Consider the following 106,001-nt stretch of genomic DNA (forward strand, 5'->3'; position numbering starts at 1 on the left):
AATATCGTACCGTTCCACGATGATATTCATGCTTTTCTCAAGAAGATCAGACCGAAGTGTCCCCTTCACGTTCATATCCATTTGTTCTACATAAAAGCCTTTTTCTTGATGATGGAGGGTATGAAACAGCATTCCTTCTTGCATCGGTGACAGATAGTACATATCTTGAACTTGATCCCTTTTAAATTGACTCATCTATTTCATTCCTCCTTTCCTTCTTCATGACTGATCTAGTGGTGTTAGGTCAATTTCTCCTCTAGCATGTCAAAGATATCGTCCATTTCATCCATTTCAAGGTCTGCAGCCGAGAAGTCACTTGGCGTAAATTCTCGCTCTTGATGCGCTAAGCAATGAGTGATGATGGATCTGATTTTCTCCTTCAACAATGCGATGAACTGCTGTATCGTTTGTTCTTCATATTCACTTGCACAATATGAGCACGACAGAATGAATTGATTGTGCTGAACAAGACCGCTGAGGTTCAGCTTATAAACAGCTTCTGATTCAGGGCTTGCTTGACGGCCCATATCATAGGTTGAGGGCCCAAAGAGTTCTGTCGTCACTTCCTGATCAATCTGCCCGAGATAGTTCAAGCTGATTTCAGGCTGCACGTGTTTGACTGACGGTTCGGATGGTGTCATGTATCTTAAAATACCGTAACCAATCCCCTTATTCGGTACACGCCGCAGCATCTCTTTCGTTCCTTTAATAGCGTCTGCAATGGTCTGATTCGGTTTCGCTTCAAGAACGACTGGATACATGCTCGTAAACCAGCCAACTGTGCGGGATATATCTAATCCTGATAAAATGTCCTCTCTTCCATGACCTTCAAGCTGTACATGTACATGAGATTGACCTGTCCATTCCTGAACGGCCAGCCCGAGCGCACATAGAAGAATATCATTCATTTCTGTTGTGTACGGAAGATGGATATTCGTTAACAGATGCTCGGTTTCTGCTTCTGTCAGCTGCATTTTGACCGCTTTCGTATCCGCGACTTTTCTTTCTTTTACTTCATGGTCAACAGGTAAAGTCGTAAACGGTCTATTTTCAATCGCCGCCCAATACTCCTTCTGGTTTTTTAGCAGCTGCGACTGCGCGTATCGTTCAACCGCTTCTGCCCATTCTTTGAAAGAGTGCGTTTTTGGCGGCAGAACCATCGTTTCTCCTTTTTCTGCCTGATGATAAAGAGACATAAAGTCTTCTAGTAAAATCCGGCAAGAAACGCCGTCAATCACAAGATGATGGGTGATGATGAGTATGTGATCACCGTTTTCTGTATGGAAACAAATCACTTTCATCAATGGACCTTTTTCAAGATTCAGTTGACGCTGATACTCATTGGCGTATGTTGAAATCGCCTGTTTCACATCTTGCGCTTTTGAAACATCACAAGAAATAATTGAAAATGGTTCTGATAGCTCCCGCTGATTGTATTGCAGAATGTCATCATGCTCCTGTCTGAACACCATGCGCAGTGCATCATGATGTGAGAGTAGTCTTTGCAGAACTTGTTCTGTGACAGCCAAGTCAAACCCTTTTGGCGCATGAAGCATCATTGATAGATTCCAGTGGTGCTGGTGATCAAAGTTACGCTCAAAGAACCAGCGCTGAATCGGTGTTAAAATGACTTCCCCTTCCACAGGTGATTGATCAGCTGTGAGAATATCCGCTTCTTCGATATATGGGCGAAGCTCCGCAATCGTTGGGTATTGGAAAAGCAGTTTCATATCGAGCTTCCAGCCTTCTTGCGTGAGTCTGCTTGCCATTTGGATGCCTTTAATCGAATCTCCGCCAAGGAAGAAGAAATGGTCGTGAATACCAACTTGGCTGACGCCAAGCACATCTTCCCAAATGCCGCAAAGCAGTGCTTCCACTTCATCTCTTGGCGCTTCGTATGCTGTTTGATTCGCTTCCATATCAGGTGCTGGCAGTGCTTTGAGATCCACTTTGCCATTTGCCGTCATCGGCAGTTGGTCTAGCTTGATGATCCATGATGGCACCATATAGTCAGGCAAGGTGCGCTTTAAGCTTTCTTTCAAAGTGGCCGCTTCTTCATCTGTGATGGCGTAAGCGACAAGAGCGTCTTGATCACTTGCGTCTTTGACCGTTGTCACGACGGCTTCTTTCACTTCATTTAGCGCAAGGAGCTGCGCTTCAATTTCTGATAGCTCAATCCGGAATCCGCGGATGTTCACTTGATGGTCTTTTCTACCGAGATAGATCAGCTCGCCATCCTCTGTCCATTTCACCAAGTCGCCTGTACGGTACATGCGCTCTCCAGGATAAAACGGATCCGGGACAAACCGTTTGTCCGTTTCCTCTGGGAGATTCCAGTAGCCTCTTGCCAGTCCTTTCCCCGCAATTACGAGCTCACCCGGTACGCCTTGCGGCGAGAGGTCATATAACGAACCCATAATGTAAAAACGAGTATTGGCAATCGCTGTTCCGATAGGAAGCGTGCCTTGATCTGGATCAATGATCCCGCTTGTCGCCACGACCGTATTTTCTGTTGGGCCGTAGTTATTGACGAGTTTGTATGGAACGGGCTTCACCTGCTTTAACTTGTCCCCGCCTGTCAGTAAGTAACGGAGAGAATGATTGTCCATCGACATAAACTGCTCACATAGCTGTGTTGGCAGGAACGCAATGGTGATGCCTTCGTCATTGAAATACGTATTGAGCTTGATCATATCGAGGCGAATCGCTTCGTCGATGATATGGAGCTCTGCGCCCGCCATCCACGTCGGGAACATCTCCCAAATGGAGGCATCAAAGCCAAAGCCGGCATATTTGGCGGTTCGGTCTTGTTTCGTCACCTGGAAAGCATCATTGTGCCAAAAAGCAAGATTGACAAGAGACTGATGCTCGACCATGACACCCTTCGGCTGTCCAGTCGTTCCAGATGTGTAAATCATATAAGCGAGATCCATTGGTTTGATAGGAACATGAATCTCGTGTGCTTCTCCTTCTACTGCCTCTTCTATGAAGAGGGTATGACCTGTGAATAAAGGTGGTGCAGTGAGCCCATTCTGAATCAGAAGGACCTCTGCCCCGCAATCTTCCAGCATATAAGCAATGCGCTGCGCTGGATAATCGGCATCAATCGGCACAAATGCCGCACCTGCCTTGAGAACTCCGAGAACAGCGGCTGTCATCTCAAGCGATGGACGTGTGAGAATGCCGATGCGGTCTCCCGGTTTTGTGCCGCTGGAAATGAGTCTTGCGGCGACTGTATTCGCCCGGTTGTTCAGTTCTTCATACGTCCAGCTTGTGCCGCAGAAGGCGGCGGCTTTTTGATGAGGTACTTCCTGTGACTTCGCCTCAATCAATGCATGAACCGTTTGATCTGTCGGGACATTTAGGACAGGTCCTGACCAATCATCAAGCAGATGTCGCTCTTCTTCTTTTGTTAAGATGGAGATGGTCGAGATCGACTGATTCAATTTCGCAAGCATTTCGTCTATGATTCGCTCAAAATATTGACTCCATCGCTGAATGGTACTCTTTTTAAATAATGCCGCTGCATATTCAAAGCGCAAGCCCACTTGATCTTGTTCCTCAAAGACACCGAGCGTTAAATCAAATTTTGCCTGAACGGCTTCTTGCTGTTTGTGCGAAAGCGTAAGTCCATTCAATTCCGGTAACGTCAGATCACGCTCATCCGTTGTCATCATGACACTAAACAACGGGTTGCGGCTCGTGTCTTTCGGAAGGTCTAACTGCGCGACCAAATCCTCAAATGGGAACCCTTGATGTTCATAAGCTGATAGATTGTGATCTCTTATTTTTTCTAGCAGATGCTCTGCAGTTTCTTCTAACTGAACGTCATGTCGAAGGGCCAGTGTATTCACAAACATGCCCGGAATCCGTTCGATTGACGCATGTGTACGTCCAGCCGTTACAGCCCCTATGACGATGTCATGCTGCCCAGTCAATTTATGAAGGAGAATGGCAAAGGCCGTTTGCATCACCATGTTCAAGCTCACATTTTTTTCAGCCATGAGCGCTTTGATATGCTGCGCCTTTTCAGCAGACAGCCATCTATCAACCCGATCTCCTGCAAATGACTGCACACTAGGCCGCGGAAAATCAAGCGGAAGTGCTAAGTCTTCTGGCGGCTGTGCATATTGCTCCAGCCAATACTGCCGCTGTTTTTCAAGTGCTGCTTGCTGCTCTTCCTCTTGCTGCCATACCGCATAATCCTTGTAGTGCAACTGAACTGGCGGTAACGTCTTATGCTCATACAACTCCGCTAATTCTTGAATAAGTAGCCTGCGTGTCACTCCGTCTGCGATGATATGGTGCATATCCATCATGAACACATATTTGTCATCAGACAGCTTTGCCACTTTCGCCCTCATTAGAGGTGCTTGATGTAATGAGAATGGTGTCATGAAGTTGTCTACGACGGATTGTACCTGATCGCTTTCTACTTCAACCATCTGTAACGTAAACGGCACACGGCGATAGATTTTTTGGACGGGACTGCCATCAATTTCAACAAAGGCTGTCCGCAATGACTCATGTCTATCAATTAAAGCTTGAATCGCTCCTTCTAGCTGCTTCAGATCAAGGTTTCCTTCCATCATGAAAACGGCTGGCATATGGTAGGTGACAGATTCTGGATGCAGCTGCTGTAATACGTACATTCGCTTTTGTGCGGAAGAGACTGGATAGAAATCTTGCTTTTCCGCTGGCTGAATGGATGTGACGAGCGAAGCATCAGCTTCTTCCAAATAGGCAGCTATCGCCCGTATCGTTGGCTTTTCAAAAAGAACCTTGAGTGGAACATGCTGATTCAGTTTGGCTTGCATTTTCGAAATGAGCACCATGCCTTTCAGAGAATGGCCGCCTAATTCAAAGAAATGGTCATCAATGCCGACTTTTTCAATCTCAAGAACATCTGACCAAATATCACAAAGCGTCTGCTCAAGCGCCGTTTCAGGTGCTGCGTGTGCCGTGCGGTTCATATGTGCCTCATGAGGAAGCGGCAGAGATTTTGCATCTACTTTTCCGTTTTGTGTCAGCGGCATATGATCCACTTTGACAAAATAAGTAGGAATCATGTAATCCGGCAGCGTCTCTGAAAGCTTTTCTCTAAATGTCAGCGTTCCAATGTGATCAGGTGCTGTATAATATAACGCCAGCTCCGGTAAACGAGATGTTTTGATCACTTTGACATACACTTTTTGAATGGTTGAAAGGGCACGTGCGGCATGCTCAATTTCTTGTTTCTCAATTCGATAGCCGCGAATTTTCACTTGATCATCTACTCTTCCAAGGAATTCAATCTCCCCATTTGCATGCTGTCTGACCAAATCTCCCGTTCGATACATCCGCTCTTGAGGGAAATAAGGATTTTCAAGAAAACGCTCTGCTGTTAATTCAGGCTGATTCAAATAACCTCTTGAAACACCATCACCTGAAATATAAAGCTCCCCCGGTGCACCATAAGGAACAAGGCGCTGCTTGCGATTGCATACGAGCGCTCTTGTATGAGCAATAGGCTTTCCGATGATAGAACGCTCCTTTAAAGCGTCCAGCTCATGCGGTGTCATTAGCTTGCTCACTGTACCAATCGTTGTTTCTGTCGGACCGTAATGGTTCATCACTGCCACGCATGGATGCTGTTTCATAAATGTCTCAACATCTTCAGAGACAATCGGTTCTCCTCCCAATACCACAAGCCGTAAAGCGTCAAATGTATGCCCCTTCGAATCTGCCATCATATGAAATAAGGATGGTGTCATTTTGATATAAGTCAGCTCTTGTTCATCAATAAAACGCATGAGACGTACAGGGTCTGTATACACGTCTTCATGAGGAATATAGAGTGTCCCGCCTGCTTTTAGAACCGGGAAAATGCTTGTGTAACCAAGGTCGTATGCATAAGAAGACAGGAGTGCCGTTCGATCGCATTCTTGTAAAGTCACTTCATGTGTCAACCAATTGACGTAGTGTGATAGATTACGATGCGTGAGCTGTACACCCTTTGGCTTCCCTGTTGTTCCAGATGTGTAAATCACATAAGCCAGTTGATCAACCGATACGTCCGGCAGGTCTAGAGAATCGTTTCGTTGGACGGCTTTCTCCACATGTACGACCTGAATCGACTTGAGATGCTGATACGAATCGCCAAGAGACTCATTTGCCACGATGACTTTTGCCCCTGAATCTTTTAATGTGTAACGAATACGTTCCGCAGGAAAAGTTGGATCAATTGGTACAAATGCACCGCCTGCTTTCATTACACCTAGCATGGAGACAATGACATAGACAGAGCGATCAAGAATAAGTGCGACTGTGCTTTCTTTCTCTACGCCTTGCATCTTCAGCTCACTGCAAAGAGCATTGGACATGTGATCTAGTTCACGGTAGGTCAGCTTCCTTTCACCATCCATCACCGCAATGGCATCAGGCGTTTCCATGGCTTGACGTGAAAATTGCACATGGTACGGCTCATGTTGACCTGTTTGTTCCCCATCCCTTTTCTCCAACCGCTCCATTTGCTCATGCTGATCCAAGAGGTTGAACAAGCCAATTTGTTCATTCGGATGCTGGACCGCCTCACGAATAATCGCAAGAAGATGTGTTCCGAACCGGCGGATGGTTTCCTCTTTAAATAATGCCGTTGCATAGTCTAGGCTTAGTTTTATTTCTCCCTCACGTTCAAATGCTTCTAGAGACAGATCAAATTTGACGGATCGGTGCTGCATTGCATAAGGCGAAATGTTCAGATCGCCGAGCTTTAGTGCAGGAACATCCATGTTCTGCATATTAAACGAAACACTAAAGAGCGGGCTTCGGGTTGTATCACGATCAAGCGGTAGACGCGCGATTAACTCTTCGAGCGGATAGCTTTGATGTGCAAAAGCATCTACACTCGTTTCTTTTATTTCTTCAAGCAGCTGTAAAAATGACTTTGTTTGTTCCGGTTTCCCGCGCATCGCAATGGTATTGATGAACATCCCCGGCATGTCCTGAATATCTGGATGTGTTCGCCCCGCAACAGGAGATCCGACAATGATATCTTCCTGTCCACTGTAGGATGCGAGCAGCACTTGAAATGCAGATAACAAGAACATGTACAACGTCGTATCTGTTTTCTTGAGCAGCTCATGAATACGCTGAGTTGTCGCTTGATCACAGCCAAACATCACCCGTTCTCCAGAAAAATCACGTTCCACTGGACGCGGGTAGTCTGTCGGCAAATCTAAAACCGGTACATCTCCTTGGAATTGTTTCAGCCAATACGCTTCATGTGCACGCTGTTTCTCTGTTTCTTCTTCACTTAACTGCCAGACAGCGTAATCTTTATAATGAATGGCTCTTTCTGCAAGCGGTTCTCCATCATAGGCTTTCGCCAAATCCTGAATGAACGTCTTCATGGAGCTGCCATCTGTAATCAGGTGATGTGCTTCCAGAACTAAAAGATGACGGTCGTCACTCACTTTGAGCAGCTGTGCCCGCAGGAGGGGAGCGGCTGTCAAATCAAACGGCGCCTGACGTTCAGCAAGAAATGCCTCAGCCTCTTCTTCCTTTACATCATGGACAGGGAGGTCAAATGCCGCTCGTTCATGTACCCTTTGGACGATGTTCTCGCCTTTCATATGAAAACTCGTTCTTAAAATTTCATGCGTTTGAATCAATTCATCAAATGCTGAGGTGAGCCGCTGATGATCGAGCGTACCTTCAAGCGTTAAGACGATCGGAATATGATAGTTCGTACTCTTAGGTTCAAGTGTTTGTAAAATGTATAAGCGCCGCTGAGCTGATGACACTGGATAGTCCTCCGCCTTCGCTGCGGGTAAGATCGGATGTCCTTGTTCTTCTTGACCGTCCTGGTCAATGTATGACGCAAGCGATCGAACCGTTGGCTTTTCGAATATCACTTGAATCGGAACTTCCTTTTGGAACACTTCTTGGATTTTGGCTGACATCATCATTGCTTTGAGTGAATGTCCGCCAGTCATGAAGAAATGCTCATCTATTCCCACCGCTTTCCCAAGCAGTTCCTCCCAAATTTGAGCAAGCGCCTTTTCCGTCTCGGTTTCAGGTGGAATGATCCTGATTTCTTCACGATCAGCTTCGTCAGGCGTTGGTAAAGCTTTTCGATCAACCTTTCCGTTTGTGGTAAGCGGAAAAACATCTAGCTTCATGACGTGATGAGGTACCATATATGCTGGCAGTGCTTGATTAAATAGAGCCCGCACTTCTTCTTCCGTGATCGTTCCCGTATAGTAAGCGGTCATTTCTTTTTCTTCTGAAGGAGACTCATGGATAAGCACAACCGCATCATCGATCCCCGTCTCTTGTTGAAGAATCGTTTCAATTTCACCGAGCTCAATACGGAAACCACGGATTTTCACTTGATCATCTGTCCGTCCGAGGAATTCGATTTGACCATTTGAACCGTACCTAGCCAAATCTCCTGTTCGATACAAACGCCCTTCTGCCTTGAAAGGATCAGCGATAAATGCTTGCTTTGTTAATTCTGGACGATGGAGATATCCTCTTGAGACACCGTCTCCGCCAACATACAGCTCTCCTGGCGCGCCAATTGGCTGAAGTCTTTGATTGTCATCTAAAATGTAAGCGGACGAATGATTGATCGGCTGACCAATTGGAATCGTACCCGTTTCATCCCCTCTCACCTCATAAATGGTCGAGATGGTGGTGTTTTCTGTTGGGCCGTACGCATTCAGTAAAACAAGTGATGGATGATTTTTCTTCACAAGCTCTGCACTTTTCACATTGATCACATCACCGCCTGTGATCAATTTGGACAGTCCCTTAAACATATGCGGTCGCTGCTGAGCGAGTTGATTAAACAAACCAGTTGTTAAAAAGAGCGCCGAGATTTGATTCGTTTGGATAAAGCGTTCAAACCGGTTGATGTCTAATAACGTGTCACGGTCAACAGGATAAAGCGTTGCACCGTTCAGCAGTGTGGTGAAAATTTCAAAAGTAATGGCATCAAAGCTGACTGCTCCTGTATGTGCCATACGATCCGACTTGTTCAAGCCCAGTGTCTCCTGAGAACATGCCAATCTGACAATATGCTGATGCTCAATTTGAACCCCTTTTGGCTGGCCGGTTGACCCCGACGTGTACATGATATACGCCAATTGCGAAGGAGAGGTCTCGACTTCGAATGGTCCGTTGGAATGATTCGATATGTCCGACACACGAACGGCTTGGATACTTTCATGAACTAGCGGCTGGCTGTCCGCATAGAGCAAAACGGATGCGCCGCTGTCTTCAAGCATAAAGCGAATTCTCTCCTCTGGCTGGGCTGGATCAATTGGTACATAAGCAGCCCCTGCTTGAAGAACCGCTAAAATGGCGATTACTGCTTCAGCAGATCGATTCATATACACTGCGACGGCATCTTCTTGTTTCACTCCGCTATCAATCAAATATCCCGCAACACGATGGATTTCTTGGCCGAGTTCTTCATAGGTAAATGCCCGCTCTCCTTCGACTAACGCCAGATGGTCTGGCTGCGTTTGAATGCGTTCTTTAAGAAGCTCAGGAATAGACAGATGCTTTGGATAATCTCGTTCTGTCTTGTTCCATGCTTCAATCTGCTGTTTTTCTTCTTCAGTGATACACGTCACGTCATGAAGGCGAACTTCCGGATTCTCGATGATCTGCTTCATGAGGTTGGTCAGGTGTTTCGATATTTTTTCAATGACCTCTTCTTCAAAAGCCACCGCATTGTATTTGATTTTCAATGTCCATGTTTCACCTGGATATACAAGGACATTTAGATCGAAATTCGTTTGTTCAAATCCGTCTTTTACATCAATGGAAAACCCTAGACGTTCCGACATGGTGTCACCAGATAGCTCTTGATCTAAAGGATAGTTCTCAAACCCGACCAAGTGATCGAAGAGTTGTCCTCCTGCAGCTGTCTGTTGCTGAATGTCATAAAGCGGCATAAAATCATAGTTTTCCGCTTCCAGCGCATGCTGCTGAACTTTTTGAAACAGCTGTTTGAAGGTGTCTTCCTGATTCATTTCTACCCTGACCGGTATTGTATTGATAAAAAGCCCTGCCATCTGTTCTATACCAGCCACACTTGGCGGCCTGCCAGATACGACTTTTCCGAAAGTGACATCATGTGCCGCATGGTAAGTGCCTAAAAGAACCGACCAAACAGCCTGGAATAGATTTGGTGCTGTCACTTGGCAATTCCTTGCGATCTCTTGAATGGTGCTGACCATTTCAGCATCCCATGTGAACGTCCATTCCTGATGGTCATATTGTCCGTTCGCTTCTTTTTGCTGCAAAAGCCCTTGATGCTGAATCGCACCATCTAAGCGATCCTTCCAATAGCCTTCCGCTGCTTGTTGATTTTGCTTGCCAAGCCACTGAATATAATCTGCATAAGGTTTTCCTTGTGAGCGATCCGGCGTTTTGCCGTTCCGATAAGATTCGTAGTAATGAAACAATTTTTTCATCAAAACTCCCATGGACCAACCATCCATGATGATGTGATGGTTGCTCCAAATGAGATGCCAGTTTGTTTCATTCAGTTGAAAAACAGCGACCTTCAATAACAAATCATTCGTTAAATGGAAGCCTTGCTTTCTCACTTGCTTTTTATATTGATCTAGTACCTTTTGCTGTTCCTGATGATTCAGGTGAGATAGATTCTCTCTATACACATCTAGATTGCGCTCTGCCAGTACAACCTGACGCGGCTTCTGTAATTGCTGATAGACAAAGGCTGTACGGAGAATGTCATATGTGCCGATGAGCTCATTGAGACTTTTTTCAAAAAGATCGAGATCAAACTCCCCTCTTATTCCAAGCTCCAGCTGTGTGAAATAAGAGGACGAATTAGGGTCTAGCATGGCATGATATAACATACCTTCTTGCATTGGTGTTAAAGGATATACCTTTTGAATCTTCTGTTTGCTCATAGTCCACCTCTTCGTTTGCTTAAAATATATCCATTAGCTTTTCAAGTTCATCCATGGTCAGGTCATCGTCTCCTACATCACTAGGCGTAATTTGCGCTTCATCTTGTGATACACAATGTGAGATAAGCGCCTTCACGTTCTTTTCTAAAAGGTCCTTGAACTGTTCCATCGTCTGCTCTTCAAATTCAAGCTGGTGATAGGACATCGTCATCTGGAACATGCCCTGTTCTACGAAACCAACAATATCTAATGCATGAGGTTTCTCTGATTCTGGACTTAATGATTGACCTGCCTGCCAAGTGGATCGACTTAGTTCACCTCCGCCAATCTGTTCATCAAACTGACCAAGATAGTTAAAGCTGATATCTGGCGTGACATCAAATGCGAGACCGTCCTTCATTTTGTCAGGCGTTAAGTATTTTAAAACGCCATAGCCGATTCCCTTGTTCGGAATGTGTCTGAGCTCTTCTTTCAAAAGCTTGATTTGATACGAAAGATCCTCCGCATGCGACAAATCAAGCAGCACAGGATACATGCTCGTAAACCAGCCGATGGTCCGCGACACATTGACCGCCGGAAGGATGTCTTCCCTTCCATGTCCTTCAAGGTGAATAAAGTGTCTGTCTTCTCCTGTCCACTCTTTCAAGGTCAATCCTAAAGCGGTTAGCAAAATGTCGTTGATTTCCGTGTGGTACGCCTCATGTACTTCTGTCAGTAGGCTGCGTGTTTCTTCCTCAGACAGCGTAAAGCGAATGGTTTTTGTATGCAGCATTCTTTGATCCTCTGTGACATGATCCTTTTGCAGAGGTGCAGTTAAATGCCCAAGTACCTTTTTCCAATAGTCCCTTTCTGCCAGCAGCTCATCTGACACTGCGTATTCCGTCAACTTCTGGGCATATGCTTGGAATGAATGTGTTTTTTCAGGAAGTGTCAGCTCCTCCCCACGCTTCGCCTGCTCATAAAGAGCCATGAAGTCTTCAAGGAAAATACGCCATGACACACCATCAATGACAAGGTGATGTACAACGAGCAATAAGTGATCTCCATGATCCGTACGGAAAATCGCAGGTTTGACTAATGGTCCCTCTGTTAAAGAAATACTCGCCTGCACTTCATTTGCTAGCTTTTCTACCTGCTGGATTTGCTGTGATCGTTCTCCTTGTACTTCTATCACGTCCACCGCTACATCGTTTTCGTCTACTCCACGATGACGCTGGATGATGCGTCCTTCTTCTATCGGATAAACCAATCGCAAAGCATCATGATGGGTCATCATCTGCTCGAGCACTTGCTTGACAAGTGCTTCATCCAAACCATTTGCCGCATGGAGCATAACGGACTGATTCCAATGATGCTGGTTGCTGAAGTTCCGTTCAAAGAACCAGCGCTGTATCGGTGTTAAAATAACCTCTCCTTCGACAGCTGACTGATCGGCTGTGAGAAGGTCCGCTTCTTCGATATATGGGCGAAGCTCCGCAATCGTTGGATATTGGAAAAGCAGTTTCATATCGAGCTTCCAGCCTTCTTGCGTGAGTCTGCTTGCCATTTGGATGCCTTTAATCGAATCTCCGCCAAGGAAGAAGAAATGGTCGTGAATACCAACTTGGCTGACGCCAAGCACATCTTCCCAAATGCCGCAAAGCAGTGCTTCCACTTCATCTCTTGGGGCTTCGTATGCTGTTTGATTCGCTTCCACATCAGGTGCTGGCAGTGCTTTGAGATCCACTTTGCCATTTGCCGTCATCGGCAGTTGGTCTAGCTTGATGATCCATGATGGCACCATATATTCAGGCAAGGTGCGCTTTAAGCTATCTTTCAGCGTATCCGTTTCTTTATCTGTGATGGCGTAAGCGACAAGAGCGTCTTGATCACTTGCGTCTTTGAGCGTTGTCACGACGGCTTCTTTCACTTCATTTAGCGCAAGGAGCTGCGCTTCAATTTCTGATAGCTCAATCCGGAATCCGCGGATGTTCACTTGATGGTCTTTTCTACCGAGGTAGATCAGCTCGCCATCCTCTGTCCATTTCACCAAGTCGCCTGTACGGTACATGCGCTCTCCAGGATAAAACGGATCTGGGACAAATCGTTTGTCCGTTTCCCCTGGGAGATTCCAGTAGCCTCTTGCCAGTCCTTTCCCCGCAATCACGAGCTCACCCGGTACGCCTTGCGGCGAGAGGTCATATAACGAACCCATAATGTAAAAACGAGTATTGGCAATCGCTGTTCCGATAGGAAGCGTGCCTTGATCTGGATCAATGATCCCGCTTGTCGCCACGACCGTATTTTCTGTTGGGCCGTAGTTATTGACGAGTTTGTATGGAACGGGCTTCACCTGTTTCAGCTTGTCCCCGCCTGTCAGTAAGTAACGGAGAGAATGATTGTCCATCGACATAAACTGCTCACATAGCTGTGTTGGCAGGAACGCAATGGTAATGCCTTCGTCATTAAAATACGAATTGAGCTTGATCATATCGAGGCGAATCGCTTCGTCGATGATATGGAGCTCTGCGCCGGCCATCCATGTCGGGAACATCTCCCAAATGGAGGCATCAAAGCCAAAGCCGGCATATTTAGCGGTTCGGTCTTGTTTCGTCACCTGGAAGGCATCATTGTGCCAGTAGGCCAGATTGACAAGAGACTGGTGCTCGACCATGACACCCTTCGGCTGTCCAGTCGTTCCAGATGTGTAAATCATATAAGCGAGATCCGTTGGTTTGATAGGAACCTGAATCTCGTGTGCTTCTCCTTCTACTGCCTCTTCTATGAAGAGGGTATGACCTGTGAATGAAGGTGGTGCAGTGAGCCCTTTCTGAATCAGAAGGACCTTTGCCCTGCCATCTTCAAGCATATAAGCAATGCGCTGCGCTGGATAATCGGCATCAATCGGCACAAATGCCGCACCTGCCTTGAGAACTCCAAGAACAGCGGCTGTCATCTCAAGCGATGGACGCGTGAGAATGCCGATGCGGTCTCCCGGTTTTGTGCCACTGGACATAAGTCTTGCGGCGACTGTATTCGCCCGGTTGTTCAGTTCTTCATACGTCCAGCTTGTGCCGCAGAAAGTTGCAGCTTTTTGATCAGGTACCTCCTGGGACTTCGCCTCAATCAATGCATGAACCGTTTGATCTGTCGGGACATTTAGATAAGGTCCGGACCATTCATCAAGCAGTTTTTGCTGCTGCGCTAGTGATAATAATTGCATCTGATCTAATAATTGATCTGGTGCTGACACCATTTGTTCGATCAAGTAAAGGAAATACTCCTTCCACTTCTCAATCGACGAACGTTCAAAGATAGAAGAATTATAATCAAACACAAGCTCGATTTGATCGTCAGATTCGTTTCCAGTTAAGGTTAAGTCAAATTTCGCTATGTTCTCATTGAACGGCTGGGGAATGATATCAAGTCCATCCATCGACAGGTCACGAATATCTGCATTTTCCATCGAGAACACCACATCAAAGATTGGATGGCGGCTTGTGTCGCGAACCGTTTGCACTTGGTCCACCAATTCTTCAAATGGGTAAAGTTGATGTTCATTTGCCGCTAACACAAGCTCATGAACTGTTGACGCAAATTGAGAAAATGTCTGATGTCCTTCTGGTTTTGTTCTGAGTGCCAGCGTATTCACAAACATGCCGATGACTGATTGAATATCAGGATGGGTTCTGCCCACCACTGGAGAACCGATTATGATGTCTTCTTGTCTCGAAAGCTTGCTTAAAAGCGTACTGTAGCAAGCAAGCAGCACTGTATACGTTGTACCGTTGAGTGATCTAACCAGCTCATCCAATTGCGCTTTAAGCGCACCATCTATAGAGAATTCGACGCGGCCCCCTTCAAACGTCTGAACCTTTGGTCTCGGGAGATCCTCAGGCAGCGCCAAAACAGGCAGTTCTCCTTGTAATTGTTCCAACCAAAACGCCGCTTCAGCCTCTTTTTGTGCAAGAAATTTTTCACTTGTTGACCAAACCGCATAATCCTTATATTGAATAGGCAATTCATCAAGTTCGTCTCCTCGATACAAGATCGATAGCTCATCAATTAAAATACCGACAGACGCACCATCTGAAATGATGTGGTGCATATCAATCAACAGATAATGAACACTCTCCGATTCAGACACAAGCCCCACTCTAAGCAGCGGCGCTTTTTCTATATCAAATGGACGAATAAAATCATTCATTAATTGCTGAATGTCTCGGCCGTTCCCTTCGATGTTTTCAATGTTCACAGAAACATTCGTTTCAATTCGCTGAACAGGTTCACCCTGAACGAAGTCAAAGCTCGTACGGAATGCTTCATGACGATGAACAAGCTGGTCAATGGCTTTTTTAAATCGTTTTTCATCAAATACACCTTCAAGCTTTAAAGCAGCTGGCATATGATAGCTCTGCTCGGCATCTGTCATTTTTTGCAGAACAAACAATCTTTTCTGAGCAGATGTCACAGGATAAAAAGCCGCTTCTTCCGCTTTTTCCACTCGCCTGATTTCAGTTCGATCTGTTTGATCCACCGCAAGGGCAAACGCCTCTAAAGTAGGTGATTCAAATAATGTTTTCAAAGGACATTCCACATGCATCTCTTCATAGAGCCTGTTCAGCATTTTCATGCCGCGCAGTGAATGACCACCGCATTCAAAGAAATGATCATGTCTGCCGATTTTCGGCACCTCAAGAACTTCCTCCCAAATGTGTGCCAATATACGCTCTGTATCTGATTGAGGAGGGACGTATTCATTTGCCGCCTGCTCACTTACATCAGGTACCGGTAATGCCCGTCTGTCTACCTTGCCATTCCCCGTTAGTGGCAGCTCGTCTAATTGCATGAAGAAAGCTGGCATCATATAAACGGGGAGTTCTCGTCCTGCTTGCTCACGTAAATCCGACAGCGGAACAGCACCTTCTGCTGTGAAATATGCACACAATGTATCATTTGATATCGCAATGACAACGGCTTCCTTCACTTGCGGATGCTGCAATATCTGGTGTTCAATTTCGCCAAGCTCGATACGCTGACCTCGGATCTTGACTTGATGATCTATTCGCCCAATGAATTCAATATCTCCATTTGACAGCCATCGTGCGAGATCGCCCGTTTTGTACATGACTTCACCAGATCGGAAAGGATTTTCAACAAACTTTTCGTTCGTTAGTTCTGGCTGGTGATAATACCCCTTGACCAGTCCATCACCTGCAACACAAAGCTCTCCAGCAACTCCCGGCGGCTGCACATGTCCAAACTCATCGACAATATAAACAGCCGTTTGACTCACCGGCTTTCCGATCGGAATCGACAGTGCTTGTTCTTCAATGTGATTCACCGGATAATACGTTGTGAAAATCGTGCTTTCAGAAGGTCCATACATATGAATGAGTTTGTCTTCTCCAACCGTTTCAAGCGCTGCCACAACATGCGGCACAGAAGCACGTTCCCCGCCAAACAGCACTTTTCTGACGTTTTTCAGGCTGCCTTTTTTCATATCAATCAGTAAGTGAAATAGAGCGGTCGTGATCATTAAAATACTGACTTTTTCCTTCTCAATCGCGCCAGAAAGCTCATTCATATTTAAAATGTGATCCTTTGGCAAAACAATGAGTTTCGCTCCGTTCAATAAAGCACCAAACACATCAAACATAAATGCATCAAATACATAGTTTGAAAGGCTCATCACCGTGTCTTCATGATGAATGGTGAGATAATTCGACTGCTTCACTGTTCTCAAAATGTTCCGATGCGTCACCATGTTCCCTTTAGGTTTGCCTGTCGTACCAGATGTGTAGGTCAAATTCGCCAAGTCCAAAGGCGAAACACATACAACTGGATTGCTCTCTGACTGCTGATCAACGGCTTGATCTTCTGTTTCTATGATTTTCCCTTCAAATGCAGTAAGCACAGAACGATGACGCAGCACCTGATGGGTCAGGACAAACTGTGCACCACTATCTGTCAAAAAGTGCTTGATACGTTCATCAGGGAAGTCAGGATCAATTGGCACATAGACACCGCCAGCCTTTAGCACAGCTAAAACCGACAGCACCATCTCATTGGAACGTTCAAAGAATAAAGCCGCTTTCATCCCTTTTTCAAAACCATGTTCGTGTAAATAATGAGCCAGCTGGTTCACTCTGCGATTCAGCTCTTGATAAGAAAGAACCACATCTTTACATTGCAAAGCAGGCTGATGACCATGCTGCTGTACTTGTGATTCAAATTGCGTCACAATGGTTTCTTCCGCAGGATAAGGCGTAGGTAACGGGTTCCACATCTTCAATTGAGCCGCTGCCTCTTGTTCAGACAGTAAGCGGTATGATTGAATCGCTTGCTCCGGCACTTCAACCATCTGCTCCAGAAGATAAACATAATGCTTGAGCATCTGCTCGGCAGTACTTCGTTTAAATAACGCCGTACTGTAATCGAGAACAAAGGAAAGACCATGATTTGACTCCGTCGCTTGAAGTGTGAGATCAAACTTCGCAATATGGAAATTGGTTTCCTCGACTTCGACTTTCATCTCTCCAATATGCTGGGCTGTTGAATGATCTGGCGTTAGAGTAAAGACCGTATCAAATAATGGATGGCGGCTAAAATCCCTTTGCACATTTAGCTTTTCAAGCAGCCGCTCGAATGGATATTGCTGATGCTCAAACGCCCTCATCGTCTTTTCCTTTACTTGCTCAATCAACTGTGTCATTGAAGCGTTCGGATCTACCTCTGAACGTAAAGCAAGTGTTTGGACAAACATGCCGATCATGTCATTCAAATCTGCATGCACCCTGCCTGCTGTTGGCGTCCCCACCACAAACTCCTTTTGACCTGTGTATTTCGCAAGCAATGTATAGTAAGCAGAAAGCAACACGGTATACAGCGTCGTATGATGATTCGCTGCAAGCTCCTGCAAACGGCCTGTTAACGTCTCATCGATGTTTCTGAGAACGCGATCTCCAGCGAAAGACTGGACAGCCGGACGCTGATAATCCGTTAGCAGCTGCAAAGCAGGGATATCTCCTGAAAATTCTTTCAGCCAGAATGCTTCATCTATTTGACCGCCTTGCTCTGCCTGTTGTTCTTGCCAAACAGCATAATCTTGATATTGAAGCTTCAATGGCGCTTTCACTGATCCCTCATAAGCGTTAGACAGCTCACGCAGCATCAAATCAATTGAAAGACCATCTGAAATCAGATGATGCATATCGAAATAGAGAAGATGCTCCTGATCATGTAAAGACTGTAGCCCAACACGCAAAAGCGGAGCCTGCTCAAGATAAAAAGGTCGGACAAATTGACGCATGTTCTCTTCCATCGTGCTGCCTGTCACCTGTTCTATTTGAAATGGAACGGATGAAGCTACCCGCTGACGAGGGACTCCTTTGACTGTATGAAAAGAAGTGCGCAGCATATCATGACGTGCGATCAGTTTTTCAAAAGCTCCCTCCAATTTCTCTCGTTGCAGCGTTCCTCTTAATTTCACAACGGCAGGCATATGATAGGCGATGCTCTGCTCCAACTGAGTCACCATATAAACACGCTGCTGCGCTGGTGACAATGGATAATCGGCGGCATTCGGTGCTTTCGGTATAACCACTTGCGAAGACTTTTCCGCTTGTTCAATATAAACAGCAAGTGCTGCAATTGTTTGCTGTTCAAATAAAACCGATAAAGGGACCTCCACTTGAAAAGCCCGCTGAACGAGTGTAAGAACTTTCATCGCTTTGAGTGAATGTCCGCCTATGTCAAAGAATGAGTCGTACACACCTATGTTCTCTTGATGAAGAACGTCTTCCCACAAACGAACAAGCTTCGTTTCTACATCGTTTCTAGGCGCTACATAAACAGCACTGACAGCCTTGTCTCCTTTTAAAGCAGCAAGCGCACGCCGGTCGACTTTCCCGCTAACTGTCAGTGGAAATGCCTCCAGCTGCTTGAAATAAAGCGGCATCATATAAGCTGGCAGCTGATGTTTGATAGCGGCTTGCAGGGTGTCCACGGAAAGAAATTCTTGTCGTGCTTGATAGTAAGCACTTAAAGCCTTTCCACCGTCCGGTTCATCCACGACAAGCACGACAGCCTGATCGACTCCGTCTACCTGCTCCATGACTGCCTCAATTTCACCTGTTTCGATGCGGTAACCTCTTATTTTTACTTGGTCATCTATTCTTCCAAGGTAATCAATAGTGCCATCTGGAAGCCATCTCACTACATCACCTGTGCGATACATCCGGTCTTCAGGAAAAAATGGATCTGGTCTGAATGCCTTCTCCGTCAATTCAGGCTGATTCACATAGCCCCGTCCCACTCCTATTCCCGCAATGCATAGTTCTCCCACAGCTCCCTGCACCTGTAGTTGTTCATGTTCATTTAAAATATAAATCCGATGATGGCCCAATGGCTTTCCAATTGACACATAGCGCTGTTCTGGTGACTTCTGCAGCTCACTGAGATCTAGACGGTGAACCGTCGCATCCACACACGTTTCTGTCGGACCATACACATTCCACAAGGCAAAATCGGGCTGGCTGACACGGACAGCTTCAATCAGCGCCTGCGCTGCTTTCGCAGGGAGTGCTTCTCCCCCAATCAGCATGTGAGTCAGTGCAAGCCCATCCAAATCCACTGCAAGTAAAAGCTGCACATGTGCTGGCGTTCCATCTGTTGCTTTGATTTGATGTTCTTTGTAATAAGCCGCTAGCTGTACACCGTTTCGTGTCATTTCTCTTGGCACAATATGAAGCGTATGTCCAAATAAAAGAGCAGCAAAGATTTGTTTAACAGATGCATCGAAATGGAATGGTGCAAGAAGCGCCACTTGAAGCTGATTTGCCCCCTCATACAATTCGTGATGCAGGGCATGAACCAAATGATGCAGCTGAAGATGCTCGATCATCACTCCCTTCGGCTTTCCAGTCGTACCCGATGTATAAATGAGATAAGCCAAATCCTGTGATGTCGTCTGATCGATCAGCTCAGGCAGCGGACGATCTTCTAATTCCATATGCTGCTGGACAACCATTTTTTCGGCAATGGATGAATATCGCTGAACAAACGATTCTTCTGTTAAAACGATAGAAGCACCAGAATCTTCTACAATAAATTGAATGCGTTCCTCAGGTAATGCCGGATCGATCGGTACATATGCACCGCCAGCTTTTAATATCCCAAAAATGGCAACCATCGCATCTGCCGTCCGTTCCATTAAAACGGCAACTGGTACATCACGCGAGACACCTTTCATCTGTAAAAACCGTGCCAGTTTGTCCGCTTTTTGATACAGCTCTCCATAAGTGAACGTTCCATTTTCCGCTACCGCAGCTGCTCGTTCTGAATACTTTTTAGCTACCTCATCAAATAAGTGGTGAACTGGTTTCGCTCCTGGTAAATCAAATGCTTCTCCCTTAGATAATTGAAGCAGCTGCTTTTGTTCATCTGCTGGCAGTAAAGAGAGAGCCCCAATCAGCTGATCTGGCTGAGAGACTGCCGCCTCCAGCAAAATCATCAATCGATCAAACAGCTTACTCATATCGTCTTCACTAAATAGATCTGTACGGTAATCCAAATCAATGGTCAATGTATCTGTATCCCAGCGGTCTTTCACATGAATCGATATATCATTCATTCCGCTTCCACTAAAAATCGGCTCCGTAATGAACGAAAGATTCTCTTTTTTCTGCCACTGCATGACCTGATACTCTAAAGAAATATCAAACAGGCGTCCTGTAAATCCATCTCTTTCCCTTAAATCATTCATGAGCACATTGTAAGGATATTTTTGATGACGCAAGATCTTCATCTGATCCGCCATGACTTGCTTCACGAAATCAAGAAACGTGAGGGATCCTTGCACAGATGCGCGCATCGGAATGGTCGACACAAACATCCCAATCATCTTTTTTTCCTTTGCATTTGTCCGATTGCCCATAAAGGTTCCAAGGACCACATCCTCCATGCCGCTAAATCGGTGCAAGTAAATATAGACAGCGGACATAAACATAGAAAGCATACTGACTTTCTCTTTTTCACAAAAAACGCGAAGCTTCTCCTTTAAAGCATCTGGAATATCCCCTGAAAATCTCTCCGCATGTAAACTCATCTCGTAACCTTTATGCGGTGTTAAAGAAGCGAAATCTGGAATATTGGCAAATTGCTCGTTCCAAAAAGCTTGGTCTTTCTGAAAACGTTTAGAAGATTCATACGTTTGCTCACTCATGATGTGATCAACGAAGGAAATGTCTTCAATTGGGGAGATGTCTGTCCCCTGCAGCATGTCATGGTATAGATCAATGATTCGGTTTCCCATCAAGATAATTGAAATACCATCAGCCACAATATGATGTGCTTTACAGAACAGCCAGCACTCTTGATCACTGATTTGAAAGACCGTAAATTCGATTAAGGAACGGTCAATCAGTTCCATCGGCTCACGAATCTCCTCGTTCGCCCACGCCCTGACTTCCTTTTCACTCCATCCTTTCACCAAACGAATCGGCTGTTTTTCATATGGCTTGATATATTGAACGGGCTCCTCCTGCTCATGTTGATACACCAGCCTTAAACGAAGAGAATCAGTTTCACGAATGTACGCTTGAAGCACATCAACGATCAAAGAAGGATTTAGACCTGATACCGATCTTAACTTGGCAAACCCACCCAAATTAGAAATACTTGTGCCTGGATAAAATCTTTCCGTGTAGAATACTCGCTTTTGCGCATGTGTTAAGGGGTAATAAACTGTACTCATTCTTATCCTCCGCTCTTCTATGTTTTCTCCACCAAATGTGATACCCTGCACCCTCTATATCAAAAGAACCAAGTCTATTTCATCAAAATAGACGAATAACAGAAAAGGAGCCCACCCCGAATAAAACGGAGGGACTCCCATTTTGATTCGGTAACCTGCCGACCATAGTAAAAAAGAAACTTTTACCTTAGGACATGGCTTTGCGTCTCTATGTTTCCATAGATTTGCCTTTTTCTTCTTTTCTTTTAGATATTTTCTATTTACGTCCACTTTATATGAAATTATTGTTTTTTTCACCGAAAAATGGGTGTAAAGATTCATGCGTTATGCCGAAGGGATCACATCATAATTTACGATATTTACCGAAAATAACTAATAATAGTTGCGTTCCACCGAAAATAAATGACCAATTACCGCAAAAATTTCATGTTTTTCCTTAAATTTTGCAAATATGACCGAAAATGTAGGAGAGAGGTCTCCTATCACGCCTCGCATTTTCTTAAATCTTAAGAACTATATTCCCTAAAACTTTGAATATTTTTACCATAAAAAACAATACAAAAAGAGCTGTCATTTCAAATGACAGCTCCTTGTTTCTTCATTATATTTACATCACCTTAGACAGACCAATCGTTTTCTCAATAATGAGCAACGCAATGATAGAAATGATAATAAATATGACAGATATCGCATTGACACTCGGATCAAAAGTTTGCTCAATGTAATTAAACGTCCTCACGGGAATCGTAATGGTTTGAGGTGAAGAAACGAACAAACTAATCGAGATTTCACCAAATGATGTCACAGCAGAAAACACTCCACCTGCGATAATGCCCGGCTTGATCAAGGGCAGTGTCACACGAAAGAAAGTACGTATGGGCCCTGCACCAAGATTCATGGAAGCTAGCTCAAGACGCGGATCAAGATTTGAAACACTGACACCCACGGTTCGTACCACATAAGGAAAACCAATGATGACATGCCCAATGACTAATGCCCACAAAGACCCTGTAAAACCCATAGCCGTAAACAAATACAGCATCGCAATCCCTAATACCACCTGAGGAATCATAAGAGGTGACAAAATAAAGGCTTGAACAGCTTCCTTTCCCTTAAAAGAAAGCCTTGCTAAAGCATAAGAAGCCATCGTTCCTAAAAGAACAGTAAGCGGCGTCACAATCAATAACAGAATCACGCTGATACGCAAAGATTCCATCCATTCTGGATTCGACACGACCTCATGAAACCAACGAACGGAAAATGAAGTCGGCGGGAATTCAGGAAAGGCATTCGGGCTAAAAGCAGAAAGAACAATGACAAGAACAGGTACGGTTAAAAAGAGATAAACGAGTGAGCCTGCGGTCCATATCAGAACCGAAAGCAAACGGTCACTTATTGATTTTTTACGCATGCATCCTCGCCTCCCAACGCTTCAATAGATAGCTTAATAGACTGACGACCGCTAGCACACAAATCAATAAAGTAAAAGACATCGCAGCGGCAAGAGGCAAATTATACACCTGCATGACCTGCTGATAAATGGACAGTGGCAAGAGCGGCTGCATCCGTCCGCCGACTAGCAGAGGAGTAATATAACTTCCTGCTGCAAGTGAGAAGACAATAATTGCTCCGGTGATCATGCCTGGAATCGTAAGCGGCAAGGTCACATGAAAAAATGTCCGTATACGCCCAGCACCAAGACTCATAGAAGCCGGTCTTAAGTGACGGTCCATATCAGTTAAGCTCGTTGCAATAGGCAGCACTGCAAAAGGCAGCATCACTTGAACATAAGCAATAATGACCGCATTCATATTCCACAGCATCGATAGCGGTTTCTCAATCAGATGTAAATCGATCAGCATGCCATTGATCAAGCCATTTTGCGAAAGAAGAACGATCCATGCAAATGTCCGAATGACGACACTCGTCAAAAGCGGCGATACAAGTAAGATATAGAAAAAAGCCCGCAATCTTGGATGAGGTGCTTTCACTAGCACATAAGCTGCAGGATATGCCATCAATAAACAAATCACCGTTGTCTGTAAGGCCACCCACACAGTACTTCCAATTGCTTTCACATATGCATCTGTCGTAAATACATGTAAATATTGAGACAAACTATAGGATTGTAACGTATTCATCATCGAATCCACATCACGAAAACTGAGGACAAACATCATCACAAGCGGAGCAAGAAGGAATACAACTAGAAACAAACAAGCTGGCAGCAGCATAAACCAATGAAAGCGCTGATTCTTTTTTTTGATTCGCATCACGCATGCACCTTCGAATCTAAGAAAACAATATCTTCAGGCTGCCAATGAATATGCACAGTTTCTCCAACTCGAGGCAGCTCGGGAAATGCTGCGTCTGATGCATGGACAATGATTTCACCTTGATCAAGCCCAACGACCAAACGTAAAGAGTGCCCAATATAACTGACATCTGCCAACATTCCTGTGACATGATTTGGCTGAACTTCCTCCCCGCCAGAAGATAACTTGATTCTCTCAGGACGCAGCATGAGTAAATGCTTCTCGCTCTTCTCTTTAAATGCGGCAGCTTTTAGCTGAACTTGCTTCCCGTTTGATTGAGTGAAATGTGGAACAGTGTATGTGGAAGTAACTTCATCATACTCCGCTTCAAATAGATTGACCTGTCCGATAAATTCAGCAACAAAACGATTATTTGGCTGACGATATACTTCTAAAGGTGTCCCAATCTGCTGAATTTTCCCCTCACCTAATATCCCAATTCGGTCGGAAAGACTTAAGGCTTCCTCCTGATCATGCGTCACAAGAATAGTCGTAATTCCGACATTCCGTTGAATATTTCGCAGCTCCGTCTGCATATTTTTTCTTAGCTTTGCATCTAGGTTACTGAGTGGTTCATCCAGAAGGAGAACAGCCGGCTGGATAGCAAGTGCCCGTGCAATTGCGACCCGTTGCTGCTGACCACCACTTAATTGGTGCGGCATACGTTTGGCAAATGACTCTAATTGCACAAGAGACAAGCTCTCCATCACCTTTTGCTTGATTTCCGCCTTCTTTTTCTTTTGAACCTTCAACCCATATGCAACATTATCAAATACGGTGAGATGTGGGAAAAGTGCATAACTTTGAAAGACCATCCCCGTTTTCCTTTGATAAGGAGGTAAAGTCGTCACATCCTGATCACCAATATAGACGACTCCTTTTGTCGGTTCTAAAAAGCCGCCAATGATATTGAGTAAAGTTGATTTTCCGCAGCCACTAGGGCCAAGAAGGGAGAAGAACTCTCCCTCTTTTACCGTAAGACTGACATCATCAAGAGCAATTTGTTCGCCGAAATGCTGGCTGATATGTTCTAAATTGATTCCACTCATGCGATCACCTATTTTCCTCCGCCTAATACTTCATTCCATCGATTTGTCCATTGACCGAGCTCTGAAGTCGCTGTTTCGTAATCTACCCAAGTCAGCTTGCTATAATAATTTTCGCCAACTTTCACTTTCCCTTTAATTTTGTCTCCGTATTTCACATCAGAATTCGACATGCCATAGTAAGATTTTTCTGAGAAGGCTTCTTGAGCTTCTTTCCCGCTAAGGTAGTTTAATAGCTTATAAGCCGCTTCCTCATGCTGACTTCCCTTTGTTAACGCCCAGCTCGCAACTGCTGCCACAGCGCCTTCTTTCGGATATGAGAATCCAATATCCATCCCTTCTTCTTCAAGTGCAAATGATCGGCCATCCCAATATGGAACTGCCGTCACGTCACCACGTTCTAACAGCGTTTGAATAGACCCTGGGTTATCAGGAAAAGCAGCTACACGCCCTTTTAATTGTGCGAGGCTTTTAAATGCTTTATCAATATCCTTAGGATTTGATTCTGTCCCTCCTTGAGCATGGACAAGTGCAGAGAAAAATTGCAAGCCCGCTGAATAAGTTGGGGAAGAAATCGCCACTTTCCCTTTCAGCTGATCGCTCCATAAATCTGTCCAGCTGTTTGGCTCCTGTTTGACAAGATCTTTTCTATAAGCAATTCCAAGCTGTCCCATACTAAAGCCTGCTGCATATTGTTTTCCATCAACAGTGAGTTTCTTTTGAACAGAACGATAAAGCTTTTTCACATTTGGTGCTTGATCTTCATCAATAGGCGCAAGAACGTTTGCCGCAATACCTCTTTGAATCGTATCAGGCTGTAAAATAAGCAAATCATACGGTGGATTTTTACCATTAGATGCTTTTAATTTTGTAAACCATTCAGAATCTGCCCCAGAGACCGTTTGTACTTTAATGCCTGTATCCTTTTCAAACTTTTCGAGGATTGGCTTAATATTCTTTTCCCAATCCCCTCCGTAGACACCAACGATCACAGTCTGCTGCTGTTTACTTTGGTCCTGCCCATTTCCACCGCATGCAGACAGCAGTAACATGACGGATAGGATACCTGCAAATATGGCGATTACTCTTCTTTTCATGATTCATTTCCCCCTTTTTGTTGATTCAAGTGATGAAGTGCTTGAATAATATCCATCTTTGTTAACGGTTCCTGTCTATGACCAAAATGAGAATGAACCGCATGTTTATAGTGCGTACGCTCATTTGCTGGGTATGAACGAAGCTGCACAGCAAGCTCACTGCTGGCTTCGTCCGTCCACACTTTCTCATAAGCTGCTCTTTGCTCTCCAAAATCCCAAGCGACAGCATCAGCATCATTCATCTTTTCACGAAGCCTGCTCGTCTGTTCGTCATCAATTTTCCATTCATTATGGTCTCGATAGACTTTGACGCCATATTGCTGCAGTGCTCTTTCTTCACTTAATAGCCCTGCTTCCACTTCATGAAGGACTTTTTCTTTCTTTCTAGCAAATGGATTCCCCCATCCTCCCCCACTTGGTGAAACCAATTGAACAATATCGCCTTTTTCAAGACGCATAACATCAATTTTCGGCTGGTTTTGTGTCTCCCCATTTGGTTTGGTCAATTTCACCTCACCAATTGCTCCTGCTCGGCCACCCATTAACCCCCAAGGTTGAAACTTCATTCGTTCCATTCCTCGTGCCGTCACCATCGATTCTGGCTTGATCATTTCAAATTCTAAACCAATCGCATGTCCCCCTCTATGTTCCCCTGCTCCACCTGTGTTCGGCAACAGTTCATATCGGTGTACATGAATATCAATATGCTGTTCCAAGCTCTCGATAGGTGTATTTTTTAAAAATCCTGACGAATGATCAATTCCATCGACTCCATCAGTCCCTTTTTGAGCACCGCCGCCTCCGCCTAACGGTTCAACCACAGACATTTTTCTGCCTCCTGTTTGATCATCAGGAACAGAGAGAACGACGATAGCGGATTGACCTGCACCTGCCGCTGGCACTGCTTCAGGCAACAGCTTACCAATAGCACCTAGCACGACATTATACAGTCTCATTGTAATGGAATGCCGAATACCGACAGAAGCCGGATATTCTGGATGGACAAGCGTTCCTTTAGGTGAAATCACGTCTATCGGATACGTAATCCCACCATTAATCGGAATAAAAGGATCTTTACTAATGATGTAATTAATCAATCCTTGATATAAGAAGGAGTGCTTTTGACCATTGGTGACAAGATTAAAAGCTGTCTTAACTTGCGGATCACACTCAGAGAAGTCCAGTGTCAGCTGTTTCCCTTTGACCGTCAGCTTGATCTTTAATCGGATCGGCACGTCCGAAATCATATCATCATCCAAGTAATCAGCGAATTCACTCGTTCCATCAGGGATGGCTTCAATTACTTTTCCGGCGCGATCCTCTGCTTGCTTCAGCAGATCAATCATTCCTTGCTTCACTTCGTTTTTTCCAAATTTCTCGATCATTTCTTTTAGTCTGATTTCTGCTGTATTAACAGCGGCAATCATCGCATTAATATCGCCATCATTTAAATGACTCGCCCGGCTATTAGCTCTTAAAAAGGTACGAACAACCTGATTCTCTTTTCCACCTTCATAGATTTTCACTGGCGGAATTCTTAATCCTTCTTGATGAACATCCGTGGCAGTTGGAGAAATGCTTGAAGGGACAAGACCTCCCACATCACTTACATGAACAAAAGACCAGGCATAGCTGACAATTTCATCTTCTATAAAAATGGGTTTGATGATATGGACATCTGGCAAATGAGTCGCTAAACCGTCTGTCGTATAAGGATCATTTGTGATGATAATGTCACCCGGCTGCATCGGTCCGCTTTCTTCAATCGCTTTTCTGAGACTCAGCCCTAAAAAGATCGTGACACCGACTGTTTTTGGGTAAACAAAGAAATCTCCAGAAGGCGTGGCTAATGCTGTGGCAAAATCCGCCGATTCTTTTACGAATGTTGTAAAGGATGTCCGCTCAATGACATGTCCCATGCCTGATGCAATCGCATTAAAATAACTCCTCATCATCTCAAGCTTTGCTGGATCAGTTCCCATGTAAAGCCGCCTCCCTTGAAATCACCAAGTTTCCTGAATGGTCTATGCTGCCTGCCCAGTTTGGCAGAATCAATGTTGTCGTATCATCTTGCTCAATGATGGCAGGTCCATTCACAACAGCACCTAATGACAAAGTACTCCGATTGTAAACAGATGCTTCGTACTCTTTTTCTTCTATAAAGATTCGTCTGTATGATTGTGGTATTAAAGGCTGTCCGCTGCTTTCATCAACAGAAGAGAAAGGCAGTGGAGGCGTTTCACCTATAACCCGAACTCGCAAATGAGTAAATTCAATGTTCGCCTGATCATCTCTATGGCCATATTGACGCTCATGCAGGCTGTGGAAAGCTTCAATCAGATGATAGACGTCTTGTTCCTGCTTTAGCCAATCCACCGATAATGGCAATTCAATCTCAAATGCCTGTCCTTGATAGCGGGCATCTGCTAATAACAAAATGGACGTTTGTTTGATATGTTGAATGTTTTGCTGGCTGAACCAATCCGTTGCTTTGCGAGAAAGCATTTCATAATCTTGTTTTAATTCGTCCATCGTATAGTCTTGTAAGCATATTTTCTTAGACAACACAGCATCATGGATAAAATCGGCTGTAAGTGCACCTAGCGCACATAATGTCCCTGGACTTGGAGGGACGACCACATTTTTCGCATGAATTTCTCTCGCAAGGAAATTCGCGACAACAGGCCCTGCCCCGCCAAATGCTAGCAAACTAAAATCTCTAGGATCAAACCCTTGCTGCTCCATGACATTGCTTAGTTCTGTGTACATATTGGCAACAGCCACTTGAATCAACTGGTCAGCCGCCTGTTCGACCGTTTTATGAAGCTGATCAGCAATTGGCTGAAAGGCTATTTCCGCTGCAGACCGCTGCAATTGTAAATGTCCTCCGGCAAACCGTTCTTGATTGAGGTAACCGCATATGAGAAATGCATCGGTTAAAGCAGCTTTTTTTCCCTTTCCATACGAAGCAGGCCCAGGCTGCGAGCCAACTGATTCCGGTCCTGCTTTAAGAAGCCCGCCTTGATCAAGCCATGCAACAGAACCTCCGCCAGCCCCTATCGAATACATTGCAACAGATGGAAGAATGATCGGAAATCCTGAAAGCTGATTCGACTGAGCCATTGTAGGCTGCCCATTTTGAATGATCGAGATATCTGCACTTGTGCCACCAACATCAAACGTAATTAAATTGGGTTCATTTGCAGATGTTGCAATTCTTGCCGCACCAATTACTCCAGCTGCCGGGCCAGAAAAAAGTGTTTTAACGGGTGAAGTGGCTGCGCTTTCTGCATCCATTAAACCACCATTTGATTGGGTAATGTATGGAGAAATTGGTACACCTTCTTCTTTCAAGCGGTTTTTCAACGTTTGTAAATATTGTTTCACCTTTGGTTGAATGTACAAATTGACAACAGACATCACTGTCCGCTCATATTCTCTCATTTGTGGCCATAATTCTGATGATGTCAGGACTTCTAACTGTGGGTAATGATGATGAATATAGGCTTTTGCCTGTAATTCATGAACTGGATTTTGATAGCTATGTAAAAAAGAAATGACAATGCCTGCTAGTTTTTTAGAGATGACCTGCTGGACAGCATCATCTAGTTGCTGCAGTTGGAGAGGTTTTTTGATCGAACCATCGTGTATGAGCCTTTCAGAGATTGGATATACATGTTTTCGTGGTATCAATGGTTCTGGCAATTGAGAATTGAAGTCATAAGGAATGGGTAGACGTAAACGCTGTAATGACAAAATGTCTTGAAAACCTTCCGTTACAAAAAGGGCTAAATCTGCTCCCTTTCTCTGCAATAATGTATTAAGACCGATTGTCATGCCGTGTACGAGATATTGGATTTTGGATAAATCGACACCTCTTTCTTTTAGAAGTTTTAGCCCATTGATAATTCCTTGAGCTGGGTCATCTGTCACTGTAGGTGTCTTGAGTTCAGTCAGCTCCCCTGTTGCTTCATTCATCAGCGATAAATCAGTAAATGTTCCACCTATGTCTATTCCGAGCCGATAAGAGACATCCGCCATTTGTACTTCCCTCCTGTCATGTAAATGGAATCATATTTTGATAAATTACGACATTTTTTGATATTTGACTCCATATTATTAAAGCATATCGGTCTAGTCAATTTTATTTTTTTGAAATTTCTGTGTGTTAAAATCTTGAAATTAGCCTAAAAACCTGTGATAAAGCCATTTTACATAAGCAGAATTGTAATATGAGCAGCAAAATTAAAATTTTTGTGATTTTTGTTCAAATAGGAAAAGAGCATAAACAGGTAAAAAACGTTTTTCGAACTTTAAAAGACGTTTTTTCAAAACGAGGAGAAATTGGTAAGTAATTCTGCTATACTTCTGTTTACAAAATACGCTAAAGAGAAAGAGAGCTAGCATCTATGAAACTTCTTAAAACCATTCTCTTGCTTTTATTGATTGTCATTGGTATAGCGACAGGCTATGTCCAACTAGGGCAACATAAACAAGAGACGACAAACTCTTCTTATGACAAAACCATTCACTTTCCATCAGATCGTTATCCAGAAACTGCGAAGCACATAGAAGAAGCTATTGACGAAGGTCATTCTTCCATTTGCACCATTGATCGAAAAAATAGTGATGAGCAAAGAGACAAATCACTTCATGGCATTCCAACAAAGCGTGGTTATGATCGTGATGAATGGCCAATGGCGATGTGTAAAGAAGGTGGAGCAGGGGCTTCTGTCAAATATGTACGTCCTTCGGATAATAGGGGTGCAGGCTCTTGGGTAAGTCATCAATTATCAGATGATCCTGATGGCACAAGAATCCAATTTATTATCGAGTAGCACGATCTTTCCTTTTTTCATAACAAAAATTTCTGTGTAAGTGCATTCACGTATATCAAACATTTTTTTCATGCCGATAATCTTTAAGGAGGGATACCCTACCTTATACCTAAAGGAGTAAAAAGCATGAAGAAAAAAGGAAAACTGAGGCTTGGCGCCAAAATAATGCTGATCTTTTTAAGTGTCCTCATCGTATTTTCAGCAGTGGTTGGTTATGTAGTGAACCGCGAAATGACAGAGAACATTAAGCAAATGGCCACCGAAAAAGCAAAAGGCGATCTAAAGCTAGGATACGCTTACCTAACTGAAAAGGTTGCTGGCTCGTGGCAGATAAAAGATGGCAAGCTTTACAAAGGAAATACTCAAATCAATAACCATGACACATTGGTTGATCAATTAGCCGAATATACTGGTGATACAATCACGATCTTCCAAGGAAATACCCGCGTTGCCACAAATGTCATGTTAAACGGGAAACGAGCTGTAGGAACCGAAGTCTCACCTGAAGTAAAGACCGCTGTTTTGGATAAAGGCGAAAATTATTACGGAACAGCCAATGTTGCGGGTAAAGACTACCAAACGGCTTATATGCCCATCAAAAATGATACAGGGGAAACGATTGGTATTTTCTATACCGGTGCAAATCAAAGCATGATTTCACAAATGCTTCAGTCTTTCTTTATTCAATTTGTCACGGTTTTACTGTTAAGTTTAATTGTTTCTGTTATCATTATTTCTATTTTCACAAAGCGGATTCAGACACGTCTCAAACATATGGCATCTGCTATTAAGAGTGCAGGCGAAGGAAATTTAACCATCAACGTGACAGATCACACAGGCGATGAACTTTCTGAGCTGGCAGGTCACTTTAATAAGATGCGTGAGAAATTAAATCAAACCATTTTAAATGTGATCAAAACATCTGAATTAGTAGCCACCTCTTCTGAGGAGCTGTCAGCTAGCGCAGAAGAAACGAGTGCAGCATCAGAAAAAATTACCCATACCATTCAAGAAGTCGCTCAATCGTCTGAACAGCAATCGTCCCAAATGACAGCTAGTGAGCACACGATGAGACAAGTATCTAACGAGCTGGTAAACATCACTGAAAATGCGGGACAAATGGCAACAAGAAGCCAGTCCGCACAAGAAATGGCCCAAAAAGGTGTACAAAATATCGGTGAAGTCAATTCACAAATGACATCTATTGCAAAATCAATTGAAGAGAACGGCACAGCAATTCAAGCGCTAGAAACACGTTCAGCCGAGATTGATCAAATTTCCAAAGTGATTACAGATATCGCTAACCAAACAAATCTACTTGCTCTTAATGCGGCCATTGAGGCAGCACGCGCAGGTGAACATGGAAAAGGTTTTGCCGTTGTGGCAGACGAAGTGAGGAAGCTCGCAGAAGAATCGCAAACATCATCCAACATGATTTCACATCTCATTTCCGAAATACAAAAAGAGATGAATCATTCGACGAGTGCCATTAAACGAGTACGAGAGGAAGCGGCTCAAGGGGCTGTTCTTATTTCTCATACAGAGGATTCATTTATTGACATTCAGCAGTCAATGAAGGAAATGGCAGAAGGCATTAAACATTTATCAGATGCATCCCAAAAAATCGCAGCTTATACAAATGATGCGAAGCAAACCTTTGCCTCTATCACAGAAGGCGTTAAACTGACGAGTGAACATTCACAACAAGTAGCAGGTTTAACAGAAGAACAATTTGCAGCAATGGAAGAAGTAACAGCTTCATCAGAGGCTCTTGCCCATTTAGCAGGAGACCTAAAAGAAATGGTTTCGCAATTTCACATCTAGATCCCTCAAACAGTAGCGCAAGACGGCGACAATCGTCTTGCTGCCTAACATTCTCTTCAATAATCTTACTTTCAAACATTCACTTTTCAACATGATCGCCAGCTGGACAAATCTTATGAATAAAGGAGTTATCTATATGAATGATTTAAATCAAACGTATCCCCTATCTATCTCCTATCACCAAATCACCGTATACACTGGAAGCACGACGCCACCTGTGATTGATTGGACAGATGACGATATTCTTCAAGGATTCGCAACTGGGGATCGAGGTATTTCTTTTGAAGGCATCAATAACGGAAAAGCTTCTATTATCGTGACATTAAACAGCCATGAGCCTCCATCATCCGTTGATAGAGTCATCACAGTGCCATTTACTCATTCAAGTGATCATGTTTATCTGACAAGCGTCATGGCACAGGTACTGTCTTTCTCCATTCCAAAAGGAGACTATCAGCTCACCTGCTATATATCTGAGCACCCTGATCAAGATCTCTATTATTTTGATTTTCAGACTGCTTAGATCACGCCTGGTCGTACTGTTCAAGCCATTTTTCCGCAAAATCGACCGATTCTCTCATCGGCAATAAATACGAATTGGCTAGCCCGATTTGACTGTGGTTATAACTACATCCTGATTGTAAGAAATCACGACCAATCTGTTCAAATAGTTCTTCTCTTGTGATGATATCTTGATACTCTTTCCACACCCTCCAACCATTCTCTAAAATGGGGGCCCCTCGTGTCATGAGGTCTTGCTGTGAGATTCGATATTCAGCTAAGTGAAAAGCTGTCACACTCTCGAATGACGTGCCAATTAGCAGCACTTTTGCATCAAGATCGTACATACGTCCAAGAGGTGAATTTTCTCCTAAACCATAAGGAAGCGCATGGTGTTTCAACACTTCATCTTTCCTTTTCCCCCAGGCGGTGAATGAGAAATGAGGATGATTGCTTCTTTCTACGCCTGGGTATTTCCAAAAGGTCTCCGCTACCTTTCCCATTGCTGTTGGAGCTGTGTAAGCCGGATCAAATGCAGGCATCGTGTCTTTGATCGGTTTCCACCAAGAATAAGGAACAGGCGGATTGATCCAATCAGCAGGATCCGACAGCTCTAATGTTTGTGCCGGCATAATCAGTGTTCCTTCATCTGTTAAAATATCCATCATAGCTTGTATAACGGCTATAGCTCCTCCATTCACCCAGCCAATAGATGACAAGGATGAGTGGACACATAAGATCATGCCCTTCCTTACACCAAGTTGAACCAAATCCGCTTTGATTCTTTCCTTTGTGATGGGTTCAGCCTGATGTTCAATTAATCTTTTCATCGGTTATTTCCTCCTGCGTCTCATCTATTCTTGATGAGTGAGACGTTTCACAGCGATAGACAATTTATAATTTGCATGCTTTGTTAGCTCCGTTAAAAATTGATCAAGCTCATCATGACTGGAGAAATGTCCTTCAGCCATATAACAGCCCTCTCCACTTATTTTAAACAGGTTTTTGATTTCTTCCTTTTGATGGAGAAACGATAAAAGCGGTTCATGATCATGACTTCGGGTAAAGAGCTGTAAAAATGTTTGGATGTTCTGCTGTGTCCGCCAGTTAATTGAAATGGTATAGGCTTCAATAACCCCCTCTTCTTCAAGCTTTAAAACTCTATTTTTAGCAGCTTGACCAGTTAAATGGACTTTTTCACCAAGTGCTTTCATCGTCAATCGGCTATTCTTTGAGAGTTCTTTTAATATATCCATATCTGTTTTGTCTAGCATTGGCTCACCTCTTTCAAAAATCAAGTCGTTCCGCTGAAAGACTTTCATGATCCTCTGTCACATGAAGCTCTTTTAATATACTGTAAACTTAATGAGAAAAAAAGGAGGCCTTCTAATGAAAATAACACTCATTCGTAATGCTACTTTATACCTTCAATATGGTCCGTCAACATTTTTAATCGATCCCTTTTTAGCAGTAAAAGGAACCTATCCACCGTTCCCACATACTGCCAATCAACATGTAAACAATCCAATTGTGGATCTGCCTGCAAACATTGATTTGGACAAGATATTACAGCCGGATGCTGTCCTGCTCACTCATTTACATGTAGATCACTTTGACGACGAGGCAAAAAAGAGGTTAGCGCAAACTTTGCCGATCTATACTCAATCAGAGAAAGATCGCACGATAGTGAAAGAAGCTGGATTTCAGCATGTTACATGCATTGAAGATGAAATGGATGTTTGCGGTGTTCATATGAAACGAACTGGCGGGCAGCACGGGACAGGAGAAACCGCTAAACGGATGGGACAAGTGAGCGGTTTTGTTTTCTCTCATCCTGATGAGCCTACTCTTTATATTGCAGGAGATACCATTTGGTGTGATGAGCCGAAAGAGGTTGTGAATACATGCCAGCCAGATATTATTGTGGTCAATAGTGGGGCTGCCCAATTTTTAGAGGGAGACCCTATTACGATGACAAAAGAAGAGATTGTAGACATTCACCATACTCAACCACAAGCTCAAATCATCGCCTGTCACCTTGAAGCCGTGAATCATTGTTTATTAACAAGAGCCGCATTAACATCTTACATTCAAGAGAAACATGCAGATCAGGCCATTTTTGTCCCTCAAGATGGTGAGACGCTGACCTTTTAACACATAAACAATAAAAACCGGCCCCTTGCTGCCGGTTTTCTTAAACTTATGGTCGATGGTGCTGTGGTTTTTTTAGTAATGGAACAAACCCGTTATTTTTTAAGTGATTGTAATGTTCATCCATTCGTTTTGTGATGTGCGTGCCTTGTTCCTTCGTTAACACACCATACTGAACGTATTTTTCGATCACTTCTTTTCGTTTAGACAAAATTTGCTGTTCAAGTACTTCAATTTGTTTTTGTTGCTCTGTCGTTAATTTTACTTGATGCGTGACGGGGCGCTTTTCCATTTGGGGTGTTTCTCCATGAGCCGTATTCACCTGAAAACCAAATAATAGCACCATCGTTAGTAAGATCAAACCACTTGTTTTTTTCATCTCTGTCGTTCCCTCCTTTATTCGATTTTAATTTGCACACTCTTTCCTTTTTTATACATTATTCACAGCATCAAATTGCACATAATATTCTTACTTTTTCGCTTTTCATCTGAAAACGTTGTCCTAACTGAAAAAGCGTGCTATGTTTTGTTTTGTATAAAAAATAGAGGAGGATTCTTAAATGAGTCGTTTTTATCATAGAAAACCTATATGGGTGCTGCTTGTTGTGTCTGCTCTCATGCTTGTCATGTCTGCTTGCAATCAATCAGGCTCATCTCAGTCTGGAGAATCAAAGTGGGATCAGATTCAAAAGAAAGGGAAAATCGTGGTCGCTACTTCAGGCACCTTGTATCCTACGTCTTACCATGATACATCGAACGGCAAGGATCAATTGACTGGCTATGAAGTGGAAGTCGTCAAAGAAGCATTTAAGCGCCTTGACGTAAAAGTAGAATTTAAAGAAATGGGTTATGACGGTATGCTCAGTGCCATTAATTCAGGTCAGGTGGATGCCGCTGCAAACGATATCGACATCACAGATGACAGGAAAGATAAGTTCGCCTTTTCAACACCTTATAAATACTCCTATGGAACCGCTATCGTTAGAAAAGATGATCTGTCAGGTATTAAAACGCTAAAGGATTTAAAAGGAAAGAAAGCAGCAGGTGCTGCAACGACCATTTATATGGATGTTGCCCGTAAGTATGGTGCAAAAGAAGTCATTTATGATAATGCCACAAACGAGCAATATTTAAAGGATGTCGCAAACGGCCGTACAGATGTCATTTTAAATGACTATTACTTACAAACACTGGCGCTTGCTGCATTCCCTAAGCTAAATATTACGATCCATCCAGACTTAAAATACATGCCGAATGAACAAGGGTTTGTGATGAAAAAAGACAATACAGAGCTTCAAAAAGAATTAAATCGTGTATTAAAAGAGATGAAAAAAGATGGAACCATGAAAAAGATTTCAGAGAAATTCTTTAATCATGCTGACGTCTCAAAGAAAATTGATGTTGATGTCGAAGATGTCGACATTTCTAAATAAGGAGCTGCAGACGTGGGAGATATTCATTTAGAATATATCTTTAATCCTGCACTGGCAAAAGCGTCATTTCCGTTTGTGATGAAAGGCATCTGGCTGACGCTGCTCATTTCTTTTGTGAGCATGTTTTTTGGTACGATTCTAGGCTTTTTTATTGCCCTTGCTAGAATGGCAAATACGTGGTTCCTTCGGCTGCCTGCACGGCTGTATATTTCATTCATGCGAGGGGTTCCCATTCTGGTCATTTTGTTTATCCTTTATTTCGGATTCCCTTACATCGGCATTGAATTTACAGCTGTCACTGCTGCTATTATTGGATTCAGCTTCAATAGTGCTGCATACATTGCCGAAATAAACCGGGCGGCTCTCTCCTCTGTTCCAAGTGGTCAAGTGGAAGCCGCCAAATCACTTGGTCTCAGCTATTGGCAAACGATGCGCGGAGTCATTTTGCCTCAATCCGTGCGCATTGCACTGCCGCCCCTGACCAACGTCATGCTTGATTTAATCAAAGCTTCCTCACTAGCGGCAATGATTACTGTGCCCGAACTCTTCCAGCAAGCAAAAATTGTGGGTGGACGAGAATTCGATTATATGACCATGTATATATTGGTTGCCTTGATTTACTGGGGCATATGCAGTGTGGTCTCATTGCTCCAAGACTTTTTGGAAAAACGCTATGCAAAATATCTATAACAACAAAAAGCAGATCCATTGGATCTGCTTAGATTGTTGACAAAGGGCTAAAATGAACTTGATTTTAGCCCTTTGTTTCCTTTTCAGCGTGAAAGAAAACCTTTGCAGTCTAGGAAGGACGAGCACTGGAGCAGAGCGAATTTGACATTCGTGAGCACCAGCGCGCAGGACTGACACCGAATGCGAGGGTTTGTCTTCACGCTGAGCAGATCCATTGGATCTGCTTTTTAATGTATCAACCATAACCACACATACAACCCCAATAACGTGATGATCAGCGTTGGTATGGTTAGAATGATTCCAGCTTTCATGTATGCTCCCCAAGAAATATGCACACCTTTTTTCTTCAAGACATGAAGCCACAGCAATGTCGCCAATGAACCGATTGGGGTCATTTTCGGACCAAGGTTTGAGCCGATGACGTTGGCATAAATCAGTGCATCTCTCATCACACCTGCTGTATCTGTGTGACCGATGGCAATCGCATCAATTAAAACGGTTGGGAGGTTGTTCATGACAGAAGATAGCACTGCTGCCAGAACCCCCATAAACATCGTTCCCGCAAGTAAACCGTGTGACGCCCCCTGTTCAATCCACGCCGCTAAAATTTCTGTCAGGCCGACATTTTTCAGCCCATACACCACGACATACATGCCGATAGAGAAAAACACAATCGACCACGGTGCTTCTTTGACGACTCGTTTTGTCGCTACTTGTGGACTCCGTTTCGCCAGCCATAAGAAAGCAATGGCAATGCCTCCTACAATGATTGACACCGGAATGCCTGCCAATTCCCCAGCAAAATATCCAACAAGCAAGCACCCTAACACATACCAAGATAACCGGAACATGCGCAGATCACGAATGGCCGAAGCTGGTTCCTTCGCCTGCGAAACATCGTACGTTTTCGGGATGAGTTTCCGATAAAACACATACAGCACAAGCATACTAGCGCCAAGCGATACAAGGTTTGGGACGAACATGTTTGCTGTATATTCAAGAAAGCCAATATGAAAATAATCGGCTGATACGATATTGACCAAGTTACTAATGACAAATGGCAAAGACGTCGTATCTGCAATAAAGCCGCTTGCCATGACAAATGGCAGGATCATACGCTCATCCAGCTTCAGCGCTCTGACCACAGATAAAACGATCGGGGTTAAGATAAGTGCTGCTCCATCGTTGGCAAAAAAAGCTGCTACCACAGCGCCGAGCAATGTTAAATAAATAAACATGCGGACCCCGTTCCCTCTTGCGGCTTTTGCCATATGAAGTGCCGCCCATTCAAAAAAACCAATCTCATCTAAAATCAATGAAATGATGATAATTCCAATAAATGCAAAGGTGGCGTTCCAGACAATTTGGGTAACTTCCCATACATCGCCCAAATGAACGACCCCAAAAGCAAGAGCAAGAATCGCTCCCCCGCACGCTGACCATCCAATGGTTAAACGTCCTGGCTGCCAAATGACAAGGACGAGGGTCATGATGAAAATTAAAATGGCCAAGGTGACTGATCCCAAAGGTGGCCCTCCTTTCACTTTCCTCATAAAATCTTTATCTATCATACAACGAAATAAGGCAATTGTATGCCATTTTATGATCTCGCATAAAAATCCGCAGGTCATCCTTTGCACCTGCGGAGTCCACGCCTATTGATCTTTTTTCATCAGCATCAATTCAATAAATAACTCACATCGCTGGCTAAAATGACTTAAATCAATAGACGTCATTTCAAAAATTTGTTTCATTCGATAGTTTAGTGTATTTTGATGAATAAACAACTGCTCTGCAGCTGGTTTTAGCTTGCAATTATTCAATAAGTAGACCTCTAAGGTTTTTAAAAATGATGTTTGGCTGTCACGGTCTTTTTCCTTTAGGCGCAACAAATCTGGATTAAAGTCGTTTTTCTTTTTTTGGTGACTGTAAATCGAGTCTAAGAACCGGAAGACCCCCAAATGCTCGTAATCGTATGGAATCAATTCCTGTCCGCCGACAATCTTCACTGCTTTCACGACTTCTATCGCTTCAAATCGACTTGTGCTCATTTTCATGACATCTCGATATTCTCTTCCCATCCCAATATATAAAGGAGATGGGTGTGTATGCGTTTTCGATTGAAGATGGGCGACGACATCCGCAGCGGTCGCTTTTGGTGAGTGGCGATCTGACAAACTGCCTAATATCACGACGATGTCTGCTTGCACAGAGTAGACGTGATTGACCTTGTCTTCTAGCTGTAAATAGGTTCTAATCACATCCTTCACATCTTCTGCCGTCTCACTTTTGTTATCGGCGGCATGAACAACCATCACAGTAAAGACAGCTGGCAGTGGAATGCTTAAATTCTCAGCTTCCCATTTCAGCTCTTCTTCTGTATAAAAATGATCATCCATGACCTTTTTGAAGAACTCTTCAATCTTGCCTTCCTTTTTCTCCAACTGTTTCTTATTTTTATAAATAACTTTTCCAACTTGAAACGATGCCTCGTGTAAAAATTGCAGTTCCTCTTGAGAGAGAGAATCTTCAATGTCCTGCACCCAAATAAAGCCAACAACCTCTTGTTTGTGTTTGGCGCTCACAGCCACTCGTCGATTAAACCCGAGCTCCTCATGACCATTCACATAAAAAGGATTTGAATCTGTATATAGCTGCTCAATGACCCCTGTTTTTTTTAACCAATCCACCACAGCTCCCGGACATTCCTTTGAGAAAATGGTTTGCTGATTGACTGGGTCGAACTGCTGGATGCTGTAAGAATTATAAGCAAGCAGCTGACATTCAGTACTTTCTAAAATGACTGGTTTTTTTAAATACCCACTAATAAATGCAATTAATTTATCGACATCAAAAAATGTATGAAGCTTTTCTAATATCTCTTCCATCCCGATTGCTCCCTGAATAAGTGATACATTTATCATACTTCTTTCCAGTCATATTTGTATAGAAACAAGTCGTAGACAGGTAAAAAAAGCATGAACTCGCCTGCACGAGTTCATGCTTTTCCATATTAAAACATTTCGCTAATCGTTTTGGCCTGCATGTGCAGAGCAAGATAATCTGGTCCGCCTGCTTTTGAATCAGTTCCTGACATTTTAAAGCCGCCAAATGGGTGGTATCCCACAATCGCTCCCGTACAGTTACGGTTAAAGTAAAGGTTCCCGACATGGAACTCCTGCTTCGCACGGTTGATGTGATCACGATTATTTGTAATGACCGCACCGGTTAACCCGTATTCTGTGTTGTTGGCTACTTCAAGCGCCTCATCAAAGCTTGAGACTTTTGAGAAAGCTAGGACAGGTCCAAAGATTTCTTCTTGCATTAAACGAGATGTTGGCTCTAGATCTGCAAACACGGTTGGATGAATGAAGTACCCTTCTGAATCATCACTTGTTCCGCCAGTGACTAGACGACCTTCTTGCTTGCCAATCTCGATATATTCCGTGATCTTGTCAAAGGAAGCTTGATCAATGACAGGTCCCATGTACACATCAGCTGATAACGGATTCGCTGTTGTTTTCGTTTCTGTGATTTCCTTCACTCGCTCAACGACTTGGTCATACAGCTTCTCGTGGACGACAGCACGAGATCCAGCTGAACATTTTTGACCTGAGAACCCGAAGGCTGATGTGAAAATGGCGTTAGCGGCTAATTCGACATCTGCATCCTCATCTACAACGACTGTATCCTTACCGCCCATTTCAGCAATGACACGCTTTAAATGCTGTTGTCCTGGCTGTACTTTTGCCGCACGTTCAAAAATACGTGTGCCCACTTCTCTTGATCCAGTGAATGTAATGAGGCTTGTTTTTGGATGATCTACTAAGTAATCTCCAACTTCTGCTCCGCTACCTGGCACGAAGTTGACAACACCTTTCGGAAGACCTGCTTGCTCCAGTTCTTCTACAAAGCGGGCAGCAATGACAGGCGTCGCACTTGCTGGCTTTAATACAACTGTATTCCCTGTGACGATTGGTGCAACCGTTGTTCCTGCCATGATTGCAAACAAGAAGTTCCATGGTGGAATGACAAGCGTCACGCCAGTTGGTGTGTACACATATTGATTGCGTTCCCCTTCGCGGCTGTTCACCGGTTTGCCTTTCGCAAGCTCTAGCATTTGACGGGCATAATACTCTAGGAAGTCAATGGCTTCTGCTGTATCTGCATCCGCTTCATTCCAAGGCTTCCCTGCTTCTTTTACGAGAAGGGCTGAATACTCATGCTTTTTACGGCGAATGCTTGCCGCAGCGCGGAATAAGACGCCGGCTCTTTCTTCTGGAGACGTGTAGCGCCATGTTTCAAACGCTTTTGCCGCAGCTTGAATCGCCTGCTCTGCCTCTTCTTTCCCAGCTTTTGATACGGTACCCACGACTTCTTCCTTCTTCGCCGGATTGATCGAGACAATCTTGTCTGTTGTTTCGATTCTTTCTCCATTAATCACAAGCGGATAGGTTTGCCCAAGTGATTCTGTTACTTTGGCTAATGCTTGTTCAAACGCTTGGCGATTTTCTTCCTGGCTAAAATCCGTGAATGGTTCATGCTTGTAAGGTGTTGTCATCTTTGTCACGCTCCCGTTTCAAATTATTTTCTCGTCATCCCTTTTAAAGCAAATGCAATGTTTGCTGGTCGTTCTGCAAGACGTCTCATGTAGTAGCCATACCACTCTCGTCCATACGGGGTGTAGACCCTCATTTGATAGCCTTCCTTCACGAGTGCTTGCTGCGTTTCTGATCTCATGCCATACAGCATTTGAAATTCGAACTGACTTGTCTGTATATTGTGTTTTTTCACAATATGTTTCGTAAATTCGATCATTTGATCGTCATGTGTCGCAATGGCTGTATAGTTCCCTGAGAGTAATTGCTTTTCGATCAGCTTCTTGTAATTCTGATCGACGTCTTTTTTGTTTGGATACGCCACTTCGGCGGATTCCTTATAGGCACCCTTTACAAGTCTTAAAAATGGCTGCAACTCATTTAGGTCATCAAGATCTTGTTCTGTTCTGTACAAATACGCCTGCAAAACCGTACTGACATACTCATATTGAGATTTCATTTCTTTAAAAATGTCCAGCGTTTTTTGACAGCGCTGTTCATCCTCCATATCAATTGTCACCATAATACGGTGTTTCTCTGCCGTATCTAAAATGCTTTTCATATTGCGATACACGAGATCATCGTCAATATCTAAGCCAAGCGATGTCATTTTAAGTGACACATGGGAATTGAGTCCCGCCTCTGCAATTCGCTGAATGGTTTGAATACACTCATTCGTCCGCTCATTTGCAATCTCTGCCTTTGTGACAAACTCACCGAGGTGATCAACCGTTACGGCCATACCTTGATCGTTTAACCGTTTGATGACAGGGATAGCGCTCTCAAAATCCTTCCCACCGATGATTTTCTTTGATGCAACAGCACTTCCCCAATTACGAGCAATATGGTTCAAGAGACTGCTCTTTGACAAAAACAAGAAGAAATTTCTTGTGACCGACTCCATAAAGGGCACCTCCCACTCTTTGTAAGCTATGTCTTTATTGTAAGGCTCATGAGCTGTCCGCTACAATATTTGAAGATGACAAAAATTCTGACTTTTTTTGTGGTTTTATCACAATAGGTGATAAAAAAAGAGTCTGCCGCTATCCGGCTGACTCTCCCCTCCTACGCCCACACCTCATCAAGGGTAGACTGCAAAAGCTCATTTAATTCTTGCATCAGATTGTCTTTCGGCTGATTGTAGCTTTTCACCAATTCATCAAAACGCGCCAGCTCTTGATCAATAAATGGATGGACATGAGCGAGACGGTTCTCTACATCCATTTCTTCTCCGTCCATTTTACGTTTGAGCAGTTCGTGAATTTCTGCTAACAGCGGGCCTTCCTCCACTAGCTCCTTGAGTAATTCATGAAAGTCCATTGGTGGAACTGTTCGGTAACGTTCAATCCACTGACAGGCAAGCAGCGGACGAAGCACATAGAAATACTTCTTGATTCGCACCTGCTCTCCTCGTAAATGCCGGCTTTCATTCCGCTTCGCCATATTGAGGTAATGATACATCAAAGCCGCAGGGTAAAACGCTCGATCCTTTAATTCTCTTAGCTCCTTTGCCAAAGAGAAAGATTCAGCATAGATGATATCAGAAGACAGCCATTCCATAATGGACGGATTCGATTTATTGAATAAACGCAGCGCCTTTCGCAGCTCCCAGCCGCTGATATCAAGCATGTCATCAATCGGTCGTTCTATGACATCACGATGCTCTTCCATCGCCCAATACCATTCTTTCCGGGGAACATATAAAAAGCGAACATCATAATCACTATCGGTCGAGGGAAAACCCCATGCCCTGCTGCCTGATTCGACGGCAAGACAAATCTTGACGTCATGCGTTTTTTCGATGATTTTCAGCTCTTTCTTAATTCTCTCTCTCAAGTGTCCATCAACTCTTTCTATAGAATTCTGCATGACTTCTTCACCTTTTGGGAAAATACGAATAAGACATATATGAAAAAGGAGTTGGATCTGATGTCTATATCTCGCATTATGAAATGGATCACTGGGATTTTTGAAGCTTGCCTTGCTATCCCTGTGATCGGAGGTCTATTCGTTATCAGCAATGGCTATTCACCGCTCATGGTCATGCTTATTCTGCATATTATCACACTCGTCTTATCGAAGCGAGACCAGGGACCAATGATTGGAAGTATCATTGGAATTGTCACATCCTGCCTTGCATGGATTCCGATTCTCGGATTCATCCTTCACATCATCACAGCCCTTGCCCTGATCGTTACAGCATTAGTGCCTGATGAAAAAACAAGACAGAACACCAGTTATTAAGCTGATCGCTCCAATAGCTGAAAAAGACAAAGAGCTAAAATGAATGTCATTTTAGCTCTTTGTCATGCTTTTATGTTGATAGAAGCAAATGCTTTTGTAAAAAGGACAGCTTCTCTGTTTGAAAAGCAGGAATAAACTCGTGCCCAAAATATCGGTACACTTTCAGCTCTTTATCTGTTTCTAAATGATTGTATGCCGCAAACACGGTGGATGGCGGTGTCACTTGATCAATCAGACCGATTGCCATCAATGTTGGCTGTTTCACCCAGCCGGCTAAATTGATTAAATCAAAGTAACTTAATGTCTCAAATACCTTTTCTTCAGCTTCTGGATCACTGTTTCTGCGAAAGTATGAATTGATTTCTAAATAAGGCTGCTCCAAAGCAACATCAACTGCACGCTCAAAATTTGATAAGTAAGGATAGTCTGCCACAACGACTTTTGGAATGTCTGAAAGGGCTGCGGCCGCAATCGCTAACGCACCCCCCTGACTTCCACCGATCACGCCGATACGATGTTCATCTACTTCGGGGAAAGACTGAATGACTTCAAGTGCACGAACAGCATCTAGATAAACGCCTCGATAATAGTACGTATCCTTCGATAAAATGCCTTTTGTCATCCATCCTAATGCATGCCCGTCTGGCGTCACTGATGTGTCTTCACTGCCACCTTGACCACGGACGAGCATACCAAATGTTGCATAGCCGTGCAGCGCCCAGTTGACGATGTCGTGAATGCCGCCGTCATAGCTGGCATTATAGCCATGAAAACGAACGAGCGCCGGATGCGGACCAGTTTGATCAGGCACAGCATAAAAGCCTTCAATTTTAGAATGTCCAAAGCTTTGATACGTCAGGCGGTACACCTTGACGCCTTTCACTGGATAGTCATAAGATTCAAGTGTTGGCTCTGCCTCCACTTGGCGCAGTTCTTCGAGCGATTTCTTCCAAAAGTCTGAGAAATCAGGACGTGCTGTTTTCTTTGGTTTATATTTTTTTAGCTCTTCTAGTGATAAATCGAACAATTGCATATCATACTATTCCCCTTTGTTTTATTAGTTATGAGTATCATACCACTCATTTCTTGATTGAGAAAGTCATTTAACAAAACCTTCTGACATTTCTATTGGCAAAGATGGCGGAAAGCTTTATGATAAAGAAACTGGCTTGAAGACTAGATGCTTCAGGCAATATCATCCGAACCATTCATTGCATGAAACGAATAAAGGAGGCAGACCGACATGAACATCGCCCTGATTCAAATGGACGTACAAATAGGAGAACCTGATGTAAACTTTCAGAAAGCAGAAGCGTTTTTAGAAGAAGCCATCCGTCAGCAGCCTGATGTGATTATTCTACCTGAAATGTGGAATACCGGCTATGCGTTAGAGCAAGCGGATGAGCTTGCCGATGCAGATGGCGAGCGAACAAAACAACTCTTCTCTTCCTTTGCCCGCAAGCACCAAGTGTATCTCATCGCAGGCAGTGTTTTAAATAAGAGGACAGAAGATGAAAACATCACCAATACAATGTATGTCTTTAACCGCCAAGGTGAGCTTTTGTTAGATTATGATAAAATTCATTTATTCCGCTTAATGGATGAGCATAACTATTTAACCGCTGGTGATCAGCTTGGTTTATTTGACTATGGTGAAGATGTAACGATTGGTGCGATGATCTGCTATGACCTCCGCTTCCCTCAGCTTTCTAGGACGCTCGTGAACAAAGGGGCGAAGGTGCTTGTTAATACCGCTCAATGGCCGTCAGCAAGAGTGGACCATTGGCGCAGTCTGCTCATCGCAAGAGCCATTGAGAATCAGTCATTTGTGATTGCGGTGAACCGGACGGGCACAAGCAGAGACACTGAATTCCCTGGTCACTCCATGGTGATTGACCCGCTCGGACGCATTCTGCTTGAGACAAATGATGAAGAAGACATTTATTATGCAAACATTGATCTTCAGCTCGTAGATGAAGTGAGACAACAAATCCCCGTCATGACAGATCAGCGGCTGGATTTATATTAGAAAGCAGGGGACTCCCCTGCTTTTTACGTTTAATTAAACGTTTGTTTAAGCTTTTCCTTGATTCTGTTGAAGGTCCATGAAGGCTTGAGCGGCTTTCGTTAAATATCTTTCTTCCACATATGCAAACACAAGTGTGCGGGTTGGGCATGAATCAATGTGTAAATAAGTGACTGCTTTCCTTTCTTCTTGTGCCACCATTTTCGGCACCACCGTCACACCTAGCTCATTTTCAACCAATGCCTGAGCTGTTTGAATATGACTTGTTTCAAATGCAATCCTCGGCCGAAAGCCATGATGACGGCACAGTTCCGTGACCACTTGCCGAAAGCCATATCCCTCTTTCAGCATAATAAATGGGGCATCTTCCAGAAGATGAAACGGGATAGACCCTTCTTGATCCGCTTGATTGATGATTTGATTGAGTTCATCCGTCAACCACGGTTGAGCCGTTTGCGGAATGGCGAGGAGAAGCGGCTCTGTCAGCATTTGTTTTGTTTTCAATGATTCATGCTCGACAGGCAGAGAAAGAATCGCCAGATCCAGTTTCCCAGCGAGTAAACGTCTTTCTAGCTCACGAGGCGATTCTTCTATCAAATGAACGTGAACGTGCGGATACGTTTGACAATAGGTTTTTAATAAACTTGGCAGGACATATCCCCCTGTGACAGCTGGCGCACCGATCATCAGTTCTTTCCCTACCTCATAAGCAGCTTCCCCCATCTCACGCAATAAATCATCTCGTTCCTTCAAAATGGTTCCTGCTCTTTTGATCAATCGGTTTCCTTGAGGTGTAGGAGTGACTTGTCCATACTTCCGAATAAACAGAGGAGTATCTAATTCCTCCTCAAGTTTTTTAATTTGCTGACTTAACGAGGGCTGTGCAATGTGAAGTTTTTCCGCTGCTTTTGTAAAGCTTTGCTGCCGGTACACTTCCATGACATATTCCATCATTCGTATATCCACTTCTCTCACCTCATAGGTTTTAACTATTCATATCATATCTTTTATGTCTTAGACAAATCACGGGAAGAACCCTACGATAAAGAAACAACAAAAAGGGGGTAAAGGAATGAATCCATATTCAAAAGCCGAGAAACAATTCTCACAAAATGCAGAGAACTACCGAGATTCACCCATCTTTGCAGCTGGAAAAGAACTTGAATGGATGAAAACGGCGGCGAAGGCAAAGGGCGATGAGCATCTACTTGATATCGGCTGCGCGGCAGGTCATACCGTTTTCTCCTTTTCAGACGTCATCTCTAAAGGAATCGGGATTGATGTCACACACAAAATGATCGAGGTTGCTACAGCACTTTCGGAAGAGCGCCAACTGAACCACATTACGTTTGAGCAGGCATCCGCAGACGCATTGCCCTTTTCTGATGCATCATTTGATCTGGTCACATGCCGATTTGCTGCTCATCACTTCCCACATCTCCCGGCAGCCATGTCTGAAATCAGCCGAGTCTTAAAGAAAGGCGGCAAATTTCTACTTGTCGATCATTATGCACCTGAAAACCAAGCACAGGATGACTTTATTAATCATTTAAATAGACTGAGAGATCCCTCCCATGTGCGAGAAAGCTCGTTATCAGAATGGAAAGAGCTTTTCGCTGACAACCATCTGACGAAAGAAGAAATCCGTTACTGGGATCTGCATATTGATTATCAGGACTGGATCATACGAGGACGTACACCAGAGAATGTTCAAAAGGAAATCGTTGCCCACCTTCATGCTGCAGACGATGAAACGAAACAGCTGTTTCAACTGCAATTCGACGAACATCGTCAGCCAACATCCTTTTGCCTAAAAGCCACACTGCTTCAAGGGATCAAACATTAAACTGATCGAAAAAGTCTACCCTAGCCGGTAGACTTTTATATTATGAATATACATTTCCACTATCTGATAGATATACTTTTCATGTTCGTGACAAGGAGTGCTGATAATGTTTCTATTATAAGATAATTGAACTGAGGTAGGTTAGGCTTTTTCAAAAGTGTACGTAAATCCTCTGAATAAAAAAAGAACCTACCCTCTTTAGAATAAGTTCTTCACTGCATGCATCACTTACGGTGCAATATCCTCTAATACTTTCTCTCTCGTTTCGATCATTTTAAAAGCAAGAATTGCTCCCACTACAGTCACACTTGCAAAAAGAATAAAAATAGTTGAAACACCGCTCACCTCTAAAATAAAACCTATCATAATAGGAGCAATCGCTGAGGCCAGCCTAAGCCACGCTGTAGCAAATGCCGTACCAATTACCCTCATACGGGTTGGATAGATTTCAGGTGTATATAAATAGAGAAGAACTGTAATTGTCCCCATCATTCCGTAGGCAGCGGACCCTAAATAAATAACGCTTTCTGGAGAATTTGCTCCGCTGATCCATAAAGCCGTTAATAAAGCACCTGTTACGATAAATGCAATGGTTGCCCAACGCTTCCGTCCTACTTTATCGATTAAAAATGCACAAGCGAATACCCCTATGGTCTGTAAAATATTTGTGAGAGAGGCTGCCCTTAATGAATCTCCAACTGGCAAATTATAAACCGTATTATAAAGACTCGGTAACCAGTTATTTAATCCATTCGATACAAAGTAGGCAGAAAACCATAGTCCCCATACGATCAATGTTCTTTTACGATAAAAAGTAGAAAAGAGCTCTTTCCAGTCGCCTTTTTCAGTGCTGCTGGACACTTGCTTTGCAACAGGCATTCGTTTGTCTGTACTAGCTTCAATCTCTTCAATGATTCCTTCGGCTTCATCTAACCTGCCTTTTGAAATAAGCCATCTTGGAGACTCGCGTAACATGAAAAAGAAGACAAAGACGATTAAACCGCCAATTCCACCAATCAAGAACATCCATTTCCACCCAAAGCTAGGTACAACAAATGCACCAATTTGAGCTGAGATCATTAATCCTAATGGAAAAATCATCTCATAGAGCATAAAAAATCTCCCTCTCCCTTGGGCCCGGGACAACTCATTGATATATGAGGCCGCTACTGGCACTTCTCCTCCTACTCCAATCCCCTGTATAAAACGAAAAATAAAAAGGGCCATAAAGTTACCTGAAAATACACATGCGATACTCATAATAGACATGAGAAATACAGTCCACTTTGCACTAAATACACGGCCACGTCTTTCTGCTAACCATCCAAAGAAAATAGCACCAATCGCTTGTCCGATATAACCAGACCCAATAAGAAGACCAATTTGAGCAGGTGATAAATTCCACATGCCGATGAGAACTGGGAGAACAAACGCTAAAGATAGTGCATCAAAAGCATCAAAAAAGGTAGCAGATCCCATAATGATACGAGGTTTTAAATGCCATCTCGAAAAAGGTACACTTTCCATCCTAGTCAATAGTTGCGAAGCTCTATCAACAACTTGCTCATCATGAGAATTTGAATTTCCGCTGAGTTCTAACGTCATGATATCTCCTCCTTAATAGAGGAAATGATGCAAAAGTACATGCTGATGAGCACAAAAGAAATCGCTTACATTTTAAATGAAGAGACATTCTAAAGCGATCATATGAGTTTTCAGCATCTATCATTTCTTTTTTGGCGTTCCCGTGGTGCCACGATCTACATAGTACATCGGGAAGATATGTTCCATCTTCTCTAACTGTTCTCCTTCTACTAACTGCGTTAGTAAAGAAACCGCTTTTCTTCCCATTCCAACTAAATCAACATGAACAGAAGATAAAGAAGGGGTTAGAAAACTTGCAATGGGCACATCATCAGCACCAACGACAGACAAATCATGAGGTATTGACACATTTGCGATATCTGCCGCTTTCATGACCCCTATCGCCAAAAAATCTGAAGAGCAAACAACTCCAGTCATGTGCTGGTTTCCTTGGAGAAATTGAGAAACCACTTCTACTACTTTTCCCCCATCAAATTCATCTAACTCAAACACAAGCTCTTTGTTCATTGTTAATCCTAAACTTTTCAGTGTACGCTCATACCCCTTGTAATACCTCACACTATGCATCGAACTCATTGGACCATTGACCAGTCCAATGGTTCGATGACCTTTATCAAATAAGGCCGTGACAGATTGACACACACCTTCCTCATCATCTGGCCTGACACATGGAAATGGAGAATCCTCTAAGTAACTTCCGACAACGATAATGGGAATAGCTAAACTTTTTAACCAATCCATGCTCAATTCTTCATTTCTTGGAGAAAATAAAATGGCACCATCTACAGCTTGCGTTTCAAGTAATCGCTGCTGCTGCACAGATGTAAATGACATCAACATATTGAATTCAGTCTCATCTAATTCCTTCGCTATCCCATCTAAAATCGTCGAAAAAAATGGATTATTCAAAATATATGAACCACGAGGAACCACGACAGCAATATTGCCAGTCTTTCTTTTAACGAGCCCTCTAGCTCCTAAATTAGGACGATAGCCTAATTCATCAATCACTTGTTTGATTCTTTCAGCTGTTTGAGCACCTACTCCTGGTTTGCCACTTAATACTCGGGAAACAGAAGCGATAGATACTCCAGCTTTCAATGCGACATCTTTAATACTTACTGACACATTTCATACCTCCGGGAGTCTGTTGTTTTATACTCTATTATAACCTGACTCACCTTCATCATGAAATCAATGGTCTGTTATTTACTAACGTTTTCCTTAAGTAAACCAACACTTTGAAGGCCCTGACGAATCTCTTCTTTTTCCTTTTGAGTTAAAGGTAATACTGGCTTCCTCGCAAGCGAACTGCTGATCAAACCTCGCTGGAACATCGCTTCCTTCATTCGCAGATGAGAGGTAGAAGAAGGTTCATCCATTTTATACACAGCATGCTTTAATTCAAAGATTCTATCGTACACTTTATTAGCCGCTACAAGGTCTTGTTCTTCCACACATTTCACAAGCTCAGCAATCAAATCTGGGACAAAACAGCCGAAACCTACAAGCGCCCCATCAATTCCTTGAACTAATGTTGGCAATAAATATTCATCGTGACATGTGAGCAACGATACATCTGGTGCATGCTTTTTCAGTGCGCGCACATCGACTTCATATTGCGCCATGTCTCTTTGACCGATTTTAAATGAGACAACGTTTGGAATCTCCGACATTTCTAATAATTGACTGGTTGTATAAGAGGTTTTTGTCCATGTTGGATATTGATGAACGATGATTGAAATGTCAATTGCTTCTGCAACATCTTGAAAGAATTGGACAGGTGACTCAGGCTGCATACCGAATCTCAGCCATGAATGTGGCGGCATAAGAAGAATACCTTCTCCGCCAGCTTCCTCCACTGCTTTTGCATGCTGGATCGCTTCAATTGTCCCTTCAGCAGAAACCCCAGAAATGACAGGAATTTCTCCCTTTAATTCGTCGGCTGCAATACGCACAGCTTCAGCTCGTTCATGTGGCAGCAAAGTCATAATCTCGCCAGTATGTCCATTGACAACGATCCCATTAATCCCTTCGTGCTCCGCCACCCAGCGAACAAGCTTACGAAAAGCAGGTTCATCAATTGAATAGTCATCTTTAAAAGGAATTAAGACTGCCGGGAATACACCGCTCCATTTTTCTTTATTTTTCATCAATAAATTCCTCCCCATCCGTTATAGTAAACGTTTACGGTAAGCGTTTACGTTAATAATCATAGAATGATCTAACCGAAGGTGTCAACAATATTTTTAAAATTATAATAATTCAAAAAATGATTATTAGAATTTAGATACTATTTTATTTTTTCAAAAAAAGAAAATAAGAGATATATTTCGGTTCCCACATCAATCAAAAAACCTCGTCATCTTGAACTCGTTGTAGTCTAATCACCACTTTTTTCAAACGGCTAGACACACCACATAAAGGATGCATACATTTTGATATAATGACGAAGGAAAAAACATCTTTTATTCTTTTTTTTCATCCATCATCCAACTTAGACTGTGATTTCTTTGACTACTCCTGATCTAATAGAAAAAGTCTACCCCCTTAGGATAGACTTTTTTATTTCGAATATAGATCCCAGCCAAGCTTGAGTGTGTCGACAATATAATTGGCGACTTCTTCAGCTTCTAGATGATCTGTTTCCACTCTTGAGTTATGAAGGGAATAAATTTCCCGGCGCTCTTCAAACAGCTCTTTCATCTCGTCAAGCGTGCGGTTATGAAGAACAGGACGGTTTTCAATTAAAATATCCAGCCGCTGTTTCCAATTCTCCCAAGATAGGTCAAGGAAAAGAACCGTACAATGCTTTAAGCAAGATCGTTTGATTTCTTCCTGTTTAAACGCACCGCCTCCAAGAGACACGATCTTTAGCTGAGTATGTTCACATAAATCAACGATATAGTCCTTTTCAGCCTGCCTGAAGAACGCTTCTCCTTTTTGCTGAAACATTTCTGGAATCGTCATGTTGTACTTTTTCTCAATCTCCTGATCAACATCAATAAAATCTCTATATAACTTTTTGGCAACCAGCTGCCCAATGGTTGTTTTCCCAACGCCCATAAAGCCAATGAGGACAATATTTCGCTGTCTCACAGGAATCTCTCTATTGTTTTTCATGTTCGTGACACGTCCTCCTTACGACAAGGAATGCTACATAATGTTTCTATTATATGATAAATGGACTGAGAAAAGATAGGCATTCTTAAAAATTGTGTTTGACGACGTAACCGAGCTGTTCGGAGAGCTTCTCGGCATGCTCTTTCACTTTTTGCTGCAATTGAGGGATGACATCTTCAGTAAATCGTTGGGTCGGTCCAGATATGGATAAACATGCCTGCACCTCCCCATGAATGTTAAAGATCGGTGCCGCCACTGCCGCCGACCCGACTTCCCGTTCATCAATACTGCAAGCGGTATGCGTTTCAAGAATATGACGACATTCTTTTTGCCATTCCTCCATCGTCATGTGATCAGCCTCAGACGCGAAAACTTGCTGTTGAAACTCTTCGCTTTGGAAAGCAAGCAGCACCTTTCCACCAGCACCAGCGTATAACGGCAGCTTCTCACCGATTTTCACAAGATGCCGAATCGATTGCAGCCCTTCGGCTTGTTCAATACATACCCTGCTTTTGTGATCGAGCACATACAGGTTGACGGTTTCCTTCGTTTCATCACGAAGTGTGTACATGAGCGGTTTTGCCAGTTCCCTCAATTTGATGGACTTCCCAGCAATATAACCGAGAAGATAAAGTCTTTGACCGAGCCGGTACTTCATTGTCTCTTGGTTCTTTTCCACAAAATGATTCATTTCAAGTGCCTTGAGCAGTCTCGTTGTGGTAGACATTGCTAAGTTCATCTCTTTTGAAATGTCCGTTAGCGTCAACTCTTGACGTTCTTCGCTAAAGCAAGAAAGAATATCCAAAGCCCGCTGAACGGTACGCAATCCTGATTCTTCTTTTGACTTCTTATCAGCCATGTTCACTTTCTCCTTTTCCCCTTTGATTTCTTATCGACATGATTGACCAATTTTGCTATAATCCATTTTAAATGTTCCATTAAAAGAAAACAAATTCCACTGTACGGAATAAAACCGATAGATGTTTTGATGGAGGAGATATCATGATCTACCTGCTCATTTTCACACTTCTTATTAGCTTATACATCGTTCATCAACTATTCCCTGCTCCCATTCTCTCCTATTTGGTTGGTCTGCTGGCGGCTGCTTCGCTTACCATTTCCTTCAAGAAGGCCAATGGGCTTTATTTGAAAACGGGTGCTATGTTTCTCTTGATTGGATTGGTGTTATTTTTCTGGTCAGAACAGCCTTTGCATACGCTTTTCCTTCATTTTCATTCCATGCTAGGCTTGCTTTCTTTATTTTTCATGTTGCCATTTATTCATTCTCTCATACATGTTGGACATTTCGATACTCAATTAAATAAACTGCTTACCTTACATACAACGAGTACAAATCAGCTTTATCGCAAGAGTTCATTTGTCACTCATGTTCTTGGCATGTTTTTAAATATCGCAACGATTCCCTTATTATATACATCCTTGAAACCGTCGCTGAACGCCCTTCAGGAACAAGTCAAACAGCACCTTTATACGCGCAATCTTTTAAGGTCATATGCGCTATGTCTTAGCTGGAGTCCTGTCGAAGTACTGGTGAGTGTCACCATTGATGCAACCAAATTGAAATATTATCAGATTGCACCCGTTACCTTTTGTTTAATGGTGCTTGTGCTGTTGACGGATTGGTTGCTGTTTTCTCGTCAAAGCAAACGATTGCCGCATATCATCCAGCCGGCAGAAGCTCACTCCAACCCTCATCGCATCAAGAGAAAAACCATTCAGCTTGCTTTCATGCTGCTCAGTTTTATGACAGTCGTTTCGCTTGTTGACGCCTGGATTGGGAAAGGTTATCTGTTCGCTGTTGTGCTGACGATTATTCCTTTCGCTCTATTATTCTCGTCTATCATCAAAAAACGAAAACAATATGTAGCCGTCTCTATTCCCCATTGGAAAGAACGGACCCGCCAGCTCTCCAATTATATGTGTCTATTTTTAAGCGCGGGCTTCTTTGTCGATATGCTGCTTGTCACAAACAGCTTGCAGCCGATTCAAGCATTTATCGTCAGTATATCAGATCATGCCATTTGGGTTTATGGGGTCATCGGGCTGTATTTTCTCATCACCGCTCTTTGCGGTTTTCACCCGCTCGTTTCGCTTGCTCTCTTAGTGAGCTTGATGGCACCTGTCATTCATGAACTGCCTGCCCTTCCCATCGCAATCATGCTCATTATCGCTGGAACCTCAACGGTCATGTTTAGCCCGTATAATGTATCTGTCTCCCTATTAGCCGATTTGATGAAGGTCAACCCTTACCGAATCACTCGATGGAATATCTGGTTTGCTGGTTTTTATATCAGCATGGGGATCGCATGTGCAACGATCATCACCGTCATCTTTTATTCATAGAAAAAGAGAACCCAATGAGTTCTCTTTCAAGATTGTTGACAAAGGGCTAAAATGAACTTGATTTTAGCCCTTTGTCTTCTTTTCAGTGTGATAGAAAACCTTTGTAGCCCTAGGAAGGACGAGTACTGGCGCGGAGCGAATTTGACATTCGTGAGCACCGGCACACAGGACTGACACCGAATGCGAGGGTTTGTCTACACGCTGAAAGAGAACCCAATGAGTTCTCTTTTTCTTACTCTCTATTATTTTAATTGAATCCGTTCAATCTTACCTACAATAAAGATATACGACAACGCTCCGCCTAATGCCACTAGGCTGACGAATAAAATACCGCCGTTGTAAGAGCCTGTCGCCGATACAATGAATCCGATAATCAGCGGGGTGATGATGCCGGATAAGTTAGCAAAGAAGTTAAATACGCCGCCAGCCAGCCCGACCATTTCTCTTGGTGCCACCTCAGACAGCATGGTCCAGGAGATATTAGACAGTCCTTGCGCAAAGGACGCGATGGATAAAATAGTCAGCACAAGCGGGATATTCGTTGTAAAATTCGCTAAAACAATGGTACTTGTCAGAAGCAGACCGACCACAACAGGCAGCTTTCTCGCTACATTGACCGATACACCCTTTTTAAGCAGCCAGTCAGACACATAGCCTCCAAACAGCACTCCAAAGAATGCAGCGATGTATGGCAGGGATGCCGCAAAACCCACTTTGAGAAAGGCCATATTTTTCGCCTCTGCTAAATAGGTCGGAAACCATGTTAAAAAGAAAAAGAGGGTAGACGCAACAGAAAATTGACCAATATAGAGTCCAATCAATTTACGATATTTTAAAAGTGCGGCAAAGTCTGCCCATTTCAATTTCTCCTGTGATGCCACAGTCAGTCCTTCGCCTTGACGGATCAATTCTAACTCATCTTCATTGATCTTCGGATGCTCTTTCGGTTCGTGATAAAACTTGTACCAAAAGAAAGCAAATATAATACCGAGCGCACCAGCAGTAATAAAGACGGTTCTCCAATCGAAAGTTGTCATAATCCAAAAAAGAAGAGGTGTCGCAAATGCAAGCCCCACATACTCTCCAGCGGTATAAACCCCTGTTGCAAATGCGCGTTCCCGCCTTGGAAACCATGTGGTCACAATGCGATTATTCGCAGGAAATGCGGGAGATTCTGTAATTCCGATAAACAAACGGCAGCCAAATAAGAAGGCAAAGCTGTTCGCAAACGCCTGTAAACCGGTGAAAATAGACCAAGTAATGAGTGATATTCCATACGTTACCTTTGATCCAAACTTATCAAGAATAAAGCCGCCAGGGATCTGCATGGCTGTATAGGTCCAGCTAAATGCTGAAAAGATGAGGCCTAATAAGGCAGGGTTTAATTGCAATGAAGACTGAATCGCAGGTGCAACAATGGATACACTGGCTCGATCAATATAGTTAATAGCGGTAATAAAAAACAACAGAATCAAGATGCCGAAACGAGCTTTTGTTGGTTTCGCATAAGCAGGTCGCAAGTCGTTCCCCTTCAGTTCTGAATGCACTTTCATAACCATCCTCCTTTGTTTCCGCAGCGTGCGGATCGGTTGAGTGTCTTAAATGACCCCTTTTTCTTCTAACTGTTTACACTCTTCTTCTGTGAAGCCAAGCATATTCGTTAAAATGTCATAATTATGTTCACCTAAATCAGGCGCAATATGGCGAATACGGCCGGGGGTTTTTTCAAACTTCGGAATGATTCCAGGCACCTTCACTTTTCCAAGACGCGGATGATGCACCTCGACAATATTTTCTCGTGCTTTAAATTGCGGATGCTCAAAGATATCCCGAATGCTTAGAATCGGACTCACAGGCACACCATGTGTATCTAGAATGTCTAGGACGTCATCTCTTGTTTTGGACGCAATCCACTGCGAGACGATCGCATCCATTTCATCGTTATGCTTCAGCCTGGCTGCATTCACAGAGAATTTCTCGTTCTCTAGTAAATCTAAGCGATTCATCGCCTCTGCCAATCGATTAAAGGTCGAATCTGTACTCGTCACAAGAACCAAATAATGCCCATCCTTTGTCTCATAGGTACCGGCAGGGCTTGAATGACCGCTTAACCCTGGTGAACGCTCACGCACCTTCCCTAGCTTGTCATATTCTGCAACCAAAAATTCTAACATGCGGAACACAGATTCATAGAGAGCCAAATCCACCATTTGCCCTGTTCCTTCTGGATGTGTGTCACGGTAATACATCGCTGTCACAGTGGCAAACGCCACATAGATTCCTGCGATATAATCCGTAAGGGAAAAGGACGGGCTGACTGGATGCCGATCTGGAAACCCTTGAATATATGTAAAGCCGCTAAATGCCGTCGCAGGTGTACCAAATCCCGCCTTGTCCTTAAATGGACCGGTTTGCCCATAACCCGAAACTCGAATCATAATTAAACGAGGGTTGATTTCTTTTAATACATCGTACCCAACGTCCCATTTTTCAAGTGTGCCCGGACGAAAATTTTCAATGATCACATCAACCTGCGCTGCAAGCTTTTTAAAAATGTCTTTTGCTTCTTCTTTGTGTAGATCGAGTGTAAGAGATTTCTTATTCCTTGAAAGCCCTGACCATCTCAAAGGTTCACCATCTGCAAAAGGGCCAACATGCCGCAGTGTATCCCCTTTTCCAGGAATCTCGACTTTAATGACCTCTGCACCGAAATCTCCTAGAAGCACCGCGCCGTATGGTGCAGCAATCATCGTTGAAACATCTAATATTTTGATTCCTTCAAGTGGTGTATTCTTATTCATTGCTTGACTCCCTTTCGTTCAATTGATAAAGGGCTAAAATGCTTTCTATTTTAGCCCCTTTTCTTCTTTCTCTCGTGCAAGGTTTCTTTAGTCCTTCGGAAGCTGCCCTTGCGGTGTATAGAGCCAAATCAGCCATAAAGGTTCATCCCCTGTGTTCACATGCTGATGCGAGACACCGTCTGGAATAAACATAAAGTCATTTTGTTTAAATGATTGTCTTTCTCCATCGCAAATGACTTCGCCAGACCCTTTAATCACATAATCAAATTCCTCTGAACCTGGGTGATTGTGTACTGAGCTTGCTTCTCCCGGCTCAAAAATAGTGAGACCTGCCATCATATGCTCTGATCCAACGGTATCTGGTGTGATCGTTTGAAACACCTTCCGAATCATGTTCTCTTCTGGATGATCTAAACCTAACCATAATGGATGACCGTCTTGAAATGGATTTAATACTTTAATTTTCATTGTTGATTCCTCCCTAGTCATGTTTAGTTCACACTGACATGTGAACGTTTTGTATTTGGTGAATAAATATCATTAATGTTCCAATGTCCATCAGTAGGCACAGGATCATTTTTCATCGCTACATCAATGACACACGGTTCCTGAGAAGCGATCGCTTCAGCCAAAGCTTCTTTGAATTCAGAAGCCGCCGTAATTTTGATCCCCTTCATCCCATAACCTCTTGCAATGGCTGCAAAATCAGGCGAATAGCTTTCTCCATCTTTTCTAAAAACAGTGCCGTAAGTCGTTTCATAATGTGCCATTTGCAAACCGGCGATCGTCCCAAACGCACTGTTGTTCATCACAATCCACACGACAGGAATGTTTTCTTCCATGGCTGTTGCGAGAACAGATGGATTTTGACCGAAGCCGCCGTCCCCAACAAGTGATACAACGACACGGTCAGGCTGGGCAATCTTTGCTCCAAGTGCAGCGGGAGCGCCAAATCCCATCGTCGCAAAACCACCTGGGGTTAAAATAGTGCCTGGGGTGAATACAGGAAATTGCTGTCCGACCCCATTTTTATTCCAGCCAACATCGGTTGTAATGAAGGCATCAGGCGGCAATACTTCCCGCACTTCCTGCAAAATACGTTGTGGTTTCATCGGGAAAGACTCGTCTTGAATATTCGTCAAATTGCTCTTCTGAAATTCCTCACGATATACCGCAATGTCCTTTTTCAATTGAGGGCGATCCAGACCTTCTGGCAGCCTTTCTTTCGCCACACGATTGAGTACGGTCAACGCCTGCTTGAGATCTGCTACCGCTCCAATTTCCACAGGATAATTTCGGCCAATTTCATTCGGATCAATGTCAATATGAATGAGCTTGGTTGATTGGAAATTGAACGTATACTCCGATTCCCACGAACTCGCATCTGCTTCAGCAAAACGGGTGCCTAAAGCCAATATATAGTCCGCTGCTTTACACTGATCATTGATAAATTTCGTCCCCCAAAACCCTGTCATCCCAAGGGTCATTGGATGATCATCCGGCATCGCCCCTTTCCCCATCAAAGAATGGGCAACAGGGATACTCAAATGGTCAGAAAATGCCTTTAACTCTTCTGCTGCATCGGCTAGTAAAATGCCTCCCCCTACATATAAAAGCGGTTTGTCTGCCTGCAGCAATCGATCTAATATCCGATTCGCTGTTTGATCATCAATAGATGGTTTTTCAACGGTGTGTGTATGATGAGCGATTTGTTCAAATAACGACACATCTAAGTCTTTTGAGAACACATCCATCGGAACTGAAATCAGGACTGGCCCAGGGCGGCCGCTTTCAGCTAATTGAAACGCTTTTGATAGAATTTCTGGAAATAATTCTGGAATGTCGACTCGCCATGCTCTTTTCACAAACGGGCGATAAATTTCGTATTGAGAAGCATCGGAATGAAGATTGATTTCTTGGTGTGGGTGCTTTCCGTAGTAATGACTTGGAACATCTCCTGCAATGACAACCATTGGAATGGAATCGAGTGCAGCATTCGCTACGCCTGTTGCCGCATTGGTGAGTCCAGGACCTAAGTGACTGAGCACAACAGCCGTCTGTTTTTTCGCTCGTGCATAACCGTCTGCTGCATGCGCCGCTATCTGTTCATGTCTGACATTCACAAATTGAATACGGCTTTTTTCTAGCGCTGATAAAAAAGCAATATTCGTATGACCGCACAGACCGAAGATATGCTCAACTCCTCGATTTTCTAAATACTGAATGACCTGTGTAGATATATTCTTCTTCATGTTTCTCTCCTCTCACGGTGCAGCTATGAATCTGCTACTCACTGATTCTTTGAAAACACAATCGATAGAACGGTATTCAAATCCTGTATCGCAACTTGTCCAGGTGCCGAGCTTTCTTTCCCTACAGCAAAGGTCATGACAGACCCAAAGAGTCCACCTACCATTCTTGTGAAGGCGCCATATTCCCCCATCGCCATCGAAATAACGGGGATGGACAGATGCTTGTTCGCCTTGCCCGTCGCAGAAAGCAGTGTCAATGCATCCTCATAGGAATGCGGCATGACGGCGATCTTTGCGATATCGGCGCCAACCGATTCTGCATGGGTGAATAGCTCCACAAGCCGATCCGCCGCAGGGGTACGCTGGAAATCGTGGTACGACACAATCAAGATGACCCCGTTTCTCTTAGCCGCCTGACTGACTTGCTGGATATGCGAGACATCATGCATTAATTCAAAATCAACGGCAGCCACAAGCTGAGTGGCACAAAGCTCGACAAGCAGGGAAACCTTTTCATCCTCTGAGAGTGAGATGCGTTCGCCGCCCTCTTTTTCAGAACGAATGGTGAATAAAAATGGGATGCTATCTGCCTTTTCGATCATCCCTTTCAGGGTGGCAATGACTTGTTCCTTGTCATTGAGGTGATTGAAAAAATCCGCTCGCCACTCTATCACATCAGGCTTCTTCTCAGCTAACACCTCAACTTCAAGAAACAATTCTTCCTTTGTTTGTCCAATGAGCGGCGTACAAATCATCGGCTGACCGCCTGTCTGCGCACTCTTTACCTTTTGCTGAAAGACATTCACAACCATCTGCCCCCTTTATAGACCATTTGGCAGCACAACCATTTTGGTTTCGGTCATCTCCTCGATGGCGAAACGCGGGCCTTCCCTTCCAATACCACTTCGTTTAATCCCGCCATATGGCCAGTGATCTAGTCTGAAATTCGATGTCCCGTTGATGACTACGCCACCAGTTTCAAGCTCTTTTGCTGCGTGTAACGCAACATCCAGCTGATTCGTAAAGACGCCTGCCTGCAAACCATATCGACTATCGTTTGCTTCTTTGATTGCCTCATCCAGCTCCTCATATGGGAGAATGCTGACAACTGGACCGAACACTTCTTCACAGACGACCTTGGCTTGTTTTGGCGGGTTTAGCAAAATAGCCGGTGTGATGCTTGCGCCATTTCGTTGTCCTCCAGATAGAAGCTCGGCACCCATTTTCTCTGCCTCTTGTATCCAAGCCTCCACACGTTTTGCTGCCTGTACATCAACCATACAGCCGATATCACTTTCACTAGACAGCGGATCTCCAACGACGAGCTGTTCTACTTTTTGTTTAAGTGTCTCAGTAAATGACGACATAATTTGCTTGTGAACATAAATTCTTTGAACAGAAATACAGCTTTGACCAGAGTTGCTAAAGCCCGTTTTGGCACAAAGAGATGCGGCTTGCTCGATATCTGCATCATGATGAACAATCGTCGCTCCATTTCCTCCGAGTTCCAGTAGTACCTTTTTTAATCCAGCAGAGTTTGAAATATGTTCTCCGCCCACCGCACCGCCAGTAAAAGAAACAAGATTGGTTCTTTCATCAGTGACTAACTGTCTGCCGGCGTCTACTCCTCCAATCACAAGCTGCAGGCTCTTTTCAGGAAACCCTGCTTCAAGCAGGAGCTTAACAAACGCTGTGGCAACAGCTGATGTTTGCGGTGCTGGTTTTAAAATAATGGCATTCCCTGCTGCAAAAGCTGGACCGATTTTGTGACAAATTAAGTTGAGAGGCGCATTAAAAGGCGTAATCGCCAGCACAACCCCAACCGGCACTTTAAATGTCATCGCCATTGCTCTCTGTCCACGGGAAGATACATTGCCAGGAATGGTCTCACCGATTAGTCGATTGGCTTCTTCGGCTGACTGCGCCAGCGTTTCAATTGATCGTGAGACTTCATCTCTTGTATTTTTAAGCGGTTTGCCTAATTCTAAAGAAATGAGTTTTGCAAAATGCTCTTTTTGTTCTTCCAATAAGGCAGCTGCCTTTGTTAGAAGCGTTGAGCGTTCTAATGCTGATATTGCCGCTAATTGTTTTTTAGCTTGCTGCGCAATAGAAAGCGCCTGTTCTATATCTTCTGAGGAGGCAAGATAGGATGTACCGATCATTTCCCCAGAGTATGGATTGATAATGTCTTCTTTGACATGGTTTGCATCCAGCCATTCGCCGTTTATATATGACAACGCTTTCAATTCACTCAAATTCTCTCACCCTCCTTCAAGTGACGCGTCCCGACCCCCGCATAACGAACAAGTCTTTCTTCATTCGGACAAGGACCTTTCACTAGGGCACCTTTTGTCAGCTCTTCATATGCATGCGCCACGATGCCCATTCCTCTGGATAATGAAAAGATGCCTTTTGCCGCTTCAGCCGGAATGTTTAATTCACATTGGATCGCAGCAGATACACCATCTATGTTCATCGTAATTTTTTTCCCTTTTAATTGTTCAAGTTCATGTCTAATCGCCTCAGCTAACCGTAAGTACGTTCCGCTGATATCACCTTGCTGCACATATGTTTGACTCAGCTCATACAGCCGTCTCACTCTCGGATCATCGTCATGCAGCTGATGACCGATTCCCGGAATTTTTTCCTTGCGGGCTAACCATGTCTGACATACTTGCTTTGCAGCAGACTTGATATCCTTGTGTTCATCGTAGGCTGCTTTGGCTTCGTATAACATACGCATCGCCTTTTCACCAGCTCCGCCATGAATATCACCTAATAGATTCACCCCTGTTGCAACAGAAGAATTAAACGAAATGCCGCACGTAACCGCCATTCTTGCCGCTGCAATAGACGGTGCTCTTGGCCCATGATCCGCACCTGCGACAAGAACACTTTCAAAAAGAGCTGCCTTCGAACCATCTAGTAATTCACCAACAAGCAGTAGATAAAGCATCTGTGGATACGATAATTGACCAATAAGCTCTTCAATTGGATAGCCCCGAAGTTCAATTGAATTTTTTTGAATATGACTAATCTCAGTCTCCCACCAAGCGCCTCCTTCTTTGTATATTTCCAGTGCACTTCGATTTTTCATTGTGTGAATCATTCCTTTAGCCACTTATTTGGAGATGAACGACTCCTTTTATTCCGTCTAGTGGAATTCAATTTCACTTTTTGGAATGTGTTTTCATTGTAAGCGCATTCGTTTTTATCGTCAATCATTTTTTCTGAAAATACTGTCAATAGAAGTGAAATTAAGTGAATCGAACTAATTATGTTTTCTTTTTTAATCAAAAAAATTGATATTTAGTTAAATGGACTTAAGTAGATCGTTCTACTAATTTAATGAATTTTTGGTTGTTTTGTCAAACCCACTTCGACATAAAAAAACCTCTCCTTCTTCTGGAGAGGTCTCAGTATGATGTGAAATTGAAGTTTCCGTTTGATAAGTATCCAGAAACAGCACGAGACATAAAAAATGCTATAAAAAAGGGCGCTTCTGCCGTCTGCACGATTGATAAAGAAGGTGCCGATAAAAATGGAGAAGAATCATTGAAAAACATACAAGTAAAAAGGGAATATGATCGAGATGAATTCCCTATGGCTATGTGTGAAGAAGGCGGTGCAGGAGCCGATATAGAATAAATATCTCTTTCAGACAATCGAGGTGCGGGATATTGGGTGTCCCATCAACTAAATGAATACGAAGATGGAACGGCAGTACTGTTTGTTGTTGATTAGGGTTATGCAACTTTGAATTAGATCACAGCTTACTCAAAAAATCCCTATCCAATTGGAAGGGATTTTTTCTGAGTGTCTGTTAGTGCATTGGTGTTGTTCCAGAAGAATTTCCAAATAGACAGACCCAAAAGGTCTGCCATTTTTCATGTACCTAATCGAATAGCCAACTCCATAGCAGTCTCAGTATGATTCAGATATGAACCACCAACCAACATCATGATCGCAAGACCAGCTAAAACAAAGCTTTTTCTAATGTTCATACAAACAGTCGCCCCTTCGAATTTGTTTTTGAGCGTACACCATTTGCTGATACAAATATACAGATTCCTCCATACGCTCACATTTAGTATAAAATTCTGCGGACTCTAATGCCAGTTCTTCTAAATATGGATAACCCCTAATGTTATCAAATCGTTTCAAAATATCCTTGAGATCATCAAGATTAAGTGGCTTTATATATAGGTTTACAAGAAAATCGTACAAAGATTCGAATAATTGATCAGGGTTTGATTTTAGATAATCTATGCCACGCTGCAAATATTCCTTGGCCAATTCATCGTTACCCAATTTAAAATGGATCAGAGCCTGCTGATAAAGGATTGCTCGTATGTGAGAATGACGTTTCAAATAAATTTCAGCTTCCTCCAAATGATCTAATGCCAACTGATATTTTTCCAAACTAGAATAACAGTGACCCAAGTTCATCAAACTTATACCAATCATTAATTCATCCTTAATCGCATGTGATTTTTCTAATGCTTTGTCTAAATGCGGGAGAGACTTTTCAGAACTGTTAAGATCAATATAATTTCCTGAAACAACAAAACGAGACTGAATTTCTCGGACAAGATATGTCGGGTGCGCCTTATATGTATCAAGGGCTAGCATGATGTAATACATAGACATTTGAGTTTGCTTCATGTGATAGAAAATCTCTGCCATCTTGAAGTAAAACTCTGCTCTTTCAACTTCATCCGCCACTCGATCCAACCGTTTTTCTGCCTGTCGATAAAAAGTAATCGCAGTAATGTAATCACCTTGCGAAAACTCATACATCCCTTTGAAAAAATTAAAATAGTATTCCAGGATTCCAGTAAGCTTCCGCCCTTGCCCTTCAACTGATCGCAGGTACTCCGCTTTGTTTAATTTCCGAGCTCCTAGATTCATGTATTCAAGCATTTGTTCGTGGCGGAATTCCATAAGCTGAAAATAAAGAACAGCTTGCTCATCTTCCTCCATGATGTCTAAATCCCTTCTGATCTCACTCCGAAGCATTTCCGCATCTGTTACATTCAGCCTCTTGATATTCTGATACCATTCATTAATCTTCTGACCGATTTTCGCTGAAGATACAGCTGCCATTCATTCATCCCCCCTCAATTTTTGCCGTTTTATGTTAAATCCTAGCACATGAAATACGTCCAAAACCCATTTTGGTTCCAATTTTGAAAATTTTCGGTATCTCGCAAACAGATTTTCAAACTGATTTCAGTAGCCAAAACGAAAAAACACATTTAAAGCCCTTATAAGCGTTTTTGACACACCACCCCTACTTTTAATACCTAAACAAAAAAGCGATCAGAATCAAATCTGAGCGATCTCAACTGAAATTTTTAAGTAAACCTCTATGTAAGTGTTAAAATCTCTTGATTTCCGTCAAGCGCCTTTCAAGAAGCACCCTAGCTCTTTCTCTTTCGTTTTCGTTCCTCATTAGCTTTGATTAAAAACAAAACTGAAACACCTAGAATGAGAAATCCTATCTCAAACAGGTTTATTCCTACTTCTATCTTCACATGATTCACCTCCGCAGTGACTGGATTTTATCACAAAAAAATCCGTCAAAATGAAGCACTGAAAAATAAAAAAAATGCTTGCGGACACCGCAAGCAAAATGGGATTTTTCAACAAAAACATAATATTTTTTTTTTAAAACAGGCTCTCCAGCCTGTTCATTAGCGATAATTGACAATCTAATTCTTCTCTATTCGAAATTTCTCCTCCCAATTAAAAGAACCATAATTGCGGACACCGCAACTGAAAAATAAAATTCCCATCAAATTACCAATTATAAAGAAATAAATGGTAGCATTGGAATGTATCAAAGAAAGTGAGTGATTTTTATAAGCCCATGTCTCTTATGACTCTTTATGCAACCATTTTTTAGACTCTCTTATGATCCCCCAAAATAGGAACCTGTACAGAACTACAAGCAAGAAAAAAGTATAAACAAACTCAAAGGGAGAGAATGGTTCATAATCAATTAAGTATGCATTAATAAACACTATTACCAAAGAAAACAATTCCATCAAAGAATCTATAAATCTGTTTTCTTTGAACACATCCCTTGTCTTTTTGAAATTAAAGATGTCTTTAATTTCCCCACTGGAAATTCCTTTGATTAAAGCTAACCCTATCAAGTACACACCAAAAGACATCTCAAAGGAAAAACTCAACATTTGTGTGATTACACAATAAATCAAAGTAAATAAGAATAAATACATTTTATTACTCTCCTTAACCTCTAAGTATTCCACCCCAATAGAAGGAAATATCATGTATGCGTTACCCCAAAAAACAAATAGGAGTGGTACCTATGTTTAAAAAATTTCTAGTAGTGTTATGTGTGCTTACTATTACATTTGGTTTCTCTTCTCCAATGGTTAGTCATGCCAGTCAAGGTAATAATGAGAACCCCCCAGTCAGTGTAGATAAAAAACAATTGGAATTAGCAGAGAAACTATCTAATTTCTTTGAATTAGATGCGGATGGAAATATTCATTTTACAGCTGATAAAGAAACCCTTATGGAAATGGGAATTTCAGAACACGACAGTCTACTAATGACTTCAATGAAATCAGAAGAATTTAGTTTTGAAGAGAATGAGAAAAAAGGTGACATGCAGACATTAGGTTTTGTAGGTTTACACCTCAAATTAGGACCGAAAGTTAGAAGCATGAATGCCATAGTAGCAGGTGGATTTGCAGCCGGATATATCGGTTGGTACACAAGTCGAATTGCTGCTGCTGGACCATGGGGTGCTGGAGCCGCTGCGGCTATTACTGCTGGAACTTCTGGTGCTGTTGCATGGGCAGTTAAAAACAAATATAAGAAAGTTGATGTAGGCGTAAATATTATGTTTGTTAATTTAGCATATACTGTAAAAATACCTTAAAAATTACTGTTAAGCAACAATAAATAAAAAAGGCCTCCCACAGACCTAGCTAGCTTGGCTAGGTCTGTGGCAATCTTTTTCATGTTCTGGCACGTAGCTGTGAGGAGAACTTGCACACTCACATTCTGTTTTCCCCTCAACCAACAGTAGCGAAGCCCATGCAGTTGTTTTGAATCTGCAAAGCTTCGCTCTATTTTTTCTTTTCTCTTTTTATATAATTTTTTCCAGAGATAGACAGACGATTTTGTCTAATCTTTTCTTTTTGTTCCTCCCATACATGTCTTGAGATCACTTTTTGATAATTTTTCGATCTTGTACAGCTTTCAAGGAAAGGACAAGAAACGCATTTTTTAGGGTCTGATTTATAGTACCTATAACCTTTTCGGTCAGTTGTCGTATATGATAGCTTTTCACCATTTGGGCATATGTAATGATCATGTTCAAAATGATACTGGAATTTCCTCTTGTTCGATGAAAGCGTCTATGTGCGATGACACCAAAAATGCGGCGATCGGATAAATCCTTTACAGATTGATGTTGTCAAATAACCAGAATCAATGGTAACCGCTTCTACTTGAAAATCAAATCGGGTGATTTGGTGATCCAATCGATCAAGATACAGAACGGATACCGTACAGGTATGCGATAAATTTCATTTTAAACAAAATAAGTTGATCAAGAGAAGGACGACCATTATTGTCACTATAATAAGGTTTGAATTTGTCTATGATAAATGAAAAATCAATGTACTGATCAATTTTACGAAGCAGGTGATCCTTCGATCAGTTGATCTAGTAATACAAATTCGGCTTCGTGCTGAGAAGTATTTCTAGTGTGGAACATAAGAAAAAACACCTCCTTTAGTGGACTTATCTCTATTATAAAATTTGGAGATGGAAACTTTAAGGAAAAAATAAAGCTGTCGAGATTTTCTCGACAGCCTGAAACCTCTCCATCTTCTGGAGAGGTCACTTATTTTATTTCCACCAGTCATCAAACATGGAAGCGGGTACTTGGCGTTTATGTTCTGATTGAACATAGCGTTTTTCAATCGCTTCTGCTGCTTGATCTGAAACTGGTTTTCCTTCTAAGTAATCATCAATTTCATTGTACGTAATACCAAGTTCTGTTTCATCCGTTTGCTGAGGCTTGTCATCCAGCAGATCGGCTGTTGGTTTCTTTAAGTATAGACGCTCTGGTGCTTGCAGCGCTTCTAGTAGCGTCCGTCCTTGGCGTTTCGTCAGACCTGTGAGCGGGAGAACATCTGCACCGCCATCACCATACTTCGTGAAAAAGCCCGTCACAGCTTCAGCTGCATGATCCGTTCCAATGACAAGTAAGCCTTCCTGTCCACCGACGGCATACTGTGCGATCATTCTCATGCGTGCTTTGACGTTCCCTTTATTAAAATCAGACAGCGCACCGCCTGTTTCCTTTTGATATTGTTCACTGAATGCCGTCACGGCAGGTGCGATATCATATTTCCAAGACTTGTCCGGCTGAATAAATGATAGAGCCAGCTGTGCATCGTCTTCATCTTGCTGCGTGCCATGCGGAAGGCGGACTGCAATAAAGACAGCATCCTCTTTTCCTTCTTGACGAAGCTCACTTACAGCGAGCTGAGCGAGACGGCCGGCAAGCGTTGAATCCTGTCCGCCGCTAATACCGAGAACGAATCCTTTTGCACCGGTCTTTTTCAAGTAAGCCTTTAGAAATCCAACCCGTTTTTCGATCTCCTGCTTTGGGTCAATTGAGGGCTGCACATGCAACTCTTGGCTGATTTTTTTCTGCAAACTCATACACTTTTCCTCCTAAGCATCCTCTACATGAAGAGAACAGGTTTTACTTCCATTTCAATTGATTTACCTACGATTTTAGCCACTTTATTATATCATGTTTTGAAAAAAGATATTTTTTAGACGTTCCCCTTTTTCATAAATGATCAAACATTCACAAACGAAATAGACCAAGCCGTTTTGACTGGTCTTTCCTTTTCAATCAATCTCCACCCGAATGGATGTACAGCTTGAGCCATTGCATTTTCCAATGTCGGCAGGACATGCAGACACTGCGACGATGAGGTCCATTTCTGCACGCAGACGAATGTAATCACCAGGGAGCGATTTTGGTAGCTCGACAGACAGTTTTCCTTTCTCATCAATAACTGTATTCATAAACGCATTAAAAGGATAATACATATCCTCCTTTGGAATCCCGAATGGCTCAAAAGCCGTTCTGAGATTATCGTAGCATGTATGCATGACCTCTAGGTGCGTCCTGCCGTATAAGAGCTGATACATTTCTTGCCGGCACGCAGGCATATATAAATCATGACATTCGACTGTATCTTCAATGACCGTAAACATTGGTTTATATAAATTAGAATAAAGCTGATCTCCCTTTTTCACCTTGGAAGAGAACAGGCTATCCATTGTAGCGCCTTGATCAAATTTTTCATAAAAATCCTTTTCATGATAGGCCATCACGTCTGCTACTTGCTGCCCTTCGACATCAACCACTCGCATACATTGTCCTTTTCCTAACCGAAAACCAAATCCATCCTTTGGTAAAATCACGTATTCTCCGTTCATCACATGCACTCCTTTCCATGTTGACAGTATGCCCAAATCGTCCTCTTGATCATGTATAAAAAAAAGAGGCGGTCACAAGCTAATGCTATTGAATCAGAAAGGTGTTGCACATGCATTGAAAGAAGAACAATCTTTATCTTGGTGGCAGCTTTCACTTATCGGAGTCGGCTGTACAATCGGCACTGGTTTCTTCCTTGGTTCCAGCATCGCTATTACAAAATCCGGTTATTCCGTCTGCATTTCATTTTTGCTTGCGGCAGTCGGCACATATCTCGTCTTTAAACACCTGGCTGCGATGACAGCCGAGAACCCAGATAAGGGATCATTTTGTTCCTATGCCCGAAAAGCCTATGGGCGCTGGGCGGGTTTTAGTAATGGCTGGGTGTATTGGTTTTCAGAAATGCTGATCACAGGGAGTCAACTGACGGCGATTTCTCTTTTTACTCGTCACTGGTTTCCATCCATTCCACTATGGGTGTTTTCAGCGATTTATTCCGCTCTTGCCCTGCTTGTGATTATCATTGGGCTTTCTTCTTTTCAAAAGACGGAAAATGTCCTTGCCGTGCTGAAAACCGGGGCGATCCTATTGTTTGTCGTCCTTGCCGTTCTTGTTTTATGCGGCATTCTCACAGAGCATAGGCCCACCCTCCACCTGCCAAATAAAGACCATGAATGGATGCCACTCGGCCCGCTCGGTTTATGGAATGGGCTGATTTATGCGTTTTATGCTTTCGGGGGAATTGAAGTCATGGGGCTGATGGCGGTTCATTTAAAAGACCCGAAAGACGCCGCAAAATCTGGACGTGTGATGCTGATCATTCTTGCTGTCATTTATATCGTCTCCATCGGACTTGCGCTTTTGCTTGTTCCAGTGACAGCCTTTAACGAGAATAGCAGTCCATTTATTACATCACTGGAGCCATTTCATTTATCGATTTTCCTTCATATCTTTAATGGCATTTTCATTATTGCTGGGTTTTCCACATTGGTTGCCTCCCTCTATGCAGTCACGACGCTGCTTGGCACGATGTCGGAACATCACGATGCACCTGCTTGTTTTAAACAAAAAGAACCATCTCATGTCAGATGGTCTTCGATCTTGTTAACTGCTGCTGGATTGATTGTCTCGATTTTGCTGGCACTCTTTTTGTCCAAACACATATATGAGCATCTCACAACAGCAGCCGGTTTAACTCTTTTATACACATGGGTGTTTATTCTGCTTTCGAGCAAAAAGCTGTCAAAGCCATCCACTCGCCAAACGTGCGAAACGATTCTTGCCCTGCTCTTGATTGGTGCGGCTGTTTCAGGCACTCTGACAGAGGCAAGCGGACGACCCGGCTTTTTTATAAGCCTTGGGATCATCGCCGTGATTGGCATCATGGTACTCTTTATGAGAAAAAAGTGGAAACAGGATCAGGCCGCATCATAATTTCATCATGTTTTTTAAAGCAGTAAATGGACATTTGGCGGAGGCTGGTTTCTCCGCCTCATCATCTGAGAGAAAATATTGTTTCCATTCATGATTTGTTGGATCACCGTACCATTTTAATGATGGATGGACGTCAACTTGATCATATGCTTTGAGCCGCTTGCGAACGAGCTGGCTCATTTTTTGTCCAAACTTGGTCGATCCATTCAATTTTTCGAACACCCATCTAGGCTGAAATGCCATCATGGCATATGGAAAGTGGCGGCTCTTTCTGAGCTTATGAGCTGGTGTCGAACACAGAATAAAATAAGCCTCGCCATGAAAACAGTACTCCCATTCATGGTGATGAGGGTCCAGTGGAACCTCTTCAGGCCATGGCACTGCATCTTTTTGATGTAACCGTTGAAGCAATGACCAGAACTGCTGCTCAAATTCTTCAATTGGGCTTTCCTTTAAATCCTGCGGAGTTTCAAAAAAGCAGATAAATGAAGCGTATTGACCAGTTTGTTTAGCGCAGCCTTGATATTCTTTTAGCAGCTCTGCTAACTCATTTACTGCCCCGTCTCCCCGCAGATCACCGACAAATCCATAGCGTAAATGATCGAGAAAAAATCCCTGTCTGCCTGGTACACACGGAAATGTATCTGCCTCATCACCGACCATTTCTCCAAACTGTGTGAAAGCATCCTGCTTCCATTCATCTAGTGATCGTAGATTTTGATCAAGGCAACTTTTTGCATACAGCTGGGCCATTTTTTTCCACCTCGTTTTAGCGTCTTCTCCATAGCCTATGAGGAGGAAAAAGCTGTGGTGACTGTCCTTCAACGACTTTCACTGGACATTCACAAGGTGGTTGATTTGCCGGATGATGCAGGAATTCACTTCCATTTATCTAATCATGTATGAGTATGCTTCTGCATATCATCATTTAGCCGCCTCTATCTAATAGAGTTGGTCATTATAAAAGAAATGGGTGAATGACATGCGTCTTCTTTTTCTCCATCCGATGTATCTAATCTTATTTACACTACCAGTGATGGCTTTCCTTTGGGGATTTGTTGGTTATCTGCTATTTAAACGGATATGGCCTGTCCTCATATTAACGTCCGTGATTTCGATGATTTTCATCTTCGCTTATACTGGATTTGACCTTAGCAATCTATATTGGGTCCTTCTGATGACGGCTCTTGCTTTTGTATCAAGCGGACTCTCGAAGGTCATACACGTTCATGTTCAAGAGAAAAAACGGGAAAAGCCTTTATGATTGTTTCTTCTTTAAAAAGGCGGAATCAAGCAGCCAATAAATAAAGGCCGCGCAAAAGCTAAATAGATAAACTTTGTAGCTAATAAAGACGACAACACCATAATCAATCCATAATGCGAGCGCCGTACAAACCACCCACGCCCCGATAAAATAAACCAATAAATCACGGCGTCGAAACTTCTCAGGATGACGGTGTAAAACCATTTGGATAGGTGTAGCAAATAGGACATAAGCGATCAAAATGAAAAGACTGGTGACCTCCACATAACTGAATCCGGATTCAGGTGGCGCAAACAACATGGTATAAACAAATGTCGCTGTGATCACAGACAAAATCAACATACACACATAGTTGAATGCTGGCAGGAACATACGCATGGCAAAAACTCCTTCAATTTTATGTATCTTCCATCATGATTGAAGAGTGTCCTATTTCTGTCAAATATGAAAAAGGGCTAAAATGATTTAGATTTTAGCCCTTTTTCTTATCTACCATTCTATCCAATGAGCGCCATGATCCCTTGATATCCAAAATAGGCACCGAAGCCAAGTAAAGAGAGACCTGCCAGAACGGATAAGCCGTGCAACATTCGTTCATTTAAATACCGTCTAAACGTACTGGCGAGCAGCGCCATACAGAAATCCCATAAGAGCATGCCGATGAAAATAGCGATGCTGTAAATCAGCATTTGAGATGCCCCGTACTTTTCAATCGTATTGGCCAAAATACTTCCATAAATTCCAAGCCAAAATAAAATACTAAGCGGATTGGAAAGAGAAATAAAAAATCCCGTCATGAACGAATGCCCGATCGACGTGTTTCCTCCGTCCTTCTTTGGGCTTTCCTGCAAATTGATTTTACGAAGGCTTTCAATACCGGTATAGGTCAGAACGAAAAAGCCGAACAGCCACAAAAAGGTTTTCACAAGAGGTGCAGTCAAAAGCTGGGCGACACCAAAATAGATGAGGAGCATATAGACAATATCCGCAGCCATAGCCCCCACACCAAAAATCCAAGCGTGCCAAAATCCACTTTTAATCCCTCTGTCGATTTGGGCTGCATTGACTGGCCCAACAGGCGCTGAAAGTGACAACCCTAAAAAGATATAACCAAAAAACACCGCCACATAGACGTCCTCCTTTTGATGCTGACTTGTACATGTTATTCACGCTTTCGTTGTTTTAGTACAAGTCCTTCGTCACCTTTTCTGAAGATAAGCTATACAAAAGGAGGAGCCACCAGATCAGCTGCTTATCGATCTGCTTTCATCGCCGGCGGCTGTGTGGGTATGGTTTCTTTTTTCCGAGATCGATTCATTTGAATGGCAGCCGCAAAAAGGAGAACAGCTAAAAAGGCGAAAACAAAGACGGCGCTTGCCGCACCTGCCCACTCAAGGCTAAACCCAATCAAAAAGGACAAACAAGCTCCACCTAAACTAGCGGCGGCAATAAAATAACTCGTGGCCTCGTCGATGGCATTTTCAATCATTAATGCAGAAGCCGTCAGGGCAATAGGGAACATGCCAGCTGCGCACAGACCGATGAAAAAGATAAGAATTAGCTGCGCGGCGATGTGGGTGGCTAGAGCAAATACGGCGAGCAGCACAATCATCAGCGCTGCGCTTAACTTTAAAAAACGCAGCGGATGCAGCTGATCGGCTTTTCTCGCAATGACAGTTCTGCCAATGACGATCGCTGTCCAAAAAGTAGAGACCGCAAAAAGACCCCAGTTGTCTCCCCCTTTTTCTAGCATGATCGACGGTAAAAAGTTCGCAAAGTTCGTTTCAATTCCTGCGTAGAAAAACGCAAAACAGATCATCAGCACCACAATCATCCGATTCCCTCGATCAAACAGCAAGGACGGTTTCTTCATGTCTTGAATAGGAGCCGCCATCTGCCCACGAGGGAGTTTATTCATAAAAGTAAGCCAGAGCATAAGGAAAAAAGTCAGTGCACCGACTTGAAATAAAAACACATAATGCCACGTTTCCTCTGTCACAGTCAGCAGAATCAATAGAGGAAATAATAATGCACCTAATCCAAAAAAGACCTCCATGATGCTGATTCGCTTTGCACTGTTTGCCATTGAAATGACATACGCCCCGGCCGTTGTCTCAAGACTGCCAGCACCGCTCCCAAGGAAAAAACCTGCCACCACAAGAATCGTCCAACCTGGTACCAAAAGGCCAAGAAGAAGCGCTCCGATCATCAGCAGCAATCCCATCGTCAGAACAGCGCCGTAGCCTTTTTTCCTCACAAGAATGGGCGACAAAAGAACGCCTGTCAAAAAGCCAATAAACTGAAAGAAGATTAAAGAAGATAATTCCCCAGGACCCTTATCATAACTAGACAGCAAATAAGGCGTTAAACTGCCAAAAAACACATGAATGGTCCCAATAAAAAAATAAAAGATACAGCCAAAATAAAACACCTTTTTCATCTTTTCACTTCCTCTAAAAAGGAGCGGAGTCATGATATCCTCCGCTCCACCTCTTCATTAATATGCGCGGGCAGAGACGACAGCCTCTTCCCTCTCGAAGCACGTATTCAGCGCAGCCTGCGCGCGATAACCATCTTCAAAATCAGCTACCTTCATATGAGATGGATATGAGTTTGTATTTACCCAATGCATCAGCTGATCACGGAATGTATCAGACCATCCATAAAATTCATTTGGTGGATCTGTCAGCAATGTTTGTGGCATTTGATGACGCTCTACACACAAGCCATCACTGATCTCATATTCGTTTTTCATGTTTGTATGGTATTTAAAAACCTTGTCATGCCCCACTACTTCTACACTAAATCCACATTCCTCCGGCTGCGTACTTTTGGACGTCACCAAATGAAAGAACACTTGATTCTCCATTTGCCCAAAAATTTCGGTATGGTCATCGACCTGTACCTTTTTCTCTTCCTTTTCCTTTACATGTGTCAGCATCTTCGTATTAAGGGATTCTTTTTTCATTTCACTGCCAAATAAGTACCACAGCATATCAATCAAATGAATCCCTAAATCTCCTAATGCACCGCTTGTACGCAGACTTTCGCCGCTGTCTCTCCACGAAAATGTCTTTCTTCTAAGGGCACTATTTTTCTTAAAATGTGTCCGTACTGTCAAAACGCGTCCTAATTCACCATTGGCGATCAAGTTCTTCAAAATATTCACAAAGGATAAATAGCGATAGTTAAAGCCCATACTGGCTTGAACCTGGAACTGTTTGGCTGTCTCCACCATTTCCTTCGCTTCTTTTAACGATACAGCCATCGGTTTTTCACATAAAATCGGCTGTCCTGCTCTAAGCGCCTGAAGGGCATGGTCCTTGTGACAGAAGTTAGGGGAAGCAATGATCAATCCATCTGATGCATCCGCTAGTGTTTCGATACTGGCATACACCCGTCCGCCGTACTGTTTAATAAATCCTTGTGCGACGGATTCGTGCAAGTCATAGACCCCAGATAATTCTGCACCTTTGATCGTTGATAATGCTCTAGCATGTGCTTTTGCAATATTCCCTGCTCCAACAATTCCAATTTTCTTCATGAATGTGCCTCCTCATGTTTATACATCACTGTTTTCAATGTTTCATAGATTCCTTTTGCATACCCATGATGACAAATTTGATGATGGTGCCGTTTGGCTTCGGCTGTTGCATTTTGGACAAGAAAGCCGTGCGTGACGGATTGAAGCATCCGCAGATCATTCCCACTATCACCAAAAGCAAAGCCCTTATCTTTTGACAGGTTATATTGATTCAGCATAAACCGAACGATTTCATCCTTCCCTGTTCCCACTGGTAAAAAATCAACGTCATAGCAATCCGCAGGGTCACCCGCAAGTGGGTTGCATTTGTTGATGTTCACCGCCACTCCTCGCTCCTTCGCAAGTGTTTGGATGAATGATAGATGATGGAGATCTGTTCGTTCATCCTGCTCCTGATAATAGAAATTCTTTTTATACCCAGAGCTGCCTAGCTGCGTTTGCGGCCTAAGGGTGATCCCCTTTTCACGTACGGCTTGCAGAATATCTTCAATTTTTTCGTCTGAAAAGCCCTGTGCATCAAGCCGTTTCATCCATTCTGCATCCGGCTGTCCAAATTTCCTATCTGATGTATACACGATTTCAGTTCCTAAATTCGACGCAATGAAATGCGGGAATTGATAGAAACCGCCTTTCTCCATTTTGCTCGTAACAGAATCGAGGCTGCTTCCCGTCACCCAGCCCAGCATGAGCTGTCCGGCTTCGCTCTTTTCTGCCACAAAAGCTTCCAGCCGTTTTACATCCTCTCTCTGCTCCTCGGTCATTCCGTGAGAATAATAGGTCTCATCGAAATCACAGAAGACGATCCACTGCGGATGTTGCGGTTGATGCACCAGCTTTTTATTGAATGGAAGATTTGATAACATGATGGACCCCCTCGATGACTTTCTCCTGATCTTGCAGCGGCATACCTGGATAAAGCGGCAAATGGAGTAATTGCTGTACGGCTTTTTCCGTATGTGGAAGTGCCGTTTGTTTATACTTTTGAGAAACAAGATTCGTTTGATGCTGATGCGATAAAATTGGGTAATAGACGGCTGTTTCTATGCCCATTTCCAGTAATTTCTCTGCCAGCTCATCTCGGCTTCCCTTCACCACTCTGATCGGGAATAGATGCCATACATGATCCTCTGTTAGCTTCGGAAGCTTTATGTAGCCTTCGTCCTCCAGCGTTTGCAGCTGATCTATGTATCTCTTTGCCAAGTAAAAGCGTTTAAAGTTTTGTAAACCTAAATATTTCATTCGTTCTAGCCCGATTGCGGCCTGTAAGTTATCAATCTTAGAATTAAAGCCATAGTCACTGCGCTTCACGTTTTTCTTTCCTGCTTCAAAGCCGTGATAGCTGATTTCCATGCATTTTTCGGCTAGGGCTTCATCATTTGTCGCGATGGCTCCTGCCTTTCCGCAAACTCCAAGGTTTTTGTAAGGATTAAAGCTGAGAACAAGTCCATCCCCAAATGCCCCAAGCTCGCTACTGCCAATCGCCTGACAGCCATCCTCAATGATCGATAGACCATGCCGTTTCGCAATTGTCGAAATGGCCTTCATATCCGCTTGCTTTCCATACAAATGAACCGGGAGAATACATACTGTCTTATCTGTAATATGCTTTTCTATTTCATTCGGCGCTAGGCAGTAGGTGTCTGGATCAATATCGGCATAGACTGGAACCGCACCAATCGCAAGCACTGCATTTTCTGTTGCAGCAAAGCTGTTGGCAGGCAGGATGACCTCATCTCCAGGATGGACGCCTGCTGATATTAAACTGATCATCAAGGCATCTGTTCCACTTGATGTGGCAATGACATATTTTTTCCCTAAGTATGCTGCGAGCGTCTTTTCAAACTTTGGAATATAAGGGCCTGATGTAAAACGGCCTGAACTTAATACTTCTTTCAGCACCTGCATAATGTCATCGATCTCATCCTCCGAAATCAGTTTATCGACCGGCAGGAACGGTATCTTTTTTTCCTTATTTTGTTTATAATGGAAGAGAATTTTTTCCAAACCTGTACGCGCAATATCTTGCTCAAGGAACGCAGCAAGCTTATCATTCGCTAGATTCTTTTCAACTGAATCAGCCTTTACTTGAACACCTTGATTGATCATATCCAGCAACGGTAGATAATCCTTGCTTTTACCTGATATCTTCGTCAATATTTGCATTCCATTCCCTCCAATTAATCAATTCCATTTGTTAATATTTAACTTGTTTCACATTGTAAATGATGTTATCGATTTCAGAACAATAACTTTGTGTAAAGGATTTGTTAATATGTGTACAATTTATGAAATTGCCAAACGCTGCGGGGTTTCAACGACCACTGTTTCTCGGGTGCTGAACAACCATCCATATGTATCAGAAGAAAAGCGCCAGCACATTTTACAGGTGATGAAGGAAATGGAGTATACACCAAGCTCAGCAGCCCGCACCCTTCGGTCACATCAGACAAAAACCATTGCTGTGTCTGTTCCAGCTGTGGACCATCCTTTTTTTGCACAATTGATTAAAGGCATTTCAAAGGAAGCACTGGATCAAGGGTATAAAGCCATCGTGCTCCAGACGTTTTATCAAGAATCAGTAGAACTTGAAGGGCTTCAATTATTAAAAAGAAAAGAAGTAGATGGTGTCATTTTGGGGGCGTTAGAAAATAAGTGGGAAACAATCGAGCCATTTTTAGCAAACGGCCCGATCGTCATGGCAAATGAGTATCATCAAACAGCAGACATTCCGATTATCGGATATGATGAGCGGGAAGCTACTTATAAAGCGGTTGACTACTTGATTCAATCAGGGCGTACATCCATTGGATTTTGCTTTGATACAGAAAGCAGTGAAGCGCAAAAACAAAGAAAGCAAGGCTATCTTGATGCGCTTTCTGATCACGGTTTGCCGCTTAAAGAAGATTGGCTGTTCGGCGAGGCTTTTACCATTGAGGACGGCTTTCGTTTAATGGACTTAATCCACCGGATGCCGGATGCGCCGGATGCGATTTTCACCGGCAATGATCAAGTGGCAGCAGGCCTCATTAAACAAGCCATTTCATATGGATATCACATTCCTAAGGATTTAGCGGTGATCGGTTATGACAATCAAGACATTTGCGAGGTGACAGCTCCAACGATCACGACCATCGACATCCCCATCGTCGAGCTTGGCCAGCAGTCTGTAAAACAAATGATTCAGCTGCTCCAAGATCAAAAACCATTACAACGTGAACATATTCAGCTACCTACTCGGCTTGTCACACGAGAATCCACATAAAAAAGACTGAGAAATCTCTCAGTCTTCCATTTTTCAATCAATCGATCAACCTATATAAATTGAGCAAGAATAAATGTCCATATACATACGATGCCGAGCAATATGAAGCTGTACTTCACTGTTTTTTGGAAGAGCTCAGATTCTTTACCTGTTTCTCCAACAGCTGCTGTTGCAATGGCAATGGATTGTGGGGAAATTAATTTCGCCATCACACCACCGGTCGTATTTGCCCCGATTAACAAACCTGCCTGAGAGCCGATTTGAGAAGCGGTGACTGCTTGAAGGTTGCCGAATAAGGCATTGTTACTCACAACAGATCCCGTAATAAACACGCCGATCCAGCCAAGCACTGGGCTGACAAGCGGGAATAAATCGCCTGTTTTAGCAAGCGCTAGTCCGATAGCAGAACTTAGACCTGCAAAGTTCGCCAAGTTGGCAAAGCCCATGACAAAACAAATCGTAAGAACAGGGACCCAAAGCTCTTTGACCGCTGCATTTAAGCAGGCAGCCCCTTCTTTTAATGTAATATGTCTGCTGAACAATCCTGTCAGCATCACCGCAATTAAAATGGCGGTACCTGTTGCACTAATAACATCAATTTTAAAGATCGCATCAATCGGTGTTTCTGTTTGAGCAATAGGTGGTAATTTCACAATTTGCTGATGCAGAAACGGCATTTTCACTAAAATGGTTGTCCAGTTGAGCAGTCCTCCTTCAGCAAATAATGCTTTAAAAGCTGGTAGGCTCCATACAGTAATGACGGCAGTTAAAATATAAAACGGAGACCATGCTTTCAGCACCTCAACCCCGCTATACGTTTGTTTCTTCTCAATGGCTGGTGCCCCTTCTTCACGATAAATATGTTTCGGCTGCCATTTTCGTAGAAATAAAGCCAAAATTCCCATACTCGCTAAAGCTGAAATAATATTGGCAAGCTCAGGGCCCATCGTGACCATTGTAACAGCCTGTAGAATCGCATAGCTTCCACTTACAACAAGCAAGGCTGGAAGTGTTTCTTTGATCCCTTTAAAGCCGTCTACAATGAGAATAAGCAGAAACGGGATACAGAAAGAAATAAACGGAATGGTGTACACAAGGGTTTGAGACAGCTCAAGCGGCGTCATATTTCCCATTTGTGCTCCAGTAATAACTGGAATACCTACTGCACCAAAAGCGCCAGACGCAGCATTTGCAATCAAGCAGAGCATGGCGGCTTTCAGTGGTTTAAACCCAAGCTCTGTTAAAAGAGCGGCACTAATCGCAATCGGTACACCGAATCCAGCGGCTCCCTCTAAAAATGCGTTAAAACTAAAACCAATTAATAAGAGCTGTAACCGTTGATCTTGAGAAATTCCTGCAATACTAGAACGAATGACATCAAACTTTCCAGACTTCACAGCAATTTTATAGAGCCATACGGCCATGATGACGATATATCCAATCGGCCACAGCCCATTAGATACACCGAGCACCACAGCAGATAATGCTTTTTCAATTGGCATATGAAAGAAGAAAAAAGCTGTTACAAAACTGACGATCAAGGTAAAACAAGCGGCTAATACCCCTTTTAACTTAAATACAGTTAATGCTAGTAGGAAAAACAAGATTGGAAGCATGGCCACCAATGCACTGACGAACTCATTACCAAACGGATCATATATTTGCTGCCACATAGTGATTCATCCTTTTCTGCTCAGATAGGTTGCCTTTGATTGATTAAAAATGAGGAGCTAAAATTTCTTTTAACACATTCACACTGTGTGCGAATTTTTCTTTTTCTGTATCGTTCAGTGCGAGCTCCATAATTTCTGTTGCACCATTTCGGTTCACAAGGGCAGGTACACCAATGTAGACATCTTCTGCTCCGTATTCTCCATCTAAATAAGTGCTGACAGTCAAAATGCTGTTTTCATTGTGTAAAATGGCTCTAGTAATACGGGCTAAACTCATCGCTACGCCGTAATAAGTCGCGCCTTTTTTCTCAATGATTTGGTAAGCAGCATGACGGACATTTTCCATGATGTCGTCTAAATCTTCTTGTTTGTATTGGTCATTTCTCTTCATTAATTCTGTGATTGGTACACTTCCGATATTCGCATGGCTCCAAACAGCAAGCTCTGTATCCCCATGCTCTCCAATGATGTATGCATGCACATTGTGCGCCGCTGCTTCAAAGTACTCACTAAGCATGTATCTGAATCTTGCCGTATCAAGCGTTGTTCCACTACCAATCACTCGTTCTTTTGGCAGTCCGCTGAATTTCCAAGTCGCATATGTCAAAATATCAACTGGGTTCGTAGCAACTAAGAAAATACCATCGAATCCGCTTTTCATCACATTGTCTACAATGCCTTTAAATATATTTAAATTTTTCTCAACAAGATCAAGTCTCGTTTCACCTGGCTTTTGGTTTGCACCAGCGCAGATACATACAATGTCAGCATCCTGACAATCCTCATAATCTCCATACCAAGTATTCACAGGATGCGGGGCGAATGCTTTCCCGTGGTTTAAATCCATGACATCACCCATTGCTTTGTCTTGATTCAAATCGATGACTACCAATTCATCTGTGATCGCTTGATTTATTAATGTAAAGGCATAACTGCTGCCGACAAAACCTGCTCCAATAAGTGCTACTTTGTTTACTTTTTCGTTTGTCATTTATCTCATCCTCCTGAGTAAAACTAGGTTGTTTTTCATATGTGAAGTATTTCACATTCTTATTGTGCAATACTTCACAAACTTTTGCAAGGGGATTGCTCAAAAAAATAATGTAGCCATTTTGTGAACACTCTTATTGTGGTTTTAAACTGCTGTCCCCATACATTTTCTCATAAGAAAAAAGCCGCCAAACACTCTTTGGCAGCTTCTTTCTTATTTAATAAGGTCCCCAATTGATCATGACACCGATACAAATAAAGACAAGGCCGATGACGAACCAGATGAGCGCAAGCGGCACCATAAAACGCAGCCATTTCACGTAAGGAATCCCACTTGCAGCCAAGACAGCCATCAACACACCTGAAGTCGGATTCACGCAGTTGACCACCCCTTCACCGAGCATCACTGCTTCTACCGCTACTTGTCTCGTGATACCCATTAAATCAGCAAGCGGCGCAAGAATCGGTATAAAGACAACCGCTTCTCCTGATCCTGATGAAATCAAAAAGTGAAGGAGCGCACTGGCGATATACATGCCGATCGCACCAGCGATTGGACTAAACCCTGTCAGCATACTCGCAAGCCCATTCACCACAGTATCAAGCAGCTTGCCGTTTTCCAAAATGACTGAAATGCAGCGTGCCATGCCGACAATGAGTGCGCCGTATACAAGGCTTTGACAGCCGACAATAAACGTTTTTGCAATATCATTGGCAGCTAATTCCCCAAGCAGACCAGCAGCAATTGCCATGAAAATGAATACACCAGCCATTTCCTTATCGGTCCAGCCAAGCTGAAGCGCACCATATAAGAACCCCCCAAGCGACAAACCGCACACCGCTAAAATCAGCTTATGTCTACCGGTGAATTCAGGCTTGTCCACAGATTCCGCATCAGCTCCTCCTAGCCCTTTAGCTGGAAACCACTCGTCACCAAGCAGGCTCCCCTTTTCTTTATTTTTCAAGCGTTTTGTATATAAATAGATGTACACAATACTAGATAGGAGAAAACAAAGATAAATGATGACACGCAGCCCAATACCAGAAAAAATCGGCAGTTCTGCAATCGTTTGTGATAAACCTAAAGGAGATGGAGACAAAATAGTTGCGTTAAAACCTGCATAACAGCCGATGTAAATAACCGCCGCTCCCGCCACTGCATCCCACTTTAAAGAACGTGCCACAATGATCCCAATAGGAATAAAGCCAATGACTGAGTTCACCACAATTCCGGTCGTCCCAAGTACAGAAAACAATCCGCCAACAATACAAATAAACAACAGCTGTTTCGTTTGGAACCGGCTGATGACATTGTGAATCATCCCGTTAATGGCACCTGTCTTTTCCAAAATTGCAATGGTTCCGCCAGTAAAAAGAATCAGAAAAATAATAGAGGATGAACCAACCATCCCTTCTTGAATCGCTGTAAAAAAACCAACCGGACTAACTGGTGATTGATCAATACGGTGATAACTGCCAGGAACAGCTGTTGTGATCTCTCCTGACGTTTTCCGATCAAATTCACCGGCTGGTACAAAATACGTTGCGATCGTACAAATTAAAGCAATCATAAATAAGAGTACATATGCATCCGGCATCTGAAGTTTTCTTTTTTGTTTCTCAGGTGCTGATACTGTCGCTGTTTTCATCTGTCAAAACCCCTTTGTCCCGATCGGAATTTCACTTAATTTTCTGAATAATCAAATGATGTGTTATATTATAAACACTGATGATATTTAAGATCAATATTATTTCACTAAAAGAATGTTTTGGCAGATTATCTGTCAGCAAGGAGGCTTCTCATGACAACTTTGACAAACGAGATGAAACAAACCGTGACAGACATCTTTGAACATCTGCACGCCCATCCAGAAATCAGCTGGGAAGAGACAAATACGACAGCTTATATTGAAGCTCTATTAAAGAAATTAGGCTGTAAAACGAGAACATTTGAAGACTGTACAGGGGTAATCGGTGAAATTGGGGAAGGCGCACCAGTGGTTGCTGTGAGAGCCGATATTGACGCACTGTGGCAGGAAGTAGATGGTGTATTTCAAGCCAACCATTCATGCGGACACGATGCACATATGACGATGGCACTTGGGACATTCATGGCATTGAAAGAAAAAAAACTCCCAAGTGGCACGATCCGATTCATTTTTCAGCCTGCCGAAGAAAGAGGAGGCGGCGCTTTAAAGATGATCGAAAAAGGTGTGTTAGCTGACGTCGATTATTTATACGGGGTGCATGTGCGCCCAATTCAAGAAACCTTAAACGGACGCTGCGCTCCTGCCATTTTGCACGGATCAAGTAATCATTACGTCGGGACCATTCTAGGGGAGGAAGCACACGGTGCACGCCCGCACCTTGGGGTCAACGTCATCGAAGTTGCATCTACGCTTGTGCAGAGACTGGCGCATATCCATGTCGATCCACGAGTCGCCCATTCTGTGAAAATGACCAATTTAAATGCAGGCGGTGGCAGCTCCAACATCATCCCTGGCAAGGCATCTTTTACACTCGACGTTCGGGCACAGACAAACGAAGTGATGGATGAATTAGAAAAGGAAATTGAAAGAGCATGCCATTCTGTAGCGGATGCTTTTGGCGCCTCTATCACACTTTCAACTGATCATCGTCTTCCAGCTGCGACATTAAATGAAGAAGCTGTGGAGATCATGTCACATGCCATAGAGCAAGTGCTAGGCAAAGAACAGCTCGATCCACCGATCGTGACGACAGGCGGAGAGGACTTTCATTTTTATGCAGCAAAGCTTCCTCATATTAAATCGACGATGCTCGGTTTAGGCTGTGATTTAAAACCTGGGCTTCATCACCCTTATATGACATTCGATCGCTCTGCGATTTTTACCGGCATTGAGATTTTGACGGAAGCTGTATCCGAAACACTTCAGCAGCATTCATCGTAAAATAAAAAAACCACCCGTCTTTCCTGAAGCGGGTGGCCTCCTTTATTTTACGCATTCACATCTGTCATTGCCGGTACATTGATTTCTTTCACACAGGACACCCTTGATAGATGAATGACACATCTCGCCAGCTCGACAATATCTTGTACAGGTATTCTCGTTTCATCATACAGAGCAATGGCTTTTTCAGCGCCATCTTCGTACGGAACTTCTGCCGCCAGCTCTCCTGGATTGATACAGGTAACGGATATTTTATCTTTCCTCACGTGCTCTCTTAGTGCGTTCACAATACCACGAAGCCCAAATTTAGAAGCAACAAAAGAAACCTGAGGCAAATTCGTATGGTCAAGTCCCGCAGTAGATCCAATGACGATGATCTTTCCATTCTCAGATGTCCTTACGTGCGGAAGCAGAGCTTGGATGTAGGTAATCGTTGAGGTAACGTTCACATTGATTAAATGAGCGATATCCTCCGGTTGATCAAGATCGAAAGAATAATCATCTTCAAAGCCGCGTTTTTCCCATAAACCGACGTTATAAATGAGTACATCAATTGTTTGATTCTTCAATGCTTCGAGCATAAAAGGGATATGGGTTTGGCTTGATAAATCGATCTTCAGCCAGATTCTACGCACTCCGTCATCTATATTCAAACTGCTTGGTTCACTTCGTGACACAATCCATACTGTATCTCCACTTGAAGGAAGACCTTTTACAAAGGCATCCCCTAATCCTTGACTCGCACCAAATATGATATAGTTTTTACTCATGCTTCCTCCTTCATGGCTCACTTACAAGCTTCCATCCATACACCCATTCATCTGTAAGCGTTTTATACCTATATCATACAATGTCTTATACATGCCTGCCCCTTTTATGCTCATCTTCACTTTCTAAATGGCCTAGCTTCCTTATTTTCTTTAATTCCGCTGGTAACGCACGCTCTTCTATAAAGCTTTTGATCATGTTGACAAAAAGTTCTTTCTTTTCAAAAGTAAACGTATGTCCAATGTCAGGAACGATGAACCCAGCTGCATTCGGGTGTGCATTCGTGATTTTTTCTGCTGATCTAGTCATAATGCCCTTTTCCTTTTCTCCCACTGTCACAAGAATCCGTGCCTTCGCTTGTTGAAACGTCTCAGGGAGCTTGTAATGAAGATTTTCTTGAAACATCGTAAGCAGCGTCTTCTTCTGCAATTGTTTGGAATCCGCTGCATAATGATCCAGTACATCGTTTGGAAGTCCCATCTTTTCTGCTTGCAGCTGGATGAACCAATCTTTTTTTAATAACGGATATGTAAGAGGTAAAATGGGCCTTACCATCAAATAGAGCCATGGTAATGGCAACACAAGGGCGCTATTGATAATGGCGATGTCTGCGATGTCTGGCTCTCTCGATAACACATCAACGGCTACCTGTGCACCTAGAGAGAAGCCAATTAGAATGACTGTACGACCATGTGCATGCTCCTTTATCCATGAAATGATTTCAAAAGCACTTTCTCGCATGGAAAACGACGTTTCATTTGCTCTTGTCCCGTGACCGATAAAATCAGGGGTATAGCATTCATACGTTTCCTTGAATATTTCCATATGCTCCTGCCACATCCAGCTGCTTACGCCTCCACCGTGCAGGAAAATCATCATTGGTTTTTCCACCATCGACAACTCATCCACCATCCTTATATATAAGAAAAAGCAGTCGCTTTTTGAGCAGACTGCTTTTTCCATATGCTCCCTTCTATTATAAGGGAACTGTTATACAATTGGCTATTTTTTCAAATCTTCGATCGAGTTGACGTTTTTCATATAAGTCGGAACAACGAGACCCATGCGAAGACCCTTCATACTTGTACCGAGGTCATCATATTTTCCTTTAAACTTCGCTGCATACGTTTTATGCGTATTTGGAAGCCATGCAGATAATGATGCATCAGCACTTCCGGTTGCAATTGCTGTCCACATTGGGCCTGCTTCAACCTGAGTCAAGGTCACTTTAAAACCAAGCTCACGTAATACCTCTGCGGCCACATTGGTACTTGCAATCTCACTATCCCACGCAACGTAGGCAAGATTGATTTTGTCACCGTTTGACTTTTTCACGCCTTTTGTCCATTTCGCTACTTGATCTTTATGCTTTTTCACATATTTAACAGCAGCATCCGTCGGTTTGACGCCATCCTGAATATCAAGCATCACTTCGCCCATATCATCTTGAGACCATTTAAATTGACTGAGCATTTTGGCTGCTTCCGGCTGATCCTTCGCAAATCCTTTACGTGAAATGGTGTGAATTTCTTCTTCTTCACCATATGATTTTTTCGGATCATCTAAATATTTTAAATCGTAGCGGGAAAACATCCAGTGAGGATTCCAGCCAGTGATGATAATCGGTTTTTTACGGTCATACGATTTCTTCAATGTCGCTGTCATCGCTGCACTTGAGGCAGACACAACCGTCCAATCCTCTAAACTGTAGTCCTTTTTCGCTTGATCCGTCAGCGCCATAATACCTGAACCCGGATCAATACCGATAATGGTTTTATTCACTTGCTGTGCTGCACTCGCATTTGAGTCCGACTTTGCACCACAAGCGGCTAGTAAAAAGACAAGCAGGGCGGTCATCCCAATGTAGAGAGACTTTTTCCACATTAAGCATTCCCCCTGGTTTTTTTCGTTTTAATGTTTTGTGTAATACGATCCAGTGTAATCGCTACGATAACAATGGCAATACCAGCTTCAAAACCAATCCCTGTTTTCAGCTGCGTTACTGCACTATATACTTCCGAACCAAGTCCTGGTGCACCAACCATTGCCGCAATGACGACCATGGATAGAGCAAGCATGATACTTTGGTTAATCCCAGCTAAGATGGTTTTTGTAGCAAGTGGAAGCTGAACTTTGAACAAACGCTGGAATGTCGTTGAACCAAAAGCTTCTGTTGCTTCAATTAAATCAGATGGTACTTGTTTAATCCCAAGAATGGTCATACGAATCGTTGGCGGCATAGAGAAAATAACTGATGCCACAACCCCAGGTACTACTCCGATGTTAAAGAAGAAGATCGCTGGTAAAAGATAAACGAATGCAGGCATTGTCTGCATTAAGTCTAAAATAGGTGTGACAATTTTACGCACTGTTTCCTTCTGTGATGCCCAAATACCGATCGGAACCCCGATCACGATAGAAATGACCACAGCTGTCAGAACGAGCGCAAGTGTTTGCAGCATTGGCTGCCAGTAGCCTAAATAGTCGATCAGTAAGAATCCAATAAGTGTGAAAAGAGCAACTCCTCTTGTACTGATCCACCAAGCAATGCCGGCAAAGATAAGCGTTAAAATAATAGATGGAATGACGCCAAGTGCAGCCACAATTCCATTTACTGTTCCAGCTAATCCATTTGTGATGCCATCAAAGAAACCACCAAAGGTTAATGTTAACCAGTCAACAAATTGATCGATATAATCCGCGAACGGAATTCTAGGTAAATCACTCATACTAAACATCTTATTCTACCTCCTGTGCAGAAGGCTCTTGTGCTTTAATTTCCTCTAGCTTGTTAGAAGACATGTTGATATATTCATCATTACCTGATAATGCACCAATCAATGCACCTCTGACCACAATACCCTTCATTCTGTTTTTCTCATCTACAACGGCAATTGGAATGTTCGCATCAGACACCGCGTCAAAGATCTCTGTTAAATACGTTGATTCCAATACTGTCGTAAATTCTTTATCAAGAACAGTTTCTAGCGACGCACCCGTTTCTGCCGCTTTTTTCGCTGCTTGTGCAGAAATAACACCTAATAAATGCTTTTTCTTATCTACTGCATAGATAGACGAAATACCAAGGTTCTTCATGAGCGTGAGCGCAACACGTGCCCCTTTATCAATCTGAACTGTTTCTGCACGTTTCATAATATGACCAGCGGTTAATACTTTAGAAAGGTCTACATCTTCAACGAAACGTTCAACATACTCGTTCGATGGGTTCATCAGAATTTCTTCTGGTGTTCCGATTTGAACGATATTCCCGTCTTTCATGAGGACAATGCGGTCGCCAATACGAAGCGCTTCATCTAAATCATGCGTGATGAAAATAATTGTTTTTCCTACAGACGTATGAAGCTCAAGCAATTCATCCTGCATGTCTTTACGAATTAATGGATCTAGTGCGCTGAACGCTTCATCCATTAACAAAATATCAGGGTCATTAGCTAGTGCGCGTGCCAATCCAACACGCTGCTGCATACCGCCACTTAATTGATTTGGGTACTGCTCTTCAAAACCTTCAAGTCCAACAAGCTTTAAAGATTCAAGCGCTTTAGAGCGGCGCTGTTCTTTCTCTACACCTTGCAATTCAAGCCCGTATTCTGTATTCTCCAGAATGGTACGATGCGGGAACAATGCGAAGTTTTGGAAGACCATGCTGATCTTTTTCCGTCTGACTTCACGCAATTGATCCTTTGACATATTTGTTATCATATCCCCATCAATATAAATTTCGCCGGAGGTTGGTTCGATTAACCTATTCAGCAGCCGCACAAGTGTGGACTTTCCGCTCCCTGATAGCCCCATGATGACAAATATCTCGCCGTCATACACATCAAAATTTGCTCGATTGACACCAACTGTTGCGCCGGTCTCTTTTAGGATTTCTCTCTTTGTCTTCCCTTTTTCAAGCATTTGAGATGCTTTTTTAGCATTTTTACCGAAAATTTTAGATACATTATTTATCTTGATTTTGATCTTTCTCTCTTCAGAATTCATTTTTTCCCTCCAAATTAGCATCTTTATAACCGTAACATAAGCGTTATGATGCGAACAATCTTTAGAATTCGCTTATTTCCGTACAATATGTATGAATTCCATATAGAGGTCTGGTGATTACAGTTTATACGCCGTATTACTCGTAAATCCTATAGAATGCTTCATAAACTACATATTTTACGGGGTATTTTCTCTCACCAGACAATATTTTACTGGAAATTCCTTATTGTGCTAAAAAATAAGTCGAATCCTTGTGGTAGCGGGCTTTTTCTTTCATGGGTGAACCATGCCCCTGAACAGGATTTACCCGAAAAAGGTCACATAAAAACCTTTTTTCTCAAATTTTAATCAAATTCATGAAAAAACTGCCTGCAACTTTCGTTACAGACAGCCTGTTTTTTTAGGACTCTAGGGCAGCTCTCTTAATATTATCTTGAAGTTCAAGCATACGTTTTGTTCCGTCCTCACGTAATCGTTTGTTTTCTTCTTCAATCTGCTTCGTCTCTTTCATCCCTTGTACAATCGTATTAAAGGATGATTCGATCGTTTCAATGTCGATGCTTGGACGACCTGATAATTTAGCAATCTCAACACTTTGACTTGAGATATTTTCAGCATTTCGTTTCAGCATTTCATTCGTTCTTCTGTCCAGCTCACTCATGGAATCAGCCACAAGCTTTTGTCTCTTCGCTGTTACCGCTTGAATGATTCCATTTTTGAAAATTGGAATCGTAATGATGAAGGCAGAGTTAATTTTCCCGATTAATTTCGTATTACCACGCTGCAGCAAACGGATTTGCGGTGCCGTTTGAAGTGCCACCATCCGTGCCATATCAAGATCATATACACGTTCCTCAAGCGCTTGAATTCCATTACGAAGCGTATCTAGCTCCATTTGTGCCAGCTGGTTTCCCCCCGCCGCTTTTTCTTCATAAGAAGGAACCAATTGTTTTAATTCTTCGATCTTCATTTGCCCTGCGACGACATACTTTTCAAGCTCCATATAGTATTGAATGTTATGCTCATACATTTCTTCAAGCGTAACCGTCGATTTGGTCATTTCATCTTTGTATTTACTAATTTCCACATTGATTTTTTCAATTTCTGCACCGAGCGTTTGATATTTGCTGAAAATCTTCTCGATCATGCTGCCACCGCGTTTAAAGATTTTTGATAACAAACCGCCCTTTGGCTCGTCAAAATCATTTTTATCAAAACGATCCATAATTTTTCCAAGCTGTGTAAGCATCGTTCCTGAGTCTGTGACACTTGTTGAACGCATCATAGAGAGAATACGGTCAGAAAACTTAGAGATTTCGACAGCCGGCTGTTTTCCGTATTCAAGCAGTTCCAGCTGATTTTTGGCATCAATCTGTCTCGCAATGTTTTGGACTTCTGGTTCATTGCGCAGCTGAACGCGAATATCGTCTGCCTTTTCAATCGTGATTTCCTCTTTATCAATTGAAATGATGTCATTTCCGTTTGTATTTGTCATAAGCTTTGATCTCCTTATCGGTTTTTAATGGATTGAAATAACTTTCTCACAATGGACGGCTCTTTAAACTCTTGGTTCATGACCATTTCATCAAGCCAATGTGTATCAAATAATTGATCGTCTATATACCGCTCTATACACTGATAGCCGGCGGGATGATAGACGAAGAGATCCACACCCATTTCATTTAGGAAAATCAGGGCAGCCGCATCAGAACGAGTCAGCTCACCATTATATTCCGTATGGTATAAAATCACTTTCGGTACAGTCTGGGCATAATCAAAGGTTTGAATGAGTTCAATTACATCTTGATTCATATGCAAAAGCTGCTTGAATAAATAAATACGTACATCTAATTCGGTCTCATGGCCTTCTTTTAACAGCTTCGGATGCTGACATATGCGAGAAATGGCCTCTGCGATCGCACGCTGCGTGCCCTCATATAAATGCGAGAACTGCCACACATTGCTTTTCATTAACAAATCAGGGTCAACCTCTCCTGCTTTAGAGAGTGCATGCTGATAATGAAATTGATAATTCGAAGACACTTCTTGTGTGAAAGGGAAATGACGAATCGTTTTCGTTTCTTTCCCCTCCATTAGCGTATGGATACGGTCCCAATATTCTCGCTTGTCTCTCGTCACCCCCATCATCTTCGTAAATAGATTCGGAATCTGTATGGTGTCGCGGTCTGCTTTGAAATTCGGGCGGATAAACGACCGTTCCTTTGCAATTAAAAACAGCTCATCATACGTTGTCTTTAGCGTAATAGAATGAGGGGTATGATCTCTAAATTGCCATGGCTTATACAGCATGGAATCTTCTGTGTGAAGTACCTCTTCAAGCTCTCTTGTCGAACGATACGCCACCGTTGATTTCCTCTCAGGCTTTTCAGTAGGGAACGGTTCAAGCTTTGACGTCCCTGGATATTGATCAATAAAAGTCAGCTTTTCTTCTGGATCTAATTCACGAAATTGATCCTTGCCTTCTGGATGAAATAGCACCACATCACAGCCAATCAGCATGACATAGTAAAGAAAATAAAGCTGACTTTTATTCGCCTCTCCATACCAAATGACAGCTGGCATTTTTTCTTCCAAATTGACTTCCTTCAGCCATGGTCCTAGATGATTATTTGAAAACTTCACTACATCTAGCAGCACGCGGCGGAAATCAGGATGCTGGAATCCCCCTTCGTGCAACTGCTTGAAATGTTCAAACACCTGGATTAACGAAAGGCGAATATGCCGGTTCATCACTGGGTTTGGATGACGGACAATGAGCTGTTCACCGTCTAAGAAAGCCACAAATCGATTCACGGACAATCCCTTTTCTTCCTGATTGATCATATGAATCCGCTGGAGCGCTTGAAAGTGCTCCGGCTCAATATGCCGGTTGAGGGTTTCACTTAAAATATGCATGCCGTCAGTTTCGTATAATTCATGTAAATAAATAAAATAATCGGTTGCATCATGCGGAGTTCCAAGGACGCGGGCAGCGAGACGCGGCAAGGATAAAGTGTGCTCGTCCTTGACGTAGCCGTCTCGTTCAGGGAGCGGCTTTTTCAGCAGGTTTTTCCAGGCTTCCTGTTTCGCCCGTGTCTGGGTTACGTTGATTTCTTTATAGCTCACGCCGCTCCTTCCTTTCTCCTATATTTTCTCGAAAGCTACTACTATCATATCATTCAGCCTTCTACTTCTGCTATCGAATCGAAGGCTTTTTTGCTGTGTTCATCTTCTTTGCGACAGAAGCGGCGATTTCGTCTGCCGCCGCCATGCCAGAGGCTGTCGTCGGTTCAAGCGATAAATCAACATCTAAGACTTCCCCATGACTCGGAGCGAAGCCTTTATCCGCTTGACGTATGAGATCAGCATCTAACAAGGAGTCGCCCGCACCATATACATATTCAAGGTGTAGCCTTTCTTTTAGAAAAGCAACAGCAGCCCACTTATTGAGCGGCTTTGGAATAAAATACAGCTTTCGGCCTTGAAGGGAAACTTGCCAGCCTCTCTCCTCACCCCACAGCCTTAATTCAGCGAGCGGAATATGAGAAAGAAACTCGTCTTTCATAATTAAATAAAGAAATCTTCCCTCAGCTGTTCGAGTACGTTTCACCCAAGCGGCAACCGGAAGTTCAGAGATCGCCCGCAGCATATCTATCACTGGCATACACTCTTGCAGTCTCTCATCTACAATCGCCAGCCACTCCTCAAGCGGCTTGCCGTGATGAAGAATACAGCCGCCGTTTGTCGTGACGGCATACTCTGGTTTGATCTCTTGCTGAAAAAGAGTGATTCGTTCAAATTGTGCTGTCGTTCTTGTCGTCACTGGGATAAACCAGCCTGCTTGATGAATTGCCTGTAAGGAGGCTTTCGTTTCAATAGACATGTAGGAAAGCGGCCGGTCGTCCAGCACCTCAATTAATTCGTATGCTCCCTTGTATGCATACTGCTCAAGCATTCGATGTGAGTATATCAGTGTCCGGTCTAAATCACTGGCAAATGCGATATTCTTCATGACGATTGCTCCAACGGGCGGATGAGTCCGCAGCATGTGTAGGACATGTTGGCATATTCAATGACGGGCACGCCTCTGTCCTCTGCGAGTAGTAAAATGTGCTTGAGCTTTTCCCGAGATCCAGGCTGAATAAGTATTTTCCAAGGGACTCTTCTGAGCAGCACACGGGTCGTCTCACCGACGCCCGGCTTAATCAAATGTGTATTGTCTATTTTGAACTCCTGACCAATTGCTTCAATGGAAGTCATCCCCCGCCAGTCAGGAGGCGTTCCTTGTGCGAGCAGGGTCTCTGCTTTCTCTTGTACATTTGCCTTAAGTTCAGAAAATGCTTCTTCAATTGTATTCACGTACAGATTAGAGACATCCTCATCAATGAGTTCTTCATAATACTTGGCCCCATGGAAATCATCGGCATGGATCCAGCGGTTGTTTAGCACCGTTCGACTAACTAGGCCAGAGACCGTTGAATTCAAGCAGGCACTTGGAATGAGGAAATCCTCTCTCGTTCCGTAAACACTCGTACAATAACCAGGATCAGCAAGCACAGCTAACTCACTCGAAAGACGAATTCCATATTTCTGTTCAAAATCAAGCACCGCTTTTTGAAGCTCTTTGGAAATAGCACCCTTTCCGGTCCAGCCGTCAATAAAGGCAATCTCAAAACCTGGATGTTCTTTGAGGATATAATGTAGCGCATTTTCATCTATTCCACGGTCACGAATAATAGAGATGCTATAATGCGGCAAATCGAGACCATACGTCTTTCTGATATACCGTTTAATGAGTACCCCGATTGGTGTCCCAGCCCGTGCCAAGCTGCAAAGAACGGTTTGAAAGCCTCGCTTTTTCACAATTTGTTCTGCGACAACCGCTACGGCTTCCGCTACCTTTTGCTTACTTTCTTCAAGAGATTGATAGAATAAGTCCATATAAGATGCCGTCGGCTTATATTCAATTGGCAGCATTTCTGAGTAATGGGCACCACTTTGAATAGAGCGCTCCCGCTCCTCAGTACTTTTCTCCATCTCAATCGACGATAAATCCTTGAGTAAGAAGGTTACGTCCTGCTCTGGATAGCTTCCCATCTTTGTATACACGTTAGCCATTCACCTTCACCTCATCTGATAAAGTCACAATATGCACATGCTTCACATGCCGCTCAGCAAATAAGTGGATCAGCGGCATCAAAGCTTCTTGAGACACCTTTTTCTCAAAAAACAAAAAGACATCATCGTACTGATCTTTAGGGATATTGTACACATAGTGCTGAATGCGGGCATCCTCTGGACTCAAAAATGCGAATCCGTTTTGAACAGCGTACCCTTCCTTTTCAACCGGATGAATCGGACTTCTTGTCGTCGAATGAAAAAGGACACCTTCGCCCATATGAGCTGCAAGTCTCATCGGCACATACATCAATTCTCCTGTTCCTAAGCAGAGTGTCTGTTTTCCTTTTCGTTCTCGCTGAAGCTTCAGCCCAGCCTCAGCAGTTGCTTGATCAATGGCGTCCGTGTCCGCTGCGTTTAAACCGAAACGACCTGTTTCATGGATATACGGCGAATGCCCCGCCGGATTGACTGCATGGGAAAGTGAATATGGCACTTGCTTAAAGAAGGGTTGAAGAGAATGAAAAGAGAGTTCAGGTCTTTTCTCTTGCGTAGCAATTTCATACGAATAAGCAGGCTCATCCAGCGTTGTCCCCCGAAACATCATCTGCCCTTTTAATAAAGATAATGATGTGATATTTACCCCTAGCTCCTCTTGAAGCTGAAGCATCGCTTCCTCGTGCTCCTCTGTTCTCCAATCTAAAATGGATAGAATCGTATAAGAGGATCTAGGGTGCTTTGCGTGCAGATCCCGAATGATATTCATATTTGTCTGGCCTGTCGTGACCTCATCATCTACTAGCACAATCGGACGATCCGTCCGAAGTAAGGCGTCGTCTGCATAGCAAAGCTGATCTGTCGCATGAGAATGTTCCTCTTCAAATACGAGTGAAGGATCAAGATCCAACAGCTGTTCACGTGTCGTATGAATGTAAGATGCTCCTTCTATGACGTCATACACACCATGACCAAGCGCAGTTGCCGTTTCAGCAAAGCCGATCACAATCGGCTCGTTTACCGCCGAAAGCTTCTCTTTTTTGAGCGCAGCATAGGCTTCAGTTAACTTAACATGATCATTCGTTTTTAGTGCTTCTACTACATCGTCTTGATGCGGGGGCGTCTTGCCTGTTTGTTCTTTTGCATAAGCCATTGCCAAAAGACCTGAGACGAGGAGTGGCTTCAACGGGTGAACAGGCATATGTTTCCCGAGCACCTTACTAACAAATAAAAAGGCTCTCTTTTTGTTCACCCGTGCCGCCATGTCAAAAAGATGTTCTTTTTCAAGCTGAAGCGTACCCTCTTGGAGGTTAAGCTCCACCTCCATATGTTCCAAGATGTTCAGCGTATGCGGCTTCTGATTCTGTGAGTATGTCGATATAGCTTCTATTTTCATGAAACACCCCGTAAATGTCTGACTTCATTAAAATGTTTTCCGCCCAGCGATAGTGCGGCTTCGTTTCGTTCATTTTATTAGAGAAGGTACTCTTCATCACGCCGACTGTACCATCTGCATGCTCTAAAATACTTAATGCATCCATGTACTCTTCTTTTGTGACAACGTACATGCTTTGAACTGGCTTGAGATGCGTTGGATGGATGACTGTCTTGCCATGAATACCGTTTACCACATCCAGCCTTGTCTCTTTGAGCAGACCTTGCATATGATCGAGTTCAGATGAGGAAGACTCACCGCTCTTAGAAATTGCACGGATGAATGGATTTTGTTCTTTTCGTGCCGGTCCAAAATGCTCCCATACAGCTCCTGATATCACAAAAGAACGACCAAAATAATTGATGATATCTGTGATCAACTCAGCAATGACTCTGATCTCATAAATGGTGGTCTCGCGATCACGGCGAATGCCGTATAATCCACACAGATCCGTTGCCCCAATGCGAATATTCAAAATATATTCCTCATCATTCAGCATGATCTGCTTTAATTCAGACAACACCTGATATCTCGTTTCTTTTTCTAATAAATCTGGTGTTTCTAAAATGGGCATTCCGTATAGTGTTTTCTGAGTTTGTGCTGAAGCCTGTTTCAAACTGTCCACATATTCCTTTGCATTGTGAACGGAGCACTTTGGAAACACAAAACCAGTCAGTAAATGAAGAGAGGGACCGAGCAAATCTGCCATTTTGAGCAACTGTTTGGGCGAACGAACCCGAATAAATAAAAGCGGCAAATGCTCAGCTATTTCTGGAGAGTGATGAATTGTCTCAGAAAGGCAGGTCAATTGTGCCACTATATTCTGTTCAGCCATGTCCACTTCCTGATCACCAATGGCGTCCTCCAAGCAAAACACAACAGAGCAAAGCGCTTCATATTTCTGCGAAAGCAGCATGTCTGCTACATCCTGTCTTGTCGCAGGCATATACAAAGTAGCACCTAATGCATGCGCAAGTACATGCCTTGGCGTCAATGAATGAACTGCCGCCGGCCGCTTTAAAAAAATATCGTGCTGCCTCGTCTCTGATAAAAAACGAAAATATCGCATGCAGTGCCACCTCCTGTTGTAATGACTTGATGATTCAAAAAAGGATGGAGCCGCTAGTCAACTCCATTCCTTTTTGATCGTCCTATTCTTCTTTTGAAGCCGCAGCTTCGTTTGTTACACCTTGATGCTTCTTCTTATTGATTTTATGAACAATAAACGTTCCGATAAACGCTAGGATAATAATCGCAAAGAATGCAAGATGCGGGATTTCAATATGAGCAGCACTTAAGCCCATTTTGATGGCAATAATTCCAATGAGAATAAATGCCGTATTCTCAAGCTCTGGTATACGGTCGATGAGCACAAGGAATAATTGTGCCACTGTACGCATCATGAGAATGCCAAGCATTCCACCTAAAAGAAGAATCCATACTTCCTCAGATACAGCGAATGCAGCAAGAATACTATCTACTGAGAAGGCAAGGTCCATAATTTCTACAGAAATAACAGTTGCCCAGAAGACGCCAAATACACGAATCATCCAGCCTTCTTTTTTCAATTCCTTCGCTTCGTCATCTCCGTCACCTAACCAGAAGTGCTTAATGACCAGCCAAGCTAAGTATGCAGCGCCTAGAACCTTAATCCACCAAAACTTAATAAGCAGCATCCCTACGCCAATGAATAGAAAACGGAAGAAATAAGCGCCAATTAATCCGTAGGTTAATGCCTTTTTACGCTGCTTTTCAGGTAAATGTTTCACCATAACAGCTAATACAAGTGCGTTATCCGCTGACAACAAACCTTCAAGCACGACAAGGGTCCCGATAAGCCCCCAAGAGACAGGGTCTGTTAATACCTCTGCCCACATATGCCAATCAAAAAACGAGGCATACGTGTCCAACATATGTTTCAAAATGTCCAACTGGTTTTCCTCCTATAAGTGTAGAAGCATCAGCAGGCTTTCGCCTGCTGTTATTCTTGATCGCTGTTTCTTTCTCACTTTGGAAAATACCCTCATATGAGTCATTGGCAGCGTCTCTTGAATGAAGTTGTTTCTTCTCTTTACACTTCTAACCCATAATTTTGACAAAGAGCTGCAAGTCCGCCAGAGAATCCGCTTCCGATTGCGTTAAACTTCCAATCGCTGCCGTGTCTGTATAGTTCGCATACAACGACAGCTGTTTCAATTGAGAAGTCCTCGCCTAAATCAAAACGAATCAATTCTTCCCCGCCCTCTTCATTTACAACACGAACAAATGCATTAGAGACTTGTCCAAAATTCTGGCTGCGTGCCTCTGCATCATGAATCGTAACTGTAATTCCGATACGATCAATGTTAGCAGGAATTTTCGAGAAATCAACGAGAATTTGCTCGTCATCTCCATCTCCTTCACCCGTACGGTTATCACCGGTGTGAGTGACACTGCCGCTTGGATGCTGCAGATTATTATAGAACACGAAGTCTGTGTCTTGTTGACAACGATTGTTTGCATCTACTAAGAAAGCCGAAGCGTCCAAATCAAATTCGGCTCCGCCTGAATATTTATTCGTATCCCAGCCAAGTCCGATCATCACTTTTGTCAGCCCTGGGTTGGTTTTCGTTAAATCGACACGTTGTCCTTTTGAAAGCTGAATCGCCATATTCGTATCTCTCCTATCTTCTGAAAATATGAAAACGGGCGTTACCCGATATCTAAGCCGAAGTCTGTTGCAATGCGGGCAAGTCCGCCTTGATAGCCTGATCCAACAGCTGAAAATTTCCACTCTCCGCCGTGACGGTATAATTCACCTACAATAATCGCTGTTTCAATTGAAAAGTCTTCTGCCAAATCATAGCGAATGAGCTCTTCATTTGATGCCGCATTTAAAATACGGACGTAAGCGTTAGACACCTGTCCAAAGTTTTGGCTGCGTGCTTCTGCATCATGGATTGTAATGACGAAGGAGATTTTCTCAATACTTGCTGGTACAGTTGAAAGATCAACATTGACCTGCTCGTCATCTCCGTCTCCTTCACCTGTACGGTTATCGCCTGTATGTACGATACTTCCGCCACCGCCAGTTGTTTGATTGTAGAAGACAAAGTCAGATGGAGAGTTTGCTTTCCCTGCTGCATCTAAAAGGAATACGCTTGCGTCTAGATCAAAGTCATGTCCGCCATCATACTTGTTTACATCCCAGCCAAGACCTACGACTACTTTTGTTAAACCTGGATTCGTTTTTGTTAAATCAATTTTTTGACCTTTCGCTAAAGAAATTCCCACTAGGAACCTCTCCCTTCTAATTAAATGTAGTTTCTCGTAATATCGGCAAGCTTCGCATCGTTTGTACCATTTCCTACAGCTGCAAACTTCCACTCATTCTCGTGGCGATAAAGCTCTCCAACGATTAATGATGTTTTACCTGCATATTCATCTTTCAAATTATATTTCACTAATTCTTGATTGTTTGAACGGTCAACAATTCGGATGTAAGCATTTTGAATCATACCAAAGTGTTGGTTTCTTCTAAGTGCATCATAAATGTTCACAACGAACACCAATTTATTCACATTGCCTGGCACCTTGCTTAAGTTGACGAGGACTTGTTCATCATCTCCGTCTCCTTCACCTGTTAGGTTGTCACCTGTATGCTCAACACTACCGCATTTGCTTTTCAAGTTACCAAAGTAAATCAAATCTTTATTTTCAACAAACTTATCATTTTTCAGCATCAGCACTGAAGCGTCACAATCAATATCAGCGCCGCCTCCGCCGCCAAACAGCTTTCCAAGAAAACCGCCGCCTTGTGACACAGGGTCCCAGCCAAGTCCAACTAGAATATTGGTTAGTCCTGCTTTTCCTTTTGTTAAATCAATACGTTGACCTTTTTCTAATGTAATCGCCAAATCAATCACTCCTCCAGCATAATAAAAATCTATTTATTAAGCGATGGACCCTATTAAAATCATCATACATGAAAATTCGACAAAATTCATGAAATGACATTGGAGCCTCTTACTCTTTTTTCTATTTACTAGTATATACGATCTATGTATAAAAGAGGTTTCAATATGATGATATTTTTTTAAAGAAAGATCCATGACAAAAATGATTCATGTCGTAAAAGAAGTGTTTCATGTGAAACATTGTCGAATGTTCCCGTTACACAGCCTCTCGCTTAAAAACAGGGCGCGCATCCACTTCATATGTTGATATAGAAAATTGATGTACATAGCTGTGATAAACCCTTTCATTTCCTTCCGTTCCTGACTTTCTTTATACTTATGAATAGAATTCAACGTATTGATGAAAGGGTGTTGATGATGCCATCACTTCATATATTAGATCAAGTCGCCATCCCTAAAGGCCAGTCCGCACAAGAAACATTGGTTCATACGACAGAGCTGGCCAAGCTTGCGGAAACACTGGGGTATGAGCGATATTGGTTTGCTGAACACCACAGCACGAGAGGACTCGCGAGTACAGCGCCTGAAATATTAATGGCACATATTGCTTCACACACATCGACTTTGCGCACAGGCTCTGGGGGTATTTTACTCCCGCAGTACAGCCCTTTTAAAGTAGCAGAAGTCACCCGCCAGCTTGAAGCCCTTTACCCTGGGCGGATTGAGATCGGGGTTGGTAAATCCCCAGGCGGAATTGAACGGACGAGACTCGCTTTGACAGACGGCGTGAAGAAAGAACTATCTCAATTTGACCGCCAGCTGGAGGACCTACTTTTTTACTTATCTGACAGCCTGCCTTCTGGTCATCGGCATGCAGGAGTGAAAGCGGCTCCGCTCGTTGATTCTTATCCGCCAGTCTGGTTGCTTGGACTCGGGGAAAACAGTGCCATCCAGGCGGCATCACTTGGAATCAACTATATTTTCGGACATTTTATTCATCCTGCACGAGGCCGGCAAGCTTTTGAAGCGTATCGGTCACACTTTTCTCCATCCGTTTTCTCACGTCAGCCTCAGTCTATGTTTGCTGTCTTTGTGATCTGCGCAGACACAGACGAGGAAGCAAGCCGCATTGCCACCAGTACAGATTTATGGCTACTTCGGGTTGAAAAAGGGCTGGACAGTCGCGTTCCTTCTATAGAAGAAGCAGAGAACTATCATTACACTGAGCAAGAAAAGAAAAAAGTGTTACAAAACCGCCAGCGAATGATTGTTGGCTCAAAGCAAACAGTGAAAGAACAGCTACAAATCTTAATGGACCGCTATCAAACGGACGAGATCATGATATTAAACAATTCATTTGATCCAATGGAAAAACAGCGTTCCTTTGAACGAATCGCAGAACTATTTTGAAGCCAATCTTTCATTGGCTTCTTTTTTACATTGTCATAAAAAATGGGAAATGTAACATCGAGATGTCAAAAAGCTTCCTTCTGTCATCTGATCGCAAATGTGTCTTCTAATCGTTAGCGAACTGTAAACGCATGGTAGGTGTACCTTTTATATAGTAGAGGTACATATGAAGTAACGGTTTACAATGCTGAGAAGGAAGGAGATGACTGGCCTTGAATAAGCGACTCGACTGGGTGGATGCGGCTAAAGGAATCGGCATTCTGCTCGTCGTTATGGCACATGTACCCATTCCTGATTCATTCAAGCAATTTATATATTCTTTTCATATGCCACTCTTCTTTTTACTATCAGGTATGATGTTTCGATCATCCTCACAACCTGCTATGTCATTTATACAGAAAAAAGCGAAAAGCTTGCTCTTACCTTATCTCTATTTCTCCATTATTACGTACGTTTTCTGGTTCACGGTGACCCGATTTTTCGCCTTTAAGGGGCAAACAGATATTGATCCCTTCGTTCCTTTTACAGGGATTTTCATTTCAAATGCCGATGAAGCAAGACTGACGCATAACCCAGCCATCTGGTTTTTAACGACGCTCTTTTTAGTGGAAATGTTGTTTTTCTTAATGCATCGTCTGACAAAAGGAAAACGAGCTGTATTGATTTTACTGACCGTCCTTTGCGGCGGAGCCGGATATGCTTCCACGCTATTGTTAAACCAGAGTCTCCCTTGGAATGCCAACGTTGCGTTAACGGCTGTTGTGTTTTATTCAATCGGATTTTTAGCAAAACAATGGTTTGTGGAATTAAAAACAGACCCTACCCTTCTGTTATGTACAGGTCTGCTTGTACTGACTGCATATATGCAAAGCTTTAATTCACGAATTGATATGCGGGTCAATGACTATGGGGATCTATTCATTTTTTATGCTTGTGCACTGCTCGGTTCAGCTGCTGTTATTTATTTAAGCTTCAAATTGAAAACGTCCACGATATTGACGTATCTCGGACGTCATTCCATTGTGATTCTCGTCCTGCAATTTGCCGGTATCGATATCATGAAGGCATTTGTTTATTACGGACTAGGCATCAATATCTCTGATACAACGCAGCTTTCTTGGACGCTCTTTTATACGATCGGTACATTGCTGCTCATGGTGCCATGTATCTCTTTCTTGAGCAAGTATCCTATGCTGCTCGGCAAACCAGCAAAGTCAGCACACCGCTACAAAGAAAAAACATCCGCCGGCTAATGGGGCGGATGTTTTTCTATTATTCATCATTTAATTGAGATGGATAAAGTGTCATTCCTCCATCAACAAATAATGTAGTACCTGTAATATAGGCAGCTTCTTTCGATACGAGAAATGCAGCGGCGGATCCAATCTCCTTCGGATCGCCAAACGTTCTCATTGGAATTTTCTCAAGCTGCTTTTGTTTTTTCTGTTCATCTTGAAGGTCGTCATTTGATTCCGTTGCCATCGTACCTGGTGCAATCGCATTGACCCGAATACCCGCTTCGGCATAATCAAGAGCCAGCGTCTTCGTCATCATATTCATTCCTCCTTTAGAAGTAGAGTAATGAACATTGAACGGACGCGGGATCTCTTGATGGACACTGGATATATTCAAGATTGATCCTTTCACATCATGCTCCATCATATAGGCGATTGCTGCCTTTGCTCCTAAAAATGAGCCTGTGATATTCACATCAATGACCTTTTGCCATTGTTCCAACGTCATTTCATGCGACATTGCTTCTTCACCATTAAATCCCGAATTATTGACGAACACATCTAGTGCGTTAAAATTCTCCAGCGCGGCATCCATTAACGCCTGAATCCCTTCCTCTTTGGAGACATCTGCGTGTACTTTCACCGCCCTACCTCCATGCTGCTGGATGGCTTGTACTGTTTCTTCAGCACCCTCTTCATCACCTTTATAATTCACAACCACGTTCATTTGTTCTTGTCCAAACCTCAAGGCGATGGCTTGTCCAATCCCTTTAGAAGAACCTGTCACAATGGCTGTTTTCCCTTTTAAATCTTGATACATCTTCATTTCCTCCAATCACGTGCTTCATCTTGTTGATACACAATGGTTACCCATTTTGAAAAAAAGAAAAACACAATCCTCTTGAATACAAAGGATTGTGCTGTTCATCAAGCTAAAAGGTGTTATAAACATTCTCACATGTTTCAGCTGTGGGCTGGTAAAAGCAATGTGACTTATACCTTGCCACAAACGGCTGATTGTACCAAGTGGATGGACAATTTCCAGGCGGTTTGAAATACCAAAGACTGAATTTCGCAGGCCAAAATCGTTCACCATTAATGTTCCTCCGTGCAAGTGTCTTTTCACTTTCTCGTGCTCGCTGATAAAAATAGCCATGCGTGACTGCCTCAAACGCATGCTCCTGATAAATCATTTGTGGAATCGTACGCAGCCCTTTAAAGTCAGAACAGTTGGCACGCAAACGATTGATGCCTACATTTCCTACAAGCAGCATCCCTTGTTTCCCTTCACCTTCCGCTTCGGCTCTCAGCAGTCTGGCCATTAAATCAATATCAGAGCTTGTCGCTCTTACCACTGCCATACATCCACCTCCCATTCATTTCTCTTTTATTTTATGTAGGGTTTCTGTGTAGATGACTGCCATTTTGAAGGGAAAAGACACATTCCGTGTCGAGAGCCTGTCTAAATACCTCAACATTTCGCTGGACAAGTGTCTCTATGTCAACAACACACAAACCTAGTGATCATACACATCACAGGAAAAAATATTCATTACTAACGACTCATTTATAAGTCATAAAAATCCTTCTATTTGCTACATCTTCTTCAAAAACAGTCATTTGAACCTATTCAATAATCCGACTCAAAACCTTAAAATATAAAATGTTGAGTTTTTACAGGAGATTTCAAACAATAAAATATACATTTCTCCTCTCAACATAGTGTCATTTTTACTACTTGAAGTGGATGAACCTTTCGAACGCACTGAGGTATTGACAGTACTTTCGCTTCATTCTACAGTAAAAAACATACAGTATTTTTCTTTTTGTGCAAAAAGAACGATATGAACTAAAGCTTTCCAATGAAATTCACCATAAAACCCGAGGAGGAAAACATCTCATGTTTAAAAAGAAATTATCCCTGTTTCTTCTGATTTTGTGTGTAACTGTTGTCGCTGCTGCTTGTAGTGGTGGAAAAGACAAAACTGCTGCGAAAGAAAGCGATACAAAAAAATCCCTTGATGCAGCTGAAGTAAAAGTAGAAAGTGCTGAGTACACTTTACCACCTCAATACGATACATCTGTTCAGGATGATCAATATGTCCTAAAAGTGAATGTATCTGTAAAAAACATCAGCAAAGAACCATTGAATGTGGATAAAAGCAACTTTACGCTTTACCAAGATGACGCTCAGGTGTCTACCATCTCTCCTGATGACTACAACGAAGTATTATCTTCCAGCTCTCTAAATGCAGGTAAAGTATCAAAAGGTGGTCTTTTCTTTGTGGTTGATAAAGAAAAAGACTATCAATTGGTTTACACAGAGCCTGGTACTGGATCGAAAAAAGATGACAAAACACTAGAATTCGATATTAAAGGAAAAGACTTGATGAAAAAGGCAGATACACTTCAAGCGTCTGCAAAAGCCCTTTCTTCTTATATTGATGTCATGATCTTTGGTAAGAAAAATGACGATTTCGAAAAACTAACAGGTGATAACAAATCAACTGTCGTAAACGAATTTGATAAATCATTCAAACAAGGCTACATTTCTTCTTCTGGTATTTCATCTAGCTCAGCAAAAGACGAAAACCTTGATAAGCTTCTAAAAGCTGTGAAAGAAACATTAGCTGAAAAATCAAAAGTATCAACGAAAACAAAATCAATCAGCGGTGATAAAGCTGTCGTGACTGTGACACTTACACCAATTGATGCAAGCCCGCTTGTCGATCGTTTAAAAGAAAAAGCAACTGAATTCTACAGCAAAAACCGTACAGCATCTTATGATGATGCTCAGAAATATCTACTTTCTATCTATCCAGATGAATTTAAAAAATTAGGACCATCATCTTCTGAAGAAACAGTAGAAGTGAACATGAAGAAAAACGATATCGACCAATGGAAACTTGATTTGAACGACTACAAAACAAGCTCATTGGTTGAAAAGTTCATCAAGAACTAAAGAAAAACCCCCGGTTCCCGGGGGTTTCAGCTTGTAGACAAAGTCTACAAGCTTTTTTGTATAATAAGGGTAATAACACATTTCTGTGGGGGATGAACATGTTATCGAAACGTGAAGAAGAAAGAAGAAATCAATTAGAAGTAGTGGCCT

General features: G+C 42.9%; 78 protein-coding genes, 3 pseudogenes and 1 riboswitch (1 of these 82 only partly in view). Of the genes and pseudogenes, 18 read left to right on the forward strand and 63 right to left on the reverse strand.

Features of this window, described 5'->3' with window-relative positions; all coding sequences use genetic code 11:
- The 9 genes from MHH23_RS19420 to MHH23_RS19460 form a co-directional block, all read right to left on the reverse strand.
- Positions 1-195, reverse strand: the 5' end (the start) of a protein-coding gene (locus MHH23_RS19420) for a non-ribosomal peptide synthetase (RefSeq protein WP_340960096.1). Its footprint begins 3,639 nt before the window's first position; the window shows 195 of its 3,834 coding nt (coding positions 1-195); its start codon is at positions 193-195; its stop codon lies beyond the left edge, outside the window.
- A gap of 44 nt (positions 196-239) precedes the next feature.
- Positions 240-10,934 carry a non-ribosomal peptide synthetase gene (locus tag MHH23_RS19425; protein ID WP_340960097.1) on the reverse strand — a complete coding sequence of 3,565 codons (10,695 nt, stop codon included), beginning with the start codon at positions 10,932-10,934 and terminating at the stop codon, positions 240-242.
- A 19-nt stretch (positions 10,935-10,953) separates the two neighbouring features.
- On the reverse strand, positions 10,954-21,669 hold the full coding sequence (locus MHH23_RS19430; RefSeq protein WP_340960098.1) for a non-ribosomal peptide synthetase: 10,716 nt from the start codon (positions 21,667-21,669) through the stop codon (positions 10,954-10,956).
- Between the two features lie 146 nt (positions 21,670-21,815).
- Positions 21,816-21,908, reverse strand: a riboswitch (cyclic di-GMP riboswitch).
- A 368-nt stretch (positions 21,909-22,276) separates the two neighbouring features.
- Positions 22,277-23,080 carry an ABC transporter permease gene (locus MHH23_RS19435; RefSeq protein WP_008347828.1) on the reverse strand — a complete coding sequence of 268 codons (804 nt, stop codon included), beginning with the start codon at positions 23,078-23,080 and terminating at the stop codon, positions 22,277-22,279.
- On the reverse strand, positions 23,073-23,942 hold the full coding sequence (locus MHH23_RS19440) for an ABC transporter permease (RefSeq protein ID WP_008347830.1): 870 nt from the start codon (positions 23,940-23,942) through the stop codon (positions 23,073-23,075). Before MHH23_RS19440 ends, MHH23_RS19435 begins: the two co-directional genes overlap by 8 nt.
- Positions 23,942-25,033 (reverse strand): ABC transporter ATP-binding protein, encoded by a 1,092-nt coding sequence (locus tag MHH23_RS19445; protein ID WP_041091065.1) that lies wholly within the window; start codon positions 25,031-25,033, stop codon positions 23,942-23,944. The genes MHH23_RS19440 and MHH23_RS19445 overlap by 1 nt, the downstream gene beginning before the upstream one ends.
- An 8-nt stretch (positions 25,034-25,041) precedes the next feature.
- Positions 25,042-26,127 carry an ABC transporter substrate-binding protein gene (locus MHH23_RS19450; protein ID WP_242731530.1) on the reverse strand — a complete coding sequence of 362 codons (1,086 nt, stop codon included), beginning with the start codon at positions 26,125-26,127 and terminating at the stop codon, positions 25,042-25,044.
- Positions 26,124-28,109: a hydantoinase B/oxoprolinase family protein gene (locus MHH23_RS19455; protein ID WP_144668204.1), complete on the reverse strand. Its 1,986-nt coding sequence runs from the start codon at positions 28,107-28,109 to the stop codon at positions 26,124-26,126. Before MHH23_RS19455 ends, MHH23_RS19450 begins: the two co-directional genes overlap by 4 nt.
- Positions 28,099-30,168 (reverse strand): hydantoinase/oxoprolinase family protein, encoded by a 2,070-nt coding sequence (locus MHH23_RS19460; protein WP_160758265.1) that lies wholly within the window; start codon positions 30,166-30,168, stop codon positions 28,099-28,101. Before MHH23_RS19460 ends, MHH23_RS19455 begins: the two co-directional genes overlap by 11 nt.
- A 368-nt stretch (positions 30,169-30,536) precedes the next feature.
- On the opposite strand from MHH23_RS19460, the gene MHH23_RS19465 reads away from it, so the two are divergent.
- The 3 genes from MHH23_RS19465 (at position 30,537) to comJ (ending at position 33,312) form a co-directional block, all read left to right on the forward strand.
- Complete coding sequence (locus tag MHH23_RS19465; RefSeq protein WP_007498233.1) at positions 30,537-30,965, forward strand: NucA/NucB deoxyribonuclease domain-containing protein; 429 nt, start codon at positions 30,537-30,539, stop codon at positions 30,963-30,965.
- 126 nt (positions 30,966-31,091) lie between these two features.
- On the forward strand, positions 31,092-32,789 hold the full coding sequence (locus MHH23_RS19470) for a methyl-accepting chemotaxis protein (protein ID WP_340960099.1): 1,698 nt from the start codon (positions 31,092-31,094) through the stop codon (positions 32,787-32,789).
- Positions 32,790-32,925: 136 nt separating this feature from the next.
- Positions 32,926-33,312, forward strand: a complete 387-nt coding sequence (gene comJ, locus MHH23_RS19475; protein WP_039166300.1) for a competence protein ComJ — start codon at positions 32,926-32,928, stop codon at positions 33,310-33,312.
- Between the two features lies 1 nt (position 33,313).
- On the opposite strand, the gene MHH23_RS19480 is transcribed toward comJ, so the two are convergent.
- Together MHH23_RS19480 and MHH23_RS19485 are read right to left on the reverse strand one after the other, a co-directional pair.
- Positions 33,314-34,120: an aminoglycoside N(3)-acetyltransferase gene (locus tag MHH23_RS19480; protein WP_024718957.1), complete on the reverse strand. Its 807-nt coding sequence runs from the start codon at positions 34,118-34,120 to the stop codon at positions 33,314-33,316.
- A 24-nt stretch (positions 34,121-34,144) separates the two neighbouring features.
- Positions 34,145-34,564, reverse strand: a complete 420-nt coding sequence (locus MHH23_RS19485) for an Lrp/AsnC family transcriptional regulator (protein ID WP_024718958.1) — start codon at positions 34,562-34,564, stop codon at positions 34,145-34,147.
- A 115-nt stretch (positions 34,565-34,679) separates the two neighbouring features.
- Here MHH23_RS19485 and MHH23_RS19490 point away from each other — a divergent pair, with 115 nt between their 5' ends.
- Entirely contained in the window at positions 34,680-35,444 is a 765-nt protein-coding gene (locus MHH23_RS19490) for an MBL fold metallo-hydrolase (RefSeq protein WP_340960100.1), read from the forward strand.
- 46 nt (positions 35,445-35,490) lie between these two features.
- Here MHH23_RS19490 and MHH23_RS19495 read toward each other — a convergent pair whose 3' ends face one another.
- Positions 35,491-35,820 (reverse strand): YckD family protein, encoded by a 330-nt coding sequence (locus MHH23_RS19495; RefSeq protein WP_024718960.1) that lies wholly within the window; start codon positions 35,818-35,820, stop codon positions 35,491-35,493.
- A gap of 238 nt (positions 35,821-36,058) precedes the next feature.
- On the opposite strand from MHH23_RS19495, the gene MHH23_RS19500 reads away from it, so the two are divergent.
- Both MHH23_RS19500 and MHH23_RS19505 read left to right on the forward strand, forming a co-directional pair.
- On the forward strand, positions 36,059-36,874 hold the full coding sequence (locus tag MHH23_RS19500) for a transporter substrate-binding domain-containing protein (RefSeq protein WP_370529221.1): 816 nt from the start codon (positions 36,059-36,061) through the stop codon (positions 36,872-36,874).
- Between the two features lie 12 nt (positions 36,875-36,886).
- Positions 36,887-37,564 carry an amino acid ABC transporter permease gene (locus MHH23_RS19505; protein ID WP_008347854.1) on the forward strand — a complete coding sequence of 226 codons (678 nt, stop codon included), beginning with the start codon at positions 36,887-36,889 and terminating at the stop codon, positions 37,562-37,564.
- A 227-nt stretch (positions 37,565-37,791) separates the two neighbouring features.
- Here the strand turns inward: MHH23_RS19505 and MHH23_RS19510 are convergent, their stop codons facing one another.
- The 5 genes from MHH23_RS19510 to MHH23_RS19530 form a co-directional block, all read right to left on the reverse strand.
- The gene (locus MHH23_RS19510) at positions 37,792-39,090 is read right to left on the reverse strand and encodes an arsenic transporter (RefSeq protein WP_008342056.1); all 1,299 of its coding nucleotides are present in this window, start codon (positions 39,088-39,090) and stop codon (positions 37,792-37,794) included.
- A gap of 129 nt (positions 39,091-39,219) precedes the next feature.
- Positions 39,220-40,452, reverse strand: coding sequence for a PucR family transcriptional regulator (locus MHH23_RS19515; RefSeq protein ID WP_017358555.1), 1,233 nt, complete (start codon positions 40,450-40,452; stop codon positions 39,220-39,222).
- 125 nt (positions 40,453-40,577) lie between these two features.
- Positions 40,578-42,125, reverse strand: coding sequence for an L-glutamate gamma-semialdehyde dehydrogenase (gene pruA / locus MHH23_RS19520; RefSeq protein WP_007498254.1), 1,548 nt, complete (start codon positions 42,123-42,125; stop codon positions 40,578-40,580).
- Positions 42,126-42,148: 23 nt separating this feature from the next.
- On the reverse strand, positions 42,149-43,066 hold the full coding sequence (locus MHH23_RS19525) for a proline dehydrogenase family protein (RefSeq protein ID WP_024718963.1): 918 nt from the start codon (positions 43,064-43,066) through the stop codon (positions 42,149-42,151).
- 161 nt (positions 43,067-43,227) lie between these two features.
- Positions 43,228-44,031: a nucleotidyltransferase domain-containing protein gene (locus tag MHH23_RS19530; protein ID WP_138278078.1), complete on the reverse strand. Its 804-nt coding sequence runs from the start codon at positions 44,029-44,031 to the stop codon at positions 43,228-43,230.
- Between the two features lie 60 nt (positions 44,032-44,091).
- Here MHH23_RS19530 and MHH23_RS19535 point away from each other — a divergent pair, with 60 nt between their 5' ends.
- Positions 44,092-44,406 (forward strand): hypothetical protein, encoded by a 315-nt coding sequence (locus MHH23_RS19535; RefSeq protein WP_008342068.1) that lies wholly within the window; start codon positions 44,092-44,094, stop codon positions 44,404-44,406.
- Positions 44,407-44,476: 70 nt separating this feature from the next.
- Here MHH23_RS19535 and MHH23_RS19540 read toward each other — a convergent pair whose 3' ends face one another.
- Complete coding sequence (locus tag MHH23_RS19540; RefSeq protein WP_159160207.1) at positions 44,477-45,439, reverse strand: acetylxylan esterase; 963 nt, start codon at positions 45,437-45,439, stop codon at positions 44,477-44,479.
- Positions 45,440-45,649: 210 nt separating this feature from the next.
- Here MHH23_RS19540 and MHH23_RS19545 point away from each other — a divergent pair, with 210 nt between their 5' ends.
- On the forward strand, positions 45,650-46,435 hold the full coding sequence (locus MHH23_RS19545; protein WP_024718966.1) for a carbon-nitrogen family hydrolase: 786 nt from the start codon (positions 45,650-45,652) through the stop codon (positions 46,433-46,435).
- Between the two features lie 45 nt (positions 46,436-46,480).
- On the opposite strand, the gene MHH23_RS19550 is transcribed toward MHH23_RS19545, so the two are convergent.
- Positions 46,481-47,386 (reverse strand): LysR family transcriptional regulator, encoded by a 906-nt coding sequence (locus MHH23_RS19550; protein WP_340960148.1) that lies wholly within the window; start codon positions 47,384-47,386, stop codon positions 46,481-46,483.
- Positions 47,387-47,504: 118 nt separating this feature from the next.
- Here MHH23_RS19550 and MHH23_RS19555 point away from each other — a divergent pair, with 118 nt between their 5' ends.
- On the forward strand, positions 47,505-48,278 hold the full coding sequence (locus MHH23_RS19555; RefSeq protein WP_159145381.1) for a class I SAM-dependent methyltransferase: 774 nt from the start codon (positions 47,505-47,507) through the stop codon (positions 48,276-48,278).
- Between the two features lie 228 nt (positions 48,279-48,506).
- Here MHH23_RS19555 and MHH23_RS19560 read toward each other — a convergent pair whose 3' ends face one another.
- The 5 genes from MHH23_RS19560 to MHH23_RS19580 form a co-directional block, all read right to left on the reverse strand.
- Positions 48,507-49,883, reverse strand: a complete 1,377-nt coding sequence (locus tag MHH23_RS19560) for an MFS transporter (protein WP_058336338.1) — start codon at positions 49,881-49,883, stop codon at positions 48,507-48,509.
- Between the two features lie 120 nt (positions 49,884-50,003).
- Complete coding sequence (locus MHH23_RS19565) at positions 50,004-51,011, reverse strand: LacI family DNA-binding transcriptional regulator (protein ID WP_017358562.1); 1,008 nt, start codon at positions 51,009-51,011, stop codon at positions 50,004-50,006.
- Positions 51,012-51,088: 77 nt separating this feature from the next.
- Entirely contained in the window at positions 51,089-52,036 is a 948-nt protein-coding gene (locus MHH23_RS19570; RefSeq protein WP_045034606.1) for a dihydrodipicolinate synthase family protein, read from the reverse strand.
- A 412-nt stretch (positions 52,037-52,448) separates the two neighbouring features.
- The gene (locus MHH23_RS19575) at positions 52,449-53,006 is read right to left on the reverse strand and encodes a shikimate kinase (protein WP_007498270.1); all 558 of its coding nucleotides are present in this window, start codon (positions 53,004-53,006) and stop codon (positions 52,449-52,451) included.
- 85 nt (positions 53,007-53,091) lie between these two features.
- Entirely contained in the window at positions 53,092-53,865 is a 774-nt protein-coding gene (locus MHH23_RS19580; RefSeq protein ID WP_017366579.1) for an IclR family transcriptional regulator, read from the reverse strand.
- Positions 53,866-54,008: 143 nt separating this feature from the next.
- Here MHH23_RS19580 and MHH23_RS19585 point away from each other — a divergent pair, with 143 nt between their 5' ends.
- Complete coding sequence (locus MHH23_RS19585) at positions 54,009-55,370, forward strand: hypothetical protein (RefSeq protein WP_039166336.1); 1,362 nt, start codon at positions 54,009-54,011, stop codon at positions 55,368-55,370.
- 242 nt (positions 55,371-55,612) lie between these two features.
- On the opposite strand, the gene MHH23_RS19590 is transcribed toward MHH23_RS19585, so the two are convergent.
- The 7 genes from MHH23_RS19590 to MHH23_RS19620 all read right to left on the reverse strand — a co-directional run bounded on the left by MHH23_RS19590 (position 55,613) and on the right by MHH23_RS19620 (position 63,532).
- Entirely contained in the window at positions 55,613-56,923 is a 1,311-nt protein-coding gene (locus MHH23_RS19590) for an MFS transporter (protein WP_017366577.1), read from the reverse strand.
- 45 nt (positions 56,924-56,968) lie between these two features.
- Positions 56,969-58,171, reverse strand: a complete 1,203-nt coding sequence (locus MHH23_RS19595; protein ID WP_045034609.1) for a CaiB/BaiF CoA transferase family protein — start codon at positions 58,169-58,171, stop codon at positions 56,969-56,971.
- 87 nt (positions 58,172-58,258) lie between these two features.
- The gene (locus MHH23_RS19600) at positions 58,259-58,639 is read right to left on the reverse strand and encodes a cupin domain-containing protein (RefSeq protein ID WP_024718975.1); all 381 of its coding nucleotides are present in this window, start codon (positions 58,637-58,639) and stop codon (positions 58,259-58,261) included.
- Between the two features lie 23 nt (positions 58,640-58,662).
- Positions 58,663-60,423 (reverse strand): thiamine pyrophosphate-binding protein, encoded by a 1,761-nt coding sequence (locus MHH23_RS19605; protein ID WP_047945860.1) that lies wholly within the window; start codon positions 60,421-60,423, stop codon positions 58,663-58,665.
- Between the two features lie 38 nt (positions 60,424-60,461).
- Positions 60,462-61,235, reverse strand: coding sequence for a type I 3-dehydroquinate dehydratase (gene aroD / locus MHH23_RS19610; RefSeq protein ID WP_268430357.1), 774 nt, complete (start codon positions 61,233-61,235; stop codon positions 60,462-60,464).
- A 9-nt stretch (positions 61,236-61,244) separates the two neighbouring features.
- A complete protein-coding gene (locus tag MHH23_RS19615; protein ID WP_217967579.1) occupies positions 61,245-62,678 on the reverse strand; it encodes an aldehyde dehydrogenase family protein in 1,434 nt (477 codons plus the stop codon).
- A complete protein-coding gene (locus MHH23_RS19620; protein WP_340960103.1) occupies positions 62,675-63,532 on the reverse strand; it encodes a citryl-CoA lyase in 858 nt (285 codons plus the stop codon). The genes MHH23_RS19615 and MHH23_RS19620 overlap by 4 nt, the downstream gene beginning before the upstream one ends.
- A 305-nt stretch (positions 63,533-63,837) precedes the next feature.
- On the opposite strand from MHH23_RS19620, the pseudogene MHH23_RS19625 reads away from it, so the two are divergent.
- Positions 63,838-64,167 (forward strand): annotated as a pseudogene (locus MHH23_RS19625) (sporulation protein); the annotation flags it as partial.
- A gap of 249 nt (positions 64,168-64,416) precedes the next feature.
- Here MHH23_RS19625 and MHH23_RS19630 read toward each other — a convergent pair.
- Positions 64,417-65,529 (reverse strand): Rap family tetratricopeptide repeat protein, encoded by a 1,113-nt coding sequence (locus tag MHH23_RS19630; RefSeq protein ID WP_041106640.1) that lies wholly within the window; start codon positions 65,527-65,529, stop codon positions 64,417-64,419.
- 1,231 nt (positions 65,530-66,760) lie between these two features.
- Between MHH23_RS19630 and MHH23_RS19635 the strand changes: the two genes are divergently transcribed.
- On the forward strand, positions 66,761-67,339 hold the full coding sequence (locus MHH23_RS19635; RefSeq protein ID WP_340960105.1) for a hypothetical protein: 579 nt from the start codon (positions 66,761-66,763) through the stop codon (positions 67,337-67,339).
- On the opposite strand, the pseudogene MHH23_RS19640 reads toward MHH23_RS19635, so the two are convergent.
- The 4 genes and pseudogenes from MHH23_RS19640 to MHH23_RS19650 form a co-directional block, all read right to left on the reverse strand.
- Positions 67,336-67,967, reverse strand: a pseudogene (locus tag MHH23_RS19640) (transposase); the annotation flags it as partial. The gene MHH23_RS19635 and the pseudogene MHH23_RS19640 sit on opposite strands and share 4 nt — an antisense overlap.
- Positions 67,960-68,112, reverse strand: a pseudogene (locus tag MHH23_RS20175) (IS5/IS1182 family transposase); the annotation flags it as partial. The pseudogenes MHH23_RS19640 and MHH23_RS20175, both read right to left, overlap by 8 nt.
- Before the next feature lie 204 nt (positions 68,113-68,316).
- Entirely contained in the window at positions 68,317-69,138 is an 822-nt protein-coding gene (gene nadE / locus MHH23_RS19645) for an ammonia-dependent NAD(+) synthetase (RefSeq protein ID WP_024718980.1), read from the reverse strand.
- Positions 69,139-69,333: 195 nt separating this feature from the next.
- Positions 69,334-69,930 carry a DUF1989 domain-containing protein gene (locus tag MHH23_RS19650; protein ID WP_024718981.1) on the reverse strand — a complete coding sequence of 199 codons (597 nt, stop codon included), beginning with the start codon at positions 69,928-69,930 and terminating at the stop codon, positions 69,334-69,336.
- Between the two features lie 82 nt (positions 69,931-70,012).
- Here MHH23_RS19650 and MHH23_RS19655 point away from each other — a divergent pair, with 82 nt between their 5' ends.
- Positions 70,013-71,362 carry an amino acid permease gene (locus MHH23_RS19655; RefSeq protein WP_340960107.1) on the forward strand — a complete coding sequence of 450 codons (1,350 nt, stop codon included), beginning with the start codon at positions 70,013-70,015 and terminating at the stop codon, positions 71,360-71,362.
- Here the strand turns inward: MHH23_RS19655 and MHH23_RS19660 are convergent.
- The 7 genes from MHH23_RS19660 to MHH23_RS19695 all read right to left on the reverse strand — a co-directional run bounded on the left by MHH23_RS19660 (position 71,357) and on the right by MHH23_RS19695 (position 78,333).
- Complete coding sequence (locus MHH23_RS19660; protein WP_340960108.1) at positions 71,357-72,115, reverse strand: YqcI/YcgG family protein; 759 nt, start codon at positions 72,113-72,115, stop codon at positions 71,357-71,359. The two genes, MHH23_RS19655 and MHH23_RS19660, sit on opposite strands and share 6 nt — an antisense overlap.
- Positions 72,116-72,620: 505 nt before the next feature.
- On the reverse strand, positions 72,621-73,004 hold the full coding sequence (locus MHH23_RS19670) for a UPF0715 family protein (protein WP_340960109.1): 384 nt from the start codon (positions 73,002-73,004) through the stop codon (positions 72,621-72,623).
- Positions 73,005-73,123: 119 nt separating this feature from the next.
- Entirely contained in the window at positions 73,124-73,753 is a 630-nt protein-coding gene (locus MHH23_RS19675; protein WP_340960110.1) for a LysE family translocator, read from the reverse strand.
- A gap of 125 nt (positions 73,754-73,878) precedes the next feature.
- Positions 73,879-75,066 carry an MFS transporter gene (locus tag MHH23_RS19680; protein WP_255816843.1) on the reverse strand — a complete coding sequence of 396 codons (1,188 nt, stop codon included), beginning with the start codon at positions 75,064-75,066 and terminating at the stop codon, positions 73,879-73,881.
- A gap of 57 nt (positions 75,067-75,123) precedes the next feature.
- Positions 75,124-76,170, reverse strand: a complete 1,047-nt coding sequence (locus tag MHH23_RS19685; protein WP_007498302.1) for a Gfo/Idh/MocA family protein — start codon at positions 76,168-76,170, stop codon at positions 75,124-75,126.
- Positions 76,167-77,033, reverse strand: coding sequence for an HAD-IIB family hydrolase (locus tag MHH23_RS19690; protein ID WP_074041719.1), 867 nt, complete (start codon positions 77,031-77,033; stop codon positions 76,167-76,169). Before MHH23_RS19690 ends, MHH23_RS19685 begins: the two co-directional genes overlap by 4 nt.
- Complete coding sequence (locus MHH23_RS19695) at positions 77,008-78,333, reverse strand: DegT/DnrJ/EryC1/StrS family aminotransferase (protein ID WP_340960111.1); 1,326 nt, start codon at positions 78,331-78,333, stop codon at positions 77,008-77,010. Before MHH23_RS19695 ends, MHH23_RS19690 begins: the two co-directional genes overlap by 26 nt.
- Positions 78,334-78,442: 109 nt before the next feature.
- On the opposite strand from MHH23_RS19695, the gene MHH23_RS19700 reads away from it, so the two are divergent.
- Positions 78,443-79,432 (forward strand): LacI family DNA-binding transcriptional regulator, encoded by a 990-nt coding sequence (locus tag MHH23_RS19700; RefSeq protein ID WP_340960112.1) that lies wholly within the window; start codon positions 78,443-78,445, stop codon positions 79,430-79,432.
- Positions 79,433-79,482: 50 nt separating this feature from the next.
- Here MHH23_RS19700 and MHH23_RS19705 read toward each other — a convergent pair whose 3' ends face one another.
- The 3 genes from MHH23_RS19705 to MHH23_RS19715 all read right to left on the reverse strand — a co-directional run bounded on the left by MHH23_RS19705 (position 79,483) and on the right by MHH23_RS19715 (position 83,744).
- The gene (locus tag MHH23_RS19705) at positions 79,483-81,105 is read right to left on the reverse strand and encodes an L-lactate permease (protein ID WP_340960113.1); all 1,623 of its coding nucleotides are present in this window, start codon (positions 81,103-81,105) and stop codon (positions 79,483-79,485) included.
- A gap of 43 nt (positions 81,106-81,148) precedes the next feature.
- Positions 81,149-82,096 carry an L-lactate dehydrogenase gene (locus tag MHH23_RS19710; protein WP_025206699.1) on the reverse strand — a complete coding sequence of 316 codons (948 nt, stop codon included), beginning with the start codon at positions 82,094-82,096 and terminating at the stop codon, positions 81,149-81,151.
- A 217-nt stretch (positions 82,097-82,313) separates the two neighbouring features.
- Positions 82,314-83,744 (reverse strand): YfcC family protein, encoded by a 1,431-nt coding sequence (locus MHH23_RS19715; protein WP_340960114.1) that lies wholly within the window; start codon positions 83,742-83,744, stop codon positions 82,314-82,316.
- Positions 83,745-83,897: 153 nt separating this feature from the next.
- Here MHH23_RS19715 and MHH23_RS19720 point away from each other — a divergent pair, with 153 nt between their 5' ends.
- Positions 83,898-85,025, forward strand: a complete 1,128-nt coding sequence (locus MHH23_RS19720) for a M20 peptidase aminoacylase family protein (protein WP_340960115.1) — start codon at positions 83,898-83,900, stop codon at positions 85,023-85,025.
- Positions 85,026-85,072: 47 nt separating this feature from the next.
- Here the strand turns inward: MHH23_RS19720 and MHH23_RS19725 are convergent, their stop codons facing one another.
- The 15 genes from MHH23_RS19725 to MHH23_RS19795 all read right to left on the reverse strand — a co-directional run bounded on the left by MHH23_RS19725 (position 85,073) and on the right by MHH23_RS19795 (position 100,244).
- Positions 85,073-85,795: an SDR family NAD(P)-dependent oxidoreductase gene (locus MHH23_RS19725; protein ID WP_024718996.1), complete on the reverse strand. Its 723-nt coding sequence runs from the start codon at positions 85,793-85,795 to the stop codon at positions 85,073-85,075.
- 85 nt (positions 85,796-85,880) lie between these two features.
- Entirely contained in the window at positions 85,881-86,687 is an 807-nt protein-coding gene (locus MHH23_RS19730; RefSeq protein ID WP_445285665.1) for an alpha/beta fold hydrolase, read from the reverse strand.
- A gap of 108 nt (positions 86,688-86,795) precedes the next feature.
- Positions 86,796-87,677, reverse strand: coding sequence for a glycine betaine ABC transporter substrate-binding protein (locus MHH23_RS19735; RefSeq protein WP_340960117.1), 882 nt, complete (start codon positions 87,675-87,677; stop codon positions 86,796-86,798).
- Positions 87,677-88,522: a glycine/proline betaine ABC transporter permease subunit OpuAB gene (opuAB, locus tag MHH23_RS19740; RefSeq protein ID WP_024718999.1), complete on the reverse strand. Its 846-nt coding sequence runs from the start codon at positions 88,520-88,522 to the stop codon at positions 87,677-87,679. Before opuAB ends, MHH23_RS19735 begins: the two co-directional genes overlap by 1 nt.
- Before the next feature lie 10 nt (positions 88,523-88,532).
- Positions 88,533-89,798, reverse strand: coding sequence for a glycine/proline betaine ABC transporter ATP-binding protein OpuAA (gene opuAA / locus MHH23_RS19745; protein ID WP_017358586.1), 1,266 nt, complete (start codon positions 89,796-89,798; stop codon positions 88,533-88,535).
- Positions 89,799-90,198: 400 nt separating this feature from the next.
- Complete coding sequence (locus MHH23_RS19750; RefSeq protein ID WP_024719000.1) at positions 90,199-91,293, reverse strand: toxic anion resistance protein; 1,095 nt, start codon at positions 91,291-91,293, stop codon at positions 90,199-90,201.
- 14 nt (positions 91,294-91,307) lie between these two features.
- Complete coding sequence (locus MHH23_RS19755; protein WP_340960118.1) at positions 91,308-92,924, reverse strand: YceG family protein; 1,617 nt, start codon at positions 92,922-92,924, stop codon at positions 91,308-91,310.
- A 70-nt stretch (positions 92,925-92,994) separates the two neighbouring features.
- Positions 92,995-93,810, reverse strand: coding sequence for an HAD family hydrolase (locus MHH23_RS19760; RefSeq protein WP_340960119.1), 816 nt, complete (start codon positions 93,808-93,810; stop codon positions 92,995-92,997).
- On the reverse strand, positions 93,807-94,916 hold the full coding sequence (locus MHH23_RS19765; RefSeq protein WP_163116265.1) for a cysteine protease StiP family protein: 1,110 nt from the start codon (positions 94,914-94,916) through the stop codon (positions 93,807-93,809). The genes MHH23_RS19760 and MHH23_RS19765 overlap by 4 nt, the downstream gene beginning before the upstream one ends.
- On the reverse strand, positions 94,909-96,240 hold the full coding sequence (locus MHH23_RS19770; RefSeq protein ID WP_340960120.1) for a phosphoribosyltransferase family protein: 1,332 nt from the start codon (positions 96,238-96,240) through the stop codon (positions 94,909-94,911). The genes MHH23_RS19765 and MHH23_RS19770 overlap by 8 nt, the downstream gene beginning before the upstream one ends.
- Positions 96,224-97,417 (reverse strand): HpcH/HpaI aldolase/citrate lyase family protein, encoded by a 1,194-nt coding sequence (locus MHH23_RS19775; RefSeq protein WP_058336319.1) that lies wholly within the window; start codon positions 97,415-97,417, stop codon positions 96,224-96,226. The genes MHH23_RS19770 and MHH23_RS19775 overlap by 17 nt, the downstream gene beginning before the upstream one ends.
- Positions 97,418-97,499: 82 nt before the next feature.
- Positions 97,500-98,279, reverse strand: coding sequence for a TerC family protein (locus tag MHH23_RS19780; RefSeq protein ID WP_008342130.1), 780 nt, complete (start codon positions 98,277-98,279; stop codon positions 97,500-97,502).
- Positions 98,280-98,419: 140 nt separating this feature from the next.
- Positions 98,420-98,998 (reverse strand): TerD family protein, encoded by a 579-nt coding sequence (locus MHH23_RS19785; protein ID WP_007498343.1) that lies wholly within the window; start codon positions 98,996-98,998, stop codon positions 98,420-98,422.
- Between the two features lie 41 nt (positions 98,999-99,039).
- On the reverse strand, positions 99,040-99,621 hold the full coding sequence (locus tag MHH23_RS19790; RefSeq protein ID WP_008342133.1) for a TerD family protein: 582 nt from the start codon (positions 99,619-99,621) through the stop codon (positions 99,040-99,042).
- 20 nt (positions 99,622-99,641) lie between these two features.
- A complete protein-coding gene (locus MHH23_RS19795) occupies positions 99,642-100,244 on the reverse strand; it encodes a TerD family protein (RefSeq protein WP_017358594.1) in 603 nt (200 codons plus the stop codon).
- A 417-nt stretch (positions 100,245-100,661) separates the two neighbouring features.
- Between MHH23_RS19795 and MHH23_RS19800 the strand changes: the two genes are divergently transcribed.
- Entirely contained in the window at positions 100,662-101,654 is a 993-nt protein-coding gene (locus tag MHH23_RS19800; protein ID WP_039166397.1) for an LLM class flavin-dependent oxidoreductase, read from the forward strand.
- A gap of 212 nt (positions 101,655-101,866) precedes the next feature.
- A complete protein-coding gene (locus MHH23_RS19805; RefSeq protein ID WP_039166400.1) occupies positions 101,867-102,907 on the forward strand; it encodes an acyltransferase family protein in 1,041 nt (346 codons plus the stop codon).
- A gap of 19 nt (positions 102,908-102,926) precedes the next feature.
- On the opposite strand, the gene MHH23_RS19810 is transcribed toward MHH23_RS19805, so the two are convergent.
- On the reverse strand, positions 102,927-103,709 hold the full coding sequence (locus tag MHH23_RS19810) for a glucose 1-dehydrogenase (protein ID WP_340960121.1): 783 nt from the start codon (positions 103,707-103,709) through the stop codon (positions 102,927-102,929).
- A gap of 112 nt (positions 103,710-103,821) precedes the next feature.
- On the reverse strand, positions 103,822-104,250 hold the full coding sequence (locus MHH23_RS19815) for a cell wall hydrolase (protein ID WP_008342138.1): 429 nt from the start codon (positions 104,248-104,250) through the stop codon (positions 103,822-103,824).
- A 539-nt stretch (positions 104,251-104,789) separates the two neighbouring features.
- Here MHH23_RS19815 and MHH23_RS19820 point away from each other — a divergent pair.
- A complete protein-coding gene (locus MHH23_RS19820) occupies positions 104,790-105,851 on the forward strand; it encodes a DUF4352 domain-containing protein (protein ID WP_024719008.1) in 1,062 nt (353 codons plus the stop codon).
- Positions 105,852-106,001 lie beyond the last annotated feature (150 nt).

The sequence above is a fragment of the Bacillus sp. FSL K6-3458 genome (assembly GCF_038005045.1).
Taxonomy (GTDB): Bacteria; Bacillota; Bacilli; order Bacillales; family Bacillaceae; genus Bacillus; species Bacillus altitudinis.

What these genes read in the sequence shown, in the direction of transcription:
- MHH23_RS19650 (WP_024718981.1), bottom strand. Translation starts at nt 69,930, where the DNA reads ATGAACGGAGAATACGTGATTTTACCAAAGGATGGATTTGGTTTTCGG.
- MHH23_RS19500 (WP_370529221.1), top strand. Translation starts at nt 36,059, where the DNA reads ATGCTTGTCATGTCTGCTTGCAATCAATCAGGCTCATCTCAGTCTGGA.
- MHH23_RS19735 (WP_340960117.1), bottom strand. Translation starts at nt 87,677, where the DNA reads ATGTGGAAAAAGTCTCTCTACATTGGGATGACCGCCCTGCTTGTCTTT.
- MHH23_RS19720 (WP_340960115.1), top strand. Translation starts at nt 83,898, where the DNA reads ATGACAACTTTGACAAACGAGATGAAACAAACCGTGACAGACATCTTT.
- MHH23_RS19430 (WP_340960098.1), bottom strand. Translation starts at nt 21,669, where the DNA reads ATGAGTACAGTTTATTACCCCTTAACACATGCGCAAAAGCGAGTATTC.
- MHH23_RS19480 (WP_024718957.1), bottom strand. Translation starts at nt 34,120, where the DNA reads ATGAAAAGATTAATTGAACATCAGGCTGAACCCATCACAAAGGAAAGA.
- MHH23_RS19660 (WP_340960108.1), bottom strand. Translation starts at nt 72,115, where the DNA reads ATGGCCCAGCTGTATGCAAAAAGTTGCCTTGATCAAAATCTACGATCA.
- MHH23_RS19435 (WP_008347828.1), bottom strand. Translation starts at nt 23,080, where the DNA reads ATGCGTAAAAAATCAATAAGTGACCGTTTGCTTTCGGTTCTGATATGG.
- MHH23_RS19775 (WP_058336319.1), bottom strand. Translation starts at nt 97,417, where the DNA reads ATGCGATATTTTCGTTTTTTATCAGAGACGAGGCAGCACGATATTTTT.
- MHH23_RS19710 (WP_025206699.1), bottom strand. Translation starts at nt 82,096, where the DNA reads ATGACAAACGAAAAAGTAAACAAAGTAGCACTTATTGGAGCAGGTTTT.
- MHH23_RS19760 (WP_340960119.1), bottom strand. Translation starts at nt 93,810, where the DNA reads ATGAAGAATATCGCATTTGCCAGTGATTTAGACCGGACACTGATATAC.
- comJ (WP_039166300.1), top strand. Translation starts at nt 32,926, where the DNA reads ATGAATGATTTAAATCAAACGTATCCCCTATCTATCTCCTATCACCAA.
- MHH23_RS19630 (WP_041106640.1), bottom strand. Translation starts at nt 65,529, where the DNA reads ATGGCAGCTGTATCTTCAGCGAAAATCGGTCAGAAGATTAATGAATGG.
- MHH23_RS19440 (WP_008347830.1), bottom strand. Translation starts at nt 23,942, where the DNA reads ATGCGAATCAAAAAAAAGAATCAGCGCTTTCATTGGTTTATGCTGCTG.
- MHH23_RS19470 (WP_340960099.1), top strand. Translation starts at nt 31,092, where the DNA reads ATGAAGAAAAAAGGAAAACTGAGGCTTGGCGCCAAAATAATGCTGATC.
- MHH23_RS19530 (WP_138278078.1), bottom strand. Translation starts at nt 44,031, where the DNA reads ATGCAGAATTCTATAGAAAGAGTTGATGGACACTTGAGAGAGAGAATT.
- MHH23_RS19445 (WP_041091065.1), bottom strand. Translation starts at nt 25,033, where the DNA reads ATGAGTGGAATCAATTTAGAACATATCAGCCAGCATTTCGGCGAACAA.
- MHH23_RS19555 (WP_159145381.1), top strand. Translation starts at nt 47,505, where the DNA reads ATGAATCCATATTCAAAAGCCGAGAAACAATTCTCACAAAATGCAGAG.
- MHH23_RS19695 (WP_340960111.1), bottom strand. Translation starts at nt 78,333, where the DNA reads ATGCAAATATTGACGAAGATATCAGGTAAAAGCAAGGATTATCTACCG.
- MHH23_RS19685 (WP_007498302.1), bottom strand. Translation starts at nt 76,170, where the DNA reads ATGAAGAAAATTGGAATTGTTGGAGCAGGGAATATTGCAAAAGCACAT.
- MHH23_RS19690 (WP_074041719.1), bottom strand. Translation starts at nt 77,033, where the DNA reads ATGTTATCAAATCTTCCATTCAATAAAAAGCTGGTGCATCAACCGCAA.
- MHH23_RS19490 (WP_340960100.1), top strand. Translation starts at nt 34,680, where the DNA reads ATGAAAATAACACTCATTCGTAATGCTACTTTATACCTTCAATATGGT.
- MHH23_RS19460 (WP_160758265.1), bottom strand. Translation starts at nt 30,168, where the DNA reads ATGGCGGATGTCTCTTATCGGCTCGGAATAGACATAGGTGGAACATTT.
- MHH23_RS19605 (WP_047945860.1), bottom strand. Translation starts at nt 60,423, where the DNA reads ATGAAGAAGAATATATCTACACAGGTCATTCAGTATTTAGAAAATCGA.
- MHH23_RS19670 (WP_340960109.1), bottom strand. Translation starts at nt 73,004, where the DNA reads ATGCGTATGTTCCTGCCAGCATTCAACTATGTGTGTATGTTGATTTTG.
- MHH23_RS19485 (WP_024718958.1), bottom strand. Translation starts at nt 34,564, where the DNA reads ATGCTAGACAAAACAGATATGGATATATTAAAAGAACTCTCAAAGAAT.
- MHH23_RS19715 (WP_340960114.1), bottom strand. Translation starts at nt 83,744, where the DNA reads ATGAAAACAGCGACAGTATCAGCACCTGAGAAACAAAAAAGAAAACTT.
- MHH23_RS19525 (WP_024718963.1), bottom strand. Translation starts at nt 43,066, where the DNA reads ATGGAGTCGGTCACAAGAAATTTCTTCTTGTTTTTGTCAAAGAGCAGT.
- MHH23_RS19590 (WP_017366577.1), bottom strand. Translation starts at nt 56,923, where the DNA reads ATGAAAGTGCATTCAGAACTGAAGGGGAACGACTTGCGACCTGCTTAT.
- MHH23_RS19425 (WP_340960097.1), bottom strand. Translation starts at nt 10,934, where the DNA reads ATGAGCAAACAGAAGATTCAAAAGGTATATCCTTTAACACCAATGCAA.
- MHH23_RS19730 (WP_445285665.1), bottom strand. Translation starts at nt 86,687, where the DNA reads ATGGTGGAAAAACCAATGATGATTTTCCTGCACGGTGGAGGCGTAAGC.
- MHH23_RS19535 (WP_008342068.1), top strand. Translation starts at nt 44,092, where the DNA reads ATGTCTATATCTCGCATTATGAAATGGATCACTGGGATTTTTGAAGCT.
- MHH23_RS19545 (WP_024718966.1), top strand. Translation starts at nt 45,650, where the DNA reads ATGAACATCGCCCTGATTCAAATGGACGTACAAATAGGAGAACCTGAT.
- MHH23_RS19785 (WP_007498343.1), bottom strand. Translation starts at nt 98,998, where the DNA reads ATGGCGATTCAGCTTTCAAAAGGACAACGTGTCGATTTAACGAAAACC.
- MHH23_RS19815 (WP_008342138.1), bottom strand. Translation starts at nt 104,250, where the DNA reads ATGGCAGTGGTAAGAGCGACAAGCTCTGATATTGATTTAATGGCCAGA.
- MHH23_RS19750 (WP_024719000.1), bottom strand. Translation starts at nt 91,293, where the DNA reads ATGACAAATACAAACGGAAATGACATCATTTCAATTGATAAAGAGGAA.
- MHH23_RS19450 (WP_242731530.1), bottom strand. Translation starts at nt 26,127, where the DNA reads ATGAAAAGAAGAGTAATCGCCATATTTGCAGGTATCCTATCCGTCATG.
- MHH23_RS19550 (WP_340960148.1), bottom strand. Translation starts at nt 47,386, where the DNA reads ATGATGGAATATGTCATGGAAGTGTACCGGCAGCAAAGCTTTACAAAA.
- MHH23_RS19570 (WP_045034606.1), bottom strand. Translation starts at nt 52,036, where the DNA reads ATGAAAAATAAAGAAAAATGGAGCGGTGTATTCCCGGCAGTCTTAATT.
- MHH23_RS19515 (WP_017358555.1), bottom strand. Translation starts at nt 40,452, where the DNA reads ATGGAAGAGATATTAGAAAAGCTTCATACATTTTTTGATGTCGATAAA.
- MHH23_RS19820 (WP_024719008.1), top strand. Translation starts at nt 104,790, where the DNA reads ATGTTTAAAAAGAAATTATCCCTGTTTCTTCTGATTTTGTGTGTAACT.
- MHH23_RS19680 (WP_255816843.1), bottom strand. Translation starts at nt 75,066, where the DNA reads ATGAAAAAGGTGTTTTATTTTGGCTGTATCTTTTATTTTTTTATTGGG.
- MHH23_RS19655 (WP_340960107.1), top strand. Translation starts at nt 70,013, where the DNA reads ATGCTATTGAATCAGAAAGGTGTTGCACATGCATTGAAAGAAGAACAA.
- MHH23_RS19700 (WP_340960112.1), top strand. Translation starts at nt 78,443, where the DNA reads ATGTGTACAATTTATGAAATTGCCAAACGCTGCGGGGTTTCAACGACC.
- nadE (WP_024718980.1), bottom strand. Translation starts at nt 69,138, where the DNA reads ATGAGTTTGCAGAAAAAAATCAGCCAAGAGTTGCATGTGCAGCCCTCA.
- MHH23_RS19770 (WP_340960120.1), bottom strand. Translation starts at nt 96,240, where the DNA reads ATGGAGGTGGAGCTTAACCTCCAAGAGGGTACGCTTCAGCTTGAAAAA.
- MHH23_RS19585 (WP_039166336.1), top strand. Translation starts at nt 54,009, where the DNA reads ATGATCTACCTGCTCATTTTCACACTTCTTATTAGCTTATACATCGTT.
- MHH23_RS19495 (WP_024718960.1), bottom strand. Translation starts at nt 35,820, where the DNA reads ATGAAAAAAACAAGTGGTTTGATCTTACTAACGATGGTGCTATTATTT.
- MHH23_RS19765 (WP_163116265.1), bottom strand. Translation starts at nt 94,916, where the DNA reads ATGGCTAACGTGTATACAAAGATGGGAAGCTATCCAGAGCAGGACGTA.
- MHH23_RS19455 (WP_144668204.1), bottom strand. Translation starts at nt 28,109, where the DNA reads ATGGGAACTGATCCAGCAAAGCTTGAGATGATGAGGAGTTATTTTAAT.
- pruA (WP_007498254.1), bottom strand. Translation starts at nt 42,125, where the DNA reads ATGACAACACCTTACAAGCATGAACCATTCACGGATTTTAGCCAGGAA.
- MHH23_RS19600 (WP_024718975.1), bottom strand. Translation starts at nt 58,639, where the DNA reads ATGAAAATTAAAGTATTAAATCCATTTCAAGACGGTCATCCATTATGG.
- MHH23_RS19465 (WP_007498233.1), top strand. Translation starts at nt 30,537, where the DNA reads ATGAAACTTCTTAAAACCATTCTCTTGCTTTTATTGATTGTCATTGGT.
- MHH23_RS19810 (WP_340960121.1), bottom strand. Translation starts at nt 103,709, where the DNA reads ATGTATCAAGATTTAAAAGGGAAAACAGCCATTGTGACAGGTTCTTCT.
- MHH23_RS19595 (WP_045034609.1), bottom strand. Translation starts at nt 58,171, where the DNA reads ATGAATAAGAATACACCACTTGAAGGAATCAAAATATTAGATGTTTCA.
- MHH23_RS19540 (WP_159160207.1), bottom strand. Translation starts at nt 45,439, where the DNA reads ATGCAATTGTTCGATTTATCACTAGAAGAGCTAAAAAAATATAAACCA.
- opuAB (WP_024718999.1), bottom strand. Translation starts at nt 88,522, where the DNA reads ATGAGTGATTTACCTAGAATTCCGTTCGCGGATTATATCGATCAATTT.
- aroD (WP_268430357.1), bottom strand. Translation starts at nt 61,235, where the DNA reads ATGGTTGTGAATGTCTTTCAGCAAAAGGTAAAGAGTGCGCAGACAGGC.
- MHH23_RS19635 (WP_340960105.1), top strand. Translation starts at nt 66,761, where the DNA reads ATGTTTAAAAAATTTCTAGTAGTGTTATGTGTGCTTACTATTACATTT.
- MHH23_RS19580 (WP_017366579.1), bottom strand. Translation starts at nt 53,865, where the DNA reads ATGGCTGATAAGAAGTCAAAAGAAGAATCAGGATTGCGTACCGTTCAG.
- MHH23_RS19575 (WP_007498270.1), bottom strand. Translation starts at nt 53,006, where the DNA reads ATGAAAAACAATAGAGAGATTCCTGTGAGACAGCGAAATATTGTCCTC.
- MHH23_RS19560 (WP_058336338.1), bottom strand. Translation starts at nt 49,883, where the DNA reads ATGACGTTAGAACTCAGCGGAAATTCAAATTCTCATGATGAGCAAGTT.
- MHH23_RS19620 (WP_340960103.1), bottom strand. Translation starts at nt 63,532, where the DNA reads ATGATTCACACAATGAAAAATCGAAGTGCACTGGAAATATACAAAGAA.
- MHH23_RS19800 (WP_039166397.1), top strand. Translation starts at nt 100,662, where the DNA reads ATGCCATCACTTCATATATTAGATCAAGTCGCCATCCCTAAAGGCCAG.
- opuAA (WP_017358586.1), bottom strand. Translation starts at nt 89,798, where the DNA reads ATGAATTCTGAAGAGAGAAAGATCAAAATCAAGATAAATAATGTATCT.
- MHH23_RS19725 (WP_024718996.1), bottom strand. Translation starts at nt 85,795, where the DNA reads ATGAGTAAAAACTATATCATATTTGGTGCGAGTCAAGGATTAGGGGAT.
- MHH23_RS19705 (WP_340960113.1), bottom strand. Translation starts at nt 81,105, where the DNA reads ATGTGGCAGCAAATATATGATCCGTTTGGTAATGAGTTCGTCAGTGCA.